This is a genomic window from Terribacillus jepli (genome assembly GCF_047228925.1).
In the GTDB taxonomy this organism is placed as follows: domain Bacteria; phylum Bacillota; class Bacilli; order Bacillales; family Amphibacillaceae; genus Terribacillus.
This window is the reverse complement of sequence record NZ_JBFEGH010000012.1, coordinates 1-114440: the sequence shown is the minus strand read 5'-3', so window position 1 is coordinate 114440 and position 114440 is coordinate 1. Positions and strand designations below refer to the sequence as shown.

The window sequence follows — 114440 nt, the reverse complement described above, 5'->3', positions numbered from 1 at the left end:
ACGCATTGCTGACAAGCAGCATTGCTGAAACACGAACGGACTCGGAAAAGGAGAATTAATTGTGGCGAAATTCAGTTTTTCACAAGACTTAGGGATCGACCTAGGTACAGCAAATACATTGGTTTTTGTAAAAGGAAAAGGCGTAGTCGTCCGTGAGCCTTCTGTGGTGGCGACGAATGTGGAAACTGGTCAGGTGGAAGCAGTTGGCGGCGACGCCCGTAATATGATTGGCAGAACACCGGGAAATATCCGTGTTATCCGTCCGATGAAGGATGGTGTCATCGCGGATTATGATACAACAGCTACAATGATGAAATATTACATCAAGCAAGCACAGCGCAATCGTTCTTCCTTCGCTAAAAAACCGAATGTCATGGTATGTGTGCCATCCGGCATCACGATGGTCGAGGAGCGCGCTGTTATCGACGCGACGAAACAGGCAGGTGCAAAGGATGCTTTCCCTATCGCTGAGCCTTTTGCGGCGGCTATCGGGGCTGGACTGCCGGTATGGGAACCTACAGGAAGTATGATCGTTGATATCGGCGGCGGTACGACAGAAGTTGCCATCATCAGCTTGGGTGGTATCGTAACAAGCGAGTCAATCCGTACAGCTGGGGATGATATGGATGAAGCAATCACCCAGTACATCCGTAAAACATATAACTTGATGATCGGGGAACGATCTGCGGAACAGTTGAAGATGGATCTTGGTCATGCAGGGGTACCGGAAACAGACGAAGAAACGGAAATTCGCGGCCGTGATTTGCTGACAGGTCTGCCGAAAACGATCAGCGTGAGTGCGAAGGAAATTTCCGGGGCACTGGCGGATACAGTGAGCGCGATTGTGGATGCTGTGAAGCTGACATTGGAAAAGACACCGCCTGAATTGGCTGCTGATATCATGGATCGCGGTATTGTTCTTTCTGGTGGAGGTGCACTGCTTCGCAATTTGGACAGCGTCATCAGTGAAGAGACGAAAATGCCTGTTTTCGTAGCGGAAAACCCGCTTGATAGTGTGGCCATCGGTACTGGTAAGTCACTGGAATTCATCGAGCATTTCCGTTCCCATCCACATGTATTTTCCAAAGCTACTAAAAATTGAGTTGGGTGAGTTATGAACTTCTTTAAGAAAAAACGAATGTTCCTATTCCTGATTGCGATCATCATTTTAGTTGGCTTGATCGGCTTTTCAACCAGGGATCGGAGCAGCCAGACATTACCAGAACAATTAATTAGCGATACCGTCGGATTTGTACAGAATATCTTCTCCAAGCCTGCACAATTCACCTCGACGGTATTGACGAATATCAAAGATTTGAAGAACACATACGAAGAAAACCAGGTGCTGAAATCGAAAGTGGATGATTACAAGGGCTTGCTCTTCCGTTATCAGGAACTCCAGCAGCAGTATGATGAGCTGAAAGAATCCAATGAAGCCTTTAATCAGTACACGTCGATGGACTATGACCCGATTCCTGCCGATGTAATCGTACGCAGTCCTGAAGCATGGTTCGACCAGCTTACGATCGATAAAGGTTCTGACGACGGTATCAAGGCGAATATGGCTGTCATGACTTCCAGCGGGATGGTCGGCAAGATCGAGGATGTCAGCCGCAGCACAGCTTCTGTTCAATTGCTGAGCGGTTTCAGTGAGACAAACCGTATTTCTGCCCAAATCACGGGTGGAGAAAACGAAGATGGTGAAAAGCAAGATACCATCTTCGGGTTGATCGAGGGATACGATGAAAAGGACGGTATGCTGTTGTTCACAGGCGTGAAGCCGGAACTGGAGGTCAAAGAAGGTTCTCTTGTAACATCATCCGGTAAGGGCGGTGTCTTCCCTGAAGGTCTTCAAATTGGGGAAGTCGATTCCGTCGAACTTGACCAATATGGCTTGTCGCAGACTGTTCGTGTTAAACCGACAGCCGATTTATATGACATCGATAAGGTGATCGTCGTGGATGCGGCTTCTGAAGAGGCATCTTCCGCTAACGGAGATGAGGGGCTGTAATGAAGAAATTGTATCTGCCGCTTATCATGCTCTTGATCGTGTCACTGGAGGGTGTGGCCACCGCCATGCTGCCGGAGCAGTTCATCGGCGGTGACACATGGCTGATTCCGCACTGGAGTCTTTTATTCCTTGTGTTGATCGCAATGCTGTATGATTTGGATAATTCATATTACAGCCTGCTATATGCGCTTATATTCGGGCTGCTGAAAGATATTGTCTATACGGATATGCTGGGCGTTTATATGTTCACTTATGGCTTAAGCATCTATTTGATTCTGGAACTTCGCAGAGTGCTGCATGGCAATATTTTTGTGGCTGCGCTGCTGGGGATGCTGTCGATCGTTTTTGCCGATGTCATCGGATATCTTATCTATCATCTTATCGGCATCACGCCGATTGGATTCGGTGCTTATTTATTGCAGCGTCTTTTGCCGACGCTTGGCGCCAACCTTATCATGCTTGTAATCTTGTATCTGATTTTCCAAAAGCCTCTGCAGAAATGGTCCGATTCGCAGCTTAGAAGAACGACTAGCTTATAGAGAAGAAAATCAGACGACGAACGGAGGTGACCATCTTGATTGGAAACAAACAAATCATCACGATCAAAGGTACCCGGGAAGGGCTGACCTTGCATATGGATGATGCCTGTTCTTTTGAGGAATTGCTGAGGGAATTGGAAGAGAAGCTTGAAGCAAACCGCATCGATTCTGCTGATCATCTTGTCGGAGTACATATTCAATTAGGCAACAGGTATTTGTACGAAGAGCAGGAGGAAATCCTTCGTCGGATGATTACGAGCAAACAGCGCCTGCGGATCGAATCGATCCATTCTGATGTCATTACGAAGCAAGCGGCCAATGAATGGAAAGAAGAGGCTGAGGTGAAGGCTGTCAGCCGCGTCGTCCGTTCTGGTCAAGTGCTGGAAGTAAAGGGTGATTTGCTCCTGCTTGGCGATGTGAATCCAGGTGGCTGTGTGACGGCTACGGGGAATATATTTGTCATGGGGAATCTGCTTGGAATTGCGCATGCTGGAAAGGATGGCAACGCTGATGCTGTCATCGCTGCTTCCTATATGAATCCGACGCAGCTTCGTATAGCGGATTATATCAGCCGTGCGCCTGATCATGAGTCGGATGGTGTTTATATGGAATGCGGACACATCGATGAAGAAGAGAAAAAAATCATCATCGATCGTTTGCAGGCAGTTATTCGCAAACGTCCGGGCATCAGCAGTTTCGAGAGGAGAATGTTAAATGGGTGAAGCAATCGTTATTACATCCGGTAAGGGAGGAGTAGGGAAGACGACTACTTCGGCCAATCTGGGAACAGCGCTTGCACTGATGGAGAAAAAAGTCTGTTTGATTGATACGGATATCGGTCTTCGGAATCTGGATGTTGTGATGGGTCTTGAAAATCGCATCATTTATGACATCATCGATGTTATTGTCGGCAGATGCTCGCTGAAGCAAGCATTGATCAAAGACAAGCGTTTCGATCATCTATACTTACTGCCAGCTGCCCAAACAAGCGATAAATCGGATTTGACACCAGATGGGATGGAGAAAATCGTAGCCGAGCTGAAGCCGGAATTCGATTACATTCTTATCGACTGTCCAGCCGGTATCGAGCAGGGTTATAAGAATGCTGTAGCGGGAGCGGATAAAGCAATTGTCGTCACCACACCGGAGAAACCGAGTGTACGTGATGCAGATCGCATTATCGGCTTGCTGGAGCAGGAGGATATCGAGTCGCCTAAACTGATCGTCAACCGGATCCGCAATCATATGGTACAGGAAGGCGACATGCTGGAAGTGGATGAAATAGTCCAAGTGCTGTCGATCGACTTGCTAGGTATAGTGGCGGATGATGATGAAGTGATCAAAGCTTCCAATCATGGTGAACCGGTCGCTTTCCACCCGAATACAAAAGCGAGTATTGCATATCGCAACATTGCACGGCGTATTCTGGGGGAGTCCGTGCCGCTCATGAAATTTGAAAGTGAAAAAGGCATGTTCAGTCGCCTGAAAAAGCTTTTTTCCAAGAGTAAATGAACTTATAATGAACTCGTAGCTCTCTTTTGAGTTGCGAGTTTTTTGCTATTACGAACAAGGGGAATGTACAACATGACATGGGATATTTTTAGTATCATCGGTACTGCTGCTTTTGCCATCAGTGGTGCCCTCGTCGCCATGGACGAGAAATATGATGTGTTCGGCGTATATATTTTAGGTTTTGTGACTGCTTTTGGCGGAGGGGCCATCCGTAATCTGCTGATTGGCTTGCCGGTCTCCCATTTGTGGTCCCAAACGACATTATTTTATATATCATTCATATCGATTACCGTGATTCTCATTTTTCCTAAATGGGTTAGCTATTCATGGAAAAAGGCTGGCTTGTATGCCGATGCGATCGGCTTGGCGGCATTCGCCATTCAGGGTGCGCTGCACGCTGCCAGTTTGAATCATAGTCTGCTTGCAATCATGGTTGCAGCTTTTCTGACCGGAAGCGGGGGCGGTATTTTGCGTGATGTGCTGGCAGGCAGGAAACCGTATGTATTCAAAGTGGAGATCTATGGTAGCTGGGCTGCCTTGGCAGGGCTTGTCATTGGTCTAGGCGCTGCTGATCATCCTTTCTTGCTTTATGGATTGTTTGCAGTCATCATTTTTCTGCGGATTTATTCCTTCCATCGGAAATGGCAGCTTCCGGTTCCGAAGATGCATTATCAATAAAGATCAGCATATTGCTGTTCTTTTTTGTTATAATCAGGAAAAAGGGGGATGGTCATGAACAAGGAGCATCAGCCATAACAACGGAGTGGTCTTAAAATTCGTTCTCCTACTCACTTGCTTGTATGATAGCTTACAAGTAAAAAGGAGGAGAAATAATGGAATTGTTTGATCGATTCTTAGAAGACACTGCTAAACCATTTACAGGCTGGGATTTTTCTTTCATTGAGGATACTGGCCGCATCCAATACGAGTTATTGCCCTGGTCATATGGAAGTAAAGCACGAAAATATCTGTTTGGAGCGGGAAGTTTGCTCGATATGGGAACTGGAGGCGGAGAATTCCTGTCCAATTTGCTCCCATTACCTGCATACACAGCGGCAACAGAAGGGTACCTGCCCAATGTGCCAATAGCTAAAAAGAAGCTTGAACCATATGGAGTACGAGTTTTTCAGATAAAAGCAGATGACCAATTGCCATTACAATCTGATACATTCGATGTTGTTTTGAACAAACATGAGTCTTATGCTGCAGCGGAAGTGAACCGAGTGCTGAAACATAACGGCATCTTCCTCACACAGCAAGTAGGTGGTACCGATTGTGCAGAACTTAATCAGCTGTTAGGTGCACCCATCAATACAAGCTATCAGGATTGGAGTCTGCGGACAGCTGCGGAGGATCTTATAAGTGATTTTACTTTAGTGGAGCAGGCGGAAGCATTTCCAATTATGCGTTTTTACGATATCGGAGCGATTGTCTACTACTTGAAAGCAATCCCTTGGCAAGTGCCGCAATTCTCCGTGAATACTTATCGAGATGCTTTATATGACTTGCATCTCTTTATTGAGAAGAAGGGTTTTCTGGATGTCAGACAGCATCGTTTCCTGTTGGCAGCTATGTCTAAGTGATTGAAGCCTCCCTCGCTGGGAGGCTTTTTTCGCTTGTTTTAATAACTTGTCCGCTTTCTTCATAGACTTGTACAAAGAGTGAGAGAGGGGTTCATCGTTATGGGAAAGAATCTGCATGCAGTGCGTAAAGGAATTGCTGAACGTAAACGTCGGAAAGGGGAACAAATCCAAAAAGGCATGGCGGATACAGTAAGGTCTTTTACTGTTGATGAGGAGGAATCACATGGATTCCCGCCCAGTCCAAAATATGAGCCGCCAAGTTCACAGGATAACTCTAAGTTTGCTTCCCGATTCATGTTCAGGCTGATTGTCTCCGCCAGTTTGTTTTTTGGAACTGCCATTTATTTACAATCGGACCATCCAATAATAGAGAAGACAAAGGGGACAGTGCTCACTGCCCTGACCGAGGAGTTCCCTTTTGCCACCGTCAATAGCTGGTATCAGGAACGATTTGGTGACCCGGTGGCGATCAATCCTGGGGCTGATGGTGACGTTCCTGTCGAAGGACAGGCAATGCCGGTGAATGGGACTGTCGTGCAGCCGTTCGAGGAATCAAATGAAGGCATCCTGATTGAGTCGGATCAGCAGAGTGATGTAGTGGCAGTAGACGAAGGAATCGTTATTTTCGCAGGAAATGACAAAGAAACAGGGAAGACTATCGTCCTTCAGCATGCGGATAAGAGCAAGAGTATTTATGGCCATCTGCATGCCATTGAAGTGAATCAATACCAGCGGATAGAGGTCAATGAAAAGATCGGAGAATTCGTGCCGAATGAGGAGAATGCCCAATCTGTCTATTTCGCACTGCAGCAGGGGAACAGGTATTTGAACCCAATCCAGGAGACGCCGGTTGACGCGCCATGACTGGCTTCCGCCTATTCATCTTCACCCGGTATTCTGGGGATTTCTGCTCATTGCAGTTCTGACAGGGATGCTCATGGAAGTGCTTCTCTTGTTTGTAATCGTTCTCCTGCATGAGTTGGGGCATTTCCTGGCGGCGCGTCATTTCCGCTGGCGCATCCGCCGGATCATGCTGTGGGTGTTCGGCGGTGTGATGGAAACGGATGAGCATGGAAACCGGAGAGGGTTGGAAGAGGCGATAGTCATCGTGGCTGGGCCGTCCGTTCATCTTGTTTTGTATGGTGTTATATACGGGCTCACTGCCACATCTATACCAGAGGCTGTGCTGGAAACTGCTTTGATGTACAATACAACCATCCTTCTGTTCAACTTGCTGCCAATCTGGCCGCTTGATGGAGGCAAGCTGATCGGACTGATTCTTTCTTTGCAGCTACCCTACCGGAAAGCTCATACACTCCTTATCCTCACCAGTTGGGTGATCGGGGCAGCAGCGCTTCTTTATGTGTGCATAGCGATGCCATTCACATTAAGTACAGTCAGTCTTCTTTGTTTTCTAATGTGGGAAAATCGGCTAGAATGGAAACGACGTTATTATGTGTTTTTGCGTTTCCTGCTCCAGCGCGCTACATACGGACCGATTAGCGGAATCAGCACCCCGATTTTTGCTACTTCAAAGACGGATCTTCTGGATGTTCTTTCCCAATACAGGAGAAATAGACGGCATCTAATCGTGGTCAAGGAAAAGAATGCTGTATTGGATGAGCAGCAATGCAGTGATATGTATTTTAAAAGGAAACAAGCACGTTGTACGGTGGGGGATATTCTGCGACAAAATAGACAGTGAGGAATACGATGCTATCATTATATATACTTTATAAGGGAACAGAAAAAGTGGCTCTGACAGTGAAACGCGGACAAGTACAAGAGGTCTTTCTTGAGCGTCCTGGCATGAATTCGAAAGTCGGGAGCATTTTTAAAGGAGTAGTCCGCCATGTGGATCATGGCCTGCAGGCGGCATTTATCGACTTCGGGGACAAGCGGCAAGGTTTTCTGCAGCGACAGGAAATCCCGGCATGCAAGCAAGATCCGTCGCTCCGCATCGAGCAGGCAATTCGTGAAGGGCAAACGCTTTTTGTCCAGGTCCAAAAAGATGCATACGGAACCAAAGGAGCAAAGCTATCTGCGATTATAACCATCCCAGGTAAGGCACTCGTTTATTTACCGAATGGAAACTATGTAGCTGTCTCCAAGAAATTGCCGGAAGAACAAGCAGGGAAATGGAAGACCCAAATGACCGAATTATTAAAGCCTGGTGAAGGTGTCATCGTACGGACCGAAGCAAATAAATCAACGGATGAAGCATTAATGGAAGAATTGGAGCGGCTCCGGACAAAGTGGTATGCGTTATCGGAAGATGATTCTGCAGCTCCAGCTGAAATCTTCCGGGATGCTCTCATTCCGGATCAGCTGCTTCGCCGTATACCAGCCGGTACTTTAGGTGAAATCGTAGTGGACGATGGCTTCCAAGCGAGACAGCTCCGCAGACAATTTCCCGAATATGCTGCGAAAGTCGGATGGGAGCGGGATGCTGATGCCCTTCTTCCCCAGCCGCTGCCTGTCCTTTGGGAGCAGCTCATTTCACCGGTTGTAAGTATCGACAGAGGAATCACTTTGCATATCGAACAAACGGAAGCGATGACAGTCATCGATGTGAACAGTGCCGGTTATGCAGGACACTCAGATAAGCATCAAACAGCCGTAATGGTTAATCAGCTGGCTGCTAAGGCAATTGCCCGGGAAATTCGATTGCGCAATTTGTCTGGGATCATCCTCATCGATTTTGTATCCATGAAGAGCCAGGAGCAAAAGCGAGCTGTCCTGCAAACATTCCGTCAAGCACTCCAGCAGGATTCCCAGCGGACGGAAGTATATGGTTTCACGAAGTTAGGCATATTGGAAATATCACGTAAGCGCGAGCGGCCGTCCTTGATGGAGCAGCTCCAAGCCCCGATCAGCAGGAATCTTTCCTTTGAGACGAAATGCTTTCAGCTGGAGCGGGAAATAAGCGATTTGTCAGCAGACAGGACATATATTCTGTCGGGCAAGAAGGAACATATCAAGCACTTCCTGAGCCTGACAAACAGCAGTCCTGCTCATGCAGCCGTGTTTGCAAGATTTGTGGAGGCTGATGAATTAGCATTGACAGAAACAGATTGGGATACTGTGAAAAGAGATGGGCTGGAGAGTCTTGACAATCTTTTTTGATATATGATAACATCAATATGTTACACGAGGTTAGCACCCGTGCTACAACCGCGCAGATCAGGTTTTAAGCCTATGAGCGCCTGTGATGGCGAGTCTGAGTCATAGAGGAGGTGCGTTATGTACGCAATTATTGAAACTGGTGGTAAGCAAGTTAAAGTAACAGAAGGACAAACTATCTACGTTGAGAAATTGGACGCAGAGAACGGTGCGGAAGTTACTTTTGACAAAGTATTGGTAGTTGGTGGCGACGATGTTAAAATCGGTGCTCCATTCGTTGAAGGTGCGACGGTTACTGCAACTGTTGAGAAGCAAGGCCGCGCTAAAAAGATCAACGTGATCAAATTCAAAGCGAAGAAAAACTACAAACGCAAACAAGGCCATCGTCAACCATACACTAAATTGACAATCGGCAAAATCAACGCGTAAGGCGAACCATGATTACTGTTACAATAAACCGTGTTGATGAGGATATTCATAGTTTCGAGCTTAGCGGACATGCGGAAAGCGGCCCTTATGGCTACGATCTCGTATGTGCAGCTGTTTCAGCAGTAAGTTTCGGAGCGGTGAATGGCCTTTTCGTTCTCGGTGAGTTTGAGCCGGAAGTTGAGCAGGGCGGTGACGGTGGGTATCTACGAGTAGTACTTCCCGATCACTTGTCCGAGGAGCAGCTTGATAAAGCATCTCTTCTGCTGGAAGGTATGCTCGTTTCGCTCCAAACGATTGAACAGGACTATGGGAAGCATATAAGAATCATCGAACAATAAGGAGGTGCACCACTATGCTACGTCTAGATTTACAGTTTTTCGCATCCAAAAAGGGTGTTGGTAGCTCCAAAAACGGACGTGACTCTGAATCCAAACGCCTAGGCGCTAAACGCGCTGACGGTCAGTTTGTAACTGGCGGATCTATCCTTTACCGTCAACGCGGTACAAAAATCTATCCAGGTACAAACGTTGGAAAAGGAGGCGACGACACTTTGTTCTCTAAAATCGACGGTGTTGTCAAATTCGAACGCTACGGCCGTAACCGCAAGAAGGTCAGCGTATATCCGGTAGCTCAAGAAGCTTAATGTTTGCGAGAGAGACTCTAGCCTTCGGGTTAGGGTCTTTTTTTCTAACCCACATCTAATTGCACCACATATTGTTGATGAAGAAGAGTTGCCCTCTCGACTGCTTCTTCGTAAAGGAGGAATACGGTTGGAATACCATGAAGTGATGACGCTGTTAGGATATACACGCCATGAATGGATGAATCGGCTCCAACTCCTACATAGCTATTCCAAATTAGGCAAGGATGAAAAGGTACAAGAAAAAATCGAGGAATCGATCCGATTAGCGGATGAGGAACGAAAGCTCTCCAATTTGAACATTCCGGAGACTTTTGTGTGGATCCTTTCCTTCAATTGGACCTACACCCAGTTCAGGATTAAATTCCAAGTGGATGAGTCCATCCCTAAGATATGGGAATATGACAAGAAGATCCGAGAAAAATTAGAAGCAGTAGTGGATGCATTAAGTGACAGCGCACAGGAAATGGAATTATATGAAGGTCTGCTTCATATCAGGACAAGGGAAGGCGAACCAATCATCGAACTGACGTTTTCAGGGGCATTCACAGGCTGGGATAATCTGCAGATGATCGGCCAGAAAGACTATGTCCTGGAAGTGAAGATCGAATCATTACCAGAGAAGAAATCACGTTGTACCATCGTACTGACGTGTAATTGATGAGGTGAAACTATGTTTGTAGATCAGGTCAAGGTATTTGTGAAAGCAGGCGACGGCGGCAATGGCCTAGTTGCTTATCGTAGGGAGAAGTATGTTCCACTCGGAGGTCCAGCTGGCGGAGACGGAGGTAATGGCGGGGATGTCATCTTCAAGGTCGACGAAGGATTGAACACGTTGATGGACTTCCGTTATCAGCGTCATTTTAAAGCAAAACGCGGTGAAAATGGGATGAGTAAAGGCCAGCATGGTAAAAATGCAGAACCGCTCATCCTGCCTGTACCACCGGGGACGCTCGTTCGTGATGAAGACAGTGGGGAATTGATTGCAGATTTGACGAAACAAGGACAGGAAGCCGTCATCGCAAAAGGAGGCCGCGGAGGCCGCGGGAATTCACGCTTTGCCACGCCGCGCAACCCTGCTCCTGACTTTGCGGAAAATGGTGAACCAGGTGTGGAGCGTAATTTGCAGATCGAGCTGAAATTGATTGCCGATGTTGGACTAGTCGGCTTCCCAAGTGTAGGGAAATCGACCTTCATATCTGTCGTGAGTGCGGCCAAGCCCAAAATAGCCGATTATCATTTCACGACACTTGCACCGAATCTGGGTGTTGTGGAAACGAAAGATCAGCGCAGCTTTGTATTGGCTGACTTACCAGGATTGATTGAAGGCGCGCATGAAGGAATTGGCCTTGGTCACCAGTTCCTGCGTCACGTCGAGCGGACTCGTGTCATCGTTCATGTGATTGACATGGCATCGACAGAAGGGCGGGATCCGTATGATGATTATGTGACCATCAATAAAGAACTCGAAGAATATAATGAGGATCTGCCATCACGCCCACAGATCATCATCGCCAATAAGATGGATATTCCGGAAGCGGAAGAGAATTTGGTTGTTTTCAAGGAGAAAATCCCCGAAGGAATCGAAGTGTTCCCGATATCTGCCATTACCCGTGATGGACTTCAGGATGTCCTGTATGCCATCGCAGACAAACTGGACGAGATTCCGAAAATCGAAAAACCGGTAGAGGATCAGACAGAACGTGTCGTCTATCGTTTCGAGGAATCGGAGAAGCCGTTCGAAATCACACGAGATCCGGATGGAGCTTATGTCTTATATGGGGAACCGATTGAAAAGCTGTTTAAGATGACGGACTTCAATCGAGATGAAGCGGCAAGACGTTTTGCCAGACAGATGCGTGCTATGGGCGTGGATGAAGCATTGCGTAAGCGCGGAGCCAAAGATGGCGATGTAATCCGTCTATTGGAATATGAATTCGAATTTATCGATTGATTCAGTGTGAGCCAAGGTGGGGAGAGCATGGCAGAGAAGGAAGAACAATTTTATCTCGTACGCAGTGATGTACTGCCGGAATCGATGAAAAAGACACTGCAGGCGAAGGAACTGCTGGAGCGCAATAAGGTTGCTTCAGTTTTCGATGCCGTGCAGCAAGTCGACCTTTCCCGCAGTGTGTTCTATAAATATAGGGATGCAGTGTTTCCGTTCCGGGCCATGGTGAAGCAGCGGATGATCACGCTCTTCTTCCATTTGGAGGACCGGACAGGTACGCTTTCGGAGTTATTGGCCATCGTAGCCAGATCAGGTGGGAATATCCTGACGATTCACCAGACGATTCCCTTGCAAGGAAGAGCCAATGTGACCATATCATTGAATACGTCTGGCATGCATGCCGATATCCAGTCATTGCTGGATGAACTTCGTGCATTGGAGTATGTAGATAAAGTGGAGATTTTGAGTTCGGAAGCTTAGGCAAGGGAGCAGATGAAGATGAAGATCAGTTATCTAGGACCAAAGGGAACGTTTACGAAAATGGCAGTCGATGCTTTGTTCCCTGATGAAGAAGCATACAGCTATGCGACGATTCCGCAATGCATGGATGCTGTGGCGAATGGGGAAATGGATTATTGTGTCGTTCCAGTCGAAAATACAATCGAAGGTACAGTCCCGATTACGATGGACTATTTGATTCACCAAGTAAAACTGCCAATTATCGGGGAAATTGTCATTCCGATTCGGCAGCATTTGTTGACGAATAAGAAGCTTGCGTTACATGACATAGAAGCGGTGTATTCCCATAGTCATGCAATTGCGCAATGTCATCAATTCTTGCATACGCAGCTTCCGCAAGCAACTACCCATGCAACATCTTCAACGGGTACCGCAGCGGAGATGGTTGCTGCAATGGAGGAGCCTGCTGCAGCAATCGGCAATGAACTAGCTGCCAAGGAATTCGGTCTGACTATATTGCAAGAAGATATCCATGATTATGCGAACAATCATACACGTTTTTTCGTCTTGGCAAAACAAAAGACCAATATCCCGCTGACAATAGGTTCCGGGGACCAGAGAAAAACGTCATTATACGTCACCCTTCCGCACGATTATGCAGGAGCCCTGCACCAAGTATTGGCAGCTTTTGCGTGGCGGAAGATCAATATGTCGAAGATCGAATCCAGACCGATGAAAACAGGATTGGGTAATTATTTCTTCATCATGGATGTGTCTTGTGAAGCGGAAGATATTCTGTTTCAAGGAGTCCAGCAAGAACTTGCAGCATTAGGCTGCGATCTTACGGTACTCGGAAGCTATCCGATTCACCAATATAAGGAAAAAGCCGGCGCAAATTTATGACGTGTCGGCTTTTTCTATTTCAACCTTTTGGAATTTGATGCATAAGATGATGGAGTAATGCGTGAGTTCATGAAAGGGGAGTTTCAGATTTGAAGATTCATATTGTGCAAAAAGGCGACACGATGTGGAGTATCGCAAGTAAATATGGTGTCAGCTTTGATGAATTGCGGGAAATGAACAGGCATATTCGTGAGCCGGAATTGGCAGTACCAGGTATGAAGTTGAAAATACCGACGACAACAAAAGCAATAGAAAAAGAAGCGGTTATCCGCTCTGAAGCAGGAACTGGGACCCAAGCGAATACAGGGCAGCAAACACCAGCTCCAACATTCCATGACACACCAGCAATCCAGGAGGATGATATGTCTGCTGCCCCATATCCTATCATGCCTCAGATGCCGCAGATTTCCATGCCAGGTCAAGATGGCGGCGCATATCCGACTACGCAGCAAAATCAAGGTTATGCAGGAGCACTTCCTACGCAGCCGTCGACACAGCCAAGCACGGGTTGGGGACACGGTCAGCAAATGCAAGGCCACCCATCCTATCAGCAGCCGATGAATGGAAGTTGGCTTTTACCGCAGTCTCCATATGGAAACATGCCGATGCAAGGAGGCCAGTCAGGCCAGCAGCATCAGGGAGACTGGATGCAAGGAGGCCAGCCAGGCCAGCAGTATCAGGGAGACTGGATGCAAGGAGGCCAGCCAGGCCAGCAGTATCAAGGAGACTGGATGCAAGGAGGCCAGCCAGGCCAGCAGTATCAAGGAGACTGGATGCAAGGAGGCCAGCCAGGTCAGCAGTATCAAGGAAACTGGATGCAGGGAGGCCAGCAGTATCAAGGAGACTGGATGCAAGGAGGTCAGCCAGGCCAGCAGCATCAAGGAGACTGGATGCAGGGAGGTCAGCCAGGTCAGCAAATGCAAGGGGGCCAGCAGACGGGGGCACCTTTTGGCTCCCGCTACGATGGCAATCACCAAGCCCCTATACTGACAAATCAAGCAATGCCATATCCTTATCCGCAAACACCAATGCGCTCCTGTTGCGGCCCGGATATACCTTTTGCAGTATCACAGTATCCACAAGTGCAGCCTGAGTACAGAGATCCTTACGGTGTACAGCCACCGCTTTCCGACTTCTATGAGCCTTCTCCTGCCCAAGATCTGCCGGGAGATGAACAGGATAATAAATAACATAAAAAAAGCCCCTTTTTCCGTTGAAGGGGCTTTCATTTATAATATACCATGTTCCTCAAAAATACGATGCATATCCTGGCGATACTTATCTTCCATTGCAAGAACTTCTGCTTTGGACAATCCGGCGTGTTGTATGTGATTTCTAAGTATCAGGGTCGCTTTTTCTTCTGAGAAAACGCTCGCCATATTTGCTTCGCTTTTCGCTTCCACATAGTGAAGGTACTTTTGCTGCGCATCGTTCCTCACTTTTATCCCGCCTTTGTCTATAACTTTCTAATCCATTACCACATATAATCGAAAGCAAAACCTAAAAAGTGTGGGTCAAATGAATTTTTTTTGAAAAAAATCGGATAAAGAACTGTCAATAGGAAAAAATGAAGGAAAAGAAATGGAATAGGAGTGGGAGGTCATGAGGCGTTTCTTAGTCTTTTGCATGCTTTTCCTTTTAATCGTTCCAATCATGACAGTACAAGCAGCGGATCCGGTGGAAGTGAAGGTCGTATTACAGCGTCAATATATTGATGGCAAGCAGACAGTGGTGACCCATAGAGAGAAAATCTATGCGATGGAAGATTTCTGGTCCACCTACCATGACTGGCAGCTTGTTTCACAGACAGAAGGACAAGTTGTGTTTAAACAGGAAGTGATGGATATCTCACCGGCTTTGAAGAAGAATGGCTATTTTGGAATTTATAAAGGAAAGCTGACGATTTTCGAAGGCCGTCCGATCGATCAGCAGGCCGTCCAGTCTTTTTACCAGATAAATAAGGGCAAATTGGAAAGCCATCAAGCCCAACAGCTGAAAGAAGGGATCAGGATTCAATCCAAAGAAGTCTATGAAGATGTCCTGGAAACATTCCGTTCCAAAAATGATATAGAAGCACTGCCAAGCTAATAGGATCTTTCCTGAAAAGGAGGGGTCCTTTTCTTGTTTTTCGCCTTTAATCTTATACGAACATACGCTTGTGTGGTAAACTAGGAAGAAGTTATTGATTCAGGTAGGAGAGAAGCAGCATGATAGCGTATGTCAAAGGCAAGATTACTGGAATTACAGATGAAGCAGTGCTTGTGGAAGCACATGGTGTAGGATATGAAGTCATTTGCCCGAATCCTTTTCAATTCCAAATGGAAGAAGGAAAGGAGGCACTTGTCCATACATATCATTATGTACGAGAGGACGCCCAGACTTTATTCGGGTTTAAAAATACAGAGGACAAATTCTTATTTCAAAAACTGCTCGGGGTATCAGGTATAGGACCTAAGAATGCCTTGCAGATTCTTGCTGGTGTCAATGTCGAGGAGTTCGTGGCTGCCATTGAGAGAGAAGATGATAAATTCCTGACAAGCTTCCAAGGTGTCGGTAAGAAGACAGCGCGTCAGATGATACTCGATCTGAAGGGCAAGCTGGTCTATATGGTTTCGCTCACAGCAATCGAGGCATCTGCAGGAACACAAAGCAATACAGCAAAGAAACGCATTGCTCTGGAGGATGCAGAAGATGCGATGCGGGCACTTGGTTATCAGGAACGCGAGATCAAGGCTATTTTGCCGCAGCTTAAAAAGGAAGACAGTGACAGTGCCGACTACTTGATCAAGAAAGGCTTGGCTTTGTTAAGTCAAAAGAAATAAAGGAGTACGAAGATGGAAGATCGCATGATTACGAATGAATTGAAGCAGGAAGACGAAGTGATCGAGCTCAGTTTGCGCCCGAGCACATTGAAACAATACATCGGCCAGCATAAGGCAAAGGAGAACCTGGCGATTTTCATCGAGGCTGCGAAGATGCGGGATGAGCCGCTTGACCATGTATTGCTTTACGGACCTCCTGGTTTAGGGAAGACGACAATGGCTTCGATCATCGCCAATGAGATGGGTGTTTCGTTTCGGGCGACAAGCGGACCGGCGATCGAGAAAGCCGGAGATTTGGCAGCGATACTGAGTTCTCTGGAAGCAGGAGATGTGCTGTTCATCGATGAAATCCACCGTCTGCCGCGTGCGGTCGAAGAAATACTGTACCCGGCCATGGAGGATTTCTGCCTGGACATTGTCATCGGGACTGGACCAAGTGCCCGCAGTGTCCGTTTGGATTTACCTCCGTTCACATTGGTTGGCGCCACAACGCGCGCTGGCTTATTATCTGCTCCTTTAAGGGATCGCTTTGGCGTGCTGAGCCGCCTTGAATTTTATAATACGGAAGATTTGGCAAGCATCGTGGAACGGACAGCCCTTATTTTCGATGTTGAGATCGAACCGTCCGCTGCCATAGAGGTCGCATTGCGTTCGAGGGGAACGCCGCGGATTGCCAACCGCCTGCTGAAGCGGGTCCGCGATATTTCCCAGGTCAAAGGAGAAGACCGCATTACACAGGATACAACTCATGCAGCACTCAATCAGCTGCAGGTAGATGAAAAAGGTCTTGATCACATCGATCATAAGCTCTTGACGACCATCATGGACCATTTCCGCGGTGGACCGGTCGGGCTCGATACGATCAGTGCGACGATCGGAGAGGAATCCCAGACGATAGAAGATGTGTACGAGCCATATCTCTTGCAGATCGGGTTCATCCAGCGCACACCGCGCGGCCGGGTTGTCACCCCGCTCGCTTATGCCCATTTCAACCGGGAGGTGCCAAGCACTTGACCGGCATGGGAAAAATCTTTATTCTTATAGGCGTTGTATGTATAGTGATCGGCATCATCATGTCGCTCATTGGCAGACTGCCGGGAGATATCGTCTTTAAGAAAGGGAACACGACAGTCTACTTTCCGATCGTCACATCGATTGTCGTAAGTATCGTACTGTCGCTAATCATGTTCCTATTCAACAAATTTCGCTGATACAGACTAGGAGTTAACAGGTATGGATATACAGGATTATGATTTTCATTTACCAGAAGAACTGATCGCCCAGACGCCGCTTCAAGATCGGACAGCGTCAAGGCTGCTTGTATTGAATAAGGAAGCGGGTACTATGGAGCACCGTCATTTTGCCGATATCGGTGACTATCTCAACCCTGGGGACTGTCTTGTCCTCAACGATACACGTGTATTGCCCGCGCGGTTGTATGGCATCAAAAAAGACACGCAGGCCAAAGTGGAGATCCTCTTGCTCAAGCAAGTGGAAGGGGACAGCTGGGAAGTTTTGGTCAAACCGGCCAAGAAAGTTAAAGTCGGTACCGAGCTTTCCTTTGGTGATGGCAAACTGACAGCTGTTTGTACGGAGTTGCTGGAGCATGGCGGACGAATCATCGAGTTCCGTTATGATGGTATTTTCTATGAAGTGTTAGAGCAGCTTGGTGAAATGCCGCTGCCTCCATATATCAAAGAACAGCTTCCCGACCAAGAGCGCTATCAGACTGTTTATGCCAAGGAAAAAGGCTCTGCAGCCGCTCCGACAGCTGGATTGCATTTCACGAAAGAATTGCTTGCGGGTCTTCAGGAAAAAGGTGTAGAGATTGCATTCATCACACTTCATGTTGGATTGGGAACTTTCCGTCCCGTCAGTGTGGAATCGATTGAAGAACATGAGATGCATTCCGAGTTTTATCAAATGTCGCAGGAAACGGCAAATCAGCTGACTCGGATCCGTGAAGCCGGGGGACGGATCATTTCTGTCGGGACGACCTCCACACGTACATTGGAAACGATCGCACGTGACAATGATGGAAAATTCGTCGCAGCAAGTGGGTGGACGGATATTTTCATATATCCTGGATTCACGTATCGTGCCATCGATGGATTGATTACCAACTTCCATCTGCCGAAATCCACATTGATCATGCTTGTCAGTGCATTTGCAGGCCGGGACTTCATCCTGGATGCATACCGGACAGCTGTAAAAGAACGGTATCGTTTCTTCAGCTTCGGTGATGCAATGCTGCTCGTATAGATTGAGAATAGAAAGGGAACTACTATAATATGGCAATTCGTTATGAATTCATCAAACAAGATAAGCAAACAGGCGCACGGCTCGGTATCGTACATACGCCGCATGGTAGCTTCGAGACGCCTACTTTCATGCCGGTAGGGACACTGGCAACGGTAAAGACGATGAGTCCGGAGGAATTAACCGAACTTAACGCGAATATTATTCTATCAAACACCTATCATCTTTGGCTTCGTCCAGGGCATGAGATTATTCGTGAAGCGGGCGGCTTGCATAAATTCATGAACTGGGATGGTGCTATCCTGACCGATTCCGGCGGCTTCCAAGTATTCAGTCTGAGTGATCTCCGTGATATCCGGGAAGAAGGCGTGCATTTCCGTAATCACATCAGCGGGGAAAAGCTATTCCTTTCTCCAGAGAAAGCGATGGAAATCCAAAACGCGCTAGGCAGTGATATCATGATGGCATTCGATGAATGTCCGCCGTATCCGGCTACTTATGATTATATGAAGGCATCAGTGGAACGGACAAGCCGATGGGCGGAACGTTGCTTGACTGCGCATGCCCGTCCGGATGTACAAGGTCTCTTCGGAATCGTGCAAGGCGGGGAGTTTGAGGATCTTCGCAAGCAGAGTGCGCAGGATCTTGTCAGTATGGACTTCCCTGGCTATGCGGTGGGCGGTCTGTCCGTAGGCGAACCGAAGGACGTCATGAACCGTGTGTTGGAATTCACCACTCCATGGCTGCCGCAGGATAAACCGCGCTACTTGATGGGTGTAGGTTCACCAGATTCCTTGATCGACGGCGCAATCCGTGGTATCGATATGTTCGATTGTGTGCTTCCGACCCGGATTGCCCGCAATGGGACATGTATGACTTCCAAAGGCCGTCTTGTTGTCCGCAATGCACAATATGCCCGTGATTTTGGACCGATTGATGAGAACTGTGACTGTAAGGTATGCAAGAATTATTCACGCGCTTACATTCGCCATCTGATCAAATGCAACGAAACTTTCGGATTTAGGCTTACTACTTACCATAACTTGCATTTTCTGATAGAATTGATGAGGAAAGTACGAGAGGCGATCAAAGAAGATCGGCTTGGCGATTTTCGAGATGAATTCTTCGAGAGTTATGGTTTCAACAAGCCGAATGCGAAGAATTTCTAGAAAGGGGGAGCAGTAAATGAATGTTCAAAGTTTAATACTTATTGTATTAATGTTTGTTATTTTCTACTTCCTGTTGATTCGTCCGCAGCAGAAGCGTCAAAAGCAGGTTAGAGAAATGCAGGCTAACTTGAAAAAGGGAGACAGCATCGTTACCATCGGTGGTTTACATGGGCAGGTGCATGCGATAGACGAGGCATCTGTAGTCCTTACTACGGATGACGGCAGTAAGTTGACGTTCGATCGCAATGCGATTCGTGACATCAAACCTTCAGAAGCGTAAAAATAAAGACAGGAGATTTTTCTCCTGTCTTTTTATGTGCTCGTTTTAATATTGACACCAATCATGCCCCCGGCAAGGGCTGCCACCAGAAACCCGCCATGCGTGAGCAGCTGTGTTCCCGAAAAGCCTACCTGATAGCCAAGGTATTGATAGAGGAGGATGAAAAGGGAAAAGCCTATCGCAGTCATGCCGCCAAGCAGCCAGCCTTTATCTTCACCTTTCACCCCAGCAATCAAACCGCCGATGAATAGACTAAGGATACCTGCACCAAGTGTTGTCCAGTCCAGCATCCCTTCACCAAACTCCGTGAAACGCAGCAGTAATGCTAATGTAAAGCTGATGAATAATAGAAGCGCGAAAACGGTAATCCATCCATACAATATTGCATGTACATTTTTTTTCACAAAGATCCCTCCAGCATGTCTATATGGCTACTGTATGCATGTCCATTTCGATTCAGAACGTATAGAACCTGACTCGTTGCCCAAAATAAATCAAAAAAGGAGGCGGACGTTTTGCTGGATACTTTGGAATGGTCGATTATTGGAAGGACGCTCCTTTCCTACATTATCATCGTCATCATTTTCCGTCTCATGGGGAAACGGGAAATTGGAGAACTGAGCATCATCGATCTGGTCGTTTATTTAATGCTGGCAGAAATAGCTGTATTCTCCATTGAGGATCCAAGCAGTCATCTGCTTCATTTTATCGTTCCAATGATCATTCTTTTAATCATCCAGCGAAGTACTGCATTTCTATCTCTTAAATTTCCCAAATTGCGTAATTTGATGGAAGGAAAGCCTTCCATCATCATCAATAGAGGACGGATCGACGAGCATCAGATGCGCAGACAGCGTTACAGTTTTTCCGATTTGCAGCAGCAGCTGCGTGAAAAAGGAACAAAAAGTGTACAGGATGTGGATTTTGCTATTCTGGAAACATCTGGTGAACTTTCTGTGTTCGAAAAAAAAGATACTGCTGACGGAAGCAGCGGCTTTGTGTCAGCACTGATCATCGATGGTGAAATTCAGAAAGAAGCATTGGATGAACTTGGCAAGTCAGAGCCTTGGCTTCGCAGTCAAATGAAACGTCATGGCCATCCTGATCTCCATTCTATTTCGTATTGTACATTTGATAAAAATCACGATTGGTATATCGATCGTAAAGATGAGCGCTGATCATTTTTTTCTTTTCGATAGAAATTGCTCTATTTCCGCTTTTGTAATGAACCCGAAACTGAGCATAAACAAGAGATAGAGAAAAAGAAGGATAAGCAGTAATAATAGGAATGCCGGCAGCTCATAAAGTGAATCAAGGAATATACCCTTCAACAGTTGCGCGGTAAAAGTTGTCAATGCCAACAGACCGAGCATTTGAGCGATTTCCTTCAGCGTCAGACGGAAGCCGGCAACGCGTGCTAATGAGAGTAAATGCAATAAAGTGATCAAAACCACTGTGACTATCATACTGATTGCGAGCCCGATGATGCCGAATTTAGCATTGGAAGCCAAGGAGACAAGCAGGACAATTTTGACGCCTGCACCGATGATTGTATTCCACATCGCTGCTTTGGCCGCATCCAATGCCTGCAGTGCGGTGCTTAACGGCGTCTGGATGTACATCATGATATAAAAAGGTGCCATCAGCAGGATGAACCGCTCTGCACTTTCACTCCCATACATGTAATGCAAGATCGGTCCGGCGAACACTGTCAGGACTACCGTTGCGATTGCACCTGAGGCGAAGCTGAGCCGGATGGCCTGATGAATCCGGTAATGGACGAATTGGTGTCGATTCTGTTCGTTTGCCTCGCTGATGGATGGCAGCAGTGCAGTTGCCAACGAGTTTGTAATGAATGTCGGCAGGAACAATAGAGGCAGTGCATAGCCTGTCAGTTCTCCATATTGCCTTGTTGCCAATGCCGTTCCTACGCCGGCCAAAGCCAGGCTTTGGGCGGTTAGTATCGGTTCCAGGAAATGGGTGCCGCTGGCAATGAGCCTGCTGCCTGTTGCAGGCAGTGCAATGGAAAGCAAACGCTCCAAAGTCTGCTTGCCCCCTTTTAGGGCGGTGACGAATTGAAACCGTATTTTAACGGACTTCTTTCGTTTGAATTGGTGCAGCATATACAGCAATGAAACGAACTCCCCGATGATGACAGCTATCATCGCACCCAAAGCTGCAAATTCAACTCCGTAAGGCAGAAAAAATTTCACAAGGAAAACCGTACAGCTGATCCGGACAATCTGTTCGATCACTTGTGAGAAGCTTTGTGGCTTCATGTTCTGCTTTCCTTGAAAATACCCTCGCAGTACAGAAGCAACGGCCAATATCGGTATGATAGGACCGATTGCCAGCATCGGGTAAATGACCCGTACATCCTTGAGCAGCTTGTCCGCAAGATACGGGGCTGCAAAGTAAAGAAGGCCGACAAATGCAATGCTGATGCTGAGTGTCACCGTCAAAGAAACGACAACGATTTTTTTGATTTGGTCGTTGTCTCCGCGCACATCTGCTTCTGCTACTCGTTTGGAAATAGCTGTGGGCAGACCAAACTGTGTGATGGCAGTTGCTAGAAACAACGTCGGCATCGCCATCATGTATAAACCGACCCCCTCTTCTCCCATGACACGTGCAACGACAATCCGGTTCACGAATCCAAGGAATCGAGTGATCAAGCTGGCAGCAATCAGAATGAGTGCCCCTTTTAGGAAAGTCTGCTTCGTCACATCGACAACCTGCCTTCTCAAATAATTGTTTTTCGGCTACAATTAAATGTATGCATGAGATATGGCCAAGCATGACTAGCCTGAACAGAACCGAGGCAAGTTGTTTTAGGAGGTAGAAATTTGTGTTCGAATCGAAAACAGTGAACGAATGGAAGTCGGAAGTGATGCCAGCCGTGATCAGTAAAAAGGAAGAATTTCATCTGCTCGGTTATGATAAAGCATCTGCTGCAGATATTTGGAGCTGTATGGAGAAAAAAGTATGGAAGAAAGAGACAGACAAGCCGAAACGTTTATATGAAGTGGTGGCGGATATCATGCAGCTGAGTGTATCGGTGTATATGGGTTACTTGACGATGTCGGTGTACGAAGAAGATGAGGATCTGATGGCGTCAATCGCTGCCATCAATGGTCAGTCCTGATATAGGAAAAGTTGACAGTGCTGGCTTGTCTTCTCTATACTATGTGAGTATTTGGCGGATGGGCACAGCAGTACATACATGCTATTTTGCAGATGATTATCTGCAGTATTTTAGGTTTCGTTTTGACGGAACATGGGAGGCAGTTGCATCATGGTGAAAAGAGGCAGAATCGTTGCCTTCTTTTTGATCGTCTTATTGCTTTTGGGAGCAATGGGAACGACGGTTAAAGGAATCGCAAATGATTTGAATTTAGGACTCGATCTGCAGGGAGGATTCGAGGTACTTTATGAAGTTAGTCCGCTGGAAGAAGGAGACAAAGTGGACACGGCAACGCTAAATGCCACAGCGCAGGCGTTAAACGAGCGTGTCGATTCCCTGGGTGTCAGTGAGACAAGCATCGATATCGAGCAGCCGAACCGGATCCGCGTGCAGCTTGCAGGGGTGAAAGATCAGGATCAGGCTCGTGAAATGCTATCGACGACTGCCAATTTATCATTCCGCGATACGGAAAATAAAGAGTATCTGAATGGTACGGATATCGAGGCGGGCAGTGCAAAGCAGGCATTCGACCCGCAAACGAATCAGCCGCTAGTCACAGTGGAGATGAAAGATGCTTCCAAATTCGGTGAAGTGACAAGTGAACTCTCACAGCGCGCGTACCCAGAGAACAGGCTGGTCATTTGGCTGGATTATGAAGATGGGGATTCCTATGAAGAGGAAGCACAAAAACCTGAGGATGAACAAAAGTTCATTTCTGCTCCAGCAGTTTCGCAGACTATCAATAGTAAATCAGTTCAGATTGAAGGTAATTTCACCGTTGAAAGTGCGCAGGAGCTTGCCGATCTCTTGAACGCTGGGTCATTGCCAGTAAAAATGGAAGAAGTGTATTCCAACTCAGTCGGAGCACAATTCGGTCAGGAAGCACTGGATCAGACGATGTTGGCAGGATATATCGCCTTCGCTCTCATTTTACTGTTCATGATCGTATATTACAGACTTCCAGGTTTGATTGCATCCATCACATTGGCAGTTTTTGCTTACTTGAACATACTTGTATTTGATTTGCTTGGAGTCGTTCTGACGCTTCCAGGCATTGCAGCCTTAATTCTGGGAGTGGGGATGGCTGTAGATGCCAACATCATCACATACGAACGGATAAAAGATGAACTGAAAACCGGCAAGTCACTTAAAGCTGCATATAAAGCTGGTAACAAAAACTCATTGGCAACAATTATCGATGCCAACTTGACTACGATGATTGCGGGTATCGTCCTGTTCATTTTCGGTACGAGCTCCATCAAAGGTTTTGCAACGACGTTAATCATCAGTATTTTGTTAAGCTTCATCACAGCGGTATATGGATCACGTGCCTTGCTCAGTTTGATGGTGAAAAGCCGTGCGTTCGATAAGAAACCAGGCTGGTTCGGGGTATCGAAGAAAAATATCCGCAAACTGAATGACAAAGGGGAACGTGAAGTCACTTTCTATGGCTTGAAGCTGAACCTGGTCAAACACAGAAAGGCTTATTTTGCTTTCTCCATCGCGCTGACGATTGCTGGGATCATCTGCTTGAGTATATTTAAGCTGAATCTTGGTATCGATTTTACGAGCGGATCACGTGTGGAATTCGATTCGAACCAAGCTCTGACGACAGAACAAGTAGAGCAGAAGATGGACGACTTTGGCTTCGAGTCGAGGGAAACGCAGCTTTCAGCTGATGGCAAACACGCCTCCGTCCGACTTGAAGATACACTTACCAAAAATGAAGAGAACGAACTGAAGAGCAGTATCCAGGATGAATATGGAGATGCTCCAAGCATAAGCACAGTATCTCCGGTCATTGGTAAGGAACTGGCGAAAAACGCTTTATATGCAGTCATTTTCGCTTCGATCGGTATCGTTCTCTATGCGACTATCCGCTTCGAATTCAAATTTGCTGTAGCGGCAATCATTTCCTTGCTGCATGATGCTTTCTTCATCCTGGCGATATTCAGTATCACCAGATTGGAATTCGATATCACCATCATTGCTGCCATTTTGACGATCATCGGTTATTCCATCAACGATACGATAGTAACGTTCGACAGGATAAAAGAGAATATCCGGATCAAAAGGAAAGTTAAGACGTTTGATGAACTGGCAAAAATCGTCAACGATAGTTTGCTGCAAACACTCGTACGAAGCGTGAACACTGTCTTGACGGTAATCGTCGCAGCGATCATCCTTTGGATATTCGGTGCTGCTTCGATCACGAACTTCTCGATTGCCCTTGTAATCGGGTTGGCTGCAGGAACGTATTCTTCCCTCTTTATCGCTGCACAGCTATGGCTTGTATGGCGCGGTAGAAATATCGAAAAGAATCCAATCATCCATGAAGAGAAAAAGAAAATCGAAGGACCGCAAGTCTGATGACACGACCCCCGTAGTGAATACGGGGGTTATTTTTTTGGAAATGGGGAATGTATAGAGTAGCCGCATTGGAAAGGAGTCAGCACATGAAGGCACAATGGTATATCATTTTAGCAGTCATCTTTGCAGTACTAATCGCAATATTCGCAGTTATCAACGTAGACAGTGTGCAGGTGGACTATCTATTTGGTACAGGTTCAGCACCGCTAATCCTGATCATTCTGTTCTCCGTTTTGATGGGCGTCTTGATTACAGCATCTGTAGGAGGGTTGCGTATGTTCAAGCTAAATAGGGAAGTACGCGCTTTACGTAAGGATAATGATAAAAAAACTGCTGAGATAACGGAAATGCAAGAAAAACGTGCGGAGCAGGGACATAAGGAGCCGGAACGGACCACAACGAATATTTCCGATCCGACGACGAATACGTACCCTACATCCGAAAGAATGAGAGATGAATACAGGCAATAATCGATTGCTCCCTTGACCAGGCTCTAGTATAATAGCTTGGTTAGGGGGTCTTTTTTATGTTGGAAAGCAGAATGAGATGGAAGGATAATAGCAGCAGCCCTTCAGCTCACACGCCGGCGGGCTTCGGTGTTTCTCCGCTTGTGGAGCAGCTGCTCATACAGCGCGGAATAACAACGGCAGAGGCTGCACAACGGTTCCTTCATCCGTCTCTGGAGGACCTACATAGCCCGGAACGGTTACATGATATAGATGCTGCAGCTGAACGGATACATGCCGCTGTGGAGCAGAACGAAAAGATACTGGTATTCGGAGATTATGATGCAGACGGAGTTTCTTCCACTGTAGTCCTGCTGGAAGCATTGCGGGAACTGGGAGCTGACTGTGACTATTATATACCGAACCGATTCACGGAAGGTTATGGCCCGAATGAAGCGGCTTTTCGAGCGGCAAAGGACAATGGATACCATTTGATCGTGACAGTCGATACAGGTATTGCTGCACACCATGAAGCAGACATAGCGAAACAGATTGGGATCGATCTTATCATCACCGATCACCATGAAGTGCAGGAAACGGTGCCGGACTGCTTGGCAGTTGTACATCCTAAATGTTCGCCGGACTATCCTTTTCATGAGCTGGCCGGTGTAGGTGTCGCTTTCAAGCTGGCTCATTACTTACTTGGTTATTTCCCGAAGCAGCTGCTTGATCTCGTCGTCATTGGTACGATTGCTGATTTGGTTCCGCTAGTTGATGAAAACAGGGTACTGGCTGCAGAAGGCTTGAAGGCAATCGCATCGTCCATGCGACCAGGCATACAAGCTTTGAAGGATAGCTGTGGTCTGGATGGTATCGTAACCGAGGAAGATATCGCTTTTAAAATCGGACCGCGCATCAATGCTGTCGGCCGCTTGCAAGATGCTGACCTTGCTGTTGAATTGCTCCTCGCTGCCTCGTATGAAGAAGCAGCGGGAATGGCGGAAGAAATCCAGTCACTTAACACGGAGCGGCAGAATATCGTGGCTAAAATTGCGAAAGAAGCAGAAGCGATGGTAAAGGAACAGCCGAAAGAAGATAGCAGCCATGTCATCGTTGTAGCAAAGGAAGGCTGGAATGAAGGGGTGCTGGGAATTGTAGCTTCTAAACTGGTCAGGACATTTGATAGGCCGGCGATCGTGCTTGCCATCCATCCGGACAAAGGCACAGCAAAAGGCTCCGCTCGCAGTATTGATGCTTTTGATTTATTCCACCACTGCATGCAGGTGCGTGATCACTTTCTTGCTTTTGGCGGACATGCACAGGCTGCCGGAATGACCTTGGAGCTTGAACAAGTGGACAAGCTGCGAAAGCAATTGAATCAAATGGCAGCAGAATCACTGACCGAGGAAGATTTCAAGCAAACGCTGGCTATTGATTTGTCGGTGAATGTCGGGGATGTGTCGGTCGATTTGATCCGCGACATCGCCCAGTTATCGCCATTCGGAATGCAAAATCCAAAGCCACTCGTCAAACTTACTACCCGAATGCGCGAAGTCAAGCTTATCGGAGCGAATAAGAATCATTTGAAATTCGTTTTTGCTGAGGAAACGGTCCAGTTGGATGGCGTATGCTTCGGGCAAGGCGATCTTTATCCGTTCCTGACACCGATGGATGAAATGGAAGCGGTCGGTGAATTATCGATCAACGAATGGAATGGCAGACAAAAACCTCAGATATTGATTGAAGATGTAGCAATACGAAACTGGCAGCTACTTGATCACAGAGGAAGCAAGCAGTTGCAAAAAGGGTTTCGGATAAAGACGGAAGAGGAAACTGCTGTCATCCGTTTTCGGCCGAATACGGAACTTGGATGGCTATCTGAGAAGATTCGGATCTTGGATTACGAAACGGAAGGCCTGACAAATGCAGCTGGCAATATAAAGGCAGTCATATTAGCCGATCTTCCCCGCAAGTTGGAGGATATTTCTTTTGTACTCCGGAATTTACAGCCAGATCTCATTTATGCCTGCTATGATGTGAAGGAGAATGCCTATCTCCAAGGGTTTCCGGATCGTGAGCAATTCAAGCTATTCTATGCGATCCTGCTGAAGCAAAAAACGATTGCTTACCGTCAGCTTGAGGATTATTTGAAAAACAGCCGGGGCTGGAGTCCGGAGAGGACGAAGTTTATTTCCGACGTGTTTTTTGAGCTCGAATTTGTTAAACTAGATAAGGATCAAATTTCAATCAACCCAAATCCTTCCAAGCGTGATCTGGCTGACTCTGAAGTCTACCAGGGATTGAAGGAAGCGATAGAAGTCGAGAAGATCTTATATTATTCCGGCTATAAGGAATTGAAAGCGTGGCTGGAACGCGTACTGGAACGCGGGGAAGTTATCGAGGAGGAAGCAGTAAATGGATTATAAACAATATATTACAGTCGTTGAGGACTGGCCGAAACCAGGTATCAAATTCAAGGATATCACTACATTGATGGATAATGGTCCGGCTTATAAATCTGCAGTAAATGAAATCGTGGAATTCGCTAAAGATAAAGATGTGGATTTGATCGTCGGTCCCGAAGCGCGCGGCTTCATCGTAGGATGCCCTGTATCATATGCACTGGATATCGGCTTTGCTCCCGTCCGCAAAGAAGGCAAGCTGCCTCGTGAAGTCATCAAGGTGGCTTACGGACTTGAATACGGCGAGAATGTGCTGACAATCCACAAAGATGCAATCAAACCAGGCCAGCGTGTCCTTATTACGGATGACCTGCTTGCAACTGGCGGTACAATCGAAGCGACAATCAAGCTTGTTGAACAGCTGGGCGGAATCGTAGTCGGCTGTGCGTTCTTTGTCGAACTGGCATATCTTGACGGCAGAGAAAAGCTGGATGGCTATGAAGTGCTGACACTTACAAGCTACGAATAATATCGGATGGAATCAGAGTGCCTCATTCGGGGCACTCTTTGTTTCATTTTAAAAACAGATACTTGTCGAATAGATTGGATATTTGTTAAGCTAATAAAAATAACATGTGACAGTTTAGAACCCTCGTCGCTTATGCAGACGATGAGAAGGAGTTTAGCTAAAGAGATGCCAAAGGAAAAAGTTCTAACGGCCGAAGAGGTCATTCAAGAAGCAGCCCGATATCTATCGGACGAGCATGTTGCTTTTATCCGGAAAGCGTATGAGTTCGCCGAAAAAGCGCATGAAGGGCAATTCCGCCGTTCCGGTGAAGCCTACATCATCCACCCTGTTCAGGTAGCTGGGATCCTTGTCCACTTGGAACTCGATGCTGAAACCATTGCAGGTGGCTTCCTGCACGACGTAGTGGAGGATACACCTGTGACGGTCGAGGAATTGGAAGAGGCCTTCAATGCCGAAGTGGCTATGCTCGTTGATGGAGTATCCAAGCTCGGTAAAATCAAATACAAATCAAAACAGGCGCAGCAGGCTGAAAATCATCGAAAAATGTTCGTTGCAATGGCAAAGGATATCCGGGTCATCTTGATTAAACTGGCTGACCGTCTGCATAATATGCGTACGCTGAAGCATCTTTCCCCTGAGAAGCAGCGCCGTATTTCCAATGAGACATTGGAAATATTCGCACCGCTTGCGCACAGACTCGGGATCAGTACGATCAAGTGGGAGCTAGAGGATACAGCACTCCGTTATATGAATCCGCAGCAGTACTACCGGATCGTTCACTTGATGAAGCAAAAGCGTGAAGAACGGGAAAGCTATATTGGTGACGTCATGGATCAAATCCGCAGTCAGCTTGGGGAAATCAATATCGATGCGGATATATTCGGACGGCCGAAGCACTTATACAGTATTTATCGCAAAATGGAGCACCAGCATAAGCAGTTCAATGAAATATATGACTTGCTTGCAGTTCGTGTGATCGTAAAAAGCATCAAAGACTGTTATGCGGTTCTGGGTGTAATCCATACATGCTGGAAGCCGATGCCCGGACGATTCAAGGACTATATCGCCATGCCGAAGCTCAATCTGTATCAATCTTTGCATACGACCGTCATCGGACCGAAGGGTGATCCGCTCGAGGTGCAGATCCGGACAGAGGAAATGCATGAGATTGCCGAATACGGTATCGCAGCGCACTGGGCGTATAAAGAAGGTAAACAGCTCAACACGAGTACGCAAAAGAAATCATTTGAAGAGAAGCTGACATGGTTCCGTGAGATACTTGATTTCCAGAACGAATCTGAAAACGCAGAAGAATTCATGGAATCACTGAAACTGGACTTGTTCAGTGATATGGTTTATGTATTCACGCCAAAAGGCGATGTCATCGAACTTCCTTCCGGTTCCGTACCGATCGATTTCGCTTATCGTGTTCACACTGAAGTAGGAAATCATACAGTCGGAGCGAAGATAAACGGTAAAATGGAGCCGCTGGAGTATAAACTGAAAAATGGCGATATCGTGGAAATGATGACGTCCAAGCATTCCTATGGACCTTCTCAGGACTGGGTTAAGCTGGCACAGACCACCCATGCCCGGAATAAAATCAAACAGTTCTTCAAGAAACAGCGGCGTGAGGAGAATGTTGCCAAAGGCAAAGAGCTTGTGGAGGAAGAAGTGAAACAATCTGGCTTTGATCTAAAGCTTGTATTTACGCCGGATAACCTCCGCAAGGTAGTCGAGAAATTCAACTTCACGTCCGAAGAAGATATGTATGCAGCTGTCGGTTATCAAGGAATTACAGCAGCACAGATCACGACTAGACTGACCGAAAGCCTGCGCCGTCAGTACGAAAAAGAAGAAGTGATGGAGAAGACGATTGAAACAGCGAAGATGGCAAGTGCGTCCAAATCTGCTGCTTCAAGCCGCAAGCGGGATTCCGGGGTGCGCGTCGAGGGTGTGGATAATATGCTCGTTCGCCTTTCTAAATGCTGCAACCCCGTACCAGGTGACGAAATTGTCGGCTATATAACGAAGGGAAGAGGGGTCTCTGTCCATCGTTCCGACTGTCCGAATATGCAGACAGAAGATGCGCAGACGCGTAAGCTTCAGGTCGACTGGGAAAACAATGCAACTATTTCTAAGCAATATCATGTAGACTTGGAGATTACAGCCTTTGACAGACATGGATTGATGAATGAAGTACTGCAGGCTGTCAATGAGACTCGAACACAGATTACTGCTGTCGATGGCAAGTCCGACCGGAATAAGCTGGCGACAATCCATCTGACCATCTTGATTCATAATATCGGTCATCTACGGAAAATAGTAGAACGGATCAAACAAATCAAAGATATTTATACTGTTACGAGAATGCTGCAATGAAATGGGGCCATCGAGATGAAAGTAGTAGCACAGCTTGCAAGGGAAGCCTCTGTCACTGTCCGCGGAGAGGTTATCGGCAACATCGGCAAAGGATTCATGCTGCTGGTCGGTATCACACACGAAGATACAGATGCAGATTTGGACTACATTGTGAATAAGCTGATTCATCTTCGCGTGTTCGAGGATGCAGACGGGAAAATGAATGAATCTCTTTTGCAAATCGGAGGGGAGATTCTGTCCATTTCGCAGTTCACTTTGTATGCTGACACGCGTAAGGGACGCCGGCCTAGTTTTACTGACGCAGCAAAACCCGATGTGGCCAAAAGGCTCTATGAAAGATTCAACCAAAAACTTATCGAAGCCGGCATCCATGTAGAGACCGGGGAATTCGGCGCACATATGGATGTGCAGCTTATCAATGAAGGTCCGGTTACCATCATCTTGGATAGCTCGGATCGGCCAAACAAGGAAGCATGATGCTTTCTTGTTTTTTGTTTAGAAAATGTGCAGAATGTGAATACTAGTTGAGAAATAAATCAACAAAGGTGTGATCGGTATGCGAGGCAGTGACGCACAGCAGCATGCATTCGCCGCATCCCGGCTGGATGCTATCCGGCACAGAGGCGAACCTGCTTCTCTAGCGGAAGATTCGTTTATGCCGGACATGGAGGCTTCGCCAGCAGGCACGGAACGAAAAAAATTACAAGAACGGCTAAAACAATCTTGACAATCTTTCTTACAAACAGGTACTATTATTACAATCTAAAGAAACCGGAAATCCATTGAGGGAAAGAGTAAGTCGAAATCACTGTGGACAGAGATCAGGCGCCCCAGGCTGTAAGCGCCCGGCACAGCTTCGAACTGAAAGACATTCCTTAGGAGCACTGTCGAACAACGCAGTAGGCAGTGACGTAGCAGGCGTTAACTGACCAAGGTGGGATACAGCTGTATCCAACTAGGGTGGCAACGCGGGAAGAACTCCCGTCCCTTGTGTTATAAGGGACGGGGGTTTTTTGTCGTTATTTTTAGGAATCCGGGGATTGGGTCATTAGTCGAGGAGGTTATGAAATGGAGATGAAAGCGCCAAGAGGTACGCAGGATATATTGCCTGGTACATCTGAAAAGTGGCAGTATGCCGAACAAGTTCTTACGGATTTGGCAAGCAGATTCAACTACAAAGAAATCAGGGTGCCGATTTTTGAACATACGGAGTTGTTCCTTCGCGGTGTAGGGGAAACCACGGATATCGTGCAGAAGGAAATGTATACATTCAAGGATAAAGGTGACCGCAGCCTGACGCTCAGACCGGAAGGAACGGCGTCCGTCGTCCGCGCATACGTGCAGAATAAGCTGTATGGCCTTCCTGAGCAGCCGACGAAGCTGTTCTATTATGGACCGATGTTCCGCTATGAGCGACCGCAACAAGGACGGATGCGTCAGTTTGTTCAATTCGGTGTCGAAGCATTGGGCAGTGAAGACCCTGCCATCGATGCAGAAGTGATCAGCCTGGCAATGAGCGGCTATCAGCAGCTTGGCTTGAAGTCTTTGAAACTGATCATCAACACACTTGGAGATAAAGAAAGCCGCGATGCACACCGGACAGCTTTGATCGAGCACTTTACTCCTGTCAAAGATGAACTATGCAGTGACTGTCAGAATCGTCTTGAAAAGAACCCATTGCGTATTCTTGATTGTAAAAAAGACCGGGAACACCCGAAAGTGAAAAGTGCACCATCCATTCATGATTATCTTAACGAAGAATCCAAGGCGTACTTTGACGCTGTCAAAAATAATCTGGATGCAATCGGAATTGCCTATGAAGTGGATCCGAATCTGGTAAGAGGCTTGGATTATTATAACCACACAGCATTCGAGATCATGAGTGATGCAGAAGGTTTCGGTGCCCTGACGACACTTACAGGCGGCGGCCGTTATAACGGTCTTGTCGAAGAAGTTGGCGGTCCATCAACTCCAGGTATCGGTTTTGCATTGAGCATCGAACGCCTATTGTTTGCCCTCGAAGCAGAAGGCATCGAACTGCCTGTCAAAACAGGGACAGATGTCTATGTCGTGGCACTTGGAGAAGGAGCTGTCCAAAAAGAAGCAGTAAAGCTGACATATCAGCTGCGTTTGGCTGGATTGACAGCAGATAAAGATTATCTTGGCAAGAAAATGAAGGGGCAATTCAAAGCCGCCGATCGCCAGCAAGCGAAATTCGTCGTGGTACTCGGTGAAGATGAACTGGCAAAAGGCGTCATCTCCTTACGCAATATGCAAGATGGACAGCAGACCGAAGTGGCAATCACAGAAGCTGTTGACGCAATCAAAGAACAGTTGGATGGAGGAAAAGCGGATGACTGAAAGACAAAAGGCGGGTAAGCTGCGAACGAGCCATGCAGGCGAGACAGTGACAATCAAAGGATGGGTACAGAAACGACGTGATTTAGGTGGATTGATCTTTGCTGATATCCGGGACCGATCTGGAATCGTGCAAGCTGTTTTTAATCCTGATGTTTCCAAAGAAGCATTGGCAATTGCTGAGCAAATCCGTTCCGAATTCGTCGTCAGCGTGACAGGTAAGGTTGTGGAAAGAGAAGAAGCAACCAAGAATCCGAACATGACGACTGGTGAAATCGAAATTGTAGCCCAAGAGATAGTTATCCTGAACAAGGCGAAAAGTCCAGCGTTCCAAATCGAAGATGATGTGGATGCATCCGAGGATGTACGTTTGAAGTATCGTTATCTTGATTTGCGCAGAAAGCCGCTGCAGGAAACATTCCGCCTTCGTCATCAGGCGACACAGGCTATCCGCAACTTCCTCAATGAAGAGGAATTTTACGAGATGGAAACGCCGATGCTGACAAAAAGCACGCCGGAAGGAGCACGTGACTATCTTGTACCAAGCCGTGTGCATCCAGGAGAGTTCTATGCGCTTCCGCAGTCACCGCAGCTCTTCAAACAACTGTTGATGATTTCAGGCTTTGAGAAATATTATCAAATTGCCCGCTGCTTCCGTGATGAAGATTTGCGCGCGGATCGACAGCCTGAATTCACTCAAATCGATATCGAGACTAGTTTCATGTCCACAGAAGATATCATCGACATGACGGAGCGGATGATGAAGCGGGTCATGAAAGAAGTGAAAGACGTAGACGTTCAAGTGCCATTCCCACGCCTGCCTTATGCAGAAGCGATGGAACGATTCGGCTCCGATAAGCCGGATACACGTTTCGGACTGGAGCTTGTCGATGTACGAGAAGCGGTGAAATCTGCTGAATTCAAAGTGTTCCAAGATGCCATCCAAAATGGCGGCCGTGTGAGTGCAATCAACGTCAAAGGCCAGGCGTCGAACTTCTCACGCAAGGATATCGATGCCTTGACTGAATTTGTCAAAATTTATGGTGCAAAAGGTCTTGCTTGGGTCAAAGTTGAGGAAGATGGTTCTTTGAAAGGACCAATTGCCAAATTCCTTGATGAGTCCGCCCAAGGACAGTTGAAGGAAGTACTAACCGCAGATGCTGGCGATTTGCTTGTATTTGTTGCTGATAAGACGAAAGTGGTCTTTGATAGCTTGGGGGCATTGAGAAGCAAGCTCGGTCGTGACCTTGGTCTTATCGATGAATCCTTGTTCAACTTCCTTTGGGTGACAGATTGGCCACTATTCGAATATGACGAAGAAGAAGGTCGCTATTACGCAGCGCACCATCCATTCACAATGCCGGCAGCGGCAGATATCGATAAGCTGGAAACAGATCCTGCCTCTGTCAAAGCGGAAGCCTATGATATCGTCCTTAATGGTTATGAACTGGGCGGCGGTTCGCAGCGTATTTACCAGATGGATCTGCAAAACCGGATGTTCGAAGTTCTAGGTTTCACCAAGGAAGAAGCGCAGGAGCAATTCGGCTTCCTCTTGGATGCATTGGAATCCGGAGCACCTCCGCACGGCGGTATCGCACTGGGTTACGATCGTTTCATCATGCTTCTATCCGGCAGCACAAATCTTCGTGACACTATCCTGTTCCCGAAAACAGCGTCTGCGACCGATCCACTGACAGATGCGCCAGATCCAGTGAGCAAGAAGCAGCTTGATGAGCTATATTTGGATATCCAGAAAAAAACAGCAAGTCAGGAAGCATAATAGACTGACTTCACAGTTGAAAACTCGATCTATCCATGCTAAGATAGTTCCATAATCAAATAGCAATCCTGATGTGTACGTTCTTCATCTGTTTTGACCGAACGCGATGAAGTACGGGAGCTCGATCGTCTTCGCGCAGCATGCAAGCCTCCATGGAGTGGACGCATAAAGTGTGAATCAGGGCACCCACCTGCCGAGAGCGGGTTCAAAACTTCAATAGGACGGCATGATCGGGATTGCTATTTTTACGTCAACAACAACAAAGCAGCACACACCTTTCAAAGGGTATGTGCTGCTTCTTTATTTAGCGACTTGTTCCAAGTTGCCGTTTTTGTCCATTCGGAATGCAGGGGATGCGAAGGCATCTTTATCGTCAAAAATAACCATCTTCCGTGCCCGGTCCATGATTTGGATGAGCAATTGATAATCTTCTTTCATTGTCTTCAGCTGATTTTTCAGGCTCTCGCATTCATCCTTAAGCTGCTCATTTTCTTGACGAAGATTATGGCTCTCGGCTTCCAGATGATGAATGGTTTGCCGGCTTGTTTCACTAGTTTGATAACCTTGTTCCAATGCTTGCAAGTAATTGATTACTTGGGATAGGTTCAGCTCATCCGCTTGCTTGCTTACGTCTGTTTCTGTTTTGGTATGTTCACCAACAATGAAGGTTTCTTGTGCGATTTCCGCTTCGAATCGAGCGGTTTCTTCATCCATTGTAATTGGAAAAGCCTGTTGTCTTTCCGTAACGTTCCTTACTGGTGCAGAAAGCTGTACTTGTGCAGCAGCCGGTTTTTGAGCTCTTTGTTCTGCCCGCTTTTTCTCTTTGCGCTGGCGTTTGGCAATCGCGACAGCCTGTTCGTAACGGCTGCGGATTTCAGCATTCCAACGGAAGCCGCAAGCTGCTGATGTGCGGTTCAATTTGTCACCGACTTCATCAAAAGCTTTCAGCTGTGTACTGCCTTCCCGTATATGCCGAAGGACGGTCTCAGCCAGCAATAAGTCGTCTTCATGACTCCATGCGTCTTGTCTTACTTTAACCATTTGGACTAACACTCCATTTCTTATCTGTTAATCTACAAACATAGAAAGTGATAAAAACTGTTAGCCCCAGTGTTGCCGTGGAATGTTATGTCTATACATGTAAACTTATTTTCTTTTCGTTACGCGTTCATAGACTTGTTTGAGTGCTTGTTCAAATTTTCCGGTGTCGACCGGCTCATAATACTGTCTGTTCTTCAATAAGTCGGGCAAGTACTGCTGTTTCACCCACCCGCCTGGATAATCGTGAGGGTATTGGTAGCCGATGCCTCTTCCTAGATGCTTTGCACCTTGATAATGGGCATCCTTCAAATGAGCGGGTACTTCACCGACCTTGCCGGAACGAATATCCGACAGTGCAGCATTGATTCCTTTATATGCGCTGTTCGATTTCGGCGATAAACACAGCTCAACGATTGCATTGGCCAAAGGAATGCGTGCTTCAGGAAAGCCGACACGCTCAGCAGCTTCCACGGCAGCTAATGTCCGCGGCCCAGCTTGCGGATTAGCTAGTCCGATATCTTCATAGGCGCACACGATCATCCGACGGCCGATGCTATCAAGGTCGCCGGCTTCGATCAGACGGGCCAGGTAATGAAGAGCTGCATTCACGTCGCTGCCGCGTATCGACTTCTGGAATGCACTGAGCACATCATAATGGGCATCTCCATCTTTATCATGGGAAAAGCTCTTTTTCTGCATGCAAGCTTCTGCTACTTTCAAATCAATTTGGACAATATCATCCTGCGCAGGCGTGGAGTAAGCAGCAAGTTCCAAACCGTTCAGCGCTGCCCGCAAATCTCCGCCTGATGCATTAGCGAAATGATCCAATGCCTCTTTCGTGATGTCGAGCTGCATGCTGCCCAATCCTTGGTCAGGATCGTGCACAGCACGCTGCAGTGCTTCTTTAACGTCCGATGATTCCAGGCTGTGAAGTTCGAATAAATGACATCGGCTCCGGATTGCCGGATTTATAGAATGGTAGGGATTGCTTGTCGTACAGCCGATCAAAGTAATCAAATTACTCTCGACATGTGGCAGGAGGAAGTCCTGCTTTGCTTTGTCGAGGCGGTGGACTTCATCCAATATAAGGACAAGCTGACCACTCATCTTCGCTTCTTCCACAGCAATCTCCATATCTTTTTTCTTATCCACCACTGCATTAAGGAGTTTGTACCGAATCTGGACGCTGGAGGCAAGTGCTGTGGCCATCGACGTTTTGCCTGTTCCCGGCGGTCCATAAAGGATCATCGAGCTCAATCTGTCTGCCTCCACCATCCGGCGGATCATTTTACCTTCTCCGACGAGATGTTTTTGGCCGATGATCTGGCTGATATCCTTCGGCCGCATACGGTATGCTAATGGTTGTCTGGCCATAATAATTCCTCCATCCTGTTTCTGCTTGTCTTAGCGTATCCAGCCATCAGGGAAAATGCAAGCCACTTGCTATCCATGATATAATATTTTCTGTTATAATAATCGTTATTGTTTAGGAAACCGAACATTACAGAGGCAGTTATGAGGAGTTTTAAAAGATGAAGATATCGACTAAAGGACGATATGGATTGACTATCATGATCGCATTAGGAAAGCATTATGGGGAAGGACCAGTCTCCTTGAAGACCATTGCGAAAGAAAATAAATTGTCCGAGCATTATTTGGAGCAGCTCGCTGCGCCGTTAAGGAATGCTTGTCTGGTTAAGAGTATACGAGGTGCTAAAGGCGGTTATATGCTCGCATCCCCGCCAGCAGAGATTACGGCTGGCGATATCATCCGCACGCTCGAAGGCCCGATTACACCTGTCGAAGGGATCGAAGACGAGGAGCCGGCCAAGCAGCAGCTTTGGCTGCGCATCCGTGATGCAGTCAGGGACGTATTGGATACGACAACCTTAGAGGATCTTTGCCGTCATGGAGATGATCAGAGCCAAGATCCGTATATGTTCTATATTTAATGGAGGCAAGCAAAATGAAACCAATCTATCTTGATCACGCGGCAACATCTCCGATGCATCCGGACGTCATCCAAGCGATGATCCCGGTGATGGAGAGCACATTCGGCAATCCTTCCAGTGTCCATGCATTCGGCAGGGAAGCACGCCACATCGTGGATGTAGCACGTGAGAAGGTTGCAGCAAGCATTGGTGCAACGGATAAGCAGATCATCTTCACGAGCGGAGGCACCGAGGCAGATAATATGGCGCTAATCGGAGTGGCGAATGCTTGCAGTGAACGAGGCAAGCATATTATTACGACGGCAATCGAGCATCATGCTACACTACATGCAGCCAGCTATCTGGAAAGCCTGGGCTACGAGGTTACGTACTTGCCTGTAGATGAGTCGGGATTAATCAAGCTGGCCGACCTGCAGGCAGCGCTGCGTCCGGACACGGTACTTGTATCCGTAATGATGATCAATAATGAAACAGGTATCATGCAGCCGATACAAGCGATTGGCGATCTGCTGCAAGCCCACCCTGCCTATTTCCATACAGATGCTGTTCAAGCTTATGGGACAGAGGAAATCGATGTTGATGCACTAGGTGTAGATCTATTAAGTGTATCTGCTCATAAAATCAACGGCCCAAAAGGGATCGGTGCTTTGTATGTAAGGGATGGTGTCCGCATCAAACCGATCACCTTCGGCGGTGAGCAGGAGCGCAAACGCCGAGCAGGCACAGAGAATGTTGCTTCCATTGTGGGCTTTGGCAAAGCAGCCGAATTGGCAATGCAAAAACGGAAAGAAAGAAGGGCTGCTTATCAGCAGCTTCAGGATACATTCGTCGATGAGCTTAAGCTTGCTGGTATCGACTTTTCCATCAATGGCGGATCAGGTCAGCGAACCGCAGGGATAACCAACATCAGTTTTCCAGGGACGAATGTAGAATCTCTGCTGATGAATTTCGATTTATCCGGTGTAACAGTATCCAGCGGCAGTGCTTGTACAGCAGGTTCTGTTGATCCATCGCATGTCTTGAAGGCGATGTACGGCGATGATGAGCGTGTTACGAACAGTATCCGTTTCAGTTTCGGATACGGCAATACAGTTGAATCTGTAAGAGAGGCTGCCCAGACAGTCGCTGCTATTATAAAACGTCTAACATAAGGAAAGGAGTGACAGAAATGAAAGAAAACAAAGATATTCGTGTCGTCGTCGGTATGAGCGGCGGTGTCGATTCTTCCGTTGCTGCCCTTTTGCTGAAACAGCAAGGGTACGACGTGGTCGGCATCTTCATGAAAAACTGGGATGATACAGACGAAAATGGCTTCTGTACCGCTACAGAAGATTTCGAAGATGTAAAAAAAGTTGCCAATCAAATCGGCATTCCATATTACGGGGTGAACTTCGAAAAGCAGTATTGGGATAAAGTATTCACATATTTCCTGGATGAATACAAAGCTGGACGGACCCCGAATCCAGACGTTATGTGCAACAAAGAAATCAAATTCAAAGCGTTCATGGACCACGCCATGTCCCTTGGAGCCGACTATTTGGCAACAGGCCATTATGCACAAGTCGAAGAGCGTGACGGCAAAACAGTCATGCTCCGCGGTCTGGATGAAAACAAGGATCAAACGTATTTCCTAAACCAGCTGACAGAATCAACTCTTTCTAAAGTTATGTTCCCACTAGGCGGAATGGACAAGAAAGAAGTACGCCGTATAGCGGCAGAAAACAATCTTGCTACGGCAACGAAAAAGGATTCCACTGGTATTTGCTTCATCGGGGAGCGCAACTTCAAGAGCTTCCTAAGCGAGTACCTGCCAGCACAGCCTGGCGTCATGTCCACATTGGACGGCGTAGTAAAAGGAAAACATGACGGTCTCATGTATTATACAATCGGACAGCGTCAAGGTCTTGGTATCGGCGGAGAAGGCGAACCATGGTTCGTTGTCGGAAAGAACCTGAAAGAAAACATCCTGTATGTCGAACAAGGCTTCGATCATGATAGTTTGTACTCCGATGCGCTGATAGCTACAGATATGAGCTGGGTTTCCGAAAAAGAACTGACTGAACCGATTACGGTAACTGCTAAATTCCGCTACCGTCAAAAAGACAGCAAAGTAACGGTCACACCAATCGGTGATAACAAAGTACGTGTCGATTTCCATGAACCGCAGCGCGCGATCACACCAGGACAAGCAGTCGTCTTTTATGATGAAGATGTATGTCTTGGCGGCGGTACAATCGATGATATCATCAAGAACGAACAACAGCTTGAATACGTCGGTTAAAACAGAAACCCTTGTCTTATGGCAAGGGTTTCCCTTACATAAAGGAGTGAAACAATGGATCATATTAAGTCAGGAATAGAGGCTTTGCAGAAGCAGGATTTAGAGGGAGCTGCCAAGCACTTTAATTTAGCCATCGAAGAAAACCCAAACGATCCAGTTGGATACGTCAATTTCGGGAATCTGCTGATGCGGATGAACGAACTGGAGAAAGCAGAGCGTTTCTTCAAGCGCGCCATCGAGCTTGATGAGAAAGCTGCGACAGCTTATTACGGTCTGGGGAGTATGTATTATACTGGAGAAATGTATGATCAAGCGATTCAGCAGCTGATGGAGGCTGTGAAGCTTGGCTTGGATGAAGGAGACGTCCATTATCTGCTCGGTATGTCCTTACAGCAGACTGGGAAGGAAAAGCTGGCACTTCCTTATTTGCAGCGTGCTGCGGAGCTTGAAGGTCGCGATGCGGCAATCGTTTTCCAATATGGGCTGGCACTTGCCACCGAAGGGGAAGTCGAAACCGCGAAAAAAGTGCTGCTTGACCTCTTGGAGTGGAGTCCAAATCATAGCGATGCCCTTTATAATGTGGGAGTTGCGTATTTGTATCAGCAGCAGTTTGAAAAAGCGCTCGAATATATGGATAAAGCACTTGAAGCGCAGCCAGGTCATGAAATGGCTTTGCATGGCAAAGCGCAGATTGAATTGATCATGGAGCAAATCGAGAACGAAGAGTAAGGAGCACAGACGTATGGAATATGGGGAGACTGCCGAAAGCCCTAGAGGCTTTGTGAAAGGTGAATTATTGCATACGATTTTCCGCAAAGAGGAAGAACAGTTTTCCATCGTCCGTATCAAGGTATTGGAAACCAATGAGACGTTCGATGAGAAGGATATCGTCGTCAAAGGATACATCGGGGAGCTGGACCAGGGCGAGCCCTATTTGTTTTATGGTGCGATGGTCAATCATAAACGCTTCGGTGAACAGTATGAGGTAACGGAATACAAGCGTTATGTGCCGGAAACGAAAGATGGTCTGATTCAGTACCTATCCAGTGATTTATTCTACGGTATCGGAAAACGGATAGCGGAGCGGATTGTAGCGAAGCTGGGTGAGAATGCTATTGCGGATATTCTATCGAATGCGGATTTACTGGATGGTATCCAAGGGTTGAATGATGAGAAGAAGGAAAGGTTTCTTCATGATCTTCGCACCCACCAGGGCTTTGATCATGTCATGGTGCATCTGTCCAAATACGGCATCGGTCTGAAGCTAGCCCAGAAGATCTATAAAGTGTATCGGGATGAGGCCATTCAAGTATTGGAAAAAGATCCATATCAATATGTATTCGATATCGAGGGCTTTGGATTTCATCGTGCTGATGAAGCTGCCCGCCAGAATAACCTAGCCATGGATCATGACAGCAGGCTGCAGGCAGCCTGCCTGATGGTGCTGCAAGACAGCATGCAAGCAGGTCATGTCTATTTGCCGAATGAAGAAGTGCTGAAACAAGCCGCTGTCCTATTGCGCAGTACCCAATTCGGTATAAGTGCAGATCAAATCGAGGAACAGCTAGGTGTGCTGCATGCTCAGAAAAAAGTCGTCAAACAAGAGGATCGTGTCTATCATCCGATGCTTTACTTCGCTGAAACGGGTTTCTGCAGTCACTTGCAGCGTTTGAACGAACATGGAACCGAAACGGAAATTGTCCAAGCAGAACTGCTCAAGATCATCGGGAAGCTCGAGGAAGCGGAGACGATCAGCTACGGAAAAGAGCAATTCGAAGCAATCGAGCAAGCATTGCAATCAAAGGTGATGATCCTGACCGGAGGACCGGGAACCGGTAAAACGACGGTCATCAAAGGTTTCATTAAAGCGTATGCCGAAATACATGAGCTATCGTTAGATCCGAAGGACTATAAGGATAAGGATGAAAGCTATCCTTTCGTCTTGACGGCACCAACCGGAAGGGCCGCCAAGCGAATGAACGAATCAACAGGCATCCCTGCCAGCACCATCCATCGGCTATTGGGATGGGATGGCACCGAATCCTTCGAACGTGACGAGGATAATCCGCTTGCTGGTAAGCTGCTTATCGTTGATGAATTTTCCATGGTCGATATTTGGCTGGCAAACCGGTTATTCAAAGCCATTCCGGATGATATGCAAGTGCTGCTAGTCGGAGATGAGGATCAACTGCCATCGGTCGGTCCCGGACAAGTGTTATCCGATTTGCTTCGTTCCGAAACCGTGCCGCGAGTGATGCTGAAAGATGTCTATCGCCAAAAGGAAGGGTCGAAAATCATCACAATTGCTCATGCCATCAAAAATGGGACGTTGTCACAGCATGAACTGGAAAAGGACAAAGATTTCAATTTCATCCCTTGCCGGGAGCATCAAGTAGTCGAGGTCATCACCCAGATAGTCGGCCGAGCTGTCGAAAAAGGCTGGGATCTGCGCGATGTACAGCTGCTTGCTCCGATGTATCGCTCGCAGGCTGGTATCCACGAGTTGAACAGGCAGCTTCAGCAGCTCGTCAATCCAAAGGATAAGCAAAAACGAGAGATGGCAGCAAAAGACGTCATCTTCCGTAAAGGAGATAAAGTCATCCAGCTTGTCAATGATCCAGAAGAAGGTGTCTTCAATGGCGACATCGGTGAAGTGGTTGCTTTGTTCCGGGAAGAAGAGAATGTCGAACAAAAGGAGCAGCTTGTCGTTGCTTTCGATGAAAAAGAAGTCGTCTATGAAAGCAAGGATTTGTCGAATTTGATGCATGCATATTGCATCTCGATCCATAAATCCCAAGGCAGTGAATTTCCGATCGTCATCCTGCCCGTCGTGCCGGGGTACCGCCGGATGCTCCGTAAGAATCTTCTGTATACCGGTATTACGAGGGCACAGCGTTCATTGATTCTTGTCGGGGAAAAACAAGCGTTTCTGCAGGGCATCCAAACAGAGGATACGAACCAGCGCTATACCTCCCTGGTGGAGCATCTTGGTTTCCATGAAGAAGAAGGAGATGACATCGATCGGATGCTTCGGGAGGCCCAAGCCGAAGAGGAGGACATTTCCCCTTACGATTTCATGTAGTATATACAAGGAAATAATTGGACATTCTAACATGTAAAAAGGATATGGAGTGATCCGACATGTTGAAATGTCCGAATTGCAGCAGCAAGGATATCGGAAAAATCGGACCAGAGCAGTATTATTGCTGGGGCTGTTTTATCGAATTGTCTTATAAGGATGAGATGCTTTCCCTGCACCAAGTAGAAGAAGATGGCTCGTTGAGTTCCCTTGATGATTTGTTCACGGATGAAGAGCGGAAATGCGACGGCGCATCATTTTAGTGAAATGAAAGAGGCATCCCGTCTTTACCGTGTCCTCTTATGGATGGTGACGATTGTCGTCGCCTTGCTGCTCTGTTTCCTGCTGATCAAGCTATACCCGTTTTACCGTTCATTCCTGCTGTTTCTAGGCGGTCTGTTCCTGCCCTTCATCGTCGCGGCATTGATTGCCTATTTGCTTCATCCGGTGATTGATTTTCTTGCCGCGTGGCGTCTGCCGCGGTGGCTGTCGATTTTGATTATCTATACGCTTTTTTTTGGTCTGTCCGGTTTCTTGGTGTATAAAGGGTTCCCGGTGCTGATCAATCAGGTGAAAGAATTCAGCCATAATCTGCCGGCATTGATGGAGCGTTATGATCATTATGTTGAGTTCATGTATGAACGGACCGCATTCCTGCCGGAGACTGTCCATGACCAGATGGATGCAGTACTGTTTGGATTGGAACATCGAGCCGAAGCATTTTTGAAGAATTTACTCCGTACATGGAACAAGCTTCCGCAGGTGGTCATCTTTTTGGTGGTTACACCTGTTATCGTTTTTTACATGCTGAAAGATACGGACAAAATCGGTCATGCAGGTCTTATGCTCCTTCCGCGCCGATACCGTGCCAAGGTTAAAAGCTTAGTGCTGCGAATCGATAATAATCTCGGTTACTACATCCGAGGGGTGCTGCTTGTCAGCTGTATTGTCAGCCTATTGACTTGGACTGCTTTCACAATGATTAAGCTGCCGTATTCCTTGATTCTTGCTTTATTGGTTGGGACAACTAACATCATCCCTTATTTCGGTCCGATCATCGGTGTTATCCCGGCTATATTAGTAGGGCTTACAATCAGTCCGAAAACAGCCTTGATTGCCGGCATCACGGTTTTTATCATCCAATTGATCGAGGGAAACCTGCTTTCTCCTTTCATCGTCGGCAAAAGCATTCATATCCATCCGCTGCTGATCATTTTCGCCTTGCTCGTAGGCGGTGAACTTGGGGGTATTATTGGTATGATCGTTGCTGTCCCGCTCCTGACAATCTTGAAAGCCTGCGTGGATACAGCAAAAGAGACGGATGTTTGACAAAATCCTCATTTTTCTCTATACTTACGCTTAGATTTATAGCGAAAAGCAATGAAGGTACAAGTACATGACGTCCTTTTATCAAGAGAGGAGATTCCTTGGCTGAAAGAATCTCTATAAAAGTGTGATGGAAAGCTATACCGGAGCTCTGAGTTAATCCTTATCGGCTGCGCACCGTTATCTGCGCTTAAAGGTGATAGGCCGTTTTTGGGCTTATAATCAGGGTGGTACCGCGATCATACTCTCGTCCCTGCAGATGGCAGGCACGGGAGTTTTTTGTGTGTTTACATAATAAAGGAGGCTTTTTTATGGAAAAATTAACGTCTGCTGAAGTAAGACAGAAGTTCCTCGATTTTTTCAAGGAGAAAGGACACAGCGTCGAGCCGAGTGCTTCATTGGTACCGGTCGATGATCCTACCTTGCTATGGATCAACAGCGGGGTTGCAACACTGAAGAAATATTTTGACGGACGAGTCGTGCCTGGGAATCCGCGCATCGTGAATGCACAGAAAAGCATCCGTACAAATGATATTGAGAATGTCGGCTTCACTGCACGCCATCATACATTCTTTGAAATGCTCGGGAACTTCTCGATCGGGGACTATTTCAAAAAGGAAGCAATCCTATGGGCATGGGAGTTCCTGACTGATAAGAAATGGATCGGATTTGATCCGGAACGTCTATCTGTGACGGTTCATCCAGAAGACGAGGAAGCGTATCAGATGTGGCGTGATCTTGTCGGTTTGCCGGAGGAGCGGATCATCCGTACAGAAGAAAACTTCTGGGATATCGGTGAAGGCCCAAGTGGTCCCAACTCTGAGATTTTCTATGACCGCGGCGAAGAATATGGTAATGATCCATCTGATCCAGAGCTTTACCCGGGCGGTGAGAACGAACGCTACTTGGAAATTTGGAACCTTGTATTCAGTCAGTTCAACCATAACCCAGATCACACATACACGCCACTTCCGAAACAGAACATTGATACCGGAATGGGTCTGGAACGTATGGTATGCGTCATCCAGGATACAAAAACAAACTTCGAAACGGACTTATTCATGCCGATCATCGAGAAGACGGCGGAATTTGCAAAAGTTAAATATGGCAATACGTCTGCAGATGATACTGCGTTCAAGGTCATTGCCGATCATATCCGTACTGTCTCCTTTGCAATCAGTGATGGTGCGCTTCCATCCAACGAAGGCCGCGGCTATGTACTTCGTCGCTTGATCCGCCGGGCTGTGCGCTATGCGAAGAATATCGGAATCGAAAAACCGTTCATGAAGGAACTTGTTTCTGTCGTTGGTGAAATCATGGATGCCTTCTACCCGCAAATACTTGAAAAACGTGAATTCATCGAGACAGTCATCCAGACAGAGGAAGAACGTTTTCATGAAACACTTGCGGATGGTCTGACTATTCTCAACCGGATCGTAGCAGAAGAAAAGGAAAAGGGCAGCAATGTCTTCCCGGGTACTGAAGTATTCCGTTTGTATGACACTTATGGTTTCCCGAAAGAGCTGACAGAGGAATACGTCAGCGAAGAAGGCTTCACGATCGATGAAGCAGGCTTCGAGGAAGAAATGAAACAGCAGCGGGAACGTGCCCGTGAAGCTCGCCAAAAAGTGAACAGCATGCACGTACAGGACAGTGTCCTGCAGGAAGTGGAAGCTGAAAGTACTTTTGTCGGTTATGACCGTATCGAAACAGATACAGCGATTCTGGCGATCGTCAAGGACAAGCAGCTGGCTGATGTGGCAGTAGAGGGCGACGAAATCTTATTCATCCTGGAAGAAACGCCATTTTACGCTGAAAGCGGCGGACAAGTAGCAGACGCGGGCTGGGTGACGACGGAAACAGCAACCGTATTCGTACAAGCAGTCAAAAAAGCGCCGAAAGGACAAAACCTTCACCAAGCTGTCGTGAAACAAGGCCAGATCCAAGTGAAGGAAGTCGTCCATGCAAAAGTCGACACAAGCAGACGTCAGCATATTGTCAAAAACCATACAGCGACGCATCTGCTGCATCAAGCATTGAAAGATGTATTGGGCACGCATGTCAATCAGGCTGGATCACTGGTAGCTCCTGAGCGTCTTCGTTTCGACTTCTCTCACTTCCATGCAGTGACGAAAGAAGAACTGGAAAAAATCGAGGAAATCGTCAATGAAAAAATTTGGGCTGAGCTTGCTGTCAGCACATCTTACCAAAGCTTGAGTGACGCGAAGGAAATGGGTGCAATGGCACTGTTCGGTGAAAAATACGGTGATGTCGTCCGTGTTGTCCAAATCGGGGATTACAGCTTGGAACTCTGCGGCGGGGTACATGTCAAGAACACTTCCGAAATCGGACTATTCAAGATCGTTTCCGAAAGCGGCATTGGTGCTGGTACGCGACGTATCGAAGCAGTCACTTCCAAAGAAGCATACCGATTCACTAAGCAGCAGCAGCAGATCCTGTCCCAAGCTGCAGCAGAACTGAAAACAACGAACGAACAAGTTCCTTCCAGAATCGAAGCAGTATTTGCAGATCTGAAGGAAGTACAGCGGGAACGCGACAGCCTGCGCGGCAAACTGTCCCAGCTGGAAGCAGGTAATATCCTTGATCATGTAAAAGATGTGAAGGGTGTAAAAGTTTTGGCAGAGCAAGTGGACGTTGCCGATATGAATCAGCTTCGCGGCATGGTCGATGATCTGAAGCAGAAACTCGAAAGCGGCGTCATCTTGCTTGCGGCAACAGCTGAAGGAAAGGTGCAGCTGGCAGCTGGAGTATCCAAGGACCTGATCGACCGCGGTCTACATGCAGGTAACCTGATCAAAGAAACTGCGAAACGCTGCGGAGGCGGCGGAGGCGGACGTCCGGATATGGCGCAAGCCGGCGGTAAGAATCCGGAGCAGGTGCCACAAGCACTCGCTTACGCGGCAGTTTATGTCGAAGAACAACTTTGATTTTCCAAATCCGACAGAAAAGTATATACTGTAAAAAAAGACTGGCAATTTAAGCGAGGTGGCTTCACTTGAGTTCGATGGATAAAACGATGAAATTCAACTTTCCGGAAGAACCGATGGACGAGAATGTCCGGGAAGTACTGATGTCCGTATACGAAGCATTGCGGGAAAAAGGATACAATCCGATCAATCAGATTGTCGGATATTTGCTGTCCGGGGATCCGGCTTATATTCCACGGCATAAAGATGCCAGGAATCTCATCCGCCGGATGGAACGGGATGAGATCGTGGAACAACTGGTAAAATTTTATTTGGAACATAACCATCATGACTGACATACTAAAGACGATCGGGCTGGATGTCGGATCCAAAACGATCGGTGTGGCAATAAGCGATGGACTCGGCTGGACTGCCCAGGGCCTGACAACGATCCATTGGAACGAAACGGATTATGAAACAGCCAGGAATGAATTGCAGCAAATCATTCAGCAGCATGATGTCGGAAGAGCTGTCATTGGCATGCCGAAGAACATGAATGGTACAATCGGTCCGAGGGGGGAAGCATCACAGGCTTTCTCCCATTGGATCAAAGAAGAGTTTGGAATTGAAACCGTGCTTTGGGACGAGCGTTTGACGACGATGGCAGCGGAACGTGTCCTGCTTGAAGCAGACCTCAGCCGGAAAAAACGCAAGAAAGTAATCGATAAGATGGCAGCAGTCATCATTCTGCAAGGCTATCTGGATTCGAAACAATAAGGAGTGTAGCCATTATGGCATTGGAAGAAAAAGAACGCATCATCATCCCGGATGAAAATGGGGAGGAGCATTTGTTCGAGGTTTTGTTCAACTTCGACGTCGATGAAACTGGGCATTCCTATATCGCAGTTGTACCGGCTGAACAAGCGGATGCAGATGATGAAGTGGAAGTATTCGCCTTTCGTTATGAAGAACAAGGCGATGACAAGGATCTGACATTGTTCCAAATCGATACAGAGGAAGAATGGGAAATGGTCGAAGAAATGCTGAATACACTTACTGATGAGGAAGACGGCATCTAATCTTGGAATAGGCAGTCCTCTCTTTCCGATAAGGCAGAGAGGATTTTTTCTTGCAGCTTTATCCGCATAAATTGTCGGACGGGTGGTGACCCGCTTGACGTTTGTTGTATAATAAGGCGGATAAAGGAGGAAAGATAGCTTGACTGCCTCGAATGATGATCTTTTTCAACAGAATCGGGACAGAAGAATGGAGGAAGCAAGCGTCGTGCGGAAAATAGTATTGATGATCATATCCGTAATAATCGTACTTCTATTAATTGGTGCACTCGGGACCTTTATCTACGTTAATGCCAGTATGAAAGCTGTCGATTCAGACAATGATACAACACAAGTTGTCGAAGTTCCCATGGGAGCTACGGCTTCTTCGATCGGTCAATCCTTGGAGGAGCAAGGTCTGATTAAGAATGCTTTCATTTTCAGGCTGTATGTGAAGTTTTCTGGTGAAGCCAACTTCCGCGCGGGGAATTACGAGCTCTCCCCATCCATGTCCATGCAGCAGGTCGTTGATGAATTGAACGATCCGGAGGCGGGGAATACCCCGTCTGCATCTGCTGCTATTCCGGAAGGATCTGATATCGAGGAAATCAGCGTGATCCTGTCTGAATCATTGGGTATGGACAAGCAGGCTTTCCTGGATAAGATGAAAGATGAAGCTTATATCAAACAATTAATCAGTGAATATCCTGATATCCTGACGGAGGATATCCTGAATAAAGATATACGATATCCGCTTGAAGGCTACTTATTTGCGGCTACTTATAACTTTACATCCAATGATGAAATTTCGGTCGATAAGGTTGTCCATCTGATGCTGGACAAGTCCCAGCAGATCATCACTCCTTATTTGGATGGATTCAAACAGAAAGATTTGACTGTACACGAGGCACTAACGTTTGCCTCACTTGTCGAAAATGAGGCAAGGAATGAGGATGAACGCAAGATGATAGCTGGCATTTTCTATAACCGTCTGTCGGATGATATGAGGCTGCAGACAGATCCCACTGTGCTGTATGCACTGGGAGAGCACAAGCCCCGGGTGTATTACAAGGACTTGGAAGTGGATTCCCCTTACAATACATACAGAATAAAAGGGCTTCCTGTCGGCCCGATCAGCAACTTCTCAGAAAATGCACTTGAAGCAGTCGTACATCCGGAAAATTCGGATTACTTGTATTTCCTTGCCGGGGATGATGGAGAAATCTATTATGCACGGACCTTTGACGAGCATGAAGAACTGATCGAAAAACATATGCACTTGGATGAGTAAGCAAGTAAAGTGAGGAAATGAAATGTTACAAGCAATAGTGGAATATTTAGAGGAGCATGTCGAGCCTTCTCCGGAATGGGCAAGGAAATTGGAAGAGCTGGCTGCAGAAGATCATGTGCCGATCATGGAGCCGCTCGGCATCCAATTTCTGATGCAGCTTATCCGACTCCAGCAGCCGGGCAAGATATTGGAAATCGGTACAGCAATCGGTTATTCCGCGCTCATGATGCGCCACGCGAAATCCGATGTCCGAATCGTGACCGTCGAGCGGGATGAAAACCGTTATGAACAAGCAGTCACGCATATCCGGGAACAAGGCGCCGAGGGAGATATCCTGATCTTAAAAGGCGATGCATTCGATTTGGAAGAGACAATCCTGTCGCATGCTCCGTATGACTTTGTTTTTATCGATGCAGCAAAAGGACAATATCAGCGTTTCTTTGAGGCATATAGCGAGATGCTGAGTGAGCGCGGGGTAATTGTCAGCGATAATGTTTTGTTTAAAGGCTATGTTGCGGATGACAGTGAGGCAACGCCGCGCAAAGCGAATATTGCGAAGAAGATTCGTAAGTATAACGAGTGGTTATTCGACCATGAAGCATTCCATACGACTATTTTGCCAGTGGGTGATGGAGTAGCCGTCAGTGTGAAGAAATGAATGAGCTAGTAGGAAGAGGAGCAGGAATAATGGCAAAGAAACCTATCATCATTGGTGTTGCAGGAGGATCGGGATCAGGGAAGACTTCTGTCACAAGATCGATCTACAAACGATTTACGGATAAGACGATTCTGGTGATCGAACAGGACTCGTATTACAAGGATCAATCCCATCTTCCGTTCGAGAAGCGTCTGAACACAAACTATGATCATCCTTTTGCTTTCGATAATGAGCTGCTAATGCAGCATTTGCAGGCACTTGGTGAACAAAAGCCTATCGAAAAACCGATCTATGATTATAAAATCCATACGCGTTCTGAGGAAACGATACCAGTAGAACCGAAAGACGTTATCATTCTGGAAGGCATCCTTATCCTTGAGGACGAACGGCTTCGCGATATGATGGATATCAAAGTATTCGTCGACACGGATGCCGATCTTCGTATCATCCGCCGGTTGCTGCGGGATATCAAGGAACGCGGCCGGACAATCGATTCCGTCATCGAGCAATATGTGAACGTCGTTCGTCCGATGCATCTGCAATTCATCGAACCAACAAAGCGATATGCGGATATCATCATACCGGAAGGCGGCGAAAACCATGTAGCCATCGATTTGATGGCTGCTAAAATCGAGACGATCCTTTCAGGCCGTACGACGTAACTTGTACAGTTAAGTATTGAATTTTCAGCGGGAATCTGCCATAGTATGGAATATGCATGAAAACGCTATAGAAGTAAGGCAAAGGGAAAGAATCTTTTAGAGCTCAAGGGGTGGTTGAATTGGCTACAGAAAAACAATATTACATGACTAAAGAAGGTTTGACGAAACTTGAGGAGGAGTTGGAGTATCTGAAGACGACTCGTCGTCAAGAAGTTGTTGAGCGCATCAAGATTGCTCGCGGCTTTGGTGACTTGTCGGAGAACTCCGAATATGATGCGGCGAAGGACGAGCAGGCATTCGTCGAATCCAAAATCGCTACCACAGAAAATATGATCCGTAATGCTGTAATCATTGAAAGTGATACAGATAATCCAGATATGGTAGGCATGGGTAAAACGGTAACCTTCATTGAACTGCCTGATGGGGAAGAGGAAAGCTATACCATCGTCGGAAGTGCGGAAGCAGACCCGTTTGAAGGCAAAATCTCAAACGATTCCCCGATCGCAAAAAGCTTGATCGGGAATGAAGTCGGTGAAGAAGTGACCGTCTCCACTCCAGGTGGCGATATTCAGGTCAAAATTACTAAAGTAGAATAGACATAAAACAAAAGCTGCTTCCGAATTATATGGAAGCAGCTTGTTTTATGGAACCTGACTGACTAACTGTCCGGAAGATTTCTCAAAAGGGAAAAAGGGTATGAGCTTTTGCAGGATAAAACTTTCTTTGTCGAGTGCAAGCAGAAATGAAAAGACGACTTGTTCTTTCACACTGGTAAAAGACAGACAGCATCCTTCCGGTAAGAAGATAGAGAAAATCTCGGCTTCCTTGTCGTAGCCGACATACTCGAACGATTCGTGTCCCCAAAGGTTCGTATCCATTCTTGTCACTTTCATCATGTTTATCTTCCTCTCCTTCCACAGGAACCATGATGACTGACCAACGCAGTTGCACCTGCTTTTATTGTTTATATAGTTAGATATATATGCACATAATCCTTCCGGTATGTCAAAATTAGATATGCTTCAACAAAATCATCAAGTGAAAACAGCCAAAGATATGACTTTGGCTTCAACCTGGTTCATAGTATAATAGAGACCAATGAGGAGGGATGAGCATGGCGAATGATAATCAGGATTATTCCAGATTGAATAATAGAAACAAACGCAGAAAACCTAGGAAGTGGCTTAGTGTCGTCCTGACAATCGCGGGTGTGGCCTTAGTCGTCGTGCTGCTCGTAGCAGTTTTAAACGATAAGCCAACAATGGATGATCAAGCCAACACAGATGATGGACAGAGCAAAAAAACCATAGCAGAACAAGTGCAAGGCAACAATGATTCCAGCAGTGACGCACAAGATACAGAAGAAAGTGACAAAGAAAAGCAAGATGATGAAAAAGAGAAGGAAGGAAAACAAGAAGCTGAACCTTCCGATGATAATGTGAAGGAAGCGTATACGAAGGATTGGGATCCGGTGGGTACCGAACAGTCTGGAACGCATACGACGACCTTCGAAAAAGGTACCCAGGACTGGAATGAGTTGATGCAGGCTGTCGGGGGAGCTGTAGGTTTGGATTCGACATCCATGACGGTTTGGTGGGTCGAGAATAACGGCAGCGGGGGCAATGATGTAATCGCAACAGTCTCCGCACCGGATTCAGAAGAGACATTCCGTGTATTCGCAAGCTGGCTTGATGGTGAAGGCTGGCAGGCAAGTAAAGTAGAAGTTCTAAAAGAAAACGACAAGAATTAAAGGAGCAGACAGAATGACAATCGGCATTATTGGAGCAATGGATGAAGAAGTAGCATTATTGAAGGAAACGATGGCAAACAAAAGGGAAATCACTGTAGCAGGATATGAAATCACGGAAGGAACATTATCCGATAAGCAGGTTGTCCTTTTAAAATCAGGAATCGGCAAGGTGAATGCGGCGCTCGCTACAGCCATGCTGATTGAACGTTACGCACCGAAGGCGATCATCAATACAGGTTCAGCTGGCGGTTTTGCAGCAAACCTTGAAGTCGGGGATGTCGTCATATCAGATTCTGTCGTACACCATGACGTTGATGTGACTGCATTTGATTATGCTTATGGCCAAGTACCGCAGATGCCGCCAGCTTTCCAAGCGGATGGCAAGCTGATTCAGCTTGCAAAGGATGTACTCGATCAATTCCCGGATACGCAAGCAGAAATCGGTCTTATCGCCACAGGCGATAGTTTCATGTCAGACCCAGCTCGCGTTGCTTTTGTCAGGGACAAGTTCCCTGCCATGCTTGCAGCAGAGATGGAGGCAGCGGCAGTGGCTCAAGTTGCCTATCATTATGGAACACCATTTGTCATCGTTCGGGCGTTATCTGACATAGCGGGTAAAGAGTCCTCTGTATCCTTCGATGCATTTCTTGATCAAGCTGCTCGCAATGCTGCGACGATGATCATGAAGATGGTCGAGCGCTACTGAATTTTCATGACAGCAATTACCAGGTAATTGCTGTCTTTTTTTATGTTACAATGTTGCTAGTTTGGAAGAGGAGGCGACAAGATGAATAAAAGACAACAACAGCTGCTGGATAAAATCACAGATTACCGTCGTTTCGCATTGGCGCTTCTGATTCTCGGCAGTTATTTATACCTTGGATCGGTGATCAATGTTTATTTGACACCTTCAGATAAAGCGGATATCCTGTTTGCTATGACCGGTGGATGTGTTGTAACTAGCATCGTGATCTGGTTTGCGATTGAACGATGGAAAAAACAATTGGAAAGCTAAAAACTCCGGCATATAACCGGAGTTTTTTTACTTCCATATATTCTCCCAAGCATAAGCACCACCTACAAAAAGCAAGACTAGGAAGGCAGCAATAAGCACGCCGGTACTGGTACGCTGCTGATGGTGTCTGAAAGAAGGGGGGATTGCATACATATTGATTACCTCCTTTCCTTATACTGACGGATTGCTTTTATGTCCGGTGCTGACGGTAGTATTCATGGAAGATCTTCATCAGGGCGCGCTTTTCGATACGGGATACATAACTACGGGAAATGTTTAATTTCTTGGCAATTTCACGCTGTGTCATATCTTCTTCGTTATTAAGTCCATAACGGCTGATGATCACCTCTTTTTCACGGCCATCCAGTATATCTATATATTCCTTGATCTTCTCTACTTCCATATTCAGCTGAATATATTCAATGATATCTTCATTATCTGCTTGAAGTATATCAATCAGACTGATTTCGTTACCTTCTTTATCCTGACCGATTGGATCATGAAGTGAAATATCTTTTTTGGTTTTCTTCAAGGCGCGCAGATGCATTAGGATTTCATTTTCGATACATCTAGCTGCATATGTAGCAAGTTTTGTCCCTTTATCGCTTGAATAACTTTCAATTCCTTTGATCAGTCCGATCGTCCCGATAGAAATAAGGTCCTCTGCGTCTTCGCCGGTATTTTCAAACTTCTTCACAATATGAGCGACCAGTCGCAGATTATGTTCAATCAACTTATTGCGGCTCACTTCATCCCCGTGCTGCATCCTTTCGATATGCAATGCTTCTTCGTCGGGCGGGAGCGGCTGAGGGAATGCATGGTTCTTTACGTAGGAAACGAAGAACATCGCTTCTTTCACTAGAAGTCCGATGGCACCAATAATACTCATTTCATTGCACCTCCTGTACACTCTCAAAGATTGCCTATACACTCACTTTATGTGAAGGAACCTTAGAACGTGTCTGTCCAGCGGAAAAAGAAAAAGTGAATGCCTGGAGGCATTCACTTTGATTTCTTTTGTTGTTTTTGTCTTCGTTTTTCTGCATCGATTGCTTCTTGGTACTGATCCTTTAAGGTTCCATATGGTTTTGCTCCGCGAAGATGAGCCGCTCTCGATATCAGATGACTGGCAACTGGGGCAGTCAGCATAATAAACAGGACGCCAAGGATAAGTTTTCCGCTAATGAGTCCATATTGAGTGTAATGGAAGATAAAAGCGCCGATGAGAATGCCGCTTACACCAAGTGTTGACCCCTTGCTAGCTGCGTGAAGCCTGGTGTAAATATCAGGGAAACGCAATACGCCTATAGAAGCAGTAAATATGGCGAATGTGCCTCCTGCAAGGAATATAATGATAAAAAGATCGAGGATGATGTCAATCGTCTTCTGTATCAATCAAATCACCCTTTTCCAAGTAGATTGCGATTGCCACTGTCCCGATGAATAAAAGGATACCTATCAATAATACGATATCGTTGAAGTTAGGTGTGACCAGGATGATGGCAAGCAAGGCAGCAAACGCCATGATATTGACACCAATGGCATCGAGTGCAACTGCACGGTCGGCATTCGTCGGTCCCTTCATCACCCGGATGATCAGCAAGAGGATGGAGACACTCAGTGCGATCAGGCAAATGATGGATAAATGTTGGATAATGGTAGAAAATCCACTTTCTGATAAGCTCATCGTGTCACCTCCTTAATATGTTTTTCAAAACTATCTTTGATGGAATGCACGGCTTCTTTCATGTCAACGATATCCATGGCGTGGATGTAGAGCTGCTTCTTATCCGGGGAAACTGCAACTGTGACTGTGCCAGGCGTCAATGTAATGAGAGTTGACAATAACGTAATCTCCCAATCCGATTCTAATTCCGTTTCCAGCGTAAAGATGCCGGGATTTATATCCAATCGTCTTGCGTAAACAAGTTTTGTGATCTCAAAATTGGAAAGAATGAGCTCTTTGATAAAAATCAGCAATAAAACAATGATTTTGTATAAACGTCTTAGATAGAACGGACCTTTCAGGAAGCGGCGCAGCAGGAATAACAGGGCAATCCCGACAATATAACCAGTTACGAACCCAGAGATGCTGTACGTTTCGCCGAGGAACATCCACATGAAAGCAACCAGCAGATTGATACATATTTGAAAAGCCATCTAACGCCCCTCCTTTAACACGAGCTCCATATACTCTTGTGGATCGAGAAGATAGTCTGCAATATGCTGTACTGTCGGCAGGATGGCTTCCGCGCCGATACCGAGAAAAACAGTGAACAGCATCAGGAATCCAGCAGGTACCAGATGACGAAGATGCTTTCGCTTTTGTTTTGACCCCGTTTCTCCTTCTCCCCAGAACACACGGATGAAAGCTCTCACGATGGAAAGTAAAATGAGCAAGCTCGTCAGCAGCATGATGATGACTGTTGCCGTTTCCCCTTTTTCAAACGCCCCCCGCACAAGGAGCAGTTTGCCGATGAAACCGCTGAAAGGAGGAACACCTGCCAGCACAAGACCAGCCAGGAAGAACATCCAGCCAAGAGCAGGATGTGATCGAATCATACCGCCCATTTTTGATATGTCCGAAGTACCCGCCAGAGCCGCGATGGTGCCTGCCAGCAGGAAGAGCGCCGCTTTTACAATCATGTCTTGCAGGAGATAATAAATGCTGCCGCTCAACCCGTCGTTGTTAAAGACACCGATTCCGACTAGCATGAAACCGATGGCAGGAATGATATTATAAGCAACAATCAATTTTATATTACGAGATGCCAAAGCTCCGATTACACCGAATAGCATCGTCAGGTTGCCGACCCAGATGAATAGTTGATCCATTATCTCAGGCTGCTGATGGAAAATGAGCGTGAAGGTACGAATCAAGGAATATACCCCCACCTTGGTCAAAAGAGCACCGAATAAAGCCGACACAACGGGATTCGGCACTATATATGAACGCGGCAGCCAATAATAGAGCGGGAATGCCGCCCCTTTCGTCGCAAAGACAAAGAATAGCAGGATGGCGACCGTCGTTATGATGCCAGGTTGATCAGCGGCAGCTGCTCGTTCTGCCAGCTGCGCCATATTAACAGTGCCTAGAACCGCATATATGTAAGAAACGGCAGTAACGAAGAGCATGGAAGAAAATAGATTGATCAAAACGTACTTGATTGATTCGCGGAGCTGTACTTTTTTTCCTCCATGCGTGATCAAGGCATAGGAAGCCATCAGCAGCACTTCGAAGAATACGAACAAGTTGAATAAGTCTCCGGTGACAAATGCACCAGATACACCTGTAACCAACAAGAAAATGAATGTGTAAAAATAGAAGCTTTCTTGTTCCTCCTCTACGGAAGAAGGAGCATACCAGACTACAGCCAGAAGGATGATGGATGTAGTCGAAACCAGTAATACACTCAAAGGGTCAAGCACCAGGATGATACCATACGGTGCCATCCAGTCACTTGTTTCCAAGACGACACTTCCTTCGGTAACGACGTGGATGAGCAAGAAGCACATTGCAGCCACGTGGATCAATGCAAATATAATTGCCAATCGTCTAGTAAGCAGGATTCGATTATGGGTAAACGCCAGCAGGATGCCGGCCAGGAATGGGATCAGTATCGGTAAAATAGCAAGATTAGTCATGGTTATTACCTCTTAATTCTTCCATATTATCTGTTCCATTCGTTTTGACAGTCCGGTAAGCAAGCACGAGAAGCAGACTGGTGACACCGAAGCTGATAACGATGGAAGTCAGGATCAATGCTTGTGGGAGCGGATCAGTATAATTTTCTGTTCCATCTGTCAAAACAGGGGATGCTCCACGTTTTAATTTACCCATCGTCAGGATGAACAAATGCGCTGCATGTGACAGCAGGGCTGTGCCGATGATGATACGCAGCAGCCGCTTTTGCAGAATGTTATAAACGGCGAACCCGAAGAGGATGCCGGCAAGCACAATCATGATGATTTCCATTAGCGATCCCCTCCTTTTTGGCGCAATTTGATAAGAGAATAGATTCCCAAAGCAGCAATCGCCAATACCGTGATTTCGAATAATGTATCCAGTCCCCGGAAATCGACAAGAATGACGTTGACGATATTATCACCGCCGCCTAGTTTATAGGAATTTTCGATAAAGTAATCGGAAATGGCAGGGAACAGGCGCTGACTGTAGGCGGCCAATCCGACAAACATCATCATCAAGCCGCAGAGTGAGGCAATGATGATATTGGTTATCTTCTTGGAAAGCTTTTCTTTTCTTTCCCTTTTGAATTCCGGCAGATGTCGGAAGCACAACAGGAACAAAACAACTGTAATCGTTTCAATACTCAATTGGGTCAAGGCAAGGTCAGGAGCCCGGAACAGAACAAACAGGATGGACAGCCCGTATCCTACTACCCCCAAGATGATGACAGCTGTCAACTTCCTTTGGGATACAGTGCTTCCAAAAGCAGCAGCGATCATGATGATTGCCACCGCCAGTTCCGGCAGGCTCTGCGGCAGTGAAACTGGTGAAGTATCAATATTCGAAAGATCGAACGAGTTCGTCCCAAATAGAATCAGCAGTGTCAAAATCGAGATGAAACTTATAATGATCGCATTGTACTGGCGCAGTGATCCGCTCATGATATGGTCATTGAGTTTCTTGGTCTGTTTTTCACTTGCATGAAGGAGGACCGAATAGACCTTATTTCCAGAAGTCCTGCCAGGCAGCACTTTATAAATCCCCGTCCAATATCTTCTCGTGATATAAAATAGGATTCCTAATACGACAACGATAAGGGACATGATCAAAGCAGGAACGATGCCATGCCAGAAATGGATGCTATGCTCTTTCATTGTCTCACCATAAACTGCATTCGCTGCTGGCTGCAGTAAATGACGGCTGAACCAGTTTGGAAAAATACTGATGAGTATCACACCTGAAACTAGCAAAACAGGCGATAATAGCATGCCAACTTTCGGATCATGAGCTTTTTCAGCAACAGTTGTCTCTGATTTCCCCGTAAATGTACGGAAATAGAAATACATGCTGTATACAAATGTAAAGATACTGCCTGCCACAGCTGCATATGGAACGATATCGGCCAGTACGGAAGCGAAGCCAGAACCGAATGCACGGTCGGCTGACAAATCCCAAGAGCTGGAGAAAAATTCTTCTTTACTGTAAAAGCCATTTAAGATGGGCAGTGGAACACCAGCCATCGAGAACGCGGCAAGTATACTGATGATTCCGGTTATCGGCATGAGTTTCCAAAGACCACCGAGTCTGCGGATATCCCGAGTGCCTGTTTCATGGTCGATGATGCCGACAGCCATAAATAAGCTGCCCTTGAATGTCGCATGATTGAGTATATGGAACATAGCAGCAAAGATGGCTGCTTCGGTTCCGTAACCGATCATCGCCATGATCATTCCAAGCTGACTGATTGTGGAAAAGGCGAGTATTCCCTTGAGATCTGTCTGCCTGACCGCCATATAAGACCCCCAGAATAAAGTCAGGAGACCGATGATAGAGACAGCGATGAAAAATGCTTCACTTTCCCGGAATACAGGGGTGAAACGGAGCAGCAGAAAGAGTCCGGCTTTGACCATCGTCGCCGAATGCAAGTATGCACTGACTGGTGTCGGAGCTTCCATCGCATCCGGAAGCCAGATATGGAAAGGAAACTGTGCCGATTTCGTACAGGCAGCAAGAAGCAGCAGCACGACAATCAGCGGGAACCAATCATTGTCAAGGATCAAGTCACCCTTCGTCAATATCTCACGGATGCTTGCTGACCCTGTAACCAAGTGAAGAAGCACCAATCCCCCGAGTAAAGCAAATCCGCCAAGGAACGTTATCAGCATGGATTTGAGGGCACCGTCCGTGGAGGCTTTCCGGGTGAACCAGAAACTGATCAGTAAGAAAGAAGATACGGAGGTGAGTTCCCAGAAAGTATAAAGTGCATAGATATTATCCGACGTTACAATGCCGAGCATAGCTCCCATGAATAACAGCAGATAGACATAAAAAGAACCCAGCCTTTCTTCCCGATCCAGATAATGAATGGAATAGAATGCTACGAGGGCACCTATCCCGCTGATCAGCAAAGCAAAGAACAAGGCAAGACCATCTGTATAAAACGTCAAGTCCAGCCCGATTGACGGTATCCAGCTGTAATGGTATAGTATGTCGGTTTTACCGCTGATGAGCAGCGTGAGAAAATAAAGGAAGATCGATAGCGATGCGGCAAATGCCACATAGCCGGTATGTATACGGTGTTTGAATTTGGCGATGAATGGGATGCACAAAGCGATAATAAATGGCATCAGTATGGCTGCAATCATGTTATGGCAGTCCTCCTCTTTCAGCTAGATAATTACTTCATTTATAATTGATAACCTAAAAAGACCTATACCCAATTCTATAGGACTTCAAGCCTGCACTGCAACTGACATAGCTATGTTTAAGAAAAAAAACCTCACCAAGTCGGCAAGGTTTAAGGGAGACGATATTTTAGCTTGTGTAACGGATCTTATGTGATAAGCCCCTTGATTGGATTTCTTTCTCGATTAGATGAATAAACTCTTGGCTCAAGTGGAGTTCGTTCGCCTTGTGGTAAGATTCGATCAGCAATTCATCAGACAGATGTTCCATCTTGCATTCCTCCTGATTGGAGATAACTTACTATCTTGCAGATCTTCTGTACGTGGGTAGGGGAGTTGATAAGTTATTAATAATGTATCATGAAAGAAATAGAGGGACAAGACGATAGTTATCTACAGAAAACTGTTCATAACCTGTAGATAAAGTGTTTATAAATGTGCAAAATTGTTTTCTGAAGCTGTTGATGATGTGGACATAGTTATCCACAATAAGAAGCATGTAGAGATTTGTCGAAAGGTTTTACTTCTAATTTCATGCCTCTTACATAGAGAATAGTCGAAAAAAAGCAGAACGTTGAAAGATTTTTTTGAAACCGTCGTAAAAATGCCTTATGATGGGTAAGTAACTGTTGAAGTGCATGAGATCGGAGGAAATCCATAATGCTAAAGAAGTTTTTGCCCAATGAGCATGTAAAGAGCATTTTTGATATAAAGCCAGAGAAATTGAAAGCACAGGGAATCAAAGGTATCATTACCGATCTGGATAACACATTGGTCGCGTGGGATGTTGCCGATGCTACACCGGAAGTGACGGATTGGTTCAAGGAAATGCGTGCACATGATATTAAAATTACGATTATATCCAATAATAATGAGCAGCGAGTGAAAGTATTTTCCGAACCTTTGGAGATACCTTTTGTCTATAGTGCAAGAAAGCCGCTTGGACGAGCCTTCAAGCAAGCTGTGAAGCAAATGAATCTGGAAAAAGATGAAATTGTCATGATTGGCGATCAGCTCCTGACGGATGTATTGGGGGGGAATTTGGCTGGCTTCTATACGATCGTCGTCGTACCGATCGTGAAAACAGATGGGAAGATTACCAGAATCAACCGGATGATCGAACGACGGATACTGAACTACTTCAGAAGAAAAGGAAAGATCACATGGGAGGAATGAATGTGGAAGAATTGATTTGCCAAGGATGCGGAGCACCGATTCAAACAGAAGACGCATCTTTGCCAGGTTATATCCCAGCATCGGCATTAGGGAAAAGTGATGAGGTCATCTGTAAGCGCTGCTTCCGGCTCAAGCATTACAATGAGGTCCAGGATGTCGCAGTGACGGACGATGACTTCTTTACATTGATAAGTGAAATCAGTAACAAAGAAGGCATTGTCATCAAGCTGGTGGATATATTCGATTTCAACGGCAGTTTCATCGGCAGCATCAAACGGCTTGTCGGGGACAAACCGATCATTTTAGTTGGTAACAAAGTGGACTTGCTTCCAAAATCAACAAATCATGATCGCCTCAAACAGTGGCTGCGTGGGGCAGCTAAAGAATATGGCATCAAAGTGGCTGATGTACACTTGATTTCAGCAAAACGGGGAATCGGAATGCCTGAGCTTGAGGAAAGTATCCAGGAATTGCGCGACGGAAAAGATGTATACGTGGTCGGCAGTACAAATGTAGGTAAATCCACTTTCATCAACGCCTTGATCAAACATTCCACAGGAATAAACGATGCAATCACGACTTCTTATTATCCTGGTACGACACTTGGATTCATCGACATTCCACTCGATGATAGAAGTTCTTTATATGACACACCTGGTATCGTGAATCGTCAGCAAATCGCTCATTACGTTACCGACAAAGACTTGAAAACCATCACCCCGAATAAAGAAATCAAAGCTCGAATTTACCAATTGAATGACAAGCAGACATTGTTCATCGGCGGTTTGGCTCGCATCGATTTCGAAAAGGGAACAAGGCAGCCATTCGTATGCTATTTCTCCAACGCACTCGATATCCATCGTACCAAGCTTGAGAATGCGGATGCGCTTTATGAACGCCAGAAGGGGGAATTGCTCACACCGCCACACAGCGAGCAGCTCGAGCATTTTCCGCCTTTCCAAAAGACAACATTCAAGATAAAAGAACAGAAAACGGATATTGTCATCCCTGGATTGGGATGGGTTACACTGTCGGGTGAACCTGCATCGGTTACTGTCCATACACCAGAGGGCGTTCCGGCAACTATCCGCAGGTCATTAATCTAAAGGGGAGCGAGAAAATGAAAATATTGAAGTTAGGCCTGATCGGCCATCCAGTGGAGCATTCTTTATCACCATGGATCCATACACAATTCATGGAACAGGCCGGTATCGATGGAGAATATAAACTATACCCAATCGAACCAGATGTTTTTGATAAAAAAATCACAGCTTTAATGCAAAGCGGGATAGATGGCTTCAATATTACGGTTCCTTATAAGCAGCGTATCATCCCATTCCTGGATGAGCTTGATCCCGATGCCGCCAAAATCGGGGCTGTGAATACAGCTGTGCGAAAGAACGGCAAGTGGATCGGGTATAATACGGATGGGTCAGGCTATGTACGGGCATTGGAACAAATCATGCCCTCGAAAGAAAGTTTGCATGTACTTATGCTTGGTGCCGGAGGAGCAGCCCGAGGAATTTATCGGGCGCTGGTTACGCATGGATTACGATATGTTGATATCGCCAATCGTACTGCCTCCAAAGCGGAGGAGCTGCTGGAATTGCAGGAGCCTGAAACAATTTCCAAAACCATGACACTCCAGGAGGCACAGCAGCAGTTGGCGGACTATGATGTCATCATTCACACAACAAGTGTCGGGATGAGTCCGAATGCAGAGGAACAAATCATTCCGTTAACCAATTTGAAACCGAAGGCAGTGGTCAGTGATATCGTCTACAAACCGATCGAAACACAGCTGCTTCATACGGCCAAGCAGCAGGAAGCACTGATTCATCATGGCCATAGCATGCTTTTATATCAAGCACAATACGCATTTGAAATTTGGTCGGGCCGGCAGGTCGTAGTCGGGGACCTATTGAATCAACTGGAACAAAGATTAACGGAGGCATAATATGTTAACAGGTAAACAAAAAAGATATCTTCGCGCTCAAGCGCATCATTTGAAACCAATTTTCCAGGTAGGGAAAATCGGTGTGAACGATAATATGCTTGTCCAAATCGGCGAAGCCTTGGAAAAACGGGAATTGATCAAAGTGAGTCTTCTGCAAAACTGTTTGGACGAGAAAGAGGATGTAGCCGCAGCCATTGCAGAGGGTACTGGAGCTTCTGTCGTCCAAATCATCGGAAGCACAATCATCCTCTATAGAGAATCAGAAGAACATAAACTGATCAAGCTGCCATGAAGGAGTAAGTCATGAAAAAAGTCGGAATATTGGGGGGGACATTCGATCCTCCCCACTTGGGACATTTATTCATTGCGCAGGAAGTCCAGTACAAACTGGGCTTGGATGAAGTTTGGTTCATTCCTGCATACGAAGCGCCGCATAAAAGAAAGTCCCGAACCGATGCGGCTTTACGTCTCGAGATGGTGGAGGCGGCAATAGCGGATAATCCATATTTCCGCATGGAATCGATTGAGGTGGATCGTTTAGGCAAATCCTACACATTTGATACAATGGAACTGTTACAGGACTTGCATCCGGATACTGCATTCCATTTCATCATCGGTGCCGATTTGGTGGAGAGTCTGCACACATGGCGTCGTATCGATGACTTGGTTGACAAGCTGACATTTGTAGGCGTCGGCCGGCCGGGCTATGAACTGATGACTACCTATCCGGTCACTTACGTCGATATCCCGGAGCTTGAGATTTCCTCGAGCATGATCCGTGAACGTGTTGAACAGGGTGCACCTGTACATTATCTTGTTTCGGGTGCAGTGTTCGATATCATAAAGGAGCAAAAGCTGTATGCAAAGAGATAAAGCATTGGCGATCGTTGAGAAACAATTAAAGAAACCGCGGTATGAACATACTATCCGTGTAATGGATACAAGTATCAAACTGGCAAAACAATATGGTGCGGATGAGAAGAAGGCGGAGCTTGCCGCCATTTTCCATGATTATGCAAAGTATCGGCCGCTTGAGGAAATGAAACGATGGATAATAGCGGAACAGCTGCCAAAGGACTTGTTGGATTACCATCATGAACTATGGCATGGACCGGTTGGAGCACTGATGGTTAAACGTGAAGTGGGCATCAGCGATCCGGAAGTACTGCATAGCATCTCTGTGCATACAACTGGATGTGTTGGTATGTCGGTACTTGATAAAGTCGTATTTCTTGCGGATTATATTGAACCTGGGCGTGCATTCCCAGGTGTGGATGAAGTGCGTAAAGTTAGTGAGAAAGATTTGGATAAGGCTTGCTGGATGGCTTCGCGCAATACCATCAACATGCTTGTCTCGCTGGAACGGAAAGTCTATCCGGACACGTTCCATGCTTATAATGATTTATTAAACTCTACTGGAGGTAACGCTTAATGGAAAGTATTGAATTAGCACAATTAGCTGCAAATGCCGCGGATGCGGTAAGAGGGGAAGATGTCGTCCTTTTGGACATGAAGGAGGTCTCCTTGATTGCTGATTACTTCATGATTTGTCATGGAACGAGCGAACGGCAAGTGCAGGCCATCGCCAGACGAATCAAAGAAAAAGCAGAGGAAAATGGCGGACAAGTGAAACGGCTGGAAGGATTGGAGCAGTCCAGATGGGTGCTGGTCGATCTTGGGGATGTCGTATGCCATGTCTTCCACATCGACGAACGCAGATATTATAACTTGGAACGTCTATGGGGAGATGCACCGCAAGTCGAACCGGTATTCTCCCAGGAAAGCTGATGGCAGCTTATGAACGGCTTGCTGCCGTATATGAGCGTCTGATGCAGGATGCGCCTTATGCTCCTTGGCAGCAGTTCATGCAGCAAATATTCCAGGAACATGCCCATATCGATATCAAAGAAATAGCGGATTTGGGCTGTGGAACTGGATTTGTCACCAGGCAGCTCGCAAAGGCAGGTTATGATATGACGGGTATCGATCAATCCGAGAATATGCTCGCCTATGCAGCATCCAGGGATACGGAGCAGCAGGTTCGCTGGATCCAGCAGGATTTGAGGGAATTGGAGACAATTCAAGCGGATGCTGCTATCAGCATGTTTGATGTCATCAACTATATCACGTCGTCAGCAGATGTGAAGCAAGCATTTTCAAACATCTGGGATATGCTTGCTCCTGGTGGTGTCTTTCTGTTCGATGTTCATAGTATGAGGCATATCGAAGAAGATTTGGCTGGTCAGGTTTTCGCGGAAATCCATGAAGATCTCTCGTATACTTGGTTCTGTGAAGCAGGAGAAGAACAAGGAGAGGTATTTCATGACCTTACCTTTTTCACAAAAGAAATGGACTCGGATAAATATGATCGATTTGACGAATATCATCATCAGCGTACATATCCCATTGATTCATATATATCCTGGCTTGAAGAAGCTGGCTTCCAAGTTTCCGGTGTATATGGCGATTTCGATATAACACGAACGGAGAATTTAGAAGAAGCGGATCGACTATTTTTTGCATGTTTGAAAAACCAGGGGGCATGATGCTGCCTGGTTTTTTTTGTGCAGGAAAAACGGATTGCGCGTCGAATCCCTAATTGTACAGCCCTCTCCTGATGGCATCCTTTTCTTCATGGAATTTGTTATGTGTTGCCTGGAACAACAGCTGGAACAGATCAGTCGTTTCTTTTTCCAATACTGCAATGCCTTCTCCGGTTATGCCGCCCTTCACACAAACCTTCCTTATCAGTTCTTCCAACGTGTAATGTCCGTCTGCCAATAACTTACCAAGTCCGATCAGCATTTCGGAAGTCAGATGCGTTGCTTGCTCTTTCGAAATAGTTGTTTCACTCACTGCTCCGTCTATGAAGCGCTGTGCGAGATAACCGAAGAAAGCAGGTCCGCAGGAAACGATATCCGAGGACACTCTGGTTATGTCTTCCGGGATATATACCGGGTTTGAATAGGTGCTGATAAGATCGATAAGGCAGGCTTTATTCCGATTGGTCAAGCTGGCCCCAAAAGTCAGCAAGGTAGCACCGGATGCAGCTCTGTTCGTGATGCTTGGTATTGCACGTGCCACTTGGCATGGGACAAGCGCTTCGAGTTCTTGTGTGGAGAATGGGCTTGTGATCGACACGAGTACTTGATTTTCTTTTAAGAAAGGACGGAGCTCGTGACATACTCCCGACAGATGCGGCGGTCGCACACATAGAAATATAATGTCGGCATAATCTGTCAATTGGCTGAGTGAATCTGCTGCGTGGATGGATGGAAAAGACTTTTTCCATTGCAAAGACTTTTCAGCAGAACGGTTCAAAATCATGATATCATCCTGAGCGATTGCGCCAGAGTTCACCCATGTCTCCAATAGCATACCACCCATATTGCCAACTCCGATTAGTCCCCACTTCGTCATTCCAAACTCCTCCTCTGCTCATGTACTGCCTGTTTCCTTATTACGCTGTTATCGATTATATGCATTTGGCTTATGGAATATGAAAGGAGGTCAACATGCACCTACTTAAGCAGTACAGCTGGCTTTTGCTGTTAGCGGTCATCATTTGTATTGTATTTGTCACTTGGATCAAAGAGCTTGAAGGAGATCCAGCGATGCGACCACTGGAAAAGGATGCAGATCCAGCAGAGGTTTTGCTGCAACAGGATGCAGGACCCGATGGGAATGGGAATGCAGGAGAGAATACAGCAGATGATTCGAAAGTAATGGTGGATATAAAAGGGGAGGTCCGTGATCCGGGCGTATATGAGCTTGATGCTGATAGCAGGGTGGAACAGGCATTAGAAGCAGCTGGTGGGCTGACGGATAAGGCTGAAGGGCGTAGTATCAATCTTGCCCAGCGCATAGCTGATGAACAGGTGATCTATGTCGCTGCTGTCGGGGAAGCAGAAACAATTGTACAAACGGAAGGTTCAAGCGGCGATTCACCAGACAAAATCAACATCAATCAAGCGGATGCCGAAGAATTGACTGAACTTAATGGTGTTGGAGAAGCGAAAGCGCAAGCTATCATTGCCTTCCGGGAGGAAAACGGTCCGTTCACTTCCATCGACCAGCTCACCGAGGTGCCAGGTATCGGGGAGAAATCACTGGAGAATATGAAGGATCAAATCAGCTTGTAAGGTCGGTTGACGGATGGGGAGTCGGGTTGTACACTTACTCTAGTAAAGGAAAGGTGGCAAAGTGTCATGGAAAGGATAGCATGGAATCAATACTTTATGGCGCAAAGTCACTTATTGGCCTTGCGAAGTACATGCCAAAGACTCATGGTGGGTGCGACGATTGTCCGGGATAAAAGGATCATAGCCGGCGGTTACAATGGCAGCGTCACGGGCAGCAAACACTGTGTCGACGAAGGCTGTTATGTCATCGATGGCCATTGTGTACGGACAGTGCATGCGGAAATGAATGCTCTTTTACAATGTGCAAAATTCGGTGTACCAACAGAAGGTTCGGAAATCTACGTCACACATTTTCCATGTCTGCAATGCTGCAAAGCCTTGATTCAGGCCGGTATCAAGACCGTTTATTATGCAAGTGACTATAAAAATCACCCTTATGCAGTAGATCTCTTTGCCGAAGCAGGTATCAGGACGGAGCAAGTAGCGCTTGATACAGTGGTAGTGGATACAAAGCCGCAAGAAACACGTGATCTGATGGAAAAGGTCGTGGACAAGCTCAAACAGGCTGGTGATACGGAAAGTCTGCAGCTTGCCGAGGAAGCTGTGTCACGCTATCAACTTCCATCTAAAGAACGAATATGATCGGGAGATGGCATATTGTTGCGCTGGCAGCCCTTGTGGGCATGCTGGCGCATTCCCTATCCATATATTTATTGCCTGCAGCAATAGTCTGGCTGCTCCTCCTATATCATTCAAAACGCATCCCTCTCCGAGCATTCCTCCTATCTCTATTCGCTGCACTGATATTCTTCGTAAACAGCATCCTCGGACAATCAACTCCCCCTGATCTGCCGCTGGAAGAAACGATTCAGCTTACTTCCCCTATTTCAGACCATTCAGAAACAAATGAACGCATCCGTTTCATAGCCGAGGATCCTTCCGGTTCAGCCTCGATTCAGGTGACATTTTTCAAACAAAACGAACAAGAGGGGCTGCAAGGCTTGACGACAGGTGCAACATGCACGATGCAAGGAAGGCTTGTCCAGCCCGATGCTGCCACCAATCCGGGTCAATTCGACTATCGTCACTATTTGGAGCGGCAAGGGGTCTTTTATGAAATGAAGCTTCAAGACAAGGAAGATATAAGTTGTGCTGGAGCATCACCATTCAGCCATTTGTTAAAGGCCCGCGCTGCATTTTTACAAGAAGCTGACCAGAGACTCGATACCGATACGGCAGCGTGGATGCAGGCCATGATTGCCGGGGAAGACAGCAATATGAATGAGGAAACAATCAAGCTTTTCAATCGCTGGAGCTTATCACATATCCTAGCCATAAGCGGTATGCACATCGCATTATTTTCAGCGATTATTTATTTTCTTTTGACAAAGCTGCAGCTGCTTACGATAGAGAAGTCTTATTGGTTTTTATTTGTTTTCCTCGCTGTCTATCCCGTCTTTGCCGGCGGAGAACCCTCTGTTTGGCGTTCGTCCTTGATGGTGATGCTCATTATGCTGCTGATGCGATTTCGAATCCGGCTGCCGATCATCGATAGTATCAGTATTGTTTTTATGCTTTTGCTTGTCCTCGAACCAAATTATTTGTTTCATGTCGGTTTTCAGTTTTCGTTTCTTGTCAGCTTGGCACTGCTTTTGTCTGCCCGACTTTATACGGGATCTTTCACCAGTGCACTGCTGGAAACGAGTTTATTAAGCCAGCTTGTCATCCTGCCTCTCCAGGTCTCTCAATTTTACTTCCTCAATCCGCTTTCTGTCTTGATGAATCTTTTGGCCATCCCTTTTTATACCTTTATAGCTATTCCGCTTCTTTTGCTGATCGCTATCCTGCTCTTTCCATGGCCGCAAGCTGCTGCGCTATTGGGAGAGGTATTTCGTTTTTTGAATGATTTCGTGATCCGTGTCATCGAATGGGTGGATTCGGCTGCTTTTTATCCTTGGGTTACTGGAAAACTTCCGGTAGGTCTTTCTTTGCTTTATTTTGCTGTCCTTGTTTTATTCTGTTCCGCTTGGGAGAAGGGCAGACGGAAAAATGCCATCGGTTATGGCGCTTTCCTTACTGTCATACCGCTTATAGCAGTGTTGCTGCCGTATACGAGCAATACCGGGTACGTGACAATGCTTGATGTCGGTCAAGGAGATGCGTTTGTGATTGAATTGCCGTATCGTAAGGGTATTTATATCATAGATGCGGCGGGCAGTATCGGCATGGACTTCAAACCGACAGACAAGAATTTTGAGCAAGTGATCAAACCTTATCTTTATGAGAGGGGGATCGTCAAAGTGGATGGCATCTTCGCCAGTCATGCGGATCATGATCATATCGGCAGTATCGGCAAGCTGACTGAGAAATTTCACGTGGATTGGGTAAGAACTTCGGTCCATTTTGATGAATCCAAAGCACGTGAATGGGATAAAGATACAGAGATAATTCCTTGGCAAGCTGGAGAGATGCTGAGGCTTCCAGGCTGGGAAGTTCAGTTGCTGGCGCCTGTAAGGGATAAAAAGGATCCAAACAAAAATTCGCTTGTCATGTATACAAAGCTTGGTGGCAAGAGCTGGCTTTTTACCGGAGATATAGGAAAGGATGAAGAAAAGGAGCTTATCCGCAGTTATCCGTCATTACGTACGGATGTACTGAAAGTCGGCCACCACGGCAGCGATACATCGACCGACCCGGATTTCCTTGCATTTGTTCAGCCAAAGACGGCGCTTATTTCGGCTGGCCGGAACAATCGCTATGGACATCCTCATCCGGAGGTGATACAGGCACTGAAAAAACAAAACATCCGTATCTGGCGAACAGATACGGATGGGGCTGTCGTCTATGCCTTCTCTGGAGGGACAGGCACATTTAACCCGTTCCTCCCATAGAATACGGTAGTTATAAATGAGGCATATGAACTTCCCTCTTTGCAACAGGTACTTCCCTCGATTAGCAAGAGTTGTCACCAATAACATGCGAACTAACAGGTTAACCTAGAGGTAAGAAAACACCGCTTCGTGTTACAGCATCCGGAGCTGGCTAACAAGAGCGTTCATATAGATAAGAGGGGGACATTCCTTTGTTCTCCTCTGTTTCCACCTTGCGTTTCTCTTGGTTTGTCGATACGATAAACAATAGGATTACGTAGGAGTGAGAACATGTCATATACCGACGCTTTAAAAGCAATCAAGAAAAAGGATTTTTCCCCTATATACTTACTATATGGCACTGAGTCCTATTTCATGCAGGATATAAAGGAAAAATTAGAGAAACAATTCGCCCTTTCCGACGGTACGAATGTTTCAGTTTACGATTTGGAGGAAACACCCATCCAGGAAGTAATCGCGGATGCAGAAGAATATTCATTCTTCAGTGAACAAAAATTGATTCTCGCTTATCATCCATTCTTCCTGAAAGCAAAGCCGGATAAGTCTGCCATTGATCATCGATTGGAAAGTCTGGAGCAGTATGCACAAAATCCAGCTGACTGGACGACACTCGTTTTGCTTGCTCCATATGAGAAGGTGGATGAACGAAAGAAAATCGTCAAGCTCATCAAGAAAACAGGACAAGCTGTCGCTTGTCAGCCTGTAAAGGAATGGGACTTGTCGGAATGGATAGGCACATTGAGCAAGGAGAATCAAATCGAGCTGGAGGATGCGGTAGCGGATTTGCTCATTCAGGAAGCTGGGACTGATCTTGCCATGCTGCGAGGAGAAATTGAAAAGCTAGCACTTTATGCAGGAGAGGGAAAAACAGTCACTTTGGATATGGCAGAAAAACTGGTATCCCATCAGCAAACGAGCTCGGGCTTGAAGCTGGTTGATGCACTGATGGCGGGTGACTTGGCTAAGGCAATTTATATTTTCCATGATCTGATCAAACTGAAGGAAGAACCGATTGCCTTGATAGCGCTGCTTGCTTCCCAGTTCAGGACGATTTTGCATGTGAAGCTCTTGAAGCACAAAGGATACAATCAAGCAAAGATGGCGGAAGTGACGAAGGTTCATCCATTTGTAGTCAAGCTGGCCCTGAAGCGGGAAGCGCATTTTTCGGAAGAAGAATTGAAGCAGATCCTCTTCTTGGCCGCCGAAACGGATGCTGATTTGAAACAGGGACGTATGGATAAGAACCTTGCTTTTGAACTGCTGCTGCAGCAGATTGTGATGAAACGAAAGAAAGCCCGGATGGTCTGATGAGGCACCGGGCTTTTTCCTATTAAAAAACGATTCCTTAAAGGAATCGCTTTTCTAGCATATTATGCGCCAAGAGCGTTAACTTTTTTAGTCAAGTTAGACTTCTGACGGTTAGCTTTGTTGCGGTGGATGACACCACTTTGTGCAGCTTTATCAATTTTGCTGGAAGCTGTTAGAAGCGCTGTTTTAGCAGCTGCAGCATCATTGTTGGAAACAGCAGTTTCCACGTGTTTCACTGCAGTACGCAAGTCGCTTTTCAAAGCTTGGTTTCTTAGACGGCTATCGTTGTTTACACGAACGCGTTTAATCGCTGATTTAATATTTGCCATGTTTGTTTCACCTCCGGCACAATTCATCTTACAACAAAAGCCATTGTACCAAAGCGGAGCGATGTTTTCAACAATTCTTTTCACTGAACCTATCACTTTTCGTATGAATTGCGGACAATCTGCTTATGCTAATGCAGACTTTTGTGAAAGGTGGAGGGATGGTTTTGATAAAGCATCTGCAAGTACGGACGGATTTAGCTATCGAAGCGAAAGATATTTATACATCTAGTGAAAAGAAACAGGGAACGGCAGCAGGCATCTCGGTGACAGAGAAAAAAACAGAAGGTATCACCGTCAATTACGTGCAAGTGAACGAAGAAGGCGCAAGGCAAATCGGGAAGAAACCCGGCATCTATATTACCATCCATACAGAAGCGATCAAGAATCAAGATACGAAACAGGAGGAAGAGACAGCGCTTGTACTTGCCAAAGAGCTTGAACAAATGCTGGCTGAAAACGATATTCCGACAGATGCGACTGGTTTGATCGTCGGACTTGGGAATTGGAATGTAACGCCGGATGCTCTCGGACCGGAAGTAATCGAGAAAATCATGGTCACAAACCATCTGTTCGAGTTGCAGCCGGAATCCGTGGCGGACGGATACCGACCTGTTTCTGCTGTATCGCCGGGGGTAATGGGAACAACGGGTATCGAGACGAGCACTCTCATCCACGGCATCATCGAAAAAACGAAGCCAGATTTCGTCATAGCGGTGGATGCTTTGGCGGCGCGTTCTGTCAGTCGCGTAAATAGTACGATTCAGCTATCCGACACAGGCATCCATCCAGGCTCTGGTGTGGGGAATAAGCGGAAAGAGCTCAGCAAGGATACGTTGGGCATTCCTGTTTTCAGCGTTGGTGTCCCTACAGTTGTCGATGCAGTCACCATCACGAGTGATACAATCGATTATCTTTTCAAGCACTTCGGCAAAGAATGGAAAGAAAAGGATAAACCCTCAAAAGCACTTGTCCCTGCAGGTATGCGTTTTGGTAAAAAGGAACTGACGGACGAGGATTTGCCAAGTGAAGAACAGCGTCAAGCAATATTCGGTATGATAGGAGGACTTACGGAAGAGGAAAAACGTCAGCTGATTCATGAAGTGCTGACACCGCTTGGGTCTAATCTGATGGTTACGCCAAAAGAAGTGGATGGTTTCATAGCCGATATGGCACATGTCATCGCTGCAGGCATCAATGGAGCCTTGCACGAAAAGGTCGATCCGACGAATATTTCGGATTATACCCGCTGATTTATTAGAGGTTCTACTTCAAGCTCTTCTCTCATAGATTCTAGTAGAGTTCAACTAGATTCAAAAAGAGAGGAGCTTCTTTCGTGGGAAAAAAAAGGAACAGCTTTCAGCGAAAGCGTTCAGGCGTACTGTTCATCTATAAGCGGACACTCATCCTCATCAGTGCCGTCCTTTGTCTGTTGACAGGTATAGCAGCACTCACTACTGCCGGACCAGCATATCGGCTATCGTCTCAGGCGTTGACGGATTGGACAAGGCAACTGGACAGCACCGTTTATTTGGACATACTAGGTAATGAAAGTAAGATCTTCCGAAGTGTCCGGCCCGAAGAAGCTCCGCCTATTCAGCTGTCTAATGTTTTCCTGCAGATGCTGACAACAATCAAACCGGATGATCCACGGACGCTGCTTGGCTCCGAGATACCAGGTTTTTCTTTATATGAGAACCAGATAGTCATTGCCGGAGAAGGGACAAACTATACCAATTTGCCGATTGAATCCGGTCAGCCGGAGCATGTCATCGAAGAAGAACCTGTCCAAGAGCAAGAAGAAGAGACACCAGTCGAAGAGGAGCAAAGAACGGGAGAAGATAGTGAGGGAACGGAGCCAGCACCTTCAACTGACGGAAAAGATGTGGTTTATATCTACTATACGCATAACCAGGAGTCGTATTTACCTTCACTTGACGCACAGCAGCAAGAAAACGCCTATAACAAGAATGCCAATGTGACGCACGCTGGGGAGGCATTGGCAAAAAGGCTGGAAGAGCTCGGAATCGGCACGATCACGGATCAAACGGATATAGGAGCTATCCTTAATGAAAGAGGAATGGCTTATCACCAATCCTATGAAGCTTCACGAGAAGTAGTGGAGGCGGCTGTTGCAGAGCATAAAGATGTTTCTTTCGTATTTGACATCCATCGGGACAGTCTGAAGCGAAAGGATACAACCAAGGAAATTGACGGAGAAACATACGCAAAAGTAGTCTTTGTTGTCGGCGCAGAAAATAAAGACTATGAAAAAAACTTGAAGCTGGCGACGGATTTGCACAAAAAGATTGAAGATGAATATCCAGGCTTAAGTCGGGGAGTCATCACGAAACAAGGAGCGGGAGTCGATGGAGTTTATAATCAGGATGTTTCAGACAATGCAGCTCTCCTGGAAATAGGCGGAGCGGAAAATACTTTGGAAGAAGCACAGCGGACTGCGGAATTGTTTGCGGAAATATTTGCCGACTATTACTGGGAAGCAGAAAAAGTCCAAGGAGGACAAGCGGAATGAAATATGTGGTGATTGCACTGACAATGCTGGTATTATTTTTTGGCGGTATCCTGATAGGTATGGAAAAAGAAGACGTTCAACAAAATCAACTGCCAGCAGCAGAACAGCAAGAAGCACAGCTGACTGCATCGGCTGCTATTGATCTTGCGAATGAACCGACTGTGATCGAACAGACGGCACCTGTGACGGATGAAAATGCGGATGGATCAATTGTGCAGCAACTTGCAAGCGGTCTTGGAAGTATCTTCACCGGTATCTGTTCGGGTATCATCACGGCCATCGAACAGCTTTCCAATGCATTGTTCGGCTGAAACTAAGCGTCTAAAAACATTGAATAAACTAGGCGCAATTGCTATAATCAATGCTAGTTATTGTTAGGGCTGCCACTCAAACGGCAGCTTCGGACAATTTAGGAGTGATTTTGATTGGTAGAGAAGAACAGACGAAATCAGCAGCATGTGCGGAATTTCTCGATCATTGCCCACATCGATCACGGGAAGTCGACACTGGCTGACCGTATTCTGGAGAAGACGAAAGCCCTTACTGCGCGTGAGATGAAGGCGCAGTATCTGGATGCGATGGATCTGGAAAGAGAGCGTGGTATCACAATCAAGCTGAACGCCGTGCAGCTTCAGTATGAGCGGGAAAATGGAGAGACATATATATTCCATTTGATAGATACACCGGGACATGTCGATTTTACATATGAGGTATCCCGGAGCTTGGCAGCCTGCGAGGGGGCAATCCTTGTAGTGGATGCTGCGCAAGGCATCGAAGCGCAGACATTGGCCAATGTTTACTTGGCAATGGATAATGACTTGGAAATCATCCCGGTCATCAATAAGATCGATTTACCGAGTGCTGATCCGGAGAGGGTCAAACAGGAAATCGAGGATGTCATCGGCATCGATGCCAGTGACGCAATTTTGGCATCAGCCAAAGCTGGAATTGGGATAGAAGAAATCCTTGAGGCGATCGTGGATCGCATCCCGCCGCCAAAAGGTGAAGTGGAAGAACCGCTTAAAGCATTGATTTTCGACTCTTTGTATGATTCCTACCGCGGGGTTGTGGCGTATACTTGTATCAAAGAAGGTTCGGTCAAAGTAGGCGATAAGATCCGCATGATGGCAACTGGCAAGGAATTCGAAGTCAATGAGGTAGGTGTTTTCAATCCGGCGCCGGTACAAAAGGACGAGCTGGTCGTTGGTGACGTTGGCTATTTGACAGCTTCCATTAAAAACGTAAGTGACACGCGGGTGGGGGATACCATTACATTGGCCAACAATCCTGCCAGTGAGCCACTGCCCGGATATCGCCGCCTGAATCCGATGGTATATTGCGGATTATTCCCGGTTGATGCAAGCAATTATAATGATTTGCGGGAAGCGTTGGAGCGATTGGAATTGAATGATAGTTCCCTGCAATATGAAGCGGAAACATCCCAAGCGCTGGGATTTGGCTTCCGATGCGGTTTCCTTGGGCTTTTGCATATGGAAATCATCCAGGAGCGAATCGAGCGTGAATTCAATATCGACTTGATCACCACTGCACCAAGCGTTATCTACAATGTCATTTTGAATGACGGCAGCGAGGTACGTGTTGATAACCCAGCTGCGATGCCGGATGCGCAATCACGTGCTGAGGTGCAGGAACCGTATGTCAAAGCGACAATTATGGTGCCGAATGATTATGTTGGGACTGTCATGGAGCTTTGCCAGAAGAAACGCGGCGATTTCAAGGATATGCAGTATCTCGATGATGTCCGAGTGAATGTCGTTTATGAAATTCCGCTTTCTGAGATCGTTTATGATTTCTTTGATCAGCTGAAGTCCCAGACAAAAGGCTATGCAAGCTTCGATTATGAATTGATCGGCTACAAACCAAGTGAGCTGCAGAAGATGGATATTCTCTTGAACGGCGACACAATCGATGCGCTGTCCTTCATCGTGCATCGCGATTTTGCTTTCGAACGTGGTAAAGCGATCGTTGAGAAGCTGAAAACGCTGATCCCGCGCCAGCAATTCGAGGTGCCGGTTCAGGCTGCAATCGGAAACAAGATCGTTGCCCGTTCCAATATCAAAGCGATGCGTAAGAATGTCCTGTCCAAATGTTATGGCGGGGACATTTCGCGTAAACGTAAATTGCTCGAGAAACAAAAAGAAGGTAAGAAACGCATGAAGATGGTCGGTTCCGTGGAAGTTCCGCAAGAAGCATTCATGGCCATCCTGCAAATGGACGACGAATAAAAAACAAACAACCCTTGTCCTTATCCGGCAAGGGTTTGTCATTGCGGAAGGAGGCAGCATGATGAACGAAGTGAAATCCGCTTATATCCATATACCATTTTGTGAACAGCTCTGTCACTATTGCGATTTTACGAAGTTTTTTTACCGGGAAGACAGTGCAGATGAATATGTTAAAGCATTAAGGAAGGAAATGGAGCATTACATTCCGAACAGACAGCAAATGAAGACGATCTTCGTCGGTGGAGGAACGCCGACAGCTTTGAATATGCAGCAGCTTGAACATGTTTTGAAAAGTGTCGACAAAGCGTTCGATGTTCATGCAGCCAATGAATATACGTTTGAAGCCAATCCTGGCGATTTGACGTTGGAGAAGGCGAAACTTTTGAAAATGTACGGAGTGGACCGCATCTCACTTGGTGTGCAAGTGTTTGATGATAAACTGCTCGAAGCAATCGGACGAGTCCACCGGGTGAAGGATGTATATCAAAGTCTTGATCTTCTGAAACAGGCTGGTTTTGACAACATCAGTATCGACTTGATTTATGCGCTGCCAGGACAGACATTGGAACAGTTTGGACATACTGTGGAAGAGGCTTTGCAGTTCGATTTGCCGCATTATTCTTCTTACTCGCTGCAAATCGAGCCAAAAACGGTCTTTTATCAGCGTTATAAGAAGGGAACATTGAAGAAAGCACCGGAAGAGTTGGAAGCAAGCATGTACAATCTGCTGCGTGACGAAATGAAGGCACATGGCAGACAGCAGTACGAGGTAAGCAATTTTGCAGTGCCCGGCAAAGAAAGTCAGCACAATCTTGCATACTGGAATAATGACTTCTATTACGGGCTTGGCGCAGGAGCGCATGGCTATTTGCCAGGCCGTCGAATCATCAATATCCGCCCGCTCCCAGCTTATCTGAAACAAGCGAATGAGAATGGCATTCCTGTACTGCATGAGGAATCGATCGGCCGCAAAGAGCGCATCGAAGAAGAGCTATTCCTCGGTCTCCGCAAGAAGACGGGTGTGAGTAAAGCAGCTTTCCGTAAAAAATTCGGTATCGGGCTTACCGATGTTTACCGAAAGCCCCTCGATTTGTTGATCAGCAAGGGCTGGCTGATAGAAGATGCTGATCATGTCGCGATGACAGAAGACGGTTTCTTGTTCGGAAATGATGTATTCCAGGAGTTCCTTTTGGAAGAAGAACCAGCAAGCGTTTCGAATTGACAATTTTAATAGGCTTTGTTACCTTATATGTATATTTAGCACTCCCTGAACCAGAGTGCTAATCGAGGTGATGATCATGCTGACAGAAAGACAGCTGCGTATCCTTCAGGTCATAGTCGATGATTTCATTGAAACGGCGCAGCCAATAGGCTCGCGTGCCATCTCCAATAAGCAGGACGTTGCCTACAGTGCCGCGACGATCCGCAATGATATGGCTGAATTGGAACAGCTTGGCTTGATCGAGAAGACGCATACCTCATCTGGAAGAATCCCTTCCGAAAGAGGCTACCGTTTCTACGTGGATCATCTACTGACACCATTCCATTTGACGCGACAGGATACGTCGGCAATCAAACAGACATTCTCTGCGAATATACGGGAGATGGAAGAAGTCGTCCAGCAGTCCGCAGCGCTGTTATCAGAGCTGACCAATTATACAAGCATCATACTTGGACCCGAAATGCTAAAGACGAAGCTTAAGCACATTCAGATTCTGAATTTATCTGATTTCAGTGCTGTCATGATTCTTGTGACAGACACCGGTCATGTGGAACACAGATCTTTCCGTATTCCAGATGGAATGGATCATGCTGAGATGGAAAAGGCAGTTAATATCCTGAATGACCGCTTGGCTGGTGTGCCGCTTATGATGGTGCCCGGCAGGCTGAAAGCAGAGGTGCAGGATCTGCTCAAGCAGCATACCGCACATTATGATACGATTTTTGCTTATCTGCGTTCCTTCATGGAAACCCAGCAGCCACTCAAACTTTATTTCGGCGGCAAGACGAATATCTTGATGCAGCCTGATTTTCAGGACTTGAATAAGCTGCGGACCCTATATACGATGATAGAAGAAGGCGAAACGATAGCCCAGCTTCTCAAGGGAGAACAAAACGGTTTGCATGTTTCCATCGGCACGGAGAATAAGCTGGATGCGATGCAGGATTGCAGTTTTGTCACTGCCAGTTACACAGCGGATGGCACACATATGGGGACGGTCGCATTGCTTGGACCGACCAGGATGGAATATTCCCGTGTAATGTCGCTGATGCATGTCTTAACGAGAAAACTGACCAATGCTTATCAGGATTGGCAGCAATGAGTTGAATATGGCTTGCTTTTTCGGCAAGCCTTTCATATAAGCAATGCTTTTCAGGAGGTGACCATCATGGCAAATGAAGAAAAAGAAAAAATGAATGAAACCGAAGCGCAGGAAGCTGTCGAGGCAGAAGTGATCGATCAAGCTCCGGCTGAGGAATCTGAAACGAACGATGAAGGCAGTGAAAAGCTAGCCCAGCTCGAACAGGAGAAAAACGACATGTACGAGCGTCTGCTTCGCTTGCAGGCAGAGTATGATAACTTCCGCAAGCGTACACAGAAGGAAAAAGAAGCTGCCAGCAAATATAGATCACAAGATTTGGCGGAAGCCTTGCTTCCAGTAGTCGACAACTTGGATCGCGCACTTCAGACTGTCCAGGAAGAAGAAGCGAACAAAGGTTTTGTCGATGGTATCCGTATGGTACATCGTCAATTGTTGGATGCTTTCAAACAGCAAGGAATCGAAGCTATCGAATCAGTCGGACAGCCTTTTGATCCACATTTGCACCAAGCAGTCATGCAGGTGGAAAACGACGAATACGAACCGAATACGGTCGTACAGGAACTGCAAAAAGGCTATCAGCTAAAAGACCGTGTCATCCGACCGGCTATGGTTCAAGTGAATCAATAAAGCACTACATACGCTTTGAAGGAGGAAAAATACAAAATGGGTAAAATCATTGGTATTGACTTAGGAACAACAAACTCTTGTGTGTCTGTCATGGAAGGTGGAGAAGCGCGTGTCATCCCGAACCCGGAAGGCAACCGCACAACTCCATCCGTTGTGGCATTCAAAAACGGGGAAAGACAAATCGGTGAAGTGGCGAAGCGCCAGGCGATCACAAACCCGAACACAATCCAATCCATCAAACGTCACATGGGTACGGATTACAAAGTAGAAATCGAAGGCAAGTCCTACACGCCTCAAGAAATTTCTGCAATCATCTTGCAGTATATCAAATCTTTCGCAGAAGATTATCTAGGTGAAACAGTTGATAAAGCAGTTGTCACAGTTCCTGCTTACTTCAACGATGCAGAACGCCAAGCAACAAAAGATGCTGGTAAAATTGCCGGTCTTGAAGTGGAACGTATCATCAACGAACCGACAGCAGCAGCACTTGCTTATGGTATCAATACAGAAGAAGATCAGACTATCCTTGTGTATGACCTTGGCGGCGGTACATTCGACGTTTCCATCTTGGATATCGGCGACGGTACTTTTGAAGTAGTTTCCACTGCAGGTGACAACCGTCTTGGCGGTGATGATTTCGACCAAGTAATCATCGATCATCTAGTTGCGGAATTCAAAAAAGAGAATGGCATCGACCTTTCCAAAGATAAAATGGCTATGCAGCGCTTGAAAGACGCAGCTGAAAAAGCGAAGAAAGATCTTTCCGGGGTAACACAGACTCAGATTTCCCTTCCGTTCATCACTGCAGGTGCAGAAGGGCCGCTTCACTTGGAGCTTTCCCTTTCCCGTGCGAAATTCGATGAGCTTTCTGCTGACTTGGTAGAGCGTACAATGGGACCTACTCGTCAAGCATTGCGTGATGCAGATCTTTCTGCTAGCGAAATCGACAAAGTTATCCTAGTCGGTGGTTCCACTCGTATTCCGGCAGTTGTGGAAGCAATCAAAAAAGAAACTGGTAAAGAGCCATCCAAAGGCGTTAACCCGGATGAAGTGGTAGCACTTGGTGCAGCAATCCAGGGCGGTGTCTTGCAAGGGGATGTCAAAGACGTCGTGCTTCTTGACGTAACACCGCTTTCCCTAGGCATCGAAACAATGGGCGGCGTGTTCACGAAATTGATCGAACGCAACACGACGATCCCGACAAGCGCATCCCAAGTATTCTCTACAGCTGCTGATAACCAGCCTTCTGTAGACATCCACGTACTTCAAGGGGAACGTGAGATGGCGGCAAACAACAAAACGCTTGGCCGATTCCAATTGTCCGATATTCCGCCAGCACCACGCGGTGTACCGCAAATCGAAGTAAGCTTCGATATTGACTCCAACGGTATCGTTAACGTGCGTGCAAAAGATCTTGGTACAAACAAAGAGCAGTCCATCACAATCAAGTCTTCTTCAGGTCTTTCTGATGAAGAAGTAGAGCGTATGGTGAAAGAAGCGGAAGAAAATGCGGATGAAGATAAAAAACGCCGTGAAGAAGTAGATCTTCGCAATGAAGCAGATCAGCTTGTCTTCCAAACCGATAAGACGTTGAAAGATCTTGGGGAAAATGTTTCCGAAGAAGACAAACAAAAAGCAGAAGCAGCGAAAGAGGAACTGAAAAAAGCATTGGAAGGTTCCGACATCGAAGATATCAGAACGAAGAAAGATGCGCTTTCCGAACAAGTTCAAGCTTTGTCTGTTAAATTGTATGAGCAAGCAGCACAGGCTCAGCAAGCACAAGGCACAGATAACGCGGATGATGATGTCGTGGATGCTGATTTCTCCGAAGTGAACGACGACGATAAAAAATAAACTTATATTTGATAATAAGTGACACCCGACAAGTCAAAGCCGCTTAGAGCAGGCTTTGACTTGTTACATGTTTAGAGTATTTGATGCCTATAAGGCTTAATGGTATGATAAAATTTATGTATAAGAGAGAGTCGGGAGAGTGATTGTCAGTGAGTAAGCGGGATTACTACGATGTGCTTGGTGTTGGAAAAGACGCTTCCAAGGAAGAAATCAAAAAAGCATATCGTAAACTTGCGCGCAAATACCACCCAGATGTAAACAAGGCTGAAGATGCAGCTGATCATTTCAAAGAAGCAAAAGAAGCATATGAAGTGCTCGGGAATGAACAAAAACGTGCCCAGTACGATCAATTTGGCCATGCTGGTCCGCAAAGCCAAGGCTTCGGTGGTGCCGGAGCACAGGACTTTGGCGGTTTTGGCGACATTTTCGATATGTTCTTTGGCGGCGGAGGACGACGCCAGGATCCGAATGCGCCACGTCAAGGCGCTGATTTGCAATACACCATGACGCTTAAGTTCGAAGAAGCGATCTTTGGTAAAGAAACAGATATCGAGATTCCGAAAGAAGAAGAATGTGATACATGTCATGGTTCAGGGGCAAAGCCTGGTACCCAGCCGAAAACGTGTACGCATTGTAACGGAAGCGGCCAGCTTAATGTGGAACAAAACACGCCATTCGGCCGTGTGGTGAATAGACGTGTGTGTAATACATGTAACGGAACAGGTAAAATCATTCCGGACAAATGTAAGACATGTGGCGGTTCCGGCCGTGTACGCAAACGCAATAAAATTCACATCAATATTCCTGCAGGTATTGACGATGGCCAGCAGATCCGTGTATCAGGAAAAGGGGAAGCGGGTGTCAATGGCGGACCTCCAGGAGATTTATATGTAGTCATTCAAGTCCGCAGCCATGAGTTCTTTGACCGCGACGGAGACAATATTTATTGTGAAATGCCGATAACGTTCGCCCAAGCCGCACTTGGTGATGAATTGGAAGTGCCGACAGTCCATGGGGCAGTTAATCTCAAGATTCCTGCCGGTACCCAGACTGGCAGAACATTCCGCCTTAAAGGCAAAGGTTCACCGAATGTACGCGGATATGGTCAAGGGGATCAGCATGTCAAAATTCGTGTCGTGACACCGACGAATTTGACTGACCGTCAGAAGGAGCTCCTTCGTGAACTGAACGATATCAGTGGGAATGAACCGACTGACGAACAGCATGACAACATCTTTACACGTATGAAACGTGCGTTCAAGGGTGAGTCTTAATTAAAGGAGTGACGTGTGCGTGAAATGGGCAGAGCTGTGTATCCATACGACGAATGAAGCAATAGAGCCGATTTCGAATATCCTGCACGAAGCAGGGGCAAGCGGTGTCGTGATCCAGGACCCGGAGGATTTGGTCAAAGATCATGAAACGACATTCGGTGAAATCTATGAACTGAATCCGGACGATTATCCGGCAGAAGGTATTTTTGTCAAAGCATACTTGCCTTTGAACAGCTTTCTGAATGAAACGGTAAACGAAATCAAAGCAGCAATCTCCAATCTGAGCGAATATCAGATTGATATCGGTGCCAATGAAGTATCCGTCAGTGAAGTGGATGAAGAAGACTGGTCCACTGCCTGGAAAAAGTATTATAAGCCCGTGAAGATCTCCGAAAAGTTCACCATCATCCCGACGTGGGAAGAGTATGCACCCGTTGCCAGTGATGAAGTGATCATGGAACTCGACCCAGGGATGGCTTTTGGAACAGGTACACATCCGACCACGGTTTTGAGTGTCCAGGCAATTGAACGTTTTGTGAAAAAAGGTGACATCGTCATCGATGTTGGGTCCGGTTCAGGTGTCCTGAGCATTGCTGCCGTTCTACTTGGCGCCGGGCATGTGCATGCATTTGATCTTGACGATGTGGCAGTGAACAGCACGAAGATAAATGCGGAGCTGAACCAAGCTGCCGACCGCATTACGGCGCGGCCGAATAACCTGCTTGAAGGTGTAGATGTTGAAGCTGATGTCATCGTCTCGAATATTCTGGCTGAAATCATCCTGAAATTCACAGATGATGCATACAAACTGATCAAACCAGGCGGTCTGTTCATTACGAGCGGCATTATCAGTCAGAAGAAAAACGAGGTTAAAGATGCCTTGACAGCGTCAGGTTTTGATATTGTCGAAGTCAATGAAATGGAAGATTGGGTCGCCATCATTGCAAAGAAGAATTAAGGCAGAGGTGAAAGGATGCAGCGCTATTTCGTAGAAGCTGCCAAATGGCAGGACGACCGGATCATGCTGGACGGACAAGATGCACATCATATCAATCGGGTCATGCGGATGAAGCCGGGTGATGAGATCATCTGTGTCCACCCGGGAGGATATGCAGCAAAATGCAAGATTACTGAGCTGTCACCGGATCATGTCACTGTCTCTGTTTCGGAAAAAGTCGACGTTGATACGGAAATGCCGGTAGCAGTAACCATTGCCCACGGTCTGCCTAAAGGCGATAAACTGGAATGGATCGTGCAGAAGGGAACGGAACTTGGAGCAGCTGGATTCGTTCCTTTTCAAGCTGCCAGATCCGTTGTAAAATGGGATGAGAAAAAGAAGGATAAGAAGCGGATCAGACTTGAGAAAATTGCCAAAGAGGCAGCAGAACAGTCCAGCCGTCTGATTATTCCGGTAGTTGAAGATGTGCGATCCTTCCAAGAGCTGCTTGACAGCAGCGATACATACAAGCATAAATTGTTCGCTTATGAGGAAGCCGCAAAAGGCTTGAAGGCAGAACCGCTCCGTTCCATATTTCAGCGGATTTCTCCCTCTGAAACTGTACTTGTCGTAATCGGACCGGAGGGCGGTTTCAGTGAAGCGGAAGCAGATTCCCTTCAGGGTGCGGGTTTTGTGCCGATCAGGCTTGGACCCCGGATCCTGCGCACGGAAACCGCACCCTTGTATATGTTGGCTAGTCTATCGTACCATTTTGAAGAATGAGGTGTTTTTCATGCCTACAGTGGCATTCCACACATTAGGTTGTAAAGTGAACCATTATGAGACGGAAGGTATTTGGCAGAAGTTCAAGGCCCAAGGCTATGAGCGGGTCGATTTCGATCATCAGTCAGATGTTTATGTCATCAATACGTGTACCGTTACCAATACAGGGGATAAAAAAAGCCGCCAGGTCATCCGCCGGGCAGTACGTAAAAATCCTGAGGGTGTCATCTGTGTCACAGGGTGTTATGCACAGACTTCACCTGGAGAAATCATGGAGATTCCGGGAGTCGATATCGTTGTAGGTACGCAAGGCCGTGACAAGATGATCGATCATATCGAGGGATTCAAAAAGACAAAGGAACCGATCAACGGTGTTTCCAACATCATGAAGAACCGCGTCTTCGAGGAAATGGATGTACCGGTTTTCACAGACCGTACTCGTGCGTCCTTGAAAATCCAGGAAGGCTGCAATAATTTCTGTACCTTCTGTATCATACCTTGGTCCCGCGGACTGCTGCGTTCCCGTAAGCCGGAAGATGTCTTGAAGCAGGCTCAGCAGCTTGTTGATGCCGGTTATAAGGAGATCGTCCTGACCGGTATCCATACTGCCGGTTATGGCGAGGACATGCAGGATTATAATTTCGCTAAATTGCTGCGTGAATTGGAAGCGAATGTCCGTGGATTGAAACGGATCCGTATTTCTTCCATTGAAGCAAGCCAGATAACAGATGAGGTCATCCAAGTGTTGGATGAATCAGAAAAGATTGTCCGCCATCTTCATATACCGCTCCAATCTGGTTCGGATACCGTCTTGAAACGGATGCGCCGTAAATACTCATCTGATTTTTACCGCAGCAAGATTGAAAAAGTAAAAAAAGCTTTACCGAATCTCGCCATTACAAGTGATGTAATCGTAGGCTTTCCAGGGGAGACAGAAGAGGAATTCATGGAAACATATCGCTTCATCCAGGAAATCGGCTATAGCGAACTCCATGTGTTCCCATATTCCAAGCGTACCGGTACACCTGCTGCACGTATGGCGGATCAAGTGGATGATGAGACTAAGAATGAACGTGTCCATCGCCTGATCGCGCTTTCTGATCAGCAAGCAAAAGAATACGCATCTCAGTTCGAGAATGAAGTACTCGAAGTCATTCCGGAAGAATTGTATGATGCAAACGAATCCGATTCATTGTATGTAGGATATACGGATAACTATCTGAAGGTGAAATTCGAGGCGACACCGGATATGATCGGTAAAATTGTCCGTGTGAAACTGACAAAAGCCGGATATCCGTACAATGAAGGGCAATTTGTCCGCGTCATGGATGATGAGGAAGCAAGCGTTACTATTTAACTTGATTACAAAAGGAGTTATCTCTCTTGGAAAATATCGCAGCATATATTGATCACACATTACTAAAGCCGGATGCTACCAAGGAACAGATCGATGTGATCGTCCAGGAAGCCGCAGAGCATAAATTTGCTTCTGTATGTGTCAATCCGTACTGGGTATCTCATTGTGCCAATCAGCTGAATGGTACTGATGTGAAGGTTTGCACCGTAATCGGATTCCCGCTTGGAGCGTCCACAACTGCAGTCAAAGCTTTGGAAACAAAGGATGCAATCGAGAAAGGCGCAGGGGAAATCGATATGGTCATCAATATCGGGGCCTTGAAGTCAGGCGACTTGGCGACGGTGGAGGCGGATATCCGAGCTGTTGTCGAAGCGGCTGCAGGAGTTCTGACAAAAGTGATCATCGAAACATCCTTGCTCACTGAAGAAGAAAAAGTGACTGCGTGTCAGCTTGCTGTCAAAGCCGGCGCTGATTATGTCAAAACATCGACTGGTTTTTCCGGAGGCGGGGCTACAGTGGACGACATTCGACTCATGCGTAAGACAGTGGGGCCGGATATCGGTGTCAAAGCATCCGGTGGAGTACGTGAGCGCGAAGCCACACTGGCTATGATTGAAGCAGGAGCCACTCGTATCGGTGCAAGTGCTGGTGTCCAGATCATCAAAGGTGAAGCTGGCAGCAGCGATTATTGATAAGTATTTGCGAAAGGTGCATGTTTCTGCACCTTTCTATTGACCAGGTTTTAGCATTATATTATAATGAGCAAAGACATATGCAGCAGTGCATATGAGATAGCACATTGTTGTATGCTTCGGAGGGAGGGAAATTAGCATGTCAAACACTACTCGCGTTCGCAAAAACGAGTCTCTTGAAGATGCTCTTCGTCGCTTTAAGCGCACTGTTTCTAAAAGCGGTACTCTATCTGAATACCGTAAGCGTGAATTTTACGAAAAACCTAGTGTACGTCGCAAGAAAAAATCTGAGGCGGCTAGAAAGCGTAAGTAAGCAAAGAGGGTGCAAAGAGATATGTCATTAACAGAACGTCTGAACCAGGATATGAAAACTGCGATGAAAGCAAGGGATAAGGATACGCTCGGCGTTATCCGCATGGTGAAAGCTGCCCTGCAGAATGAAGCAATTCGTACTGGTAATGACACGCTGTCAGAAGATGAAGAACTTACCGTTTTATCTCGTGAGGTAAAACAACGAAAAGATTCCCTCCAAGAATTTCAAGAAGCTGGACGCGATGATCTTGTTCAGAAGCTTGAAGCGGAGCTTCAAGTTCTGAAAGATTATTTGCCAGAACAGCTTTCGGAAGAAGAACTTGAAGACATTATTAAACAGACCATCGCGGAAGTAGGAGCTACTTCCAAGAAAGACATGGGCTCAGTGATGAGCGCTGTCATGCCGAAAGTAAAAGGCAAAACTGATGGTTCTTTAGTTAATAAAATCGTGAATAAGCACTTGTCTTAACTGATAGTTATATGAATATCTGAAGCAAAAATCCCAATCATCAACTGATTGGGATTTTTGCTTTTATGAATATATAATAATAAATGAAACCTTTTTTCCATTCAGGCGTATAAGTTACTGTACATAACAACTGTAAACGAAACCAGTTGGTCAGGAGGATTCACATGTTGCAATATATCACGCTTGGGAGCCTTCAAACGGCGGTGCATACCTTTAACGATACTATGCAAGCGTGGATCACATCTCCGGTCCTCGTGACCCTCCTGCTTTCTATCGCCTTTGCTGGCTTGGCAGTCGAGATGTTCACGCCTGGTTTCGGGGCGGGCGGAATATTAGGTATCGCTGCTGGTGGTATATTTTTATACGGCCACATTGCAGGAGGGCTTGCAACAGGTACGGATATTCTGCTTTTGACTGCAGCCATCATTTTACTTGTCTTGGAATTATTCGTACCCGGAGGAATAATGGGCATACTTGGCATGATCGGGCTGCTGTGGGCTTTATTTCGTATTGCAGCGGACACGACCGATATGATGATCAGCGTCAGTATCGCATTTGTGGTAACCATCGCAGCCGTCATCTATGTGATTCGCATTGTCGGATTCGAAAAAGGCATGTTTAAGCCAATGATCCTCCAAGAAACACTCAAATCGGATACGCTTCCGAGTTTGACCGCTCTTATTGGCCAGCATGGTGTGGCCAAAACGCCGCTGCGTCCGACTGGAACAGCTGAGATTGAGGGCAGGGAAATGGATGTGATCACGGAGGGCAGGTATGTTGCCAAAGGATCAAAAATAGTTGTTATCCGTACAGAAGGCGTAAAAATAATCGTCAGTTCCGTGACGAACGAGGAGGAAAAATAATGAGTCAGGATATTCTTGTACCGATTATCATTGCTGCGGTCATTTTGATCGCATTGATTATCCTATTTACCTTTGTACCAGTGGCTTTATGGATCAGCGCCCTGGCAGCGGGAGTACGTATCAGCATCTTCACACTAGTCGGTATGCGTTTGAGACGCGTTATTCCATCACGTGTCATCAGTCCTTTGATAAAGGCCCATAAAGCGGGTCTCCAAGTCGATACAAACCAGCTGGAAAGCCATTACCTAGCAGGAGGTAATGTCGATCGTGTCGTCAATGCACTTATTGCGGCACATCGTGCAAACATCGAATTATCATTCGAACGCGCAGCAGCAATCGATCTGGCAGGCCGTGATGTGCTGGAAGCCGTTCAAATGAGTGTTAACCCGAAAGTGATCGAAACACCGTTCATCTCTGGTGTGGCTATTGATGGTATCGAAGTGAAGGCAAAAGCCAGAATCACAGTACGTGCCAACATCGACCGCCTAGTCGGTGGTGCTGGGGAAGATACAATCATTGCCCGTGTCGGTGAAGGGATCGTCAGCACGATTGGTAGTTCGGAAAACCATAGCAATGTACTAGAGAATCCGGATAAGATCTCTCATAACGTCTTAGAGCGAGGATTGGATTCCGGTACTGCATTCGAGATACTGTCCATCGATATCGCCGACATTGATATTGGTAAGAACATCGGTGCGATACTTCAAACGGATCAGGCTGAGGCAGATAAGAATATTGCACAGGCAAAAGCCGAAGAACGTCGCGCTATGGCCGTTGCCCAAGAGCAGGAAAACTTGGCTCGCGTACAGGAAATGCGCGCGAAAGTCGTTGAAGCGGAAGCTGATGTACCGCTTGCGCTTGCCCAAGCGCTCCGTTCCGGAAATATGGGTGTGATGGATTATATGAACTACCAGAATATCAATGCCGATACGACAATGCGTGACAGCATTGGAGGTATATCCAAAGGCGATAAAGACGAGGATGAGGTTTAAGTTTAGAAAGGTGGCAGGAGCATGTTTGACATTCTTCAATTTCTTGTACCGCTGGCAATCGCCGCCATTGCTTTCCTCATTAATTCAGTCGGAAAAAAAGGCGAGAAAGAGAATGATCCCAGACGAACACAGCCTCCAGTGAAGAATTGGAAAGAAAAGCAGCCGCGAAAAAGCCCGCGGCCTCAGCAGAAGCAGCAGAGGAAGGATCCGGAACTGCTCAGATCAGAGCAGAAAGTGGATGATTATCGAAACCAAGTCAAAGAGGCTATGGAACAAGTAGTGGAAGTGCGTAGTGCCTCTTCTGTAGGCCAGCAAAAGAAAGACCAGCCAAAAACCAAACCGATCAAGCTGAAACGGCCAACAAGCAGACAATTGGCCGAACAAGTAGTTTGGTCGGAGATACTTGGAGAACCACGCGCAAAGAAACCGCATCGCACTTACAGAAAGCGAGTCCATTGATGGGCTCGCTTTTTTCGTTCAATGGACTGTTCTTACTTGCTGCCCTTCCACATAGAATGTGCAGAGGGGAGCTGATGGGAATGAAAAAATGGCAGCAGCGGATTGGGAATTGGTTTACTGAGCATTTGGATATGCCTGCTGATGTAGTGCTTGAACTCCCTCGTATTACGACGATTGGTCATTTTCATGCCTATATCGAGAATCATAGGGGATTAGTTCTCTTTTCAGATAATGAACTTCGGCTGCGGCTAAATAAAGGCTTTCTTCGAATCACAGGCGAGTCATTTGTACTGAAAGTCATGCTGCCGGAGGAAATCTTGCTTGAGGGCAAAATGAAAGAATTCAAATTCATCGATTCATAAGGCAAGCAGATCGGGGAGGTACGTATGAAGAAGCACACACAGGATATTTATTTCACTGGATATGTGACCGTACTGATAAAAGGGGATAGACCGGAGCTGTTCTTCAATCAGCTCGTACAGGAGAAAATCCTGGTCTGGGACATAATCAAAAAGGATAGTCAAACATGTGAAGCGAAGATCAGGAAACAGGATATCAGCAGGCTTCGCATGCAGCGAAGACGGACAGGCTACAAAATACAGTTCCGCAGCAAGCATGGATTTCCTTTCCTTTTCTCTGCATTGCTGCATAAAAAACCACTCTTGCTTGGTATGGCATTCAGCATACTTCTTATTTTTTTTCTATCAAATACTGTCTGGAAAATTGAAATAAAAGGCGTAAGCCCCGAATTGGAACACCAAATTGAAACAAAACTGGATGCGTATGGTGTTCGCTTAGGTGCATTCAAGCTGACGCTTGGTGCCCCCGTTGATATCCAGCAGCGTCTTTTGCAGGATATTCCGGAGCTCCTTTGGATAGGAGTACAAGAAAAAGGGACAACCTATTCATTGGAAGGTGTGCCGAAAACCATTGTGGAAGAAGGGGAACAACCTGGGCCACGGCATCTTGTAGCCAAGAAAAAAGGTGTCATCGTCGATATGTTCGTCTCAGAAGGAGTACCGCAAGTCAGTGTCCATGACTACGTCGAACCTGGGGATATTCTCGTATCAGGTATGATCGGCAACGAACCGCCTCCTGTGCCAGAGGATCAAGAAGATAAAACCAAGCCCGAAGATACGAGAGAACCAGTTGCTGCAACTGGCAGCATCATCGCACGGACATGGTATAATGTGTCTGCAACGGTTCCGCTGGAAGAAACATACACCGTTCTTAGTGGCAAGCAGGAAAGTAAATACGCTATTCAATTTGGTGATGGTTTCCGTTTGCCTGTATGGGGATTTGGGGACTCCGGATTCAAGGATTCACAGAAACAGACTTCTGTGCGCCATCTGCGTTTTCTTCGTTGGGAGCTGCCCATCGGTATCACCAAGACCTCGGAATATGAGCGCATCACAAAACAAGTGAAACGTACAAAAGATGAAGCAATGGCACAGGCGGAGAAGATAGCCAAGCAGGATTTACAACTTCAAGTCGGCGCAGATGCTGACATTATTTCTCAAAAAATTTTACATGAGACTGTTGAGAATGGTAAAGTAAAATTAATCTTATACTTTCAAGTAAATGAAGATATCGCAACATCTCAACCTATATCTCAAGGAGATTGATTATGCCCGAAGACGTAAAACGTGTGAATTTGCAATTAAAAGATACGAATGAAACATTGGCTCTGTTTGGAACGGAGGATCGCCACCTCAAGCAAATCGAGGAGCAATTCCGGGTATCCATTGTCACCCGGGGAGAAGAAGTCCGTGTGACTGGTACAGAAGAGGAAGTTCGGGCTGCGGAGGAACTGCTGCAAGCTCTCGCTTCTGTCATCAGACGCGGTATACCGATCGGGGAACGTGATGTGGTATACGCAATAGAGTTAGCTAAAAAAGATAATCTCGATCAATTTGAAACATTATTTGATGATGAAATAACCAAAAATGCGAAAGGTAAATCCATACGTGTCAAAACACTTGGTCAACGGAACTATATTAACGGCATCAAGTCCAATGACTTAGTCTTTGGAATTGGCCCTGCAGGTACGGGTAAAACCTATCTGGCCGTCGTGATGGCAGTCAATGCCCTGAAAAAAGGCATCGTCAAGCGCATCATCCTGACACGTCCTGCAGTGGAAGCAGGCGAAAGCCTAGGATTTTTGCCAGGTGACTTGAAGGAAAAAGTCGATCCGTATCTCCGGCCGTTATACGATGCTTTGCATGACGTACTTAGTATGGAGCAGACGACACGATTGATTGAACGCGGAACGATCGAGATTGCTCCGCTGGCATATATGCGTGGACGTACACTTGATGATGCATTCGTCATCCTGGATGAAGCACAGAATACGACAAATGCACAAATGAAGATGTTCCTCACCAGGCTGGGATTCGGTTCCAAAATGGTCATCACCGGTGACTTGACGCAAATTGACTTGCCAAAGGGTGTCGCTTCCGGCCTGCGTTCCGTTGAAACAAAGCTAAGCAATGTAAAAGGTATCTATTTCACCTACTTGAAACAGACAGACGTCGTACGCCATCCGCTTGTCCAGCGGATCATCGAAGCATACGAGTCTGAGTAAAAAGAAAAGGCCCGGCTCCGGGTCTTTTTCGGTTCAGGCGGATAGGAGGGCAGAGTGTGGCTAGAATAAAGTTCAAGGAGCTGTTCAGAAAAAAGTCAAACACTGGTGAACGTGCATTCATCCTGATCGGAGCATTGTTGCTTGGATGCTTTTTCTTCATTATGACAGCCTCCAACGTGACGACTAGGGATTATGATGTCCAGGTTTACGATGCGGCAAGTGAAACGATTCGATCACCGATCACAATCGAGAATGAAGCCCAGACAGAAAGACATAGGCAGGAAGCAAGCCAGCAGATTGATGACCGTTATACCGTATCTTCCGAAATTACCAAAGCAAAAACCGATGCTGTCAAGGAGATATTCTCTACTCTTGCTCAAGCAGATGAAGATGATCGTCCAATCGACCAGAGAATGGATATTGTCAAGAACTTGCTTTCGGAATCTGTCAAAGAAGACTTGACGGACCGTCAGCTCGAGCAGCTTTTGAAAATACCCGTCAATGAAAGGGAAATCAGTGAAAAAGTATTCGTGGATGCTATGACTGGGTTCTTGGAAGATGGAGTGAAACGTGACGAGGTGCAACAGACGCAGGAGGAAATGGGAGAACGTATCGATTATGCGGATGTATCCAGCGAAACCAAGCAAGCACTCCGTTCGCTCACAGCCTTTGCCATCGTTCAGAACGCTTCCTTTGATGCGCAAGAAACAGCTTCAGCCAGGGCAGAAGCCCAGCAAAATGTGGCGCCTGTCATTATTCGTGCAGGTGAAATCATCGTACAGGAAGGCCAGACAATCACAAATGATGTATACGAAGAGCTTCAGCTTGTCGGCTTGCTGAATAATACAAGGAATGTGCTGCCGCTTGTCGGTCTTGCTTTGTTCATGGCGCTCCTGACCGGCATCCTGACTTACGAAACGATACATACATTAAAAAAACGGACGGGATCGGGTAAGTCTGTCTTATTGTTTACGTTCCTGCTTACATGTTTGTCCGTGCTGTTATTGAAACCGATCGGTGTCCTTGGAACAACGGATCAGCATTATTACTTGTTGCTGCCTGCTGCATTTGCTGCGGTTTTATTCCGTCATCTGCTAAGTGAGCGGTTCGCTATTGGATATGCGATAGTCTACAGTATATTGGCAGCTATCATCCTGAATGATGAGATACCAGGGTCCTTTAATATGGAAGCTGCGCTTTACTATTTATTCGCACAGCTCGCAGCTATTTATGCAATCAGGAATGTAAAAGATAAGACAGCAATGATAAAGTCATTTCTATTGCTTGTCATTGTTCAAGTAGTCAGTGTATTGTTATTCTTATTCTTTGCATTCGAAAAGTATGCTTGGGAAGCGGTGCTGCTTTACATCGGTTTTGCCGTCCTATCTGCCATCCTGACAGTGATACTGGTGGCAGGAGTACTGCCGTTTGTCGAAGCAGGGTTCGGTGTGCTTTCGGAGACCAAGCTTTTGGCATTATCCAAACCGAATCACCCATTATTGAAAAAAATCCTAACTGATGCACCTGGTACATACCACCATAGCATCATGGTAGCCAATTTGTGTGAAGCAGCTTGTGAAGCTATCGGTGCAGACGGTCTGCTTGCCAGGGTTGGTGCCTATTATCACGATCTTGGCAAAACGCGGCAGCCGCAACTCTTCATCGAAAACCAAATGGGTCGGAAAAACCCACATGACAAACTTTCGCCGCGGCAAAGCGCTGAAATCATCATCCGTCACCCTTATGACGGCGCCCGGATGCTTAAAAACAATCATTTTCCGAAAGAAATCATCGATATGGCCGAGCAACATCACGGTACATCCCTTTTGAAGTTTTTCTATTACAAGGAAAAGGAATATAATAAGGACGTCAAGGAAGAGACATATCGTTATCCAGGGCCAAAACCATCGACTAAAGAGATAGCTGTCCTATCAATTTGTGACTCCGTCGAAGCGGCGGTCCGTTCGATGAAAGAACCGACACAGGAAAAAATCCACAGCTTGGTTGACAGCATCATCAAGGATAAGCTGATGGATGGTCAGCTGGATTGTGCGCCGCTGACATTGCAGGAATTACAAGTGATCAAGGAAGCGATTTGTCAGGCGCTAACTGGAATATTCCATTCCCGAATCGAATATCCGGATGAAGAAAAAGTGAAGGAGGCAAACTAATGCATATTGATTTTCATGATAAGACAAATTCCGTGACAGAAGATTATATTGATCTGATCGATCGGCTGATCCAATACGCAGCGGAAGCAGAAAAGATAACGGAAGAGGCAGAGATGTCCATCACATTTGTGGATAATGAGGAAATACAGGTGATTAATCGTAATTACCGTCAAAAGGACGCACCAACGGATGTCATCTCCTTCGCCATGCAGGAAGAAGGCGAAGGTGAACAGCAGATTATCGGGGAAGAAATCCCGGTCGTATTCGGCGATATCATCATCTCGGTCGACAAAGCCAAAGAACAAGCGGAGGATTATGGTCACAGTGTGGAAAGGGAATTGGGTTTCCTTGCCCTGCATGGCTTTTTGCATCTGTTAGGATATGATCATATGAATGAAGCTGATGAGAAGAAGATGTTCGGTCGACAAGAGGAGATTTTGAATGGCTTCGGACTCAAGCGGGAAGAAAACTAAATCCGGCATCGGTTTCCGTTATGCGTGGAATGGGATTCGATGGACTTTCCTCAAAGAAAGGAATTTTCGGATTCATACGATTGCAGCGGTCATCGCACTGCTTGCAGGTTTCATTTTTCGAATCGGAACAGCCCAATGGGCCGCCATCCTTTTGAGTATCGGCTTCGTCATCGCTACAGAAATGATCAATACCGTCATTGAGCTCGCGATGGATCATCTGTCACCCGAACAGAGCAAGGCAGTTGGTCTCATCAAAGATATTGCAGCCGGAGCTGTCCTCATTGCAGCGATGACTGCCATAGTTGTAGGGTTGGTCGTTTTCGTTCCGGAAATCATTTCGGTAATGTGAGAAAAACCGTCCATATTGGTGGGCGGTTTTCGTTGTTTTAAAGTTAATAAGGCTAGAAGTGGGGAAATTACAGGGTAGGTGAAGCTGTTCCGCTTTTGCTTCGTCTAGCTACGAGAGCAGGGACTGCGCCGTAAGCGATAAATCCCTACGGAAGGATAGAACGCCTTCCTCCGGGCTTTCTCGCTTACTTCTCCGTCCCTAACCGGCACTCTCCGCTTTTGGTTTGTCGTCTAGCTGCGGGAACCAGAAACTGCGTTGTAAGCAATGAATCCCGCCGTGGGGAAATCACCCATTCTGGGCTCCCTTGCTTACCACTTCGTTTCTTAACGGTTCCCTCCGCTTTTGGTTATCGTCTAGCTCCGAAGACCAGAAACTGCGTTGTAAGCGATAAGTCCCTGCGGAAGGAATACCACCTCCCTCCGGACCTTCTCACTTACCACTCCGTTTCTTACCGTTCTTCTCCGCTTTTGGTTTTTTTTAACCCCTTTTGTCGAATGGGTGAAGTGGCGGGGGATTTGTAGTAAGATAGAGATACAACATTTTTATAGTACTTGAGGTTTTTGTCGTACTAGTACTTGGAGGATTAAAACAGCATGGAGAAAGAATTTCGTTCTGGTTTCATTTCCATCATCGGGCGACCGAATGTTGGGAAATCAACTTTATTAAATCGTTTTGTCGGTCAAAAGATCGCTATTATGAGTGATAAGCCGCAGACGACTCGTAATCGGATTCAAGGGGTGCTCACTCAGGATGATGCACAGTTCATCTTTATCGATACGCCTGGTATCCACAAACCGAAGCATAAACTTGGGGACTTCATGGTAAAGACAGCAGAGAACACGATGAATGAAGTGGATGCTGTCATGTTCATGATCAATGCCGAAGAAGGCTATGGCCGAGGCGATCAATTTATCCTCGAAAGACTGCAGAAGGTCAATAATCCTGTCTTTCTTGTAGTGAATAAAATTGATAAAGTCCATCCCGATAAACTGCTGGAACTTATCGAGCTTTATAAGGACAAGTTGGACTTTGCTGAAATCGTTCCGATCAGTGCATTGGAAGGTAATAATACAGCGCATTTACTTGAAACTTTAAAAGGTTATCTACCAGAGGGACCGCAATATTATCCAGAGGATCAAGTTACGGATCATCCGGAGCGATTTGTCATCAGTGAGCTTATTCGGGAGAAAGTATTGCATCTGACACGCGAGGAAGTCCCGCATTCGATTGCGGTTGTCATCGAAGCGATTGAGAATCGTCACAGTACAACTGAAAAGGTATTCATCCAAGCGACGATTGTCACGGAACGTAAATCCCAAAAAGGGATCATTATCGGCAAACAGGGCAGTATGCTCAAACAAGTCGGGAAGCTGGCACGTAGGGATATAGAGATGCTGCTTGGCAGTAAGGTGTTCCTGGAGCTTTGGGTCAAAGTACAGCCTGATTGGCGGAACAAGCAAGCCCAGCTTAATGATTACGGTTTCAGCCGTGAGGAATATTGATAGCTGGTAATATTTGAAGCACATGGATTCGAGGGTAAGGTGTCATCCTAATTAGGAGTAATTGTTTTGTATGTTCATTTCTTAAAAATACAAAGAAAGGTGGACTTCCTGTGATTGATTTCCATTGGAAAATCTTTAGCAAGACCGGGAGTATCGAAACCTACTTATTGATGAAAGAAATCGAAACGATGTACAATTCACTAATACCTCCGGAGCAAGATAACATCATTGAGCTCCCGAATTATAATCGCCTTCAATCGAAAATGTAAGCAACAGGAGTGGGGAGAGCGTTGCTCCAAAATGTCGAAGGAATCATCCTGCGTACGCAGGACTATGGGGAAACACATAAAATCATCACGATTTTCACCGAGGATCGCGGCAAAATAGCTGTCATGGCCAGGGGCGCGAAAAAACCGAAAAGCCGGATGGCTGCCATCGCGCAGCCATTCATCTTTGGCTCATTTCTGGTGCAGATTGGGTCCGGTATGGGGGCGATGCAGCAGGGAGAACCGCTGCAAAGCTTCCGATCAATCCGTGAAGACATCGTAAAAACAGCTTATGCATCTTATATCGCGGAAATGACAGATAAGCTGACTGATAATAATAAGCCTGACCCTGATCTATTCCGGCAGCTGCTGCAAGTGCTGGAATGGATCAATGATGGAAAAGATGCAGATGTTTTGCGAATCATCTATGAATTGAAGATGTTCCGCCGTGGCGGCTTTGCACCGACCGTTCACCAATGTGTCAATTGCGGCAATACAGAGATGCCTTTTAGATTTTCCGTACCTGAAGGTGGCATGCTTTGCCGCCGGTGTATGCATCTGGATCCGGATGCTTATGTATTATCGGAAACAGTAACAAAGCTCCTGCAGCTTTTTTCCAGCATCGATATTTCCAGAATCGGCAATATTTCAGTAAAGACGGAAACAAAACGACTTTTGAACGAGATCCTGGATGCTTATTACGAACGGTACGGGGGTTATTTCCTGAAAAGCAAGAAATTCCTTGCTCAATTGGATAAACTTCAATAAAGGTTTGTTGACAATTAGTATGGCATTTTAGTATGATAGATGAAAATCGACGGCTTGCGTTGAAGAAGAGTAGTATCCGTCATGTTCTTTGCACAGCGAATCTGGGATAGTGGAAGCCAGAATGAAGGCAGACGGGGAAGGCGCTTCGGAGCAAAAAGGAAAAGAGTGGCTTCCATTTGGGAGCAAATAGGGTGGAACCGCGGTAATCCCGTCCCTATGCTGTGTATCGTATGCAGCATAAGGACGGGATTTTTCTTTGTCCATCCTGACGTTGATGAAAAGAAGATGGAGGGAATCCGATGAATATCCAAAACATGATTTTGACGTTACAGAAGCATTGGTCTGACCAGGGTTGTCTATTGATGCAGGCGTATGACGTAGAAAAAGGGGCCGGAACAATGAGCCCGATGACTTTATTGCGCAGTCTTGGTCCCGAACCATGGAACGTAGCTTATGTGGAGCCATCCCGCCGCCCGGCTGATGGTCGCTACGGGGAAAACCCGAACCGTTTATACCAGCATCATCAATTCCAGGTGATCATGAAACCTTCACCAGAAAATATCCAGGAACTTTACTTGGACTCCTTGCGCAAATTGGGTATCGACCCTTTGGAGCATGATATCCGATTTGTCGAGGATAACTGGGAAAACCCGACCCTAGGTGCGGCTGGCCTGGGCTGGGAAGTGTGGCTTGACGGTATGGAAATCACTCAATTCACCTATTTTCAGCAAATCGGAGGTTTGGAAGCGAAACCTGTTTCTGTTGAGATTACATATGGACTGGAACGGCTTGCTTCTTACATCCAAGATAAAGAGAATGTCTTTGATCTTGAATGGACGGATGGTGTTACGGTAGCAGATATTTTCAAGCAGCCAGAATTCGAGCATTCCACTTATACTTTTAAAGAATCGGATACGGACATGCTGTTCCAGCTGTTTGATATGTATGAAAAAGAAGCAAAGCGGATCATGGACCAAGGTCTTGTCTTCCCTGCCTATGATTACGTGCTGAAATGTTCCCACACATTCAACTTGCTGGATGCAAAAGGCGCTATCTCGGTTACCGAGCGTACTGGTTATATCGGAAGAGTCCGGAACCTAGCTAGATCCATTGCGAAGAGCTATGTAGCGGAACGGGAACGACTTGGTTTCCCGATGCTGAAAGAAGGAGCGGATGAGCATGCAGAATAAAGATGTACTGTTTGAAATCGGTTTGGAGGAAATGCCTGCCCGGTTTCTGCCTGGCACGATTGAACAGCTTGAAACCAAAACGGCAGCATGGCTGAATGAGTTGGGTCTCTCCTTTGAAAAGGTAGTGGTGCAGGGCACGCCGAGACGTGTAGCTGTTACAATCCAGTCTCTTTCGGATAAGCAGCCGGATATCGAAGAAGAAGTCAAAGGACCGGCACTGCGGATTGCAAAAGACGATGAAGGGCAATGGTCAAAAGCAGCCCAAGGTTTCACACGAGGTCAAGGTGCTTCAGTCGAGGATATTTTCACAAAAGATGTAGACGGAACAGAATATATCTTCGTGAAGAAATTTGTTAAAGGACAGCTTGCGGCAGATTTGCTGCCATCCTTTAAAGATGTATTGCTCAGCTTGCATTTTCCTAAAAATATGCGCTGGGGTTCCGGCAGCCTGCGGTATGCACGACCTATCCGATGGATCGTTGCATTATACGGGGAAGCTATCATCCCGATGGAGATAGCCGGAATTGAATCATCGAATCTTACTTATGGTCATCGCTTCCTGGGAAGCACAGTGACTATCGACAATCCTGGCGCATATGTTTCTGTGCTTGAAAAGCAATTCGTCATCGTTGATCAACAGAAACGCCAGCAGATGATCATCGATGGCATCCGTCAATTGGAGACAACAAACGGATGGCAAATTCCAATCGACGAAGAATTGCTGGAGGAAGTATTGTATCTGGTCGAATATCCAACCGTTTTCCACGGCAACTTTGCCGATAGCTTCCTTGATCTGCCCGAAGAGGTACTGATCACCAGTATGAAAGAGCATCAGCGCTACTTCCCAGTGACAGATGCTTCCGGTAAGCTACTGGCACATTTCATCGGTGTCCGTAACGGAAACAGCGAACACTTGGAAAATGTCGCCCGTGGAAACGAGAAGGTCTTGCGCGCGCGACTGCAGGATGCTGAGTTCTTCTACGCGGAAGACAAAGCGCAGCCGATTGAGAAAGCAATGGAAAAACTGTCTAAGATGGTCTATCAAGTGGAACTTGGCACTTTGCAGGATAAAGTGGATCGTGTAACGAAGATTGCGAAGATGATCAGTGAAACTGCAGGTATCGATCAGCAAACAGCACTCCGGGCCGAACGAGCTGCAAGCATCGCTAAATTCGACCTCGTGACTAATATGGTGAATGAATTCACAGAATTACAAGGTGTCATGGGTGAGAAGTATGCACGTCACTTCGGAGAAGATGAACGCGTTGCCCAAGCAATTCGCGAACAATATATGCCGCTTTCGTCCCATGGGGCGCTTCCAGAGACTGTAGAAGGTACAATAGTCAGCATCGCTGACAAATTGGACACGATTGTTGGAAGTATGGTCATCGGCAATGTGCCGACTGGTTCCCAGGATCCGTACGGCTTGCGTCGTCAAGCAGTCGGCATCATCCATATGCTTGCGAAAACAGACTGGCAGATTACCATTGAGGAAATCGTTGATCGCACAGTTACGCTGTTCGAACAGAATTCTTTGCCGACCGTTGAAAAGGATGTGTACACAGAGGATATTCGCAGCTTCTTCCACCAGCGTGCTGCTCAATTGCTGAAAGAAGAAGGCATTTCTTATGACGTAGTCGAAGCGGTTCTTACTATCCAAATCGGTAATTATCCATATACGCTTGCAAAAGCGAAAACATTGCAGGCATTGCGTCACGATGAGGATTTCAAGCCAGTACAAGAAGCTTTGGGCCGTGTCATCAACCTAGCCAAAAAAGGTACAGACCAGGGCGTGGACGAATCATTGTTTGAAAATGAACAGGAAAAACAGCTATATAGTATGCTTGAGCAAAACAAAACTGCCTACTTGGATGCTGCGTCCAAACGGCAGGCTAAAGAAGCTTTGGATACATTGGCTGCATTCGCTGACAGCATCCATGCATTTTTCGACCATACGATGGTCATGGCAGAGGATGAAAAACTAAAAACGAACCGCTTATCATTATTGAACCAATTGGCTGCACTGATCCTTAGCTACGCGGATGTGACAAAAGTACAGTGGAAGCAGGTCCAATGAGGGCAGTTCTTGGATAGAGGTGATGAACATGGATTTGTCTAAAAGACAACAGCAGATTATCGCGATTGTAAAAGAGGCGGGTCCGATTACTGGTGAGCAGATCGCCGAACGGCTCAATCTGACTCGTGCGACATTGAGGCCGGATTTGGCCATTCTTACAATGGTAGGTTTCCTTGATGCAAGACCTCGTGTTGGCTACTTCTATACAGGTAAGACAGGTTCGGAAATCATCACGGAAAAACTGATGAAATATAAAGTGGAGAATTTTCAGTCGATGCCTATCGTCGTCAAGGAAGATGATTCTGCTTATGATGCCATCAGTGCAATGTTCCTCAGTGATGTCGGAACACTCTTTGCAGTCGACCAAGATAATAATCTAGTGGGCGTTGTATCCCGAAAGGATCTGCTGCGAGCAAGCATTGGTAATCAGGTGCTGCAGGATATCCCGGTTCACATCATCATGACGAGGATGCCAAACGTAGCTGTTTGTTATCCAGATGAGCTGCTGGTTGAAGCGGCCAATCGGCTGATTGAAAAACAAATCGACAGTCTGCCGGTCTTGGAAAGATCGAATGAGGCAGGAGCAAAGGTTGTCGGGCGTATTACAAAGACGACGATTACGAAGGCTTTCGTCGAACTCGCTCGCAATGAACTTATGTAAAAGAATCCAGGAGGGGAACCGATGGAGAAACCAATCGTCTTCGTTGTATCAGATTCTGTAGGAGAAACAGCAGAGCTTGTTGTGAAAGCTGCGCTCAGCCAGTTCAATTTGGAAGCACCATTCGCTTTGCAGCGTGTTCCCTATGTAGAGAGCACATCCATATTGGAAGAAACGATAAAGCAAGCCAACGAACGCCCATCGATCATCGCATTCACGATGGTCAACCCGGATTTCCGGGCTTTCCTGACAAACGAAGCAAAAAAACATGGCATACCTTGCATCGATTTGATGGGACCACTGATGGATGCGATGGAAAATATGTTCCATCAGAAGCCGAAGCTTCAGCCAGGCCTTGTACATCGGCTTGATGAAGATTATTTTCGCAGAATCGAAGCAATCGAATTCGCGGTACGCTATGATGACGGCCGGGATCCACGAGGTATTAGCCGGGCGGATATTGTACTCATTGGTGTTTCACGTACATCGAAAACGCCTTTATCCCAATATTTGGCCCATAAACGATTGAAGGTTGCCAATGTCCCGATCGTTCCCGAGGTCGAACCGCCCCGGGAGCTTTTCCAAGTGGATCCCGCAAAATGCATCGGTCTGCGCATCAGTCCGGAAAAGCTTAATAATATCCGTAAAGAGCGGCTCAAGGCACTCGGTCTTGGAGATCAAGCGAGCTATGCCAATATCGACAGGATCAATCATGAGCTGGAGCATTTTGATAAGATTGTCGAACGAATCGGCTGTCGCGTGATTGATGTTTCCAATAAAGCAGTCGAAGAAACGGCGAATAGTATCCTGACTGTACGCAATCAACAGGATTAATTTAATTTAAAGTTAGTGTTAAATTTCTGTACAACTAGCTTGATAATGGTACTCCGGGGGAATCGTTACGAATAAATAAAAAGAGGTGACAGCAGACAATCTGTTGTTGCCTCTTCTGTTTCGTAAAACGAATCCGACCAGGAGGCCAAACATGAATAAACGACAGCAGATCCAATCCATTTATCTGATGCGGCTTTTGGCAATGTCACTTGTCGTACTCGTCCATGTAACGGGTGCCTATGCCACCGTTTTGCCTTTTGCAAGCGACGCATATGAAAAATACCACTTCCTTAACCGAATCATCCGGATAGAAGCCGGCATCTTCATTGCCATCACCGGTCTGATTTTCTTTTATCGATATAAACATAAAAAACTTACGAAAACCTTGTGGAAAGACTATTACAGGAAACGAGTCAGCTTCATTTTGATTCCTTACATCATATGGGCCCTAATGTATGAACTGCATAAAGCAGTGCTTGGGTTTGGTGATTTGCAGCCAGCTGCAATCGTAAAACGTATTATTTTTGGCGAAAGCTACTACCAGCTGCATTTCATCTTTCTCATTGTTCAAGTCTATTTGGTTCTTCCGTTGCTGATATGGCTGGATCACAGCTGGGCTTTTTTCAGGAGATACATGTTTGTTTTCGGAGGGCTGCTTCAGCTAGGTTATATTGCCTTGCAAACTTTCCTTCCACCCAGTCCGATCCCGTTATTCCTCCAGCTGATGGGTACACTGCTGCTCGGAGGCTGGATTGGCGTGCATTATGATAGGGAAAAAGCAAAAAGCAAACACTGGTCTACGTGGGTCTGGCTGCTTATCAGTGCCATGGCGGGCTCTGGCATTGCAATGTATTATTATGCTGCCGGGACACTGGGAAGCTTCGAATGGAATAACATCCTTTATGAGAGCGTAAATTATATCTTCCTTATAACAGGCTGTTATGCAATATTTAGAATTGCTGAATCGGTGACGGACAGGTTATCCGTCTCAACGCTTGCCAAACTGCAGCAGATTGCGAGCTATTCATTCGGGTATTATCTGCTTCATCCGTTAGTTCTGGATTATGTGACAAGAACTATACCCGCATACAGCAACCATCTATTTCATATTCAGATAATGCTGCGGTATTTGGCAGTGATGGGCGTCTGCTTTGTAGTTATTTATCTTTTCCATCGGTTCGTGCCTTTTGCTTCGATTCTATTCGGTAAATTACCGAGGAGCAGCGGTCGACTGAAACAGTCAAAGGCTTCTTGATTAAAGGTTAAATTGATGGCTTTTTCATTTACTTTGTATTATAATTAGTTTTTGTGAAAAAATGTTGTTAGTATGATTTATGTATAAATGGTAACCCTTGAGGTAAAAAGCTTTATAAAAATTTTACGAAAAAGGAAGGATTCCGCATTTTATTGTAGAATAAGTGAGACATGAAATCACATAACCCGATTGTCTATGTGGATGCAGATAGCTGTCCTGTAAAGCGGGAGATTATATCTGCATGTGCAACGTATCACGTTCCTGTCCGTTTTATTACCACCATCAATCACTTAGGCGGTGATTCAGATGCCTCATGGGTAGTGCTCGATCCTGTTGATCAAGCAGTGGATTGGTACATTCTGAATCACATCGGCTCTGGAGATTGTGTTGTGACACAGGACCTTGCATTGGCAACTTTGCTTACAGCAAAGGACGTAACTGTCATTACACCTCGCGGAGAGTTGATTACGGATGCTGACGCTGATGAAATCCTATTAAGAAAGCACATGCGGATCAAAAATCAACGACAGGGCAAACGAATAAAGGGACCTTCCAAGCTGACAGCTGCTGATAGAAGAAGATTCCTTACTATTTTTTCGTCTTATTGTCGAAAAATGCAGGAATCAGACGGAAGTTGTTGAATTATATAGGTTGGTGATGTGGAATGGCTGGTGCAATACCAGAAGAAGTAGTCGATGAAGTCCGCAAATCGAATGATATTGTGGATGTCATCGGTGAGCATGTCCAATTAAAGAAACAAGGGCGGAATTATTTTGGACTTTGTCCTTTCCATGGCGAGAAGTCTCCATCTTTCTCCGTGACGCAGGAAAAGCAGATATTTCATTGTTTTGGCTGTGGCAAGGGGGGGAATGTATTCACCTTCCTGATGGAACTGGAAGGCATTCCTTTCTCCCAAGCAGTCCAGCGGCTTGCTGAAAGAAGCGGGACAGACGTACCTGCCTATGTGACAGAGCAGCAGGATCGAGGACAATCCAAGGAAGAGCAGACCGCACTTGAGGCAAATGAGTGGGTAGTAAAGCTCTATCACAATCTGCTGCGCAATACAAAAGAAGGCAAGACAGGGTATGAATATCTCCTTGGCCGCGGTCTGACCGAGGAGACGATTGATACATTCCAGCTCGGGTTTGCCCCGAACAGCAGGGACTTTACCGTGAAATTCCTCGAAGGAAAAGGGTACAAGCCACAGGAGCTGCTTCACACTGGCTTGTTTTCGGCCGATAAAGAGAATAAGCCTCAAGATCGCTTTCGCGGCCGGGTTATCTTTCCGATCCGGAATCACCTTGGCAAGACGGTCGGATTTGGTGGTCGCACACTGGGCGGTGGTCAGGAACCGAAGTATCTGAACAGTTCCGAAAGCGAGCTTTTCCAGAAAGGAAGGATGCTGTTCAATTTCGATCTGGCCAGGAGTGAAATCCGAAAAACGGCTCAGGTGGTCGTATTCGAAGGGTATAATGATGTGATTGCAGCCTATCAGGCTGGGGTCAGGAACGGAGTTGCGACACTGGGCACTTCCCTGACTGACACACAGGCGAGGCTGTTGAAGCGTTACGCGGAACAAGTTGTCATTTGTTACGATGGCGATAAGGCTGGGTTTGAAGCTTCCTACCGAGCATTGCAAGCACTGCAGAAGGCCGGCAACCACGTACGTGTCGCCATGCTGAGGGATGGTCTTGATCCAGACGATTTCATCCGCGAACATGGGGCTGAAAAGTTCAAACGTTCCATCATTGATGCTGCCCTGACCGCTATGTCCTTCATGATGCAGTACTTGAAGCAGGACTACAATCTATCCATTGAAGGAGATCGCCTGCAATATGTAGAAAAAGTGTTGGATGAGATTGCACAGATTGAAAGCTCTGTGGAAAGGGAACACTATCTGCGGGAGCTGTCAAATGCAATGGATCTTTCCGTTGATACACTTGCCTCCGATCTTGCGCCCAGACTGCGTAAAAAGGAAAATAGGAAAGCCGTCAGCAATCCGGCTAAATCGCAGGTTCCAAAACAGCAGTCGCGCCATTATGAAAAAAAAATCCCAACTGCCTTTCAGACGGCAGAAAAACAGTTGCTCGCGCATATGCTTAGAACAGCGGCAATTGCGGATAAGGTTCAGGAAGAAATAGGTGCTTCATTCATAACCGAGCAGATCCAGGTGATTGCCACCCATCTCTATGCCTTTTATGAGGAGGGCCATGAGGCGGATGTCAGTCAATTCGTGTCATCGCTTGCGGATCCAGCCTTACAGCAGCTGGTCATAGAAACGGCAATGCTGCCGGTGGTCGAGGATATCAGTGATCAGGAAATCGGGGATTACATTCGGACGATCAAGCGCGAGCAAGTGAACAAGACGGATATAAGCCAGCTGCTGGCCGAGCAGCGGCAAGCCGAACAGGAGAATGATCCGATTCGTGCAGCACAGATAGCCATGAAAATCATGGAAATACGTAGAACTTTAAAAAGTTCTCTGTAACAATAGATAGCTTGATGTTTTGGAAGGAGGAGGACTTATGGCAGAAAATAAGCCAGCAGGTTCTAAAGTGAATGATACTGAAATGACATTGGAGCAAGCAAAAGATCTCCTTGTTGAAATGGGTAAGAAGCGCGGAGTCCTTGCTTATGAAGAAGTAAGCGAGCGTCTTGCGAATTTCGAATTGGATTCCGATCAGATGGATGAAATCTACGAACACTTGAACGAACAAGGTGTGGAAGTGATTGGTGAATCCGATCAGGACCCTAATATGAAGCAAATCGCAAAAGAAGAGGAATTTGACTTGAATGATTTGAGTGTACCACTCGGCATCAAGATCAATGACCCTGTACGTATGTACTTGAAAGAAATCGGACGTGTCGATTTATTGTCCGCCAAAGAGGAAATCGAACTTGCAGAAAGAATCGAAGCTGGGGACGAAGTAGCAAAACGGAGATTGGCTGAAGCGAACCTTCGACTTGTTGTCAGCATTGCGAAACGCTATGTCGGCCGTGGTATGTTATTCCTTGATTTGATCCAAGAAGGTAATATGGGCCTCATCAAAGCAGTTGAGAAATTCGATTACCGTAAAGGTTTCAAATTCAGTACGTATGCAACTTGGTGGATCCGTCAGGCAATCACACGTGCAATCGCCGACCAAGCACGTACCATTCGTATTCCGGTGCACATGGTTGAAACAATCAATAAATTGATCCGCGTACAGCGTCAGCTCCTGCAGGATTTAGGTCGTGAACCGTCTCCGGAAGAGATTGGGGAAGAGATGGATCTCACGCCGGAAAAAGTACGTGAAATCTTGAAGATCGCACAAGAACCGGTATCCCTTGAAACGCCGATTGGGGAAGAAGATGATTCCCATCTTGGGGACTTCATTGAAGACCAGGAAGCAACCTCTCCATCTGATCATGCAGCATATGAATTGCTGAAAGAACAATTGGAGGATGTATTGGATACATTGACTGACCGGGAAGAAAATGTTCTCCGTTTGCGTTTTGGACTTGATGACGGCAGAACGAGAACACTGGAAGAAGTCGGCCGTGTATTCGGCGTAACCAGAGAGCGTATCCGTCAAATCGAAGCCAAAGCATTGCGTAAGCTTCGCCACCCAAGCCGGAGCAAACGCTTGAAGGATTTCCTAGAATAAGAAGGCTGCGCTCAGCTATCATGCGTTTAACTGCATGTGGCTGGGCTTTCTTATTGCCTTTGGGAATACATACATTTTACAAAAACTGAGAGGCGAATGCAAATTCTCCCGCCAAAAATTATGGGAGGAAATCTTACAAAAAACACGTATATTTGACAAAGGAGTTGGATATAATGAACGTTTTATCATTATCGGAGCGGCTTTCGGCAGTAGCTGCCCATCTGCCTGAATCTGCCCATTTTGTCGATGTCGGATCGGATCATGCTTATCTGCCTTGCTACGTTTGTCTGAAAGATACTACAAGCCAAGCGATAGCTGGTGAAATAAATGAAGGACCTTTTCGCAGTGCTCAAAAGCAAGTTAAACTACAAGGCTTATTAGATCGCATCGATGTACGCAAAGGTGACGGTCTGGCGGTAGTGGAAGCAGATGAGGTGAAGCAAGTTGTCATTGCCGGGATGGGGGGGCCTTTGATTGCCTCGATCCTGGAACAGGGTAAGGATAAACTAGGGCGTGTCGAACAGCTTATCGTGCAGCCGAATATTGATGCCAGGGTTCTGCGGAAATGGTTCCTAAACAATGGATTCTTATTGCAAAAAGAACAGATTCTAGAAGAAGCAGGACATGTTTATGAGGTGTTAGTCGCTGAGCGGCGGGGGAAGGATATCTATCATAAGGATGAAGCCATCCGCGACAAAGAGCTTTTGTTCGGACCGATTTTGTTGAAAGAAAAAAATGAAGCCTTCCGCACAAAGTGGCTTGATTACAAGCGGAAACTTGCGCGAAATGTGGCGAACATGCAGCAAGCTCAACAAGTCGACGAAGCGAAGCTTGCATCTTTTAAAAAAGAGCTGGCATGGCTTGAGGAGGAATTGGATGAGTGAAAAGCAAATACGCATAGCGGATGTGATCAAGCATTTTGAGTCTTGGTGCCCACAATCGATTGCATATGATTGGGATAATGTCGGACTGCAGGTGGGAACGCTTGATGACGAGGTAACAGGTGTCATGACAACACTGGATGTGACCGAGGCTGTTGTCGATGAAGCAATTCGCAGCAACATCAATTTGATCATTGCTCATCATCCATTATTATTTGCTCCGCCGAGGAAACTGGATACTGACGCACCTAAGGGGCGCATCATCCGTAAGCTTTTAAAACATGATGTAACCGTATATGCTGCACATACGAATCTTGACCTGATCGAAGGCGGTGTCAATGACTTACTGGCGGATGCTTTGGAATTGAATCAAAAAAGAGTCTTTTTGCCGGAAGGGAATCAGACTTACAAGAAACTGATTGTCTTTGTTCCAAAGACGCATGAGCAAAAAGTGAAGGATGCCTTGCATGCGGGAGGCGCTGGGAACGTAGGGAATTATGAGAAAGTCAGTTTTGTTTCAGCAGGCAGCGGGTACTTCCAGCCTAATGCCGATGCACAGCCTTTCATCGGTCAAGCAGGAGAGCTGGAGCAAGTGGAAGAGGTCCGCATCGAAGTGCTTGTACCTAGTGAGAATGTAAGTCAAGCAGTAACTGCGATGATGAAAGCCCATCCCTATGAAGAAGTAGCGTACGATATTTACCCGGTTGAACAAACAGGGAAAGTATATGGGTTGGGCCGTATTGGTAAATTACCCGCACCAATGACTTTGCAGGAACTGGCTGAACTGGTAAAAGAGCGTTATGATGTCCAGCATGTTCGTTTTATAGGGGATGCATCTGCTACGGTAGAAACAGTTGCTGTCCTCGGAGGAAGCGGTCGTGACTATATCAACCAGGCCCTCAAGCAGGCGGATGTCTATATTACTGGTGACTTAACATTCCATGAAACACAGGATGCAATGGAAGCGGGTCTGAATCTGATCGATCCAGGTCATTATGCAGAAAAGATCATGAAGCAAAAAGTAGCCGACTATCTGCAGGCAGAATTCATGGAAGTGCCTATTTTTACATCTCAAGTGAACACGGATCCGTTCCGATCCATATGAAAAAACCGAGTCCGACATGGACTCGGTTTCCTTATGCTTTTTTAACTTTCACTTTCGGAAGGATTTTCTTCGGATCAACGTTGAATTCCAGCTTCACATCTTCCAGGTTTGCTGGGTCGAATTTCTCGATGAAGTTGATAACTTCCTTCGTTACAGGAGTGGGAGTGGAGGCACCAGCAGTGATGGCCACTGTTTCGACACCTTCCAGCCATTCGAGTTTCAGCTGGGAAAGGTCCTCGATGCGGTATGCCTTCGTGCCGGCAATTTCTTCGGATACTTGTGCAAGGCGATTGGAGTTGTTGCTTCGTGGATCACCTACAACTAAAGTCAAATCGGCATCTTTTGCTTGTTCGGCAACTGCTTCCTGGCGAACTTGAGTCGCCATGCAGATTTCCTGGATCATCTCTGTTTGCGGGAATTTCTCTTTTACAAGCTGCATGACGTCGTAAACATCCCATTGGCTCATCGTCGTCTGATTTGTCACGATCAGCTTGGATGCATCCAGTTCAAGTGCTTGTACGTCTTCTTCCGTCTGGACAAGATGAACCTTGCCGGGAGCGACACCGATTGCACCTTCGGGTTCTGGGTGTCCTTTTTTGCCGATATAGACGACCTCATAGCCCTCAGCAACTTTTTCGCGGATCAAATCGTGTGTGCGTGTCACATCCGGGCAAGTTGCATCAAGTACAGTCAACCCTTTATCGTGGGCGCGCTGTTTTACTTCCGGAGAGACTCCGTGTGCGGTAAATACTACTGTACCGCTGTCTATTTGTTCTAAAAGCTCCATTCGGTTCGAACCATCGAGTGTGATGACGCCTTCCGTTTCGAATGCATTGGTCACGTGCGCATTATGCACGATCATGCCTAGAATGTAGATCGGCCGGGGCAGATTTTCATCCCGTACGGCATTCTGCGCGATCACCATGGCATCCACCACACCGTAGCAATAACCTCGCGGCGCTATTTTAATTACGTTCATTCGCTGTGTTTCCCCCTTCTCCGTTTACACGGGACATCTATTTCTGGGTCTTCTCCATTATAAAGGCTATTCGGGAATATGACAAAGATTGTTTATTATCTGCGCGCAATCGTGCAAAATATGACAAACTCCTCTATAATGTAGGAGTAAGAGAATGACCAAAAGGAGTTATACATGAAAAATCATCAATTCAAACAATACGCGCTTCAGCCGACAGTCAATGAAGCGATTGATAAACTGGGCTTTTCAAAACCGACGCCAATTCAGGAAAAAGTCATCCCGGCTGTACTTCGGGGAGAAAGTGTCATCGGCCAGTCACATACTGGATCAGGAAAAACACATTCTTATTTGATTCCGTTGTTCAGCAAGCTAAAAGAAGGCGAGCAGAACGCACAGTTCGTCGTCACCGCACCAACACGGGAATTGGCTATCCAGATTTATGAGGAAGCCCGTCACTTCATCAAACTTGCCGGCAAAGAGAACGAATGGCATACAAAGCTGTTCATTGGCGGTACAGACAAAAAGAGATCGATCGAGAAATTGAAAACGCAGCCGCAAATCGTCATCGGTACACCAGGCCGAATCCTTGATTTGATGGAGGAGCAGGCTTTGGATCTGTACCCTGCCACAAGCTTCGTTGTCGACGAAGCTGACTTGATGCTGGATCTTGGATTCATCAAAGAAGTGGATCAAATTTTGACACGGATGCGTCAGGATGTTCAGTTGCTTGTCTTCTCAGCGACAATCCCTGAACGGCTGCAGCCATTCTTGAAAAAATACTTGGAAAACCCGAAGCACTTCGAAATCGGCGGTCATCTGTCCCCTGAAACGATGGAACATCGACTGATCCCGGTTCGTCACCGCGATGAAGCGGAAATGATCATGAAAATCGCAGGTGTCATCCAGCCTTATATGGCGATCATCTTCGTTAACGGAAAAGATGCCGCCAATGTCCTGGCGGCAGAATTGACGGATAAAGGCCTGGAAGTGGGCCTTTTGCATGGCGGACTGACGCCGAGGGAACGCAAGCGGGTACTGCGGGATATTCAGGAACTACGTTTCCAATATCTTGTTGCGACTGACTTGGCCGCCCGGGGAATCGATATCAAGGGTGTCAGCCATGTCATCAATGCGCAGCTTCCGAAAGAGGAGCCTTTCTATGTACACCGTGTCGGAAGGACTGCACGTGCGGGGATGGAAGGAACGGCAATCAGCCTTTATCATGATTACGACTTGGAGCTTATCCAGAAGCTTGATGCAAAAGGTCTCGAGTTCACTACTTATGACATAGCCAATGGTGAATGGAAGGAACTGAAAGCATGGAATGAGCGCGTTACAAGGAAAAAGACGGAATCAAACAATGAATCTCAAGCATGGAAACAAGTGCGGAAACCGAAGAAAGTAAAACCTGGATATAAACGTAAAATGAAGTATCAGAAAGATAAAATCAAGAAAAAGCTGGACCGACAAGATCGTTTTAAGCGGAAGTAAGGAGAAAGCAGATATATGATAATCGGATCACACGTTAGTATGAGCGGTAAGAAAATGTTATTGGGTTCGAGTGAGGAAGCTTATTCCTACGGTGCCAATGCGATGATGATTTATACTGGTGCGCCCCAGAACACAAGGAGAAAGGCGATTGAGGAGCTGAATATCGAAGCAGGCCGGGCACATATGAAAGAGCACGGAATCACCGATATCGTCGTACACGCTCCTTATATCATCAATATCGGTAATACAATCAAACCGGAAACTTTTGAGCTCGGCGTCAACTTCCTCCGCAGTGAAATCGAGCGTACCGAAGCAATCGGAGCAAAACAGATCGTGCTTCATCCTGGTGCGCATGTCGGAGAAGGAGTCGCTGCTGGTATACAGAAAATCATTGAAGGTCTGAATGAAGTATTGACTAAAGACCAGAATGTACAGATAGCTCTGGAAACCATGGCTGGAAAAGGATCTGAAGTAGGATCAAACTTTGAGGAATTGGCACGTATCATTGATGGCGTAAACCATAATGAGAAGCTGTCCATTTGCTTTGATACTTGTCATACGCATGATGCAGGCTATGATGTCGTTAACGATTTTGATGGAGTATTGGAGCAGTTCGACAGGGTCGTCGGACTGGACAGACTGAAAGTGCTCCATATCAATGACAGTAAAAATGAATGTGGAGCAAGAAAAGACCGACACGAAAATATCGGCTTCGGTCATATCGGCTATGACGCACTTCGTTATATAGTTCATCATGATCAGCTGCAGCAGCTGCCGAAGATTTTGGAAACACCGTTTGTCGGGGAAGATAAGAAAAACAAAAAAGCCCCTTATGCACATGAAATCGATATGCTGATGGCTAACAGCTTCAATCCGAATTTAAAAGAACATATCATGGCGTGAAAACACCCCGAAAAGCTAATGCTTTCGGGGTGTTTTGCTACAACTGGATGCCGTGTTCTTTTGCCAGCTGCAGGAATATTTGATGGGTTTTCTGTGCTGTTTGCGTATCGGTGATTTGAGCGAGGGCTTTCAGCATCTGCAGCCGATCGGATTCTTTGAATGGATCCAATTTGTTTTGCCGCAAGAATTGGACGATTTGGGATGCCTGCAGGGGAGTGAGGTGCACTTGGTATGCTTGGCTTTGCTCCAGGATTTCATCTACAGTAAGATTCTTTAGCTTGTTAAGGACCAGTTTATGCACAATGAAATTCATTGGAAACCTCCAGCTCTAGGATGTGGATGAAGCATAGGAATTCCTTTATCTACCTGGTTAGTTTATGCGTGTATGACACAAACTAGAACCATACCTTACCCCAGATAAGGAGGTTTCACATGGATAAGGAGCAATTCGATCAAGATGTAAAAACGAAACATGATGTGGAAACATCAGCGGAGATATCACCTGCTCAGGATAGCTACCGACGTTCTGAAAAGGAAGGCGGGCAGCAGACAACTGATTCCGGCAAAGTCTTCGGCTATATTGCCTTGATCTTATCTGTTGCATCTTTCTTTTTCGCACCGATCCTTGTCGGGGCTGCTGGTATCGTCTTCGGCGTATTGGCGAAGAGAAGAGGCGCAGATACTCTAGGGAACATCGCCTTGATCGTAAGTATTTTAGCAATTGTCATTTCCCTATTTACAGCACCATATGTATAAAAAAAGCTGACTCCAGATGGGACTGACCCCATAAGCTGAGACAAATAAAAACACCTTCAAGGTTGAAAACGGATGATTGTTATCCGAAATAATACTTGGAGGTGTTTTTTCTATGGGGACAAGAGTGAGCTATCCAGTGGAAATTAAACAGAAGGCAATCGAAATGAAAATGGCAGGTGTGCCTACAAAAGAGATTATGAACGAGCTAAATATCAAGAATAAGACACAGGTAGATACGTGGGTCAGATGGTACAAAGCAGGAGAAATTCATCGTTTTAAACAGCCAGTTGGAAAACAATATACATATGGGAAAGGGCCCTCCTATACTTCGGAATTGGAGAAGCTACAAGCAGAAAACCGTTTTTTGAGACAACAAAATGAAGTGCTAAAAAAGTACAAGGAATTGGAAAGTAAGTTGATAGAGAAACGACAGTCGAACTTGTAGAAACATTGCATAAAACAATGACAGTACAAGATATCTGTGTGCAT

Annotated in this window: 124 protein-coding genes, 1 other RNA gene, 2 pseudogenes and 3 other annotated features; of the genes and pseudogenes, 108 read left to right on the top strand and 19 right to left on the bottom strand. The window is 46.4% G+C overall.

The genetic code is table 11. The features are described 5' to 3' along the window. The first annotated feature begins 61 nt into the window (after positions 1–61). From AB1K91_RS14025 to safA, 18 genes are all read left to right on the top strand, one after another. The gene (locus AB1K91_RS14025; RefSeq protein WP_093727722.1) at positions 62–1102 is read left to right on the top strand and encodes a rod shape-determining protein; all 1041 of its coding nucleotides are present in this window, start codon (positions 62–64) and stop codon (positions 1100–1102) included. A 12-nt stretch (positions 1103–1114) separates the two neighbouring features. Then, positions 1115–2011, top strand: a complete 897-nt coding sequence (gene mreC / locus AB1K91_RS14020; RefSeq protein WP_413090630.1) for a rod shape-determining protein MreC — start codon at positions 1115–1117, stop codon at positions 2009–2011. Further along, a complete protein-coding gene (mreD, locus tag AB1K91_RS14015; RefSeq protein WP_413090629.1) occupies positions 2011–2550 on the top strand; it encodes a rod shape-determining protein MreD in 540 nt (179 codons plus the stop codon). The genes mreC and mreD overlap by 1 nt, the downstream gene beginning before the upstream one ends. Positions 2551–2585: 35 nt before the next feature. After that, entirely contained in the window at positions 2586–3272 is a 687-nt protein-coding gene (gene minC / locus AB1K91_RS14010) for a septum site-determining protein MinC (protein WP_413090628.1), read from the top strand. After that, on the top strand, positions 3265–4062 hold the full coding sequence (minD, locus tag AB1K91_RS14005) for a septum site-determining protein MinD (protein ID WP_413090626.1): 798 nt from the start codon (positions 3265–3267) through the stop codon (positions 4060–4062). Before minC ends, minD begins: the two co-directional genes overlap by 8 nt. Before the next feature lie 72 nt (positions 4063–4134). Further along, positions 4135–4740: a trimeric intracellular cation channel family protein gene (locus AB1K91_RS14000; protein ID WP_413090625.1), complete on the top strand. Its 606-nt coding sequence runs from the start codon at positions 4135–4137 to the stop codon at positions 4738–4740. Positions 4741–4895: 155 nt separating this feature from the next. After that, on the top strand, positions 4896–5645 hold the full coding sequence (locus tag AB1K91_RS13995; protein WP_413090623.1) for a class I SAM-dependent methyltransferase: 750 nt from the start codon (positions 4896–4898) through the stop codon (positions 5643–5645). A gap of 99 nt (positions 5646–5744) precedes the next feature. Beyond that, the gene (locus AB1K91_RS13990) at positions 5745–6509 is read left to right on the top strand and encodes a peptidoglycan DD-metalloendopeptidase family protein (protein WP_413090621.1); all 765 of its coding nucleotides are present in this window, start codon (positions 5745–5747) and stop codon (positions 6507–6509) included. Next, positions 6496–7350, top strand: coding sequence for a site-2 protease family protein (locus AB1K91_RS13985; RefSeq protein ID WP_413090620.1), 855 nt, complete (start codon positions 6496–6498; stop codon positions 7348–7350). The genes AB1K91_RS13990 and AB1K91_RS13985 overlap by 14 nt, the downstream gene beginning before the upstream one ends. Positions 7351–7358: 8 nt before the next feature. Next, a complete protein-coding gene (locus tag AB1K91_RS13980) occupies positions 7359–8771 on the top strand; it encodes a ribonuclease E/G (RefSeq protein WP_413090618.1) in 1413 nt (470 codons plus the stop codon). A gap of 36 nt (positions 8772–8807) precedes the next feature. Further along, positions 8808–8877, top strand: a sequence feature (ribosomal protein L21 leader region). An 11-nt stretch (positions 8878–8888) separates the two neighbouring features. Then, positions 8889–9197, top strand: a complete 309-nt coding sequence (gene rplU, locus AB1K91_RS13975; protein ID WP_095215531.1) for a 50S ribosomal protein L21 — start codon at positions 8889–8891, stop codon at positions 9195–9197. 8 nt (positions 9198–9205) lie between these two features. Further along, the gene (locus tag AB1K91_RS13970; protein ID WP_413090617.1) at positions 9206–9535 is read left to right on the top strand and encodes a ribosomal-processing cysteine protease Prp; all 330 of its coding nucleotides are present in this window, start codon (positions 9206–9208) and stop codon (positions 9533–9535) included. A 14-nt stretch (positions 9536–9549) separates the two neighbouring features. Beyond that, positions 9550–9840, top strand: coding sequence for a 50S ribosomal protein L27 (gene rpmA / locus AB1K91_RS13965; protein ID WP_038561650.1), 291 nt, complete (start codon positions 9550–9552; stop codon positions 9838–9840). 127 nt (positions 9841–9967) lie between these two features. Next, a complete protein-coding gene (locus AB1K91_RS13960) occupies positions 9968–10498 on the top strand; it encodes a Spo0B domain-containing protein (protein WP_413090615.1) in 531 nt (176 codons plus the stop codon). Between the two features lie 12 nt (positions 10499–10510). Then, positions 10511–11791, top strand: coding sequence for a GTPase ObgE (obgE, locus tag AB1K91_RS13955; protein WP_413090613.1), 1281 nt, complete (start codon positions 10511–10513; stop codon positions 11789–11791). A gap of 27 nt (positions 11792–11818) precedes the next feature. Then, positions 11819–12268, top strand: a complete 450-nt coding sequence (locus AB1K91_RS13950) for an ACT domain-containing protein (protein WP_413090611.1) — start codon at positions 11819–11821, stop codon at positions 12266–12268. Positions 12269–12280: 12 nt separating this feature from the next. Continuing rightward, positions 12281–13150: a prephenate dehydratase gene (gene pheA, locus AB1K91_RS13945; RefSeq protein WP_413090609.1), complete on the top strand. Its 870-nt coding sequence runs from the start codon at positions 12281–12283 to the stop codon at positions 13148–13150. Positions 13151–13239: 89 nt separating this feature from the next. Beyond that, the gene (gene safA / locus AB1K91_RS13940) at positions 13240–14340 is read left to right on the top strand and encodes a SafA/ExsA family spore coat assembly protein (protein WP_413090607.1); all 1101 of its coding nucleotides are present in this window, start codon (positions 13240–13242) and stop codon (positions 14338–14340) included. Positions 14341–14379: 39 nt separating this feature from the next. Here safA and AB1K91_RS13935 read toward each other — a convergent pair whose 3' ends face one another. Continuing rightward, positions 14380–14589 carry a hypothetical protein gene (locus tag AB1K91_RS13935; protein ID WP_093727737.1) on the bottom strand — a complete coding sequence of 70 codons (210 nt, stop codon included), beginning with the start codon at positions 14587–14589 and terminating at the stop codon, positions 14380–14382. Between the two features lie 163 nt (positions 14590–14752). On the opposite strand from AB1K91_RS13935, the gene AB1K91_RS13930 reads away from it, so the two are divergent. From AB1K91_RS13930 to yajC, 7 genes are all read left to right on the top strand, one after another. Next, positions 14753–15238: a BofC C-terminal domain-containing protein gene (locus tag AB1K91_RS13930; RefSeq protein WP_413090606.1), complete on the top strand. Its 486-nt coding sequence runs from the start codon at positions 14753–14755 to the stop codon at positions 15236–15238. Positions 15239–15357: 119 nt separating this feature from the next. Next, on the top strand, positions 15358–15972 hold the full coding sequence (gene ruvA, locus AB1K91_RS13925; protein WP_093727739.1) for a Holliday junction branch migration protein RuvA: 615 nt from the start codon (positions 15358–15360) through the stop codon (positions 15970–15972). A 12-nt stretch (positions 15973–15984) separates the two neighbouring features. Continuing rightward, on the top strand, positions 15985–16986 hold the full coding sequence (gene ruvB, locus AB1K91_RS13920) for a Holliday junction branch migration DNA helicase RuvB (protein WP_413090603.1): 1002 nt from the start codon (positions 15985–15987) through the stop codon (positions 16984–16986). A gap of 5 nt (positions 16987–16991) precedes the next feature. Beyond that, a complete protein-coding gene (locus tag AB1K91_RS13915) occupies positions 16992–17183 on the top strand; it encodes a DUF2905 domain-containing protein (protein WP_413090687.1) in 192 nt (63 codons plus the stop codon). A 22-nt stretch (positions 17184–17205) separates the two neighbouring features. After that, entirely contained in the window at positions 17206–18234 is a 1029-nt protein-coding gene (queA, locus tag AB1K91_RS13910; RefSeq protein ID WP_413090602.1) for a tRNA preQ1(34) S-adenosylmethionine ribosyltransferase-isomerase QueA, read from the top strand. A 29-nt stretch (positions 18235–18263) separates the two neighbouring features. After that, complete coding sequence (gene tgt / locus AB1K91_RS13905; RefSeq protein WP_413090600.1) at positions 18264–19400, top strand: tRNA guanosine(34) transglycosylase Tgt; 1137 nt, start codon at positions 18264–18266, stop codon at positions 19398–19400. A 16-nt stretch (positions 19401–19416) separates the two neighbouring features. Then, the gene (gene yajC / locus AB1K91_RS13900; RefSeq protein ID WP_413090598.1) at positions 19417–19680 is read left to right on the top strand and encodes a preprotein translocase subunit YajC; all 264 of its coding nucleotides are present in this window, start codon (positions 19417–19419) and stop codon (positions 19678–19680) included. Positions 19681–19712: 32 nt separating this feature from the next. Here the strand turns inward: yajC and AB1K91_RS13895 are convergent, their stop codons facing one another. Next, the gene (locus AB1K91_RS13895) at positions 19713–20084 is read right to left on the bottom strand and encodes a TIGR04086 family membrane protein (protein ID WP_413090596.1); all 372 of its coding nucleotides are present in this window, start codon (positions 20082–20084) and stop codon (positions 19713–19715) included. Positions 20085–20198: 114 nt separating this feature from the next. Here AB1K91_RS13895 and AB1K91_RS13890 point away from each other — a divergent pair, with 114 nt between their 5' ends. Next, a complete protein-coding gene (locus AB1K91_RS13890) occupies positions 20199–20858 on the top strand; it encodes a DUF421 domain-containing protein (RefSeq protein WP_413090686.1) in 660 nt (219 codons plus the stop codon). Here the strand turns inward: AB1K91_RS13890 and spoVB are convergent, their stop codons facing one another. Beyond that, positions 20859–22406 carry a stage V sporulation protein B gene (gene spoVB, locus AB1K91_RS13885; protein ID WP_413090595.1) on the bottom strand — a complete coding sequence of 516 codons (1548 nt, stop codon included), beginning with the start codon at positions 22404–22406 and terminating at the stop codon, positions 20859–20861. It abuts the gene before it with no gap. A gap of 122 nt (positions 22407–22528) precedes the next feature. Here spoVB and AB1K91_RS13880 point away from each other — a divergent pair, with 122 nt between their 5' ends. From AB1K91_RS13880 to ssrS, 11 genes are all read left to right on the top strand, one after another. Next, a complete protein-coding gene (locus AB1K91_RS13880) occupies positions 22529–22825 on the top strand; it encodes a post-transcriptional regulator (RefSeq protein ID WP_413090593.1) in 297 nt (98 codons plus the stop codon). Between the two features lie 150 nt (positions 22826–22975). Continuing rightward, positions 22976–25234 (top strand): protein translocase subunit SecDF, encoded by a 2259-nt coding sequence (gene secDF, locus AB1K91_RS13875; RefSeq protein ID WP_413090591.1) that lies wholly within the window; start codon positions 22976–22978, stop codon positions 25232–25234. 86 nt (positions 25235–25320) lie between these two features. Further along, complete coding sequence (locus AB1K91_RS13870) at positions 25321–25704, top strand: LapA family protein (RefSeq protein WP_413090590.1); 384 nt, start codon at positions 25321–25323, stop codon at positions 25702–25704. Between the two features lie 56 nt (positions 25705–25760). Further along, entirely contained in the window at positions 25761–28106 is a 2346-nt protein-coding gene (gene recJ, locus AB1K91_RS13865; RefSeq protein WP_413090589.1) for a single-stranded-DNA-specific exonuclease RecJ, read from the top strand. Beyond that, positions 28096–28611 carry an adenine phosphoribosyltransferase gene (locus tag AB1K91_RS13860; protein ID WP_093727751.1) on the top strand — a complete coding sequence of 172 codons (516 nt, stop codon included), beginning with the start codon at positions 28096–28098 and terminating at the stop codon, positions 28609–28611. Before recJ ends, AB1K91_RS13860 begins: the two co-directional genes overlap by 11 nt. A 165-nt stretch (positions 28612–28776) precedes the next feature. After that, entirely contained in the window at positions 28777–30993 is a 2217-nt protein-coding gene (locus tag AB1K91_RS13855) for a RelA/SpoT family protein (protein WP_413090587.1), read from the top strand. A gap of 15 nt (positions 30994–31008) precedes the next feature. After that, a complete protein-coding gene (gene dtd, locus AB1K91_RS13850) occupies positions 31009–31470 on the top strand; it encodes a D-aminoacyl-tRNA deacylase (RefSeq protein WP_413090586.1) in 462 nt (153 codons plus the stop codon). A 79-nt stretch (positions 31471–31549) separates the two neighbouring features. After that, a complete protein-coding gene (locus tag AB1K91_RS13845) occupies positions 31550–31720 on the top strand; it encodes a hypothetical protein (RefSeq protein ID WP_413090584.1) in 171 nt (56 codons plus the stop codon). Positions 31721–31766: 46 nt separating this feature from the next. Next, positions 31767–31985 (top strand) — a binding site (T-box leader). 76 nt (positions 31986–32061) lie between these two features. After that, positions 32062–33354, top strand: a complete 1293-nt coding sequence (hisS, locus tag AB1K91_RS13840) for a histidine--tRNA ligase (RefSeq protein ID WP_413090582.1) — start codon at positions 32062–32064, stop codon at positions 33352–33354. After that, entirely contained in the window at positions 33347–35131 is a 1785-nt protein-coding gene (gene aspS / locus AB1K91_RS13835; protein WP_413090580.1) for an aspartate--tRNA ligase, read from the top strand. Before hisS ends, aspS begins: the two co-directional genes overlap by 8 nt. 62 nt (positions 35132–35193) lie before the next feature. Further along, a non-coding RNA gene (ssrS, locus tag AB1K91_RS13830) (6S RNA) lies at positions 35194–35372 on the top strand. 59 nt (positions 35373–35431) lie between these two features. Here the strand turns inward: ssrS and AB1K91_RS13825 are convergent. Both AB1K91_RS13825 and AB1K91_RS13820 read right to left on the bottom strand, forming a co-directional pair. Beyond that, a complete protein-coding gene (locus tag AB1K91_RS13825) occupies positions 35432–36172 on the bottom strand; it encodes an RsfA family transcriptional regulator (protein WP_413090578.1) in 741 nt (246 codons plus the stop codon). Positions 36173–36277: 105 nt separating this feature from the next. Continuing rightward, positions 36278–37546 carry a replication-associated recombination protein A gene (locus AB1K91_RS13820; RefSeq protein WP_413090576.1) on the bottom strand — a complete coding sequence of 423 codons (1269 nt, stop codon included), beginning with the start codon at positions 37544–37546 and terminating at the stop codon, positions 36278–36280. A gap of 158 nt (positions 37547–37704) precedes the next feature. On the opposite strand from AB1K91_RS13820, the gene cymR reads away from it, so the two are divergent. The 15 genes from cymR to greA all read left to right on the top strand — a co-directional run bounded on the left by cymR (position 37705) and on the right by greA (position 51999). Further along, on the top strand, positions 37705–38124 hold the full coding sequence (gene cymR / locus AB1K91_RS13815) for a cysteine metabolism transcriptional regulator CymR (RefSeq protein ID WP_413090574.1): 420 nt from the start codon (positions 37705–37707) through the stop codon (positions 38122–38124). A 14-nt stretch (positions 38125–38138) separates the two neighbouring features. Further along, positions 38139–39275: a cysteine desulfurase family protein gene (locus tag AB1K91_RS13810; protein WP_413090572.1), complete on the top strand. Its 1137-nt coding sequence runs from the start codon at positions 38139–38141 to the stop codon at positions 39273–39275. A gap of 17 nt (positions 39276–39292) precedes the next feature. Next, positions 39293–40405, top strand: a complete 1113-nt coding sequence (gene mnmA, locus AB1K91_RS13805) for a tRNA 2-thiouridine(34) synthase MnmA (protein ID WP_413090570.1) — start codon at positions 39293–39295, stop codon at positions 40403–40405. A gap of 54 nt (positions 40406–40459) precedes the next feature. Further along, positions 40460–41134, top strand: coding sequence for a tetratricopeptide repeat protein (locus AB1K91_RS13800; RefSeq protein ID WP_413090569.1), 675 nt, complete (start codon positions 40460–40462; stop codon positions 41132–41134). 13 nt (positions 41135–41147) lie between these two features. Next, a complete protein-coding gene (gene recD2, locus AB1K91_RS13795; protein ID WP_413090567.1) occupies positions 41148–43487 on the top strand; it encodes an SF1B family DNA helicase RecD2 in 2340 nt (779 codons plus the stop codon). Positions 43488–43546: 59 nt separating this feature from the next. Further along, positions 43547–43747: a hypothetical protein gene (locus AB1K91_RS13790; protein ID WP_093727763.1), complete on the top strand. Its 201-nt coding sequence runs from the start codon at positions 43547–43549 to the stop codon at positions 43745–43747. Further along, positions 43713–44813, top strand: a complete 1101-nt coding sequence (locus AB1K91_RS13785) for an AI-2E family transporter (RefSeq protein ID WP_413090565.1) — start codon at positions 43713–43715, stop codon at positions 44811–44813. The genes AB1K91_RS13790 and AB1K91_RS13785 overlap by 35 nt, the downstream gene beginning before the upstream one ends. A gap of 42 nt (positions 44814–44855) precedes the next feature. Then, positions 44856–45068 (top strand) — a binding site (T-box leader). Positions 45069–45121: 53 nt separating this feature from the next. Continuing rightward, entirely contained in the window at positions 45122–47758 is a 2637-nt protein-coding gene (gene alaS, locus AB1K91_RS13780) for an alanine--tRNA ligase (RefSeq protein ID WP_413090563.1), read from the top strand. Between the two features lie 68 nt (positions 47759–47826). After that, positions 47827–48093, top strand: coding sequence for an IreB family regulatory phosphoprotein (locus AB1K91_RS13775; protein WP_413090561.1), 267 nt, complete (start codon positions 47827–47829; stop codon positions 48091–48093). After that, positions 48086–48514 (top strand): Holliday junction resolvase RuvX, encoded by a 429-nt coding sequence (gene ruvX, locus AB1K91_RS13770; protein WP_413090559.1) that lies wholly within the window; start codon positions 48086–48088, stop codon positions 48512–48514. Before AB1K91_RS13775 ends, ruvX begins: the two co-directional genes overlap by 8 nt. A gap of 14 nt (positions 48515–48528) precedes the next feature. Then, positions 48529–48816 (top strand): DUF1292 domain-containing protein, encoded by a 288-nt coding sequence (locus tag AB1K91_RS13765; protein ID WP_413090557.1) that lies wholly within the window; start codon positions 48529–48531, stop codon positions 48814–48816. A 139-nt stretch (positions 48817–48955) separates the two neighbouring features. Further along, complete coding sequence (gene mltG / locus AB1K91_RS13760; protein WP_413090555.1) at positions 48956–50083, top strand: endolytic transglycosylase MltG; 1128 nt, start codon at positions 48956–48958, stop codon at positions 50081–50083. Positions 50084–50105: 22 nt separating this feature from the next. Further along, entirely contained in the window at positions 50106–50741 is a 636-nt protein-coding gene (locus AB1K91_RS13755) for an O-methyltransferase (protein WP_413090554.1), read from the top strand. 29 nt (positions 50742–50770) lie between these two features. Further along, on the top strand, positions 50771–51403 hold the full coding sequence (udk, locus tag AB1K91_RS13750; protein WP_413090552.1) for a uridine kinase: 633 nt from the start codon (positions 50771–50773) through the stop codon (positions 51401–51403). Between the two features lie 119 nt (positions 51404–51522). Further along, the gene (gene greA, locus AB1K91_RS13745) at positions 51523–51999 is read left to right on the top strand and encodes a transcription elongation factor GreA (protein WP_413090550.1); all 477 of its coding nucleotides are present in this window, start codon (positions 51523–51525) and stop codon (positions 51997–51999) included. Positions 52000–52044: 45 nt separating this feature from the next. On the opposite strand, the gene AB1K91_RS13740 is transcribed toward greA, so the two are convergent. Continuing rightward, a complete protein-coding gene (locus AB1K91_RS13740) occupies positions 52045–52299 on the bottom strand; it encodes a hypothetical protein (protein WP_413090548.1) in 255 nt (84 codons plus the stop codon). A 218-nt stretch (positions 52300–52517) separates the two neighbouring features. Between AB1K91_RS13740 and AB1K91_RS13735 the strand changes: the two genes are divergently transcribed. The 3 genes from AB1K91_RS13735 to AB1K91_RS13725 all read left to right on the top strand — a co-directional run bounded on the left by AB1K91_RS13735 (position 52518) and on the right by AB1K91_RS13725 (position 54168). Further along, positions 52518–53153: a YrrS family protein gene (locus AB1K91_RS13735; RefSeq protein ID WP_413090546.1), complete on the top strand. Its 636-nt coding sequence runs from the start codon at positions 52518–52520 to the stop codon at positions 53151–53153. A 13-nt stretch (positions 53154–53166) separates the two neighbouring features. Further along, on the top strand, positions 53167–53859 hold the full coding sequence (gene mtnN / locus AB1K91_RS13730) for a 5'-methylthioadenosine/S-adenosylhomocysteine nucleosidase (protein WP_413090544.1): 693 nt from the start codon (positions 53167–53169) through the stop codon (positions 53857–53859). An 81-nt stretch (positions 53860–53940) separates the two neighbouring features. Then, entirely contained in the window at positions 53941–54168 is a 228-nt protein-coding gene (locus tag AB1K91_RS13725; protein ID WP_413090542.1) for a YrhC family protein, read from the top strand. Positions 54169–54195: 27 nt separating this feature from the next. Here AB1K91_RS13725 and AB1K91_RS13720 read toward each other — a convergent pair whose 3' ends face one another. The 9 genes from AB1K91_RS13720 to AB1K91_RS13680 all read right to left on the bottom strand — a co-directional run bounded on the left by AB1K91_RS13720 (position 54196) and on the right by AB1K91_RS13680 (position 60811). Then, positions 54196–54321, bottom strand: coding sequence for a hypothetical protein (locus tag AB1K91_RS13720; protein WP_413090541.1), 126 nt, complete (start codon positions 54319–54321; stop codon positions 54196–54198). A 37-nt stretch (positions 54322–54358) separates the two neighbouring features. Then, entirely contained in the window at positions 54359–55057 is a 699-nt protein-coding gene (gene sigK, locus AB1K91_RS13715; RefSeq protein WP_413090539.1) for an RNA polymerase sporulation sigma factor SigK, read from the bottom strand. 113 nt (positions 55058–55170) lie between these two features. After that, a complete protein-coding gene (mnhG, locus tag AB1K91_RS13710) occupies positions 55171–55563 on the bottom strand; it encodes a monovalent cation/H(+) antiporter subunit G (protein ID WP_413090538.1) in 393 nt (130 codons plus the stop codon). Beyond that, positions 55544–55855 carry a monovalent cation/H+ antiporter complex subunit F gene (locus AB1K91_RS13705; RefSeq protein WP_413090536.1) on the bottom strand — a complete coding sequence of 104 codons (312 nt, stop codon included), beginning with the start codon at positions 55853–55855 and terminating at the stop codon, positions 55544–55546. The genes mnhG and AB1K91_RS13705 overlap by 20 nt, the downstream gene beginning before the upstream one ends. Continuing rightward, positions 55852–56328 carry a Na+/H+ antiporter subunit E gene (locus tag AB1K91_RS13700; RefSeq protein WP_413090535.1) on the bottom strand — a complete coding sequence of 159 codons (477 nt, stop codon included), beginning with the start codon at positions 56326–56328 and terminating at the stop codon, positions 55852–55854. Before AB1K91_RS13700 ends, AB1K91_RS13705 begins: the two co-directional genes overlap by 4 nt. Next, complete coding sequence (locus AB1K91_RS13695) at positions 56329–57813, bottom strand: Na+/H+ antiporter subunit D (RefSeq protein WP_413090533.1); 1485 nt, start codon at positions 57811–57813, stop codon at positions 56329–56331. Beyond that, on the bottom strand, positions 57806–58144 hold the full coding sequence (locus tag AB1K91_RS13690; RefSeq protein WP_413090532.1) for a Na(+)/H(+) antiporter subunit C: 339 nt from the start codon (positions 58142–58144) through the stop codon (positions 57806–57808). Before AB1K91_RS13690 ends, AB1K91_RS13695 begins: the two co-directional genes overlap by 8 nt. Further along, a complete protein-coding gene (mbhE, locus tag AB1K91_RS13685) occupies positions 58144–60501 on the bottom strand; it encodes a hydrogen gas-evolving membrane-bound hydrogenase subunit E (RefSeq protein ID WP_413090531.1) in 2358 nt (785 codons plus the stop codon). Before mbhE ends, AB1K91_RS13690 begins: the two co-directional genes overlap by 1 nt. A gap of 169 nt (positions 60502–60670) precedes the next feature. Then, a complete protein-coding gene (locus tag AB1K91_RS13680) occupies positions 60671–60811 on the bottom strand; it encodes a sporulation histidine kinase inhibitor Sda (RefSeq protein ID WP_038561505.1) in 141 nt (46 codons plus the stop codon). Between the two features lie 389 nt (positions 60812–61200). Here AB1K91_RS13680 and AB1K91_RS13675 point away from each other — a divergent pair, with 389 nt between their 5' ends. The 8 genes from AB1K91_RS13675 to AB1K91_RS13640 are packed head-to-tail and all read left to right on the top strand — an operon-like array spanning position 61201 to position 66219. Next, complete coding sequence (locus tag AB1K91_RS13675; protein WP_093727782.1) at positions 61201–61716, top strand: YqeG family HAD IIIA-type phosphatase; 516 nt, start codon at positions 61201–61203, stop codon at positions 61714–61716. Between the two features lie 2 nt (positions 61717–61718). Continuing rightward, complete coding sequence (gene yqeH, locus AB1K91_RS13670; RefSeq protein WP_413090528.1) at positions 61719–62822, top strand: ribosome biogenesis GTPase YqeH; 1104 nt, start codon at positions 61719–61721, stop codon at positions 62820–62822. Positions 62823–62836: 14 nt separating this feature from the next. After that, complete coding sequence (aroE, locus tag AB1K91_RS13665) at positions 62837–63673, top strand: shikimate dehydrogenase (protein ID WP_413090527.1); 837 nt, start codon at positions 62837–62839, stop codon at positions 63671–63673. A gap of 1 nt (position 63674) precedes the next feature. Continuing rightward, positions 63675–63965 carry a ribosome assembly RNA-binding protein YhbY gene (gene yhbY, locus AB1K91_RS13660; protein ID WP_413090526.1) on the top strand — a complete coding sequence of 97 codons (291 nt, stop codon included), beginning with the start codon at positions 63675–63677 and terminating at the stop codon, positions 63963–63965. A gap of 11 nt (positions 63966–63976) precedes the next feature. Beyond that, entirely contained in the window at positions 63977–64546 is a 570-nt protein-coding gene (locus AB1K91_RS13655; RefSeq protein ID WP_413090524.1) for a nicotinate-nucleotide adenylyltransferase, read from the top strand. Then, a complete protein-coding gene (yqeK, locus tag AB1K91_RS13650) occupies positions 64533–65105 on the top strand; it encodes a bis(5'-nucleosyl)-tetraphosphatase (symmetrical) YqeK (RefSeq protein WP_413090523.1) in 573 nt (190 codons plus the stop codon). The genes AB1K91_RS13655 and yqeK overlap by 14 nt, the downstream gene beginning before the upstream one ends. Then, positions 65105–65461: a ribosome silencing factor gene (gene rsfS / locus AB1K91_RS13645; protein ID WP_413090522.1), complete on the top strand. Its 357-nt coding sequence runs from the start codon at positions 65105–65107 to the stop codon at positions 65459–65461. Before yqeK ends, rsfS begins: the two co-directional genes overlap by 1 nt. Next, complete coding sequence (locus AB1K91_RS13640) at positions 65461–66219, top strand: class I SAM-dependent DNA methyltransferase (protein ID WP_413090520.1); 759 nt, start codon at positions 65461–65463, stop codon at positions 66217–66219. Before rsfS ends, AB1K91_RS13640 begins: the two co-directional genes overlap by 1 nt. A 49-nt stretch (positions 66220–66268) precedes the next feature. On the opposite strand, the gene comER is transcribed toward AB1K91_RS13640, so the two are convergent. Then, positions 66269–67093 (bottom strand): late competence protein ComER, encoded by an 825-nt coding sequence (gene comER, locus AB1K91_RS13635; RefSeq protein WP_413090519.1) that lies wholly within the window; start codon positions 67091–67093, stop codon positions 66269–66271. A gap of 95 nt (positions 67094–67188) precedes the next feature. On the opposite strand from comER, the gene AB1K91_RS13630 reads away from it, so the two are divergent. From AB1K91_RS13630 to holA, 4 genes are all read left to right on the top strand, one after another. Next, positions 67189–67815, top strand: a complete 627-nt coding sequence (locus AB1K91_RS13630; RefSeq protein WP_413090517.1) for a helix-hairpin-helix domain-containing protein — start codon at positions 67189–67191, stop codon at positions 67813–67815. A gap of 66 nt (positions 67816–67881) precedes the next feature. Beyond that, positions 67882–68457, top strand: a complete 576-nt coding sequence (locus tag AB1K91_RS13625) for a ComE operon protein 2 (RefSeq protein WP_413090515.1) — start codon at positions 67882–67884, stop codon at positions 68455–68457. Continuing rightward, positions 68454–70706, top strand: coding sequence for a DNA internalization-related competence protein ComEC/Rec2 (locus AB1K91_RS13620; RefSeq protein ID WP_413090513.1), 2253 nt, complete (start codon positions 68454–68456; stop codon positions 70704–70706). Before AB1K91_RS13625 ends, AB1K91_RS13620 begins: the two co-directional genes overlap by 4 nt. Before the next feature lie 270 nt (positions 70707–70976). Continuing rightward, positions 70977–72014, top strand: a complete 1038-nt coding sequence (holA, locus tag AB1K91_RS13615; protein WP_413090511.1) for a DNA polymerase III subunit delta — start codon at positions 70977–70979, stop codon at positions 72012–72014. A gap of 62 nt (positions 72015–72076) precedes the next feature. On the opposite strand, the gene rpsT is transcribed toward holA, so the two are convergent. Further along, on the bottom strand, positions 72077–72343 hold the full coding sequence (gene rpsT, locus AB1K91_RS13610; RefSeq protein WP_413090509.1) for a 30S ribosomal protein S20: 267 nt from the start codon (positions 72341–72343) through the stop codon (positions 72077–72079). Positions 72344–72507: 164 nt separating this feature from the next. Between rpsT and gpr the strand changes: the two genes are divergently transcribed. From gpr to AB1K91_RS13425, 37 genes and pseudogenes are all read left to right on the top strand, one after another. Next, on the top strand, positions 72508–73593 hold the full coding sequence (gene gpr / locus AB1K91_RS13605; RefSeq protein ID WP_413090507.1) for a GPR endopeptidase: 1086 nt from the start codon (positions 72508–72510) through the stop codon (positions 73591–73593). Between the two features lie 83 nt (positions 73594–73676). Next, on the top strand, positions 73677–74873 hold the full coding sequence (spoIIP, locus tag AB1K91_RS13600) for a stage II sporulation protein P (protein WP_413090505.1): 1197 nt from the start codon (positions 73677–73679) through the stop codon (positions 74871–74873). After that, complete coding sequence (locus tag AB1K91_RS13595) at positions 74870–75184, top strand: hypothetical protein (RefSeq protein ID WP_413090503.1); 315 nt, start codon at positions 74870–74872, stop codon at positions 75182–75184. The genes spoIIP and AB1K91_RS13595 overlap by 4 nt, the downstream gene beginning before the upstream one ends. A gap of 114 nt (positions 75185–75298) precedes the next feature. Further along, complete coding sequence (gene lepA, locus AB1K91_RS13590; RefSeq protein ID WP_413090501.1) at positions 75299–77119, top strand: translation elongation factor 4; 1821 nt, start codon at positions 75299–75301, stop codon at positions 77117–77119. A 61-nt stretch (positions 77120–77180) separates the two neighbouring features. Beyond that, entirely contained in the window at positions 77181–78341 is a 1161-nt protein-coding gene (gene hemW, locus AB1K91_RS13585) for a radical SAM family heme chaperone HemW (RefSeq protein ID WP_413090684.1), read from the top strand. 76 nt (positions 78342–78417) lie between these two features. After that, complete coding sequence (hrcA, locus tag AB1K91_RS13580; RefSeq protein WP_413090499.1) at positions 78418–79443, top strand: heat-inducible transcriptional repressor HrcA; 1026 nt, start codon at positions 78418–78420, stop codon at positions 79441–79443. 66 nt (positions 79444–79509) lie between these two features. Next, positions 79510–80070: a nucleotide exchange factor GrpE gene (gene grpE, locus AB1K91_RS13575; protein WP_413090497.1), complete on the top strand. Its 561-nt coding sequence runs from the start codon at positions 79510–79512 to the stop codon at positions 80068–80070. A gap of 36 nt (positions 80071–80106) precedes the next feature. Further along, positions 80107–81924, top strand: a complete 1818-nt coding sequence (gene dnaK, locus AB1K91_RS13570) for a molecular chaperone DnaK (protein WP_413090495.1) — start codon at positions 80107–80109, stop codon at positions 81922–81924. 149 nt (positions 81925–82073) lie between these two features. Further along, a complete protein-coding gene (dnaJ, locus tag AB1K91_RS13565) occupies positions 82074–83198 on the top strand; it encodes a molecular chaperone DnaJ (protein WP_413090493.1) in 1125 nt (374 codons plus the stop codon). A 19-nt stretch (positions 83199–83217) separates the two neighbouring features. Continuing rightward, positions 83218–84156, top strand: a complete 939-nt coding sequence (gene prmA, locus AB1K91_RS13560; RefSeq protein ID WP_413090492.1) for a 50S ribosomal protein L11 methyltransferase — start codon at positions 83218–83220, stop codon at positions 84154–84156. Between the two features lie 15 nt (positions 84157–84171). Further along, positions 84172–84918 carry a 16S rRNA (uracil(1498)-N(3))-methyltransferase gene (locus AB1K91_RS13555; RefSeq protein WP_413090490.1) on the top strand — a complete coding sequence of 249 codons (747 nt, stop codon included), beginning with the start codon at positions 84172–84174 and terminating at the stop codon, positions 84916–84918. 10 nt (positions 84919–84928) lie between these two features. Further along, a complete protein-coding gene (mtaB, locus tag AB1K91_RS13550) occupies positions 84929–86275 on the top strand; it encodes a tRNA (N(6)-L-threonylcarbamoyladenosine(37)-C(2))-methylthiotransferase MtaB (protein ID WP_413090488.1) in 1347 nt (448 codons plus the stop codon). A gap of 26 nt (positions 86276–86301) precedes the next feature. Further along, on the top strand, positions 86302–86967 hold the full coding sequence (gene deoC / locus AB1K91_RS13545; protein WP_413090486.1) for a deoxyribose-phosphate aldolase: 666 nt from the start codon (positions 86302–86304) through the stop codon (positions 86965–86967). 139 nt (positions 86968–87106) lie between these two features. Continuing rightward, positions 87107–87280, top strand: coding sequence for a 30S ribosomal protein S21 (rpsU, locus tag AB1K91_RS13540; RefSeq protein ID WP_077308578.1), 174 nt, complete (start codon positions 87107–87109; stop codon positions 87278–87280). A 21-nt stretch (positions 87281–87301) separates the two neighbouring features. Next, positions 87302–87748 carry a GatB/YqeY domain-containing protein gene (locus tag AB1K91_RS13535; protein WP_413090484.1) on the top strand — a complete coding sequence of 149 codons (447 nt, stop codon included), beginning with the start codon at positions 87302–87304 and terminating at the stop codon, positions 87746–87748. Between the two features lie 164 nt (positions 87749–87912). After that, on the top strand, positions 87913–88611 hold the full coding sequence (locus AB1K91_RS13530) for an NfeD family protein (protein WP_413090482.1): 699 nt from the start codon (positions 87913–87915) through the stop codon (positions 88609–88611). Next, the gene (floA, locus tag AB1K91_RS13525) at positions 88611–89603 is read left to right on the top strand and encodes a flotillin-like protein FloA (RefSeq protein WP_093727808.1); all 993 of its coding nucleotides are present in this window, start codon (positions 88611–88613) and stop codon (positions 89601–89603) included. The genes AB1K91_RS13530 and floA overlap by 1 nt, the downstream gene beginning before the upstream one ends. A 21-nt stretch (positions 89604–89624) precedes the next feature. Then, positions 89625–90062: a hypothetical protein gene (locus AB1K91_RS13520; protein ID WP_413090480.1), complete on the top strand. Its 438-nt coding sequence runs from the start codon at positions 89625–89627 to the stop codon at positions 90060–90062. Between the two features lie 80 nt (positions 90063–90142). Beyond that, the gene (gene yqfC, locus AB1K91_RS13515; RefSeq protein ID WP_170829697.1) at positions 90143–90424 is read left to right on the top strand and encodes a sporulation protein YqfC; all 282 of its coding nucleotides are present in this window, start codon (positions 90143–90145) and stop codon (positions 90422–90424) included. 24 nt (positions 90425–90448) lie between these two features. After that, positions 90449–91687, top strand: coding sequence for a sporulation protein YqfD (gene yqfD, locus AB1K91_RS13510; RefSeq protein ID WP_413090478.1), 1239 nt, complete (start codon positions 90449–90451; stop codon positions 91685–91687). Positions 91688–91689: 2 nt separating this feature from the next. Beyond that, positions 91690–92646, top strand: coding sequence for a PhoH family protein (locus tag AB1K91_RS13505; RefSeq protein WP_413090476.1), 957 nt, complete (start codon positions 91690–91692; stop codon positions 92644–92646). A gap of 56 nt (positions 92647–92702) precedes the next feature. Beyond that, positions 92703–94817, top strand: a complete 2115-nt coding sequence (locus AB1K91_RS13500) for an HD family phosphohydrolase (RefSeq protein ID WP_413090474.1) — start codon at positions 92703–92705, stop codon at positions 94815–94817. Then, positions 94817–95290: an rRNA maturation RNase YbeY gene (gene ybeY / locus AB1K91_RS13495; RefSeq protein WP_413090472.1), complete on the top strand. Its 474-nt coding sequence runs from the start codon at positions 94817–94819 to the stop codon at positions 95288–95290. The genes AB1K91_RS13500 and ybeY overlap by 1 nt, the downstream gene beginning before the upstream one ends. Further along, a complete protein-coding gene (locus AB1K91_RS13490) occupies positions 95259–95639 on the top strand; it encodes a diacylglycerol kinase family protein (protein ID WP_413090470.1) in 381 nt (126 codons plus the stop codon). The genes ybeY and AB1K91_RS13490 overlap by 32 nt, the downstream gene beginning before the upstream one ends. 593 nt (positions 95640–96232) lie before the next feature. After that, positions 96233–97141, top strand: coding sequence for a GTPase Era (gene era / locus AB1K91_RS13485; RefSeq protein ID WP_413090469.1), 909 nt, complete (start codon positions 96233–96235; stop codon positions 97139–97141). 110 nt (positions 97142–97251) lie between these two features. Then, positions 97252–97330: pseudogene (locus tag AB1K91_RS13480) on the top strand (YqzL family protein); the annotation flags it as partial. A gap of 101 nt (positions 97331–97431) precedes the next feature. Beyond that, on the top strand, positions 97432–98175 hold the full coding sequence (gene recO / locus AB1K91_RS13475) for a DNA repair protein RecO (RefSeq protein ID WP_413090468.1): 744 nt from the start codon (positions 97432–97434) through the stop codon (positions 98173–98175). A 299-nt stretch (positions 98176–98474) separates the two neighbouring features. Beyond that, positions 98475–99365 carry a glycine--tRNA ligase subunit alpha gene (glyQ, locus tag AB1K91_RS13470; protein WP_413090466.1) on the top strand — a complete coding sequence of 297 codons (891 nt, stop codon included), beginning with the start codon at positions 98475–98477 and terminating at the stop codon, positions 99363–99365. Further along, positions 99355–101442, top strand: a complete 2088-nt coding sequence (gene glyS / locus AB1K91_RS13465; RefSeq protein ID WP_413090465.1) for a glycine--tRNA ligase subunit beta — start codon at positions 99355–99357, stop codon at positions 101440–101442. The genes glyQ and glyS overlap by 11 nt, the downstream gene beginning before the upstream one ends. 28 nt (positions 101443–101470) lie before the next feature. Further along, on the top strand, positions 101471–102103 hold the full coding sequence (gene ccpN / locus AB1K91_RS13460; protein WP_413090463.1) for a transcriptional regulator CcpN: 633 nt from the start codon (positions 101471–101473) through the stop codon (positions 102101–102103). A gap of 21 nt (positions 102104–102124) precedes the next feature. Further along, positions 102125–102934: a pyruvate, water dikinase regulatory protein gene (locus AB1K91_RS13455; protein WP_093727822.1), complete on the top strand. Its 810-nt coding sequence runs from the start codon at positions 102125–102127 to the stop codon at positions 102932–102934. A gap of 151 nt (positions 102935–103085) precedes the next feature. Next, positions 103086–104189, top strand: coding sequence for an acyltransferase (locus tag AB1K91_RS13450; protein WP_413090461.1), 1104 nt, complete (start codon positions 103086–103088; stop codon positions 104187–104189). A gap of 170 nt (positions 104190–104359) precedes the next feature. Next, positions 104360–104830, top strand: coding sequence for a YaiI/YqxD family protein (locus AB1K91_RS13445; RefSeq protein ID WP_413090459.1), 471 nt, complete (start codon positions 104360–104362; stop codon positions 104828–104830). 23 nt (positions 104831–104853) lie between these two features. Then, positions 104854–106677 (top strand): DNA primase, encoded by a 1824-nt coding sequence (dnaG, locus tag AB1K91_RS13440; protein WP_413090458.1) that lies wholly within the window; start codon positions 104854–104856, stop codon positions 106675–106677. Between the two features lie 37 nt (positions 106678–106714). Beyond that, positions 106715–107836 carry an RNA polymerase sigma factor RpoD gene (rpoD, locus tag AB1K91_RS13435; protein ID WP_093727825.1) on the top strand — a complete coding sequence of 374 codons (1122 nt, stop codon included), beginning with the start codon at positions 106715–106717 and terminating at the stop codon, positions 107834–107836. Between the two features lie 173 nt (positions 107837–108009). Next, the gene (locus AB1K91_RS13430; RefSeq protein ID WP_413090456.1) at positions 108010–108720 is read left to right on the top strand and encodes a tRNA (adenine(22)-N(1))-methyltransferase; all 711 of its coding nucleotides are present in this window, start codon (positions 108010–108012) and stop codon (positions 108718–108720) included. Continuing rightward, positions 108713–109822, top strand: a complete 1110-nt coding sequence (locus tag AB1K91_RS13425; RefSeq protein WP_413090455.1) for a Nif3-like dinuclear metal center hexameric protein — start codon at positions 108713–108715, stop codon at positions 109820–109822. Before AB1K91_RS13430 ends, AB1K91_RS13425 begins: the two co-directional genes overlap by 8 nt. 31 nt (positions 109823–109853) lie before the next feature. Here the strand turns inward: AB1K91_RS13425 and AB1K91_RS13420 are convergent, their stop codons facing one another. Beyond that, a complete protein-coding gene (locus AB1K91_RS13420; RefSeq protein ID WP_413090454.1) occupies positions 109854–110801 on the bottom strand; it encodes a 4-hydroxy-3-methylbut-2-enyl diphosphate reductase in 948 nt (315 codons plus the stop codon). Positions 110802–110975: 174 nt separating this feature from the next. Between AB1K91_RS13420 and AB1K91_RS13415 the strand changes: the two genes are divergently transcribed. Further along, positions 110976–112292 carry a DEAD/DEAH box helicase gene (locus AB1K91_RS13415; protein ID WP_413090452.1) on the top strand — a complete coding sequence of 439 codons (1317 nt, stop codon included), beginning with the start codon at positions 110976–110978 and terminating at the stop codon, positions 112290–112292. 15 nt (positions 112293–112307) lie between these two features. Further along, positions 112308–113195 carry a deoxyribonuclease IV gene (locus tag AB1K91_RS13410; protein WP_413090450.1) on the top strand — a complete coding sequence of 296 codons (888 nt, stop codon included), beginning with the start codon at positions 112308–112310 and terminating at the stop codon, positions 113193–113195. 37 nt (positions 113196–113232) lie between these two features. Here AB1K91_RS13410 and AB1K91_RS13405 read toward each other — a convergent pair whose 3' ends face one another. After that, positions 113233–113508, bottom strand: a complete 276-nt coding sequence (locus AB1K91_RS13405; protein WP_413090448.1) for a DUF2624 domain-containing protein — start codon at positions 113506–113508, stop codon at positions 113233–113235. A gap of 119 nt (positions 113509–113627) precedes the next feature. Here AB1K91_RS13405 and AB1K91_RS13400 point away from each other — a divergent pair, with 119 nt between their 5' ends. Together AB1K91_RS13400 and AB1K91_RS13395 are read left to right on the top strand one after the other, a co-directional pair. Further along, on the top strand, positions 113628–113951 hold the full coding sequence (locus AB1K91_RS13400) for a DUF4190 domain-containing protein (protein WP_413090447.1): 324 nt from the start codon (positions 113628–113630) through the stop codon (positions 113949–113951). 112 nt (positions 113952–114063) lie between these two features. Further along, positions 114064–114440: pseudogene (locus AB1K91_RS13395) on the top strand (helix-turn-helix domain-containing protein); the annotation flags it as partial.

What these genes read in the sequence shown, in the direction of transcription:
- yhbY (WP_413090526.1), top strand. Translation starts at nt 63,675, where the DNA reads ATGTTAACAGGTAAACAAAAAAGATATCTTCGCGCTCAAGCGCATCAT.
- AB1K91_RS13725 (WP_413090542.1), top strand. Translation starts at nt 53,941, where the DNA reads ATGAATAAAAGACAACAACAGCTGCTGGATAAAATCACAGATTACCGT.
- AB1K91_RS13810 (WP_413090572.1), top strand. Translation starts at nt 38,139, where the DNA reads ATGAAACCAATCTATCTTGATCACGCGGCAACATCTCCGATGCATCCG.
- minD (WP_413090626.1), top strand. Translation starts at nt 3,265, where the DNA reads ATGGGTGAAGCAATCGTTATTACATCCGGTAAGGGAGGAGTAGGGAAG.
- mtnN (WP_413090544.1), top strand. Translation starts at nt 53,167, where the DNA reads ATGACAATCGGCATTATTGGAGCAATGGATGAAGAAGTAGCATTATTG.
- AB1K91_RS13400 (WP_413090447.1), top strand. Translation starts at nt 113,628, where the DNA reads ATGGATAAGGAGCAATTCGATCAAGATGTAAAAACGAAACATGATGTG.
- AB1K91_RS13980 (WP_413090618.1), top strand. Translation starts at nt 7,359, where the DNA reads ATGCTATCATTATATATACTTTATAAGGGAACAGAAAAAGTGGCTCTG.
- AB1K91_RS13505 (WP_413090476.1), top strand. Translation starts at nt 91,690, where the DNA reads ATGCCCGAAGACGTAAAACGTGTGAATTTGCAATTAAAAGATACGAAT.
- AB1K91_RS13700 (WP_413090535.1), bottom strand. Translation starts at nt 56,328, where the DNA reads ATGGCTTTTCAAATATGTATCAATCTGCTGGTTGCTTTCATGTGGATG.
- AB1K91_RS13755 (WP_413090554.1), top strand. Translation starts at nt 50,106, where the DNA reads ATGTTACAAGCAATAGTGGAATATTTAGAGGAGCATGTCGAGCCTTCT.
- AB1K91_RS13990 (WP_413090621.1), top strand. Translation starts at nt 5,745, where the DNA reads ATGGGAAAGAATCTGCATGCAGTGCGTAAAGGAATTGCTGAACGTAAA.
- AB1K91_RS13800 (WP_413090569.1), top strand. Translation starts at nt 40,460, where the DNA reads ATGGATCATATTAAGTCAGGAATAGAGGCTTTGCAGAAGCAGGATTTA.
- aspS (WP_413090580.1), top strand. Translation starts at nt 33,347, where the DNA reads ATGACTGAAAGACAAAAGGCGGGTAAGCTGCGAACGAGCCATGCAGGC.
- AB1K91_RS13820 (WP_413090576.1), bottom strand. Translation starts at nt 37,546, where the DNA reads ATGGCCAGACAACCATTAGCATACCGTATGCGGCCGAAGGATATCAGC.
- AB1K91_RS13860 (WP_093727751.1), top strand. Translation starts at nt 28,096, where the DNA reads ATGGATTATAAACAATATATTACAGTCGTTGAGGACTGGCCGAAACCA.
- ruvB (WP_413090603.1), top strand. Translation starts at nt 15,985, where the DNA reads ATGGAAGATCGCATGATTACGAATGAATTGAAGCAGGAAGACGAAGTG.
- yqfD (WP_413090478.1), top strand. Translation starts at nt 90,449, where the DNA reads ATGAAGAAGCACACACAGGATATTTATTTCACTGGATATGTGACCGTA.
- AB1K91_RS13720 (WP_413090541.1), bottom strand. Translation starts at nt 54,321, where the DNA reads ATGTATGCAATCCCCCCTTCTTTCAGACACCATCAGCAGCGTACCAGT.
- AB1K91_RS13705 (WP_413090536.1), bottom strand. Translation starts at nt 55,855, where the DNA reads ATGAGCTTATCAGAAAGTGGATTTTCTACCATTATCCAACATTTATCC.
- AB1K91_RS13825 (WP_413090578.1), bottom strand. Translation starts at nt 36,172, where the DNA reads ATGGTTAAAGTAAGACAAGACGCATGGAGTCATGAAGACGACTTATTG.
- secDF (WP_413090591.1), top strand. Translation starts at nt 22,976, where the DNA reads ATGGTGAAAAGAGGCAGAATCGTTGCCTTCTTTTTGATCGTCTTATTG.
- aroE (WP_413090527.1), top strand. Translation starts at nt 62,837, where the DNA reads ATGAAAATATTGAAGTTAGGCCTGATCGGCCATCCAGTGGAGCATTCT.
- sigK (WP_413090539.1), bottom strand. Translation starts at nt 55,057, where the DNA reads ATGAGTATTATTGGTGCCATCGGACTTCTAGTGAAAGAAGCGATGTTC.
- AB1K91_RS13930 (WP_413090606.1), top strand. Translation starts at nt 14,753, where the DNA reads ATGAGGCGTTTCTTAGTCTTTTGCATGCTTTTCCTTTTAATCGTTCCA.
- AB1K91_RS13785 (WP_413090565.1), top strand. Translation starts at nt 43,713, where the DNA reads ATGAAGAGCGGAAATGCGACGGCGCATCATTTTAGTGAAATGAAAGAG.
- hisS (WP_413090582.1), top strand. Translation starts at nt 32,062, where the DNA reads ATGGAGATGAAAGCGCCAAGAGGTACGCAGGATATATTGCCTGGTACA.
- rpsU (WP_077308578.1), top strand. Translation starts at nt 87,107, where the DNA reads ATGTCAAACACTACTCGCGTTCGCAAAAACGAGTCTCTTGAAGATGCT.
- AB1K91_RS13405 (WP_413090448.1), bottom strand. Translation starts at nt 113,508, where the DNA reads ATGAATTTCATTGTGCATAAACTGGTCCTTAACAAGCTAAAGAATCTT.
- AB1K91_RS13430 (WP_413090456.1), top strand. Translation starts at nt 108,010, where the DNA reads ATGAACGTTTTATCATTATCGGAGCGGCTTTCGGCAGTAGCTGCCCAT.
- AB1K91_RS13640 (WP_413090520.1), top strand. Translation starts at nt 65,461, where the DNA reads ATGGCAGCTTATGAACGGCTTGCTGCCGTATATGAGCGTCTGATGCAG.
- yqfC (WP_170829697.1), top strand. Translation starts at nt 90,143, where the DNA reads ATGAAAAAATGGCAGCAGCGGATTGGGAATTGGTTTACTGAGCATTTG.
- glyS (WP_413090465.1), top strand. Translation starts at nt 99,355, where the DNA reads ATGCAGAATAAAGATGTACTGTTTGAAATCGGTTTGGAGGAAATGCCT.
- recD2 (WP_413090567.1), top strand. Translation starts at nt 41,148, where the DNA reads ATGGAATATGGGGAGACTGCCGAAAGCCCTAGAGGCTTTGTGAAAGGT.
- yajC (WP_413090598.1), top strand. Translation starts at nt 19,417, where the DNA reads ATGAATGTTCAAAGTTTAATACTTATTGTATTAATGTTTGTTATTTTC.
- mbhE (WP_413090531.1), bottom strand. Translation starts at nt 60,501, where the DNA reads ATGATTGCAGCCATACTGATGCCATTTATTATCGCTTTGTGCATCCCA.
- AB1K91_RS13450 (WP_413090461.1), top strand. Translation starts at nt 103,086, where the DNA reads ATGAATAAACGACAGCAGATCCAATCCATTTATCTGATGCGGCTTTTG.
- glyQ (WP_413090466.1), top strand. Translation starts at nt 98,475, where the DNA reads ATGAATATCCAAAACATGATTTTGACGTTACAGAAGCATTGGTCTGAC.
- AB1K91_RS13520 (WP_413090480.1), top strand. Translation starts at nt 89,625, where the DNA reads ATGTTTGACATTCTTCAATTTCTTGTACCGCTGGCAATCGCCGCCATT.
- AB1K91_RS13765 (WP_413090557.1), top strand. Translation starts at nt 48,529, where the DNA reads ATGGCATTGGAAGAAAAAGAACGCATCATCATCCCGGATGAAAATGGG.
- AB1K91_RS13680 (WP_038561505.1), bottom strand. Translation starts at nt 60,811, where the DNA reads ATGGAACATCTGTCTGATGAATTGCTGATCGAATCTTACCACAAGGCG.
- dtd (WP_413090586.1), top strand. Translation starts at nt 31,009, where the DNA reads ATGAAAGTAGTAGCACAGCTTGCAAGGGAAGCCTCTGTCACTGTCCGC.
- AB1K91_RS13445 (WP_413090459.1), top strand. Translation starts at nt 104,360, where the DNA reads ATGAAATCACATAACCCGATTGTCTATGTGGATGCAGATAGCTGTCCT.
- AB1K91_RS13735 (WP_413090546.1), top strand. Translation starts at nt 52,518, where the DNA reads ATGGCGAATGATAATCAGGATTATTCCAGATTGAATAATAGAAACAAA.
- pheA (WP_413090609.1), top strand. Translation starts at nt 12,281, where the DNA reads ATGAAGATGAAGATCAGTTATCTAGGACCAAAGGGAACGTTTACGAAA.
- AB1K91_RS13410 (WP_413090450.1), top strand. Translation starts at nt 112,308, where the DNA reads ATGATAATCGGATCACACGTTAGTATGAGCGGTAAGAAAATGTTATTG.
- AB1K91_RS13950 (WP_413090611.1), top strand. Translation starts at nt 11,819, where the DNA reads ATGGCAGAGAAGGAAGAACAATTTTATCTCGTACGCAGTGATGTACTG.
- AB1K91_RS13915 (WP_413090687.1), top strand. Translation starts at nt 16,992, where the DNA reads ATGGGAAAAATCTTTATTCTTATAGGCGTTGTATGTATAGTGATCGGC.
- mreC (WP_413090630.1), top strand. Translation starts at nt 1,115, where the DNA reads ATGAACTTCTTTAAGAAAAAACGAATGTTCCTATTCCTGATTGCGATC.
- AB1K91_RS13695 (WP_413090533.1), bottom strand. Translation starts at nt 57,813, where the DNA reads ATGACTAATCTTGCTATTTTACCGATACTGATCCCATTCCTGGCCGGC.
- rplU (WP_095215531.1), top strand. Translation starts at nt 8,889, where the DNA reads ATGTACGCAATTATTGAAACTGGTGGTAAGCAAGTTAAAGTAACAGAA.
- rsfS (WP_413090522.1), top strand. Translation starts at nt 65,105, where the DNA reads ATGGAAAGTATTGAATTAGCACAATTAGCTGCAAATGCCGCGGATGCG.
- mreD (WP_413090629.1), top strand. Translation starts at nt 2,011, where the DNA reads ATGAAGAAATTGTATCTGCCGCTTATCATGCTCTTGATCGTGTCACTG.
- AB1K91_RS13425 (WP_413090455.1), top strand. Translation starts at nt 108,713, where the DNA reads ATGAGTGAAAAGCAAATACGCATAGCGGATGTGATCAAGCATTTTGAG.
- dnaG (WP_413090458.1), top strand. Translation starts at nt 104,854, where the DNA reads ATGGCTGGTGCAATACCAGAAGAAGTAGTCGATGAAGTCCGCAAATCG.
- holA (WP_413090511.1), top strand. Translation starts at nt 70,977, where the DNA reads ATGTCATATACCGACGCTTTAAAAGCAATCAAGAAAAAGGATTTTTCC.
- comER (WP_413090519.1), bottom strand. Translation starts at nt 67,093, where the DNA reads ATGACGAAGTGGGGACTAATCGGAGTTGGCAATATGGGTGGTATGCTA.
- alaS (WP_413090563.1), top strand. Translation starts at nt 45,122, where the DNA reads ATGGAAAAATTAACGTCTGCTGAAGTAAGACAGAAGTTCCTCGATTTT.
- ybeY (WP_413090472.1), top strand. Translation starts at nt 94,817, where the DNA reads ATGCATATTGATTTTCATGATAAGACAAATTCCGTGACAGAAGATTAT.
- AB1K91_RS13790 (WP_093727763.1), top strand. Translation starts at nt 43,547, where the DNA reads ATGTTGAAATGTCCGAATTGCAGCAGCAAGGATATCGGAAAAATCGGA.
- ruvA (WP_093727739.1), top strand. Translation starts at nt 15,358, where the DNA reads ATGATAGCGTATGTCAAAGGCAAGATTACTGGAATTACAGATGAAGCA.
- rpmA (WP_038561650.1), top strand. Translation starts at nt 9,550, where the DNA reads ATGCTACGTCTAGATTTACAGTTTTTCGCATCCAAAAAGGGTGTTGGT.
- ccpN (WP_413090463.1), top strand. Translation starts at nt 101,471, where the DNA reads ATGGATTTGTCTAAAAGACAACAGCAGATTATCGCGATTGTAAAAGAG.
- AB1K91_RS14000 (WP_413090625.1), top strand. Translation starts at nt 4,135, where the DNA reads ATGACATGGGATATTTTTAGTATCATCGGTACTGCTGCTTTTGCCATC.
- hemW (WP_413090684.1), top strand. Translation starts at nt 77,181, where the DNA reads ATGAACGAAGTGAAATCCGCTTATATCCATATACCATTTTGTGAACAG.
- queA (WP_413090602.1), top strand. Translation starts at nt 17,206, where the DNA reads ATGGATATACAGGATTATGATTTTCATTTACCAGAAGAACTGATCGCC.
- AB1K91_RS13535 (WP_413090484.1), top strand. Translation starts at nt 87,302, where the DNA reads ATGTCATTAACAGAACGTCTGAACCAGGATATGAAAACTGCGATGAAA.
- AB1K91_RS13625 (WP_413090515.1), top strand. Translation starts at nt 67,882, where the DNA reads ATGGAAAGGATAGCATGGAATCAATACTTTATGGCGCAAAGTCACTTA.
- AB1K91_RS13855 (WP_413090587.1), top strand. Translation starts at nt 28,777, where the DNA reads ATGCCAAAGGAAAAAGTTCTAACGGCCGAAGAGGTCATTCAAGAAGCA.
- AB1K91_RS13675 (WP_093727782.1), top strand. Translation starts at nt 61,201, where the DNA reads ATGCTAAAGAAGTTTTTGCCCAATGAGCATGTAAAGAGCATTTTTGAT.
- AB1K91_RS13620 (WP_413090513.1), top strand. Translation starts at nt 68,454, where the DNA reads ATGATCGGGAGATGGCATATTGTTGCGCTGGCAGCCCTTGTGGGCATG.
- cymR (WP_413090574.1), top strand. Translation starts at nt 37,705, where the DNA reads ATGAAGATATCGACTAAAGGACGATATGGATTGACTATCATGATCGCA.
- grpE (WP_413090497.1), top strand. Translation starts at nt 79,510, where the DNA reads ATGGCAAATGAAGAAAAAGAAAAAATGAATGAAACCGAAGCGCAGGAA.
- dnaK (WP_413090495.1), top strand. Translation starts at nt 80,107, where the DNA reads ATGGGTAAAATCATTGGTATTGACTTAGGAACAACAAACTCTTGTGTG.
- AB1K91_RS13595 (WP_413090503.1), top strand. Translation starts at nt 74,870, where the DNA reads ATGAAATATGTGGTGATTGCACTGACAATGCTGGTATTATTTTTTGGC.
- AB1K91_RS13845 (WP_413090584.1), top strand. Translation starts at nt 31,550, where the DNA reads ATGCGAGGCAGTGACGCACAGCAGCATGCATTCGCCGCATCCCGGCTG.
- AB1K91_RS13690 (WP_413090532.1), bottom strand. Translation starts at nt 58,144, where the DNA reads ATGGAAATCATCATGATTGTGCTTGCCGGCATCCTCTTCGGGTTCGCC.
- rpoD (WP_093727825.1), top strand. Translation starts at nt 106,715, where the DNA reads ATGGCAGAAAATAAGCCAGCAGGTTCTAAAGTGAATGATACTGAAATG.
- rpsT (WP_413090509.1), bottom strand. Translation starts at nt 72,343, where the DNA reads ATGGCAAATATTAAATCAGCGATTAAACGCGTTCGTGTAAACAACGAT.
- AB1K91_RS13970 (WP_413090617.1), top strand. Translation starts at nt 9,206, where the DNA reads ATGATTACTGTTACAATAAACCGTGTTGATGAGGATATTCATAGTTTC.
- AB1K91_RS13420 (WP_413090454.1), bottom strand. Translation starts at nt 110,801, where the DNA reads ATGAACGTAATTAAAATAGCGCCGCGAGGTTATTGCTACGGTGTGGTG.
- AB1K91_RS13995 (WP_413090623.1), top strand. Translation starts at nt 4,896, where the DNA reads ATGGAATTGTTTGATCGATTCTTAGAAGACACTGCTAAACCATTTACA.
- mtaB (WP_413090488.1), top strand. Translation starts at nt 84,929, where the DNA reads ATGCCTACAGTGGCATTCCACACATTAGGTTGTAAAGTGAACCATTAT.
- AB1K91_RS13655 (WP_413090524.1), top strand. Translation starts at nt 63,977, where the DNA reads ATGAAAAAAGTCGGAATATTGGGGGGGACATTCGATCCTCCCCACTTG.
- AB1K91_RS13455 (WP_093727822.1), top strand. Translation starts at nt 102,125, where the DNA reads ATGGAGAAACCAATCGTCTTCGTTGTATCAGATTCTGTAGGAGAAACA.
- obgE (WP_413090613.1), top strand. Translation starts at nt 10,511, where the DNA reads ATGTTTGTAGATCAGGTCAAGGTATTTGTGAAAGCAGGCGACGGCGGC.
- AB1K91_RS13555 (WP_413090490.1), top strand. Translation starts at nt 84,172, where the DNA reads ATGCAGCGCTATTTCGTAGAAGCTGCCAAATGGCAGGACGACCGGATC.
- AB1K91_RS13630 (WP_413090517.1), top strand. Translation starts at nt 67,189, where the DNA reads ATGCACCTACTTAAGCAGTACAGCTGGCTTTTGCTGTTAGCGGTCATC.
- AB1K91_RS13740 (WP_413090548.1), bottom strand. Translation starts at nt 52,299, where the DNA reads ATGATGAAAGTGACAAGAATGGATACGAACCTTTGGGGACACGAATCG.
- era (WP_413090469.1), top strand. Translation starts at nt 96,233, where the DNA reads ATGGAGAAAGAATTTCGTTCTGGTTTCATTTCCATCATCGGGCGACCG.
- udk (WP_413090552.1), top strand. Translation starts at nt 50,771, where the DNA reads ATGGCAAAGAAACCTATCATCATTGGTGTTGCAGGAGGATCGGGATCA.
- ruvX (WP_413090559.1), top strand. Translation starts at nt 48,086, where the DNA reads ATGACTGACATACTAAAGACGATCGGGCTGGATGTCGGATCCAAAACG.
- tgt (WP_413090600.1), top strand. Translation starts at nt 18,264, where the DNA reads ATGGCAATTCGTTATGAATTCATCAAACAAGATAAGCAAACAGGCGCA.
- AB1K91_RS13530 (WP_413090482.1), top strand. Translation starts at nt 87,913, where the DNA reads ATGTTGCAATATATCACGCTTGGGAGCCTTCAAACGGCGGTGCATACC.
- floA (WP_093727808.1), top strand. Translation starts at nt 88,611, where the DNA reads ATGAGTCAGGATATTCTTGTACCGATTATCATTGCTGCGGTCATTTTG.
- AB1K91_RS13415 (WP_413090452.1), top strand. Translation starts at nt 110,976, where the DNA reads ATGAAAAATCATCAATTCAAACAATACGCGCTTCAGCCGACAGTCAAT.
- mnmA (WP_413090570.1), top strand. Translation starts at nt 39,293, where the DNA reads ATGAAAGAAAACAAAGATATTCGTGTCGTCGTCGGTATGAGCGGCGGT.
- recJ (WP_413090589.1), top strand. Translation starts at nt 25,761, where the DNA reads ATGTTGGAAAGCAGAATGAGATGGAAGGATAATAGCAGCAGCCCTTCA.
- AB1K91_RS13490 (WP_413090470.1), top strand. Translation starts at nt 95,259, where the DNA reads ATGGCTTCGGACTCAAGCGGGAAGAAAACTAAATCCGGCATCGGTTTC.
- yqeK (WP_413090523.1), top strand. Translation starts at nt 64,533, where the DNA reads ATGCAAAGAGATAAAGCATTGGCGATCGTTGAGAAACAATTAAAGAAA.
- hrcA (WP_413090499.1), top strand. Translation starts at nt 78,418, where the DNA reads ATGCTGACAGAAAGACAGCTGCGTATCCTTCAGGTCATAGTCGATGAT.
- AB1K91_RS13870 (WP_413090590.1), top strand. Translation starts at nt 25,321, where the DNA reads ATGAAGGCACAATGGTATATCATTTTAGCAGTCATCTTTGCAGTACTA.